Raw genomic sequence first — 115343 nt, forward strand, 5'->3', positions numbered from 1 at the left:
TACGCCGCCCCCGACCCGGGCGGCCCGGGCGTCGGCGCCCCGGTCACCGTCCCCGGTACCGACCCGCTGGCCGACGCCAAGGCCACCCTCGGCCCGCTGCTCGACCAGCTGCACGAGCTGTACAAGGGCGCCGAGGCGGCCACCGAGCAGTACAACGCCTCCGTCGCCAGGGTCGCCGAGCAGCAGGCCGCGCTCGCCGACCTCCAGGGCCGGCTGGAGCGCCAGCAGAAGCAGGTGGACGCCGGCACCGACGTGGCCGCCCAGCTCGCCGCCGCCCAGTACCGCAACGGCGCCGCCTCCGCCTACGCCGAACTGCTGCTCTCCAAGGACCCGTACGAGGCGGTCACCATCGCCGAGCTGCTCGCCACCGCCAGCCGCTCGCAGTCCGACTTCCTGGACCGGCTCAAGTCCGACCGCGACGCGCTCACCGGGCTGCGGAAGCAGAACGAGGACGCGCTCAAGGACTCCCAGGCGCTGGCCGCCCAGCAGGACGCCGCCAAGGCCAAGGTCGCCACCGACCTGACCGCCGTCGAGCAACTGGTCTCCTCGCTGACCGGCGCCCAGCGCGCCGAGCTGGAGAAGCTGGAGAAGGCCAAGGCCGACGAGGCCCAGCTGGCCTTCCTCGCCTCCGGCGTGCTCGGCAAGGGCGAGCGCACCCCCTCGCTGGCCGGCCGAGCCGCCATCACGTACGCGCTGGCGCAGCTCAACAAGCCGTACGTGTGGGGCGGCGCCGGGCCGGACGTCTTCGACTGCTCGGGCCTCACCTCGCAGGCCTGGCTGCACGCCGGGCGGCCGATCCCGCGCACCAGCCAGGAGCAGTGGGCCCAGCTCCAGCACATCCCGCTGAACCAGATGCGCCCCGGCGACCTGGTCATCTACTTCGAGGGCGCCACCCACGTCGCGATGTACATCGGCGGCGGGCTGGTCGTCCAGGCGCCCCGGCCCGGCGCCGTCATCAAGGTGTCGCCGATCGGCTCGATGCCGATCCTCGGTGCCGTCCGACCGGACCCGGAGACCGCCTCGGACGAGCAGGGCGGCGCCTGGAAGGTGCCGGACCTCCCGGCCGGCTGGGACTCGGTGACCCCGATCGCCCCGAGCCCGGCCAACCAGGTCCCGGCCACGCCCGGCACCCCGGCGCCGGGCACGCCCGCTCCGGGGACGCCGGCCCCCGGCACTCCGGCGCCCGGCACGACGCCGACCGACCCGGCGACGCCGGGCCAGCCGTCCACGCCCACCGGCACCCCGACCGGGACGCCCACCACGACGCCGACCGGCACCCCGACGGGTACGCCCACCGGCACCCCGAGCACCGGCACCCCGACCGGGACGCCCACCGATTCGCCGACCGACACTCCCACCGGCACCCCGACGGGGACGACGCCGTCCGGCACGGGGACCCAGGCGCCCACGGGCACCGGCTCGCCGTCCGGCAAGGGGTCGTCGGCCGCGTCCGCCACGGCCGGCGCCACCGGCACCCTGCCGGCCAACCAGAACTGACCGGCCCGCCCGTGGCCCGGGGCTCAGGCCCCGGGCCCGGCGGGCTCAGCGGGCGCCGCTGTCCGGCTCGAAGCGGATCACCACGGCCTTCGAGGTCGGGGTGTTGCTGATGTCGGCGGTGGAGTCCAGCGGCACCAGCACATTGGTCTCCGGGTAGTACGCGGCCGCGCCGCCCCGGGCCACCGGGTAGTGGACCACCTTGAAGTGCGGGGCGCGGCGCTCCACGCCGTCCTTCCACTCGCCGACCAGGTCGACGTACCCGCCCTCGGGCAGGCCGAGTTCGGCGGCGTCGGCGGGGTTCACCAGGACCACCCGGCGGCCGCCGGTGATGCCGCGGTAGCGGTCGTCCAGACCGTAGATCGTGGTGTTGTACTGGTCGTGCGAGCGCAGTGTCTGGAGCAGCAGCCGGCCGGCCGGCACCTCGGGCGCGGTGAGCGGGTTGACGCTGAAGTTGGCCCGGCCGGTCGCGGTCGGGAAGGTCCGGGAGTCGCGTGGGCCGTGCGGCAGGGTGAAGCCGCCGGGCCGGCGGACCAGGTCGTTGAAGTTCTCGAAGCCCGGCACCACCCGGGCGATCCGGTCCCGCAGGGTGTCGTAGTCGGCGGCGAAGTCCTCCCACGGCACGCTGTCCTGCGGCCCGAGCACGACGCGGGCCAGCCGGCAGACGATCGCCACCTCGGAGAGCAGGCCCGGCGCGGGCGGGCGCAGGCCGCCGCGCGAGGAGTGCACCTGGCCCATCGAGTCCTCGACGCTGACGAACTGGGCGCCCCTGGCCGTGATGTCCCGGTCGGTGCGGCCGAGGGTGGGCAGGATCAGCGCCCTGGCGCCGGTCACCACGTGCGAGCGGTTGAGCTTGGTGGAGACGTGCACGGTCAGCCGACAGCGGCGCATCGCCGCCTCGGTGACCTCGGTGTCCGGGGTGGCCGCGACGAAGTTGCCGCCCATCGCGAAGAACACCTTCACCCGGCCGTCGCGCATCGCGCGGATGGTGTCCACCGAGTCGTGGCCGTGCGCGCGCGGCGGCTCGAAGCCGAACTCCTTGCCGAGCGCGTCCAGGAAGGCGGCGGACGGCCGCTCGAAGATGCCCATCGTCCGGTCGCCCTGAACATTGCTGTGCCCGCGGACCGGGCAGACCCCGGCGCCGGGCCGGCCGACGTTGCCGCGCAGCAGCAGGAAGTTGACCACCTCGCGGATGGTCGGCACGGCGTGCTTGTGCTGGGTGAGGCCCATCGCCCAGCAGACGATGACCTTCCGGGAGGCCAGCACCAGCCGGCCCAGCTCCTCGATCTGCTCCCAGGGCAGGCCGGTGGCGGCCAGCACCTCGGCGCGGTCGGTGGTCCGGGCCTCGGCGGCGAACTCCTCGAAGCCGTGGCAGTGCTCCTCGACGAACGCCCGGTCGACGCCGCCGTCCGCCTCCAGGATCAGCTGGTTGAGGGCGCGGAACAGGGCGAGGTCGCCGCCGAGCCGGATCTGCAGGAAGAGGTCGGTCAGCTTGGTGCCGTGGCCGACCAGGCCGCGGGCGTGCTGCGGGTTCTTGAACCGTTCGAGGCCGGCCTCGGGCAGCGGGTTGACGCTGACGACGGTCGCGCCGGCGCGCTTGGCCCGCTCCAGGGCGGAGAGCATCCGGGGGTGGTTGGTGCCCGGGTTCTGGCCGGCCACGATGATCAGGTCGGCCTGGTAGAGGTCCTTCAGACTGACGCTGCCCTTGCCGATGCCGAGCGTCTCGGTGAGCGCCGAACCGGACGACTCGTGGCACATGTTGGAGCAGTCCGGCAGGTTGTTGGTGCCGAGGCGGCGGGCGAGCAGCTGGTAGGCGAAGGCGGCCTCGTTGCTGGTCCGGCCGGAGGTGTAGAAGGCGGCGCCGTTCGGGGTGTCCAGGGCGCGCAGCTCCTCGGCGACGATCCCGATGGCGTCGTCCCAGGAGACCGGGACGTAGTGGGTGGCGCCCTCGTCGAGCAGCATCGGCCGGGTGAGCCGGCCCTGCTGGCCGAGCCAGTAGCCGGAGCGCCCGGCGAGTTCGGCCACCGGGTGGGCGGCGAAGAACTCGGCGGTTATCCGCCGCTCGGTGGCCTCCTCGGCGACGGCCTTGGCGCCGTTCTCGCAGAACTCGGCGGTGTGCGTCCTGCCGGGCTCCGGCCAGGCGCAGCCGGGGCAGTCGAAGCCGTCCGGCTGGTTGACCTTGCGCAGGGTGGCGAGGGTTCGGCGGGTGCCCATCTGCTCGGCGGCCATCCGCAGACTGTGGCCGACCGCGGGTAGCCCGGCCGCCGCGTGGTGGGGCGCCGACACCTGGGGGGCGTCCTGCGCGGGATCGCTCTGCGGGGCCTGCTTGGCCATGACCGCTCTCCTCCGGCTCGTCCGGGCCGCGCGCCGGTGCGGGCCCGCGCCCCATCCTTCCACCCGGCGGGTGGCCGGGGGCAGGGCCGGGCGCGGGCCCGGTACGGGCTTCGGCGGCGGCGCCGCTCCCCGGCGGCCCGGCTCCCCGGCGGCTCAGGCGGCCAGGGCGGCTGCCTGGGTCCCGGCGAGGGCGCGGAGCAGGGTGCGGGCGGCGGCGTCGTTCTGGCGGAAGCCGGGGGAGTCGGTGCGCGGGCGGGCGAAGGCGGCGGCCGCGCGGAGGCTGGTGTGCGGACCGAGGGCGGTGCGGCGCGGGTGCGGGGCGCCGTCCAGGGCCGGGTCCAGGACGCGGCTGTCACCGGGGGCGATGGTGAGCAGCCCGGAGCGGTGGGTGTACTCCTCGTCCGCGACCACCTCCTCGACGATCCGCCCGGCATGGTGCAGCCCGGCCAGCAGCGGGTCGCGGGTACGGGCCAGGGCGTGCCTGGGCAGGTACGCCTCGACCAGGGCGGTGGCGGTGACGGTGTGGCCGGGCACGGTGGCGCCGGAGGCCCGCCAGGTGCCGGTGGTCTCGTCCCGCTCCACCCGGACGCCCGCGCCGAGGAAGCGGACCACGCCCGCCTCGGAGAGCGCGAGCAACTGGCGCAGCCGGAAGCCGGGCGGGCCGGAGACGAGGTAGCTGAAGTAGCCGAAGAACCACTCGTCCACCTCCTCGCCGACCGAGCGGGCGGTGAGCCGGCCGGAGGCGAGGATGCGGGGCACCTGCCCGAAGAGCGAGAGCAGGGCGAGGAAGGCGCCGAGGTCGGTGCTGTGGGCGGGGTCGGCGCGGCGGTCGGCGTCGGCGGTGATGTAGTCGCGCAGGTGCCGCTGGAGCTCCTCGGCCGAGCCGAGTTCGAGGCCGGCCAGCGGGAAGTCCAGCCGTTCGAAGTCCAGCCGGTCGGCCGGGTCGGGGACGGCCGCGGCGACCAGCTCGCCGAGCTCGGGGGAGTACCAGTCGTGCCGGTCGTACCCGGCCAGGAACTCCGGCCAGGGCAGCGCGGTGCGTTCGGGGTGGGCGTGGAACAGCTCGTGGTAGTGGCCGAAGCCGATGTCCTTGGCCATCAACGGCCAGAAGTCGCGCCGTAGTTCGAGCGGGCCGGGGCGGGCGAGGACGGTGTCCACGGCGGTGGCGTCGAAGTAGCGGGGGAGCGGGGCGGGCGGGCCCTGGAGGCGGTAGCCGGTCTTGGAGTGGTACGGCACGCCGCGCCGGGAGCCGACGTGGATCACCGGCTCGCGGCCGGAGGGGCGGTAGGCCAGGCCGTCGGCGGTCTCCTCGAAACGGCCGCCGCGGCCCTCGGTGAGCAGGGCGACGAGGTCGACGAAGGCCAGGCCGAAACCGCGCAGGACGAGCCGTTCGCCGGGTGCGATGCCGGAGAGGTCGGCGTCGGCGGAGAAGGCGGGCGGGAGGTGGAAGCGGCCGTGCCGGGCGGCGAAGTCGGCGTCGGCGGCGTACCGGGGGTGTGGCGCGGAGTCGAGGTGGCCGAGGGTGAGCACGACCTGGTCGGCGGTGAGCACCCGGTCGCCGAGGTGGACCAGTTGCGGCCCGTCGCCGGGGCCCTCGATCCGGCGGACGGTGTCCCGGTGCACGGTGACGGTGACCTGCGGCGGCAGGTCGGCCACGGCGCGCCGGAACACCCAGTCCAGATAGGCGCTCTGGGCCCGGCGGGTGGGGAAGTCGGTGGGCGCGAGGGTGCGCAGCTCGGCCCGGACGCCGGGGTCGGGTATCTCCTGGTAGGGCGCGAACTCCTCGCTGCGGGCGGCCCATTCGGCGAGCGAGGGGCCGGGGCGGACCGGCCCCTCGATGGTGGACTTCTCGTCGGTGAACATCGTGACGTCCTCGGCCATCGAGTTCATCCGCAGCAGCGGGGACTGGTCGTAGCGCCAGATCCGGCCGCCGCCGGGCGGGTGGGGGTCGACCAGGTGGATGTGCAACGGCCGCCGGGCGGGCAGCAGTTCGGCCGCGTTGGCGGCGATCCGCTCCAGCAGCCCGGTGCCCCGTGGCCCGGCGCCGACGATCACCAGGGTGTTCACCGGGCCTCCCCGGCGGCCCGGCCGGCGACGGCAGCGGCGTCGGTGGCATCGGCATCGGCATCGGCGTCGGCGGCGGTGCGCAGCCGGCGGTAGGCGGCGCGGGCCCGCTGCAGCGGGGTGGGCGGCAGGCCCTCGCGGGTGGCGCCCTTGGCGTAGTGGCGCTCGACGTAGTACTGGCCGATGGAGAGAACGGTGGTGATCACGATGTACCAGATGGTGGCGACCAGCAGCATCGGGATGACCTGGTAGCTCTGCAGATAGACCAGCTGCACCGAGTACAGCAGGTCGGAGACGGCCAGCACGCTGATGATGCTGGTGCCCTTGAGCGCGCCGATCAGCATGTTGCCCGCGGTCGGCACGATCGAGCGCATCGCCTGGGGGACGACGATCCGGCGCAGCACCCGCCAACGGCTCAGCCCGAGCGCGGAGGCGGCCTCCAGCTGGCCGCGGTCGACCGAGAGGATGCCGCCGCGCACCACCTCGGCGCCGTACGCGGCCTCCAGCAGGGTGAGGCCGATCACGGCGGTGAGGGTGGGGCCGATCAGGTTGACGGTCTTGACGGTGACGAACTCCGGGCCGAACGGGATGCCGAGGCCGAGGGTCGGGTAGAGCGCGCCGATGTTGAAGAAGAGGAGCAGCTGCACCAGGGGCGGGGTGGAGCGGAAGATCCAGATGTAGACCCAGCTGAGTGTGCGCAGCACCGGGTTGGTGGAGAGGCGCATGGTGGCGAGCAGGGTGCCGAGGACGAAGCCGAGGGTGAGGGTGACGGCGGTCAGCCAGAGGGTGAGGGTGAGGCCGTTCAGGACGGAGGTGGCGGTGAACCAGTCGGCCACCACGTCCCACTGGAAGGCGTCGTTGCGGATCGCCGAGCTGACGGCCATCGCGAACAGCAGCAGGGCGACGGCGGCGGAGACCCACTGCCCGGGGCGGCGGCGGGCGACGATCCGGGCCTCGGCGGGGCCGGTGGCGGGACCGGTGGCGGGGTCGGCGGCGGGGTCGGCGGTGGGTCCGGTGCTCTTGCGGAGGGCGGGTGCGGGGAGGACGTCCTGCGGGGTGGCCATGAGGAGGACTCCAGGCTGGAGGTGCGGGCAGGCGGGGAGGTACGGGTGTGGTCACGTACTGCCGTCGCACCGGCCCGCGTCCCTCAACGCGGCCGGCACTGCACTGCACTCCGCTGTGATCGTACGCATGCTCGATCGGCGCGTGTCAAGGGCGGGATGACAGGGTCGCGGGGCGACAGGAGATCGCAACAGAGCGGTAATGGAGGGTGGTTGACGTACCGCATCGGCGGCTGTTCAACTTGGGGCCATGTACGCCGAGCAGCCCCTGGTCACCCGCGACCACATCGACTTCGGTCGGGTGTGGTCCGCGGCGTGTCGCGGCTGACCCGGCAGCGGGCCGCCCAGCCGGCCCTGCTCTCCTCTCGGAGACCCCTCCCTCGGTGCCCCGACGCGGGCCGGGAAGCCGTCCACCGCTGACGGCTGATCAGGCGCACGCTGCCGCCTTCCGCTTCGCCCTCCTCCCCACTGCGCTCCGGCAGTTCCCCGGTCACCGATTCCGCCACCGTCGCCTGCACCTTCACCCCTTCACCGTCGCCGCCGCGCAGCCGTGTTCCGCGCCTCGCGTGCCGCGTCCGGCTCCGCCATGGCCTGCTCCGGCCCCGGCCCACCCGCGGTCCACCGGATGTCCGCACAACCCGAAAGGTCAGTCACCATGCCCGACAAGCTCCAGATCCCGCTGGTCCACCGGCCGAACGCGTCCTGCGCCGCGAAGGCGGCCCGGGCCGAGCGCGACCGCCACCAGCTGATCGCGGTGCAGGCGTGAGCCGTACCGGCCTGGCCGTCGAGGTCCGCCGGGTCACCATCGACGACCCGCTGGTCGAGCCGCTGCTGCGCGAACTCACCCACGAGTACGTCAGCCGGTACGGAGCGGACGCCCACCAGGAGATGACCCGCTACCCGAAGGACGCCTTCGCGGAGCCGGCCGGCGTCCTGCTGCTCCTGCTGGAGGACGGCGAGCCGGTGGCGGGGGGCGCGTACAAGCGGTACGACCAGCGGACCGCCGAGCTGAAGCGGATGTGGACGCACTCCGCACACCGCCGCCGGGGCCTGGCGCGCAGGGTCCTGACGGAGCTGGAACGGGCCGCCGAGGCGGCCGGCTACACCCGTATTTACCTCACCACCGGGCCACGCCAGCCGGAGGCCAAGGGCCTCTACCTGGCGACCGGCTACACCCCGCTCTTCGACGTCACGGCCGACCCGCTGACCATCGGCCCGCTGCCGTTCGAGAAGCACCTGCCCGGCCGCACCGTCCGAACCCCCGAAAGGCACCGACTCCCGTGAGAACCACCATCGTCCGCCGCCTGTACGCGGCCACCGCCCTGCTGCCGGTCCTGGCGCTGGCCGCGTGCGGCTCGGACCCGAAGATCGCCGCCCGGCCGGGTGGCGGCGGCGAGGCGCTCGCCGCCGCCACGCAGGACATCGTCTCCGGGATCGCCAGGTCGGACGCCGCCGCCGCACTGCTGCCGGAGGACGTCCGCACCTCCGGCACGGTGAAGTTCGGGTCCTCGTTCGGCACCCCGCCCGGCGCGTTCTACGCCGACCAGGCCACCAAGAAGGCGGCCGGGATCGACATCGACTTCACCGACGCGGTGGCCAGGGTGCTCGGCCTGACCGTGCAGCGCGAGGAGGCCGCGTTCGAGACCATCCTGCCCGCCCTCGGCAGCGGCAAGTTCGACGTCGGCACCGGCAACTTCGGCGTCACCACGGCCCGGCTGAAGACCATCGACTTCGTCACCTACATCGACGACGGCCAGGGCTTCGCGGTCAAGAAGGACAACACCACCATTCAGCCGGTCACCGACCTGCTCCAGCTCTGCGGCCTGACCATCGGCACCGGTGCCGGCACCACCTTCGAGACCACGCTCAACAGCAGGAAGAACGTCTGCACCGACGCGGGCAGGAAGCCGTACGAGGTGAAGGCGTTCAGTGACACCGGCGCCGCGCTGACCAGCCTCCAGCAGGGCCGGGTGGACATCTCGATGTCCACCATCAACGGCCTGCGCTACCAGGCCGCGCAGGAGGCGTCCGGGACGAGGTTCCTCGGTGAGTTCCACCGTCTGGACGTCGGCTTCGCCTTCAAGAAGGGCTCCACGCTCACCCCCGCGTTCCAGGCGGCCGTCAACCAGCTGATCAAGGACGGGACGTACGAGCGGATCCTCGCGAAGTGGGGAGTCGCCGACTCGGCCATCAAGGAGTCCCTGATCAGCCCGCCCGAGCACGCGTGATCCCCTGTCCGGGCTTCGGGCCCCCCTGCGTCAGGTCTCCTGGAGGAATCCCACCATGACCGTCACCACCGCGACCGGCCCCCTGGTCAAACCGGCGGCCAGACCGGCCGCCGCCCTCGACCTGGGTGAGCTGGCCGGGCTCCGGACCGTCCCCGCCTGGCACCCCTGGCGCTGGGCGGCCGGCCTCGCCGCGCTCGTCGTCCTGGCCCAGTTCGCCCACGGGCTGGCCACCAACCCGGGCTGGGACTGGGCCACCTTCCGGCTCTTCTTCTCCGCCGACACCATCCTGCGGGCCGTCGGCCGCACCCTCGAACTCACCTTCTACGGCACCGTGCTGGGCTTTCTGCTGGGCGCCGTGGTGGCCGCGATGCGGCTGTCCCGCAGCGCGGTCCTGCAGTCCATCGCCTGGGCCTACGTCTGGGCGTTCCGGTCCATCCCGCTCATCGTCCAGCTGGTCTTCTGGTTCAACCTGTCCTATCTCTACAAGCGGTTCGGCGTCGGCATCCCGTTCGGCCCGACCTTCGCGGACTTCGAGACGGTCGGCGTGCTCGGCGCGATCGGCGCCGCCGTGCTCGGCCTCGGCCTGCACCAGGCCGCGTTCGCCGCCGAGATCATCCGCGGCGGCATCATCTCCGTCGACGCCGGCCAGCGCGAGGCCGCCGCCGCGCTCGGCGTCCCGCGCTGGCGCCAGGCCTGGCGGATCGTGCTCCCCCAGGCGATGCGCGGCATCCTGCCGGCCGCCGCCAACGAGGTGATCTCGCTCTTCAAGGGCACCTCGGTGGTCTATGTGATGGCCATCGGCGAGCTCTTCTACCAGGTGCAGGTCGTCTACGGCCGCACCGGCCGGGTGGTGCCGCTGCTGATGGTCGCCACCGTCTGGTACGTGCTGCTGACCACCGTGCTGTCGATCGGCCAGTACTACGTCGAGCGCTACTTCGCCCGGGGCGCCGAGCGCACCCCGCCGCCCACCCCGCTGCGGCGGGCCCTGGCCTTCGTCCGGGGCCTCCGGACCGGCCGCGGTCCCGCTGGTGCCGCTGCCCGTGCCCCCGCTCGTGCCACCGCCGACAAGGCCCCCGGAGGACGCTCATGACCACGCTCGCCGCCGAACCCATGGTGCAGGTCAGGGGCCTGCACAAGAGCTTCGGGCAGCTCGCCGTGCTGCGCGGCGTCGACCTCGACGTCCCGGCCGGCTCGGTGACGGTGGTGCTCGGTCCGTCCGGCTCCGGCAAGTCCACCCTGCTGCGCGCGATCAACCACCTGGAGAAGCTGGACCGGGGCTTCGTCGCCATCGACGGCGAGCTGATCGGCTACCGCCGGTCCGGCGACCGGCTGCACGAGCTCAAGGAGCGCGAGGTGCTGCGCCAGCGCACCAACATCGGCTTCGTCTTCCAGAACTTCAACCTGTTCCCGCACCTCACCGTGGTGGAGAACATCATCGAGGCGCCGGTCAGCGCGCTGCGCCGACGGAAGGCCGAGGCCCGGGCGGCCGCGCTGGACCTGCTCGGCCGGGTCGGCCTCGCGGACAAGGCGGACGCCTACCCCCGGCAGCTCTCCGGCGGGCAGCAGCAGCGGGTGGCGATCGCCCGCGCGCTGGCCCTGGAACCCAAGGTGCTGCTCTTCGACGAGCCCACCTCGGCGCTCGACCCGGAGCTGGTCGGTGAGGTGCTGGACGTCATCAAGGGCCTGGCCGGGAGCGGCACCACGATGATCGTGGTCACCCATGAGATCGGCTTCGCCCGCGAGGTCGCCGACACCGTCGTCTTCATGGACGGCGGCGTGGTGGTCGAGCAGGGCCCGCCGGGTGCCGTCCTGGACGACCCGCAGCACGAGCGCACCCGCGCCTTCCTCGCCAAGGTCCTCTGACCCCGGCTCGCGCCGTCCCCGAAACCCCTTCACCCGTCAAGGAGTTCCGCCATGTCCCTGCCCCGCCGTGCCCTCGTGACCGCCGTCGCGGCCGCCGCCGCCCTCACCCTGGCCGCCTGCGGCGGCTCCTCGGACGCCACGGCGGAACTCGCGCCCGCCAAGGGCAGCACCGCGCCCAACGGCATCACGGTCAATCTGACGCCCAATCAGAACCGCGTCACCACACCGAAGGTCGACGCCATCGCGGCACTGGTCCCGGAGGAGATCAGAAAGAGAGGGACGCTGACGGTCGTCGACTCGCTCGGCACCACACCGCCGCTGGACTTCTACGCCAACGACGACAGGACCATCATCGGCGTCGAGCCGGACATCGCCTCCCTGATCGCCAACGTCCTGGGCCTGAAGGCGGAGTTCAACCCGGTCTCCTGGGAGAACATCTTCGTCGGCCTGGACAGCGGCAAGTACGACGTCGGCTTCTCCAACATCACCGTCACCGAGGCCCGCAAGGAGAAGTACGACTTCGCCACCTACCGGCTGGACATCCTCGGCTTCGAGGCCAGGAAGGGCAGCGGCTGGAAGATCACCGGGCCCAAGGACATCGCCGGCCGGACCATCGCCGTCTCCTCCGGCACCAACCAGGAGAAGCTGCTGGTCTCCTGGAACGAGGAGAACGTGAAGAACGGCCTCAAGCCGGCCGACATCAAGTACTACCAGAACTCCTCCGACTACTACCTCGCGCTCTCCTCCGGCCGGATCGACATCTACGTCGGCCCCAACCCCAGCGCCTCGTTCCACGCCGTCCAGACCGGCGAGACCGAGATCATCGGCACCTACTCGGGCGGCGGCGCCAATGTGGTCGGCAAGATCGCGGCGACCACCAGGAAGGACAACGGGCTGGTCAAGGCGGTCAACGAGGCGCTGAACGAGGTCATCGGGAACGGCAGCTACGGCCAGGTGCTCAAGCGCTGGGGCCTGGACAACGAGGCCGTCCCGACCTCCGAACTGAACCCGGAGGGCCTGCCCAAGCCGAAGCCGTGAGCCGTTCACCCCGATGTCTTCCCCCACCGCTATGGTGGCCCCGGTCGCGGTGAACACCGTTCGGATCCATCGGACTTGGCGGACTGGGGGAAGGCATGAGGGCGGGGGAGGTGCTGGACGGCCGCTACCGGCTGGACCGGGAGCTCGGCCGGGGCGGATTCGGCGTGGTCTGGGCGGCCCACGACACCAGACTCGGCCGTCCGGTCGCGGTCAAGGTCCTCTCCGAGGAGAACGCGAGCGACCAGGAGGCGGTCGACCGCTTCATCCTGGAGGCCAGGACCGTCGGCAGCCTTTCCAACCCGCACATCGTCACCCTGCACGACTACGGCCGGGTGCAGGACGGCGCCTGGTCCACCCACTACCTGGTGATGGAGCTGGTCCGCGGCCGGCCGCTGTCCGCCGTGCTCAAGGAGGGCATCCCCGACCCGGCGCTCTCGCTGCGCTGGATCCGCCAGGTCTGCAAGGCCCTGGACGCCGCGCACCGCTCGGGCGTGGTGCACCGGGACATCAAGCCCGAGAACATCATGATCTCCGAGGCCGGCGAGGCCAAGGTGCTGGACTTCGGCATCGCCCGGCTGCTCAGCCAGTCCGTCGGCCTCACCTCCACCGGCAACGTCATCGGCACCGTGCCCTACCTGGCGCCCGAGTGCTGGGCCGGCGCCCCGCTCGACGGCCGGGCCGACCTCTACGCGCTCGGCATCGTGCTCTTCCAGCTCTGCACCGGCCGGCGCCCGTTCAACGCCGGGACGGCCGCCGCGATGATGTACCAGCACCTGAACGACGTCCCGCCGCCGGTCCGCACCACCGACCCGGCGCTGGCCGCCCTGGTGCGCCAGTTGCTCGCCAAGGACCCGGCCGACCGGCCCGCCGACGCCGCCGAGGTCCGGCGCCGGCTGCGGGACGTCCGGCCCGGCCTGCTCGGACCGGACGACCCCAGCCCCGAACAGCTGCGCCGCCGGGCCGACCAGGCCTGGCAGCGCGGCGCGGACGGCGCCCCGGAGGAGGCCGTCCGGATGCTGGAGGCGCTGATCCCCGACCTCGCCCGGATCTGCGGCCCCACCGACCTGCGCACCCTGCGGACCTGCCACGACCTGGCCCTCTGGCAGGCCCGCGGCGGCAGTCCCGGCGCCGCCGTCGCCCTGCTGCGCGAACTGGTCCCGGCGCTGGCCGGCGAGCCGGACGCCCGCGCCGACGCCCTGCGCGACCTGGACCACTGGCAGCGCGAACGGGACCGTGTCGGCCGGGGGGAGGCGCGCCCGGGGGAGACGCGGCCGGGGGAGGCGCGGCCGCTACCGCTCCAGCGGCTGCTCGGCGGCGGCCCGCAGGGCGGCTGACGCACCGGCCGTGATCGGGTCGCCGTGCCCGAACACCGCCGTCTCCACCGGCAGCGCCGCCAGGCGGCGGAGGGAGCCGGCGGCCCGCGCCGGATCGGTGTTGAACACCCCGCACATGGTCCGGCCCCCGGGTCGAGGTCCACCTCGCCCGCACCCCCCACCACATCGGGGTGATCCTCGACGGCCGCCGCGGACCCGGCGATACCGGTGTCGACCAGGGTCAGCCCGTCCTCGTCCCGCCAGAGGCAGGCCGTCCCGAACTCCAGGGTGATCATGGACAACTCGGGTCGTACGCGGGTGATCTCCATGTCCCGATCCTGCGCGCCGGACTCCCCGCCCACAACGGCTGTCCGCCCTGGGCGTGCGGCGAGGAAGCCGGAAACGGGGGCGGCCCGTCTCCCCGCCGGGCAGGTGGGGAGACGGGCCGCCCGCGCGGCGGGCCCGGTCAGCCGGTGCCGGCCGCCGCGAGCACTCGCGCGTAGGCGCCGGTCGAGTTCCAGCCGCTCCAGCGGCCGACGTTGTAGTCGCCGGCCGCGTCATGGACGATGCCGCCGCTCAGCCCGTACAGCCGCAGGGTGTTGCCGGTCGATGCCGCGGCCAGCTGCTGGATCGAACCGCCCAGGCCGATCACGGACGAGACGTTGGCCCACGCGCTCCAGCGCCCGACCGCGTAGTCGGCGGTGATCTGATGCACGCTGCCGCCGCTCAGCGCGAGGACGTGGAACCGGGAACCCGTGGTGGCGGCCGCGAGCTGGGTCACCGTCCCGGGTGCGCCGAAGAGCCGGGTGATGTCGTCGGCCCACCAGGTGCCCCGGTCGTAGTTGCCGTCGGCCGCGTAGATGTGTCCGTCGGTGCCGAGCGCCGCGAGGTGCAGGGCGTTGCCGAGCGTGGACGCGGCCACCTGCTTGATCCCGGTGCCCAGCCCGAGGGCGCCGGTGATGTCGCCCCACCGGCTCCAGCGGCCCTTGTCGAAGTCCGCGACGGCCTCGTAGAGCCGGCCGTCGGCCACGGCGACCACGTGAAGCTGGTTGCCGATCGCGGTGGCGGCCACATCGGTGACCGTGCCGAGCGGGCCGGCCGCGCCGGCTGCCTCGATGTCGTACCAGTAGACCCAGTTGGACTCGACCAGACGGCGGTCGGCGATGTAGATCCGGCCGCCCTCCACCTTGAGGGCGTGGACCTGGTCGTTGGCGGTGTACGCGGTGGCGACCGGTGGGAGGCTCCCGTAGCGGCTGGGAAGGGTCTCACTGATCTGGTCCCAGACCTTCTGGGTGTAGTTGACACCCGGGGTCATGAGGAAGTCGACGCCGTTGCCGTACACGAGCTGTACCCGTTCACCGGACATCCGGAGCTTGACGTCCGGGGTGTAGTCCACGTCGAGCGTCCGTGCGGCGCTCGACGTGCGCCCGCCCACGTCGGTGGCGGTCATGGTGACGGTGTACCGGCCCGGGCGGCGGTAGCTGTGCCGCGTTTCGCTGTCGAGGGTGCCGTCGCCCCAGTCGACGCGCCGGTCCACGATCCGCCACGGGCTGGTCAGCTGCTGGTCGAAGGTGTATGTGAGGATGCCGCCGAGCGGCCTCAGCGTGAAGTCGACGGTGAGCGGGCCGGCCGGTCGTACGGAGAGGGGGTTCTGGCGCGGGGGGCTGGGCCGCGCCGCGCCCACCTCGTCGATCGCGGTGACGACGGGCAGGAATTCGCCGGCCCGCTCGTAGACGTGGGTGGCGGTCGGCTCGGTGGTCACCACCGGCGGGGTGCCGTCGCCGAAGTCGAACGAGTAACTGAGCTTGGTCGGCCACTGGTTCGTCACCGTCGCGACGGCCTTGACGCTGAAGGGCGTCGGCCCCTGCATGACCGGGTAGGCCGTCCCGATGACGTCCAGGGTCACCTTCCGCAGGCCGGTCCGCTCATAGGCGCCCCGGTCGCGGAAGGTGCCGCGCGGCCCGCCGTTCGGGACGTTGGGGTTGTCCACGGCGGCCTGGCCGAGCAGGTCGGTGGGCAGGAGGCCGGGCGCGTCCGGGTCCGCGTTGTCGAACGCCGCGGTGTTCGCCTCGGTCAGCTCGTAGTCCTCGGTGCGGAGGTAGACGGGTAGCAGATCGAGGTCCTGGGCGCCCTGCCGGGTGGCCGCGGTGAAGGCGGCGGGGGACGGGTACTCGGTGCCGGCCCAGCTGTAGGCGGCGCCGCCCGGCGACGGGTGGACGGTGTTGTAGTCCGCGACGGTGCCCGGTGCGGACTCGGCCGCGACGGAGAGCTGTACGCCGCCGCGGGCCGGGGCGCCTTCGGCGCAGCCGCCCGATCCGGCGTCCGCGCTGTCGACGGCGGCCAGGATGTTGTTCCGGACCGAGACACCGGTGGACGCGCCCGCCACGGCGACGCCCGGGCCGCAGGGCGCCACGACGGTGTTGCTGGTCACGGCCAGGCCGGCCGCGCCGGTCGCCGAGACCGCGCCGCGCGTCGAACGATGGAAGGCGTTCGTGGAAACGACGGTGTCCCGCGCGCCGGGAGCGACCACGACCCCGCTGCTCCCCTGGAAGCGGTTGCGTCCCACGGTCACCTGCCGGCTGTCACCGGAGATCTGGACACTGGCGGTGCTGTCGCCGAGCCCCCTGAAGTCATTGCGCTCGACGACGATATTGCTGGAGTTCGTGACCGCGACGGCGCGATCGTAGTCGTAGAAGGAGAAGTTCCTGATCACCACGTCGTGCACGCCGGTCAGGGTGAACACGTCGGAGGAGTTGGCGCCCGGGACGATCGAGGTCCGGTCGCTGTCCATCCACCGCAGCGTGGGGTCGTCCCCCTCGATGACGATCGGCTTGTCCGGCGTGCCGGACCGCGTGACGCGCACACTCTCGGTGTTTCTGACGAAGCGGTCCACGTGGATGGTCTGCCCGGGTTCCACGATCTTCGCGGCGGCGGAGATGCTGCAGAACGGCCGGTCGGGGGTGCCGGGGCCGGTCTCGGAGCACTGGGACCGACTGGCCATGACGTACAGCGTGGTGGGGGCCTCGGCCGCGATGGCGGGTGCGGGGAGGCCCAGGACGGCGACGGCGGCGGCGGCCGTCAGACCGAGGGTACGGCGTAGTGGCAAGGTTCGGCTCTCTCGGGACTGGTCGGTGTGAAGGGGCGAAAGGAGCCCGGGGCCGCCGTTCGGCGGCGGGCCCCGGGCTCCGTCAAGGGGTGACCGGTCAGCCGGTGCCGGCCGCGGCCAGTACGAAGACCGGGGCCTGCGGGCCGGCGGCGCCGGGGGCGGTGATGTCCGCCCAGCGGGACCAGGCGCCCTTGTCGTAGTCGCCGGCGGCGTCGTAGACGTGTCCGCCGCTGATCGCGTACAGGCGCAGCGAGTTGCCGGTGGAGGTGGCGGCGAGCCGGCTGACGCCGCCGGCGAGGCCGGTGACGGCCGAGACGTTGCCCCAGCCGTTCCAGCTGCCGGTCGTGTAGTTGGCGGCGGCCTGGTAGACGTTGCCGCCGGCCACGGTGAGGACGTGGAACGCGTCGCCGACCATGGTGGCGGCGAGCTGGTTGGCTCCGGCCGGACCGCCGAGGTAGGAGTTCAGGTCACCGGACCACCAGGTGCCCTTGTTGTAGTCGCCGTCGGCGATCCGGACCCGGCCGTCGGCGCCGAGCGCGGCGACGTGCAGGACGTTGCCCGCGAACCCGGCGCCGATCTGGGTGATCTGGCCGGGGAGTCCGGCGGCCGCGGTGACATCGCCCCAGGAGCTCCACCGGCCCGCCGGGTAGTCGGCGACGGCCTGGTACACCCGGCCGTTGGCGGTGAGGACGAGGACGTGGATCCGGTCGCCCGCCTTCGCGGTGGCGACCTGGACGATGTGCTGCTGGCCGACTCCGGCGAGGCTGACCGGCTGCCACTCGCTCCACAGCCGGTCGTAGGCGGACCAGTCGGCGGTCTCCAGGAGGCCGTTGTAGATCTTGAAGGCGTGCAGGCTGCCGTTGGTGGTGTAGGCCTCGGCGAGAGCGGTGGCCGGCCGGTCGGGCTCGGGCCACCGGAGGCGGGAGAAGCCGCTCCACCGGCCCGTGCCGTAGTTGGCGTTGGCGTTGAGCGTCTCGCCGGCGGTCTGGGCGAGGATCCGGATCCGCTGGCCCTGGGTCTCGTCCCACCAGGTGTTGACGGTGGCGTCCAGCACCTCGCTGGTGCCGGCGGTCCGCCCGCCCTCGTCGGTGACGGTCAGGGTCACGGTGTAGCGGCCGGCCCGCGCGTAGGTGTGTTCGACGGAGTAGGGGGAGGCCGGGCTGACCGTGCCGTCGCCGAAGTCGACGGTGAAGCTCTTGACCCGGTACGGCGTGGTGCTGCCCGTGCCGTCGAAGCGGTAGGACAGGTTGCTGCCGATGATGGAGAGCCCGGGCACCAGCGGTCCCGGCGCGTTGACGGTCGCCCCGGTGCCCGAGCGACCGGTGACCTTGCCGCCGAGTCCGTCGGTCACCGTGACGACCGGGCGGTAGGTGCCGACCGCCGTGTAGGTGTGGGTGGCCGAGGGCACGGAGGTCACCACCGGGGCGGTGCCGTCGAGGAAGTCGAACGAGTAGGTCAGCCCGGTGGGCCAGGTGTTCTCGGCCGAGGCCGTCGCCTTGACGGTGAGTGGCGCGGGGCCCTGGGGGCTCGGGAACGCGGAGCCGTTCACGGCCAGGGACACCTGCTTCAGGCCCTGGAGTTCGCGCGCGCCGCGGTCGCGGCCGTTGCTGCCGGGGGCGTTGGGCACGAGCGGGCTGTCGATCGAGGGCCGGCCGGTCAGGTCGGTGGGGAGGATGCCCGGTGCGTCGGGGTCGGCCGAGTCGATGGCGGCCGTGTCGGCGTCGGTCAGTTCGAGCCGGTTGGGCAGGCCGGCGAAGGCGACGTCCTGGTCGACGTCGTGCCCGGCCTGCCCGGTCGCGGCGGCGAAGGCCCCGGGGGACTGGTGACGGGTGTCCCCCCAGCTGTACGCGGCGCCGCCCACCGGGTGGACGAGGTTGTAGTCGATCTTCGTACCGGCGGTCGATCCGGCCCCGACCGCGATCTCGACGTCTCCGGTGCCGCCGGGAACGGTGCCGCACGAGGGCTCCACCTGGCCGCCGGGGCCGGTGTAGCCGATGGCGCCCGTGGCGATGTTGTTCTCGATCACCGCGTTCGGGGACGCGCCGTTGAGCGCGATGCTCGGGCCGCAGACCGCCGCGAGGGTGTTGCTGGTGACGATCAGTCCGGGGGCGTCGGTGGCGGACACCCCGCCGTAGGCGCCGAGGAACTCGTTGGTGGTGACCACGACGTCGTGCGAGCCGGGGTCGACGCCCACCCCGCCCGCGGTCCGGATCCCGTTGCGGCTGACCGTGATGTGGTCGCTCCCGCGGGTCACCCGGACGCTGAGGAACCCGGCCGGGCTCTTGTAGAAGTAGTTCTGGTCGAGGGTCACCTGGTGCGAGTTGGTGACCACCGCCGCGTCCGAGCCGCGGGAGGTGACGTAGAAGCCGCGGACCACCACATCGTGCGCGCCGGAGACGGTGATCGCGGTGGCGTCGCCGTCGATCCGCGGGAGGTGCCAGGGCAGGTCGCCCCAGCGGGTACCGACGAAGGTGATCGGCTTGTCCGGGGTGCCGGACCTGGTCAGCACGACATGCTCGCCGTAGTTCTGGCCGCCCACCTCCACGGTCTGGCCGGGTTCGACGACCTGGGCGGCCTGGAAGATGGTGCAGTACGGCTGGGCCTGGGTGCCGGGACCCTTGTCGGAGCAGTTGGCGCGGGTGTTGTCCACGTAGAGCGTGGTGGGGGGCCCGGCCGCGATGGCGGGTGCGGGGAGGCCCAGGACGGCGACGGCGGTGGCGGCCGTCAGGCCGAGGGCACGGCGTAGTGGCAAGGTTCGGCTCTCTCGGGAATTGCGGGTGTGTAAGGGGGAAAGGAGCCCGGGGCCGCCGTTCGGCGGCGGGCCCCGGGCTCCGTCGAGGGGGGACCGGTCAGCCGGCGCCGGCCACGGTCAGGTTGGCGACGGGCCGCAGCGGACCGGCGGCGCCGGGCGCGGTGACGTCGGCCCACGGGTACCAGACGCCCTTGGTGTAGTCACCGGTGGCGTTGTAGACGTGTCCGCCGCTGATCGCGTACAGGCGCAGCGAGTTGCCGGTGGAGGCGGCGGCGAGGGTGCTGACGCCGCCGGCGAGGCCGGTGACGGCGGAGACGTTGCCCCAGCCGTTCCAGCCGCCGGCCGCGTAGTCGGCGGTGGCCTGGTAGACGCTGCCGCCGGCCAGGGCCAGGATGTGGAACTTGCTGCCGACGGTGGCGGCGGAGAGCTGGGTGATGCCTCCCGGCCGGCCGAGCTGGGCCGGGAGGTCGCCGGACCACCAGGTGCCCTTGTCGTAGTTGCCGTCGGCGACGAGGACGCGGCCCTGGAAGTCGGTCATCGCGATGTGCAGGACGTTGCCGGTGGCGCCGGCCGCGATCTGGGTGATCTGGGTGTTCACGCCCGCCGCGGCGCTGACGTCGGCCCAGCCGCCCCAGCGGCCGGTGTCGTAGTCGGCGGTGTTCTGGTAGACCCGGCCGCTGACGAGGGTGAGCACGTGCAGCTTGTTGCCGATGGCGGCGACCGAGACCTGGCTGACCGGACCGGAGTTGATCGGGTTGCGCTCGGGGACGAGCCAGCCGGTCCACTGGAAGTCGCGGCGGTGCCAGTCCGCGACGGTCAGGCCGCCCCAGAAGACGCGGGCGGTGTGCAGGTCGCCGTTGGCGGTGAAGGCGGAGGCCAGCGAGGCGTTGTTGGAGGCGTTCTGGTCCTCGGTGGAGGGGATGCGGGCCCACGGGTGCCAGACGCCCCTGGTGTGGTTGGCCGAGGCCTCGTTGAGCGGGAGGATGTCCGGGCGGGCGTCCGCGAGGACGCGGACCCGCTCGCCCGAGATCAGGTCCTTCATGTCGTCGGTGTAGTCGACGGTGATCGTCCTGGTGAGGCCGGCGCTGCGGCCGCTTTCGTCGGTCGCCGTCAGCGTGACGTTGTAGCTGCCCGGCCGGGCGTAGGTGTGGCTCCACCCGTAGGGGACGCTGCCGGTGCCGTCGCCCGGGTCGATCGCGTAGCCGTTGACGATCCAGGGGCTGGTGGCACCTCCCGTGAACCTGTACTCCAGGGGCCTGGCCGTCTGCTCGGCGCCGAGGGAGAGAGCCAGCGGCGCGGGCTCCTTGACCGTCGCCATACCGCCCAGGTAGTCGTTGCCGGCGATTTTGGAGCCGGCGCTGTCCTGGACCGTCACCTGGGGGCGGTAGGTGCCGACCGCGGTGTAGGTGTGCTCGACCGTGGGGTCGGTGGTGGTCACCGGCGGGGTGCCGTCGCGGAAGTCGAACACGTAGGTCAGCGTGGTCGGCCAGTTGTTCTGCACCGAGGCGGTCGCCTTGACCACCAGCGGGGCGGCGCCCTGCGGGGTGGGGAAGTTCGCGCCGCGGACGGAGACGGATGCCTGCTGCAGGCCCTGGAGTTCGCGCGCGCCCCGGTCCCGGCCGTTGCCGCCGGGCGTGTTGGGCACCAGCGGGCTGTCGATCGCAGGCCGGCCGGTCAGGTCGGTGGGGAGGATGCCCGGCGCGGCGGGGTCGGCGGAGTCGATCGCCGCGGTGGCGTCGTCGGTCAGCTCCAGCACGGTGGGGAGCCCGGCGGGGGAGAAGGCGATGGACTGGTCGGCGTCGTGCTTCGCCTGCCCGGTCGCGGTGGAGAAGGCCTCCGGGGTCAGGTGGCGGGCGCCGGCCCAGGTGTACCCGACGCTGCTGGGCCTCGGGTGGACGATGTTGTAGTCGACCGTGGTACCCGTGGCCGAGCCGGCGGACACCGCGATCTCGGTGTCCCCCTGACCGCCGGGCACCGAGTCGCAGTTCGGGGTCGAGCCGGCGCCGAGCTGGTGGCCGTAGCCGATGAGGATGTTGTTCTCGACCGAGGCTCCGGCCGAGGTGCCGTTCAGTGCGACGCCCGGACCGCAGGCGGACACGATCGTGTTGTTGGTGACGGCCGACCCGGGGGAGTCGGTGGCCGAGACACCGCTGTAGGGGCCGATGAACTCGTTGGTCGAGACGGTGATGTCATGGGTCCCGGGGTCGGCGCTCACCCCGCCCACGAGCCGGAACTCGTTGCGGCTGACCGTGACATGGTCGCTCTGCCCGGTCACCCGGACGCTCGGCCGGGCGCTGTGGGTGAGGGAGAAGTAGTTCTGGTCGAGGGTGACGTGGTGGGAGCCGGTCACCACCACGGCGTCGGGGGTGCCCAGGTAGAACCCGCGGACCACGACATCGTGGGCGCCCGTGACGGTGAGCGCCGTGTCGCGGGGTGAGAGCTGGGGGAGGTCCCAGGGAGCCGTGCCGTACGGGAGCCCGATGAAGGTGATCGGCTTGTCCGGGGTGCCGGACCTGGTCAGCTTGACGTCCCCGGAGTAGAACCGGCCGCGCACCTCCACGGTCTGCCCCGGTTCGACGACCTGGGCGGCCCTGGTGATGGTGCAGTACGGCTGGGCCTGGGTGCCGGCGCCCGTGTCGGAGCAGGCGGTGGCCGAGGTGTTGTCCACGTAGAGGGTGGTGGCCGGCGCCGCGAGGGCCGGCAGTGGGACGCCCAGGACGACGGTGGCCGCGGCGGCGGTCAGTCCCAGGATGCGTGGTATGCGCACGGTGACTTCTTCTCCGGTGGGCAGGCAGCTCCCCCGCCCCCCCTTGGGGCGCATGGCTGCGGGCCGGGTGTGCACGGACCGGCCAAGTCTGGCAGCGGGTCCGACCGGTCGTCGAGGCAATTGTGAAGATCGTTATGGGGCCCTGATCGAGATGCCCGGGTTGGCCCGGAATGGCTCCGGAGCCGGGTTGTCAGCCGTGCGGGCGGCTCGTTCGCCGCCCCTTCGGCTCGGCGGAAGCGGGAGGAATTCGCCGGGCGGAGCCGTCGGCCACTCCGGCGGGCGCTCAGGTGAAGCTTCTCGGTGTCGGACCGCGGGGCGCCGAGCGCCCGGTCGTGCTCGGCAGAGCCTGAGCACCCCGCCCGGTACCCGGCCCCGGGGGTCGGGGCTACCGAGTGAGAACGGTCCGGAGCCGACCGGTCCGCGGCTCGGCCGGGTCCTCCAGCGCCAGCACGCCGGCCAGCACCTCCGCCGACTGCGGATCGCGCAGCGCCGTCGCCGCGGCCATCGCCACGAACTGGTCCACCAGCCAGTCCCGCAGCTCGGCCACCGGCAGCGTGCGGCCCTCGTCCAGCCAGCTCAGCGACGCGCCCTCGACCACCGAGATCCACGAGCGCACCAGCAGCGTCAGCCGGGGCCCGGCCTCCCGCACCCCGAGGTGGCGCAGCGTCCGCCGGAGCGCCGCCCGCCGCACGTCGTCGACGATCGCCGAGGTCCGCGCCGTCTCCACCACCGAACCGCCGCGCAGCAGCGCCGAGTACCCGGCGTCGTGCTCGGCCACGAAGGTGAAGTAGCTGTCCAGCACGGCCGACAGCTGCTCGGTCGGCGTCCCGGCCGGCGGCACGGTGAACCGGCTGGTCAGCTCCTCCGCCGCGCTGCGCAGCGCGGCCTCGTACAACTGCTGCTTGCCGCCCGCGAAGTAGCGGTACACCAGCGGCCGCGACGCCCCCGCCGCCTCCGCGACATCGTCCAGGCTGACCTCCTCCGGCGGTCGCGAGGCGAACAGCTCCAGGGCCACCGAGATCAGCTGCTCCCGCCGCTGCTGCACCGGCAGCCTCCGGTACCCGCTACGACGCGGGCGGCCGTCGGAAACGGGCGGCGAGGGCGCTGGGCTGGCTTCCATGGCGGCCAGCGTAATGGGCCCCGCTCCGATCCGTTCCCGGCCTGCACCCCACTTCCGGAACGAACACCGCCGCCACCCTCGCCTGCCCCGTACAGGAAGTCGGCCCCACCGACTTCCTGTGCGGGGCTGTCCCTTCGTCAGCAGACGGCTTCGCCGGACGTGCCCTTGCCCGCGACCTCGTTCAGGAAGGTGACATCGAACGACGCGAGGTGCTGGGCCCGTTCCTCCAGGAACCGGCGGACGTGAGGCTGCCGTTCGTGCTGCTCGAACGCCTCGCGATCCGCGTACAGCTCGTAGAAGACCCGGACGTTCGGCTCGTCCGGCACGGTGTGGCAGGCGTAGACGAGAGTGCCGGGCTCCAGCGCGCGGATCGCCTCCAGGGTCTCCGCGGTCAGCTCGTCGAAGGCGCGAGCCGCTGCCGCGTCACGAGCGGTGAAACGCACGACAAGACCAAACCTCATGGCCACAGCTCCTTCATCGGACCTGCCTCAGTGTCGCCTGGCCTTGGCCCGTCAGCCTTTCCGGGCTGCTCCTTCAGGCCACACGATCTCGACGGGCAGTCCGGCGGCGCGGGCTGCGGCGACGGTGTCCGCAGTACCGCCACGGGCGGCGCTGGGTCGGCCGTCCCAGACGGCTACCAGCAGGTCTGCGCGGCGAAGGAGTTCGTGGTTGGCGGCCTCGTAAGCGGCGCGGTTGGCTTCGGGGAAGGGCATCACAGTGACTTCGGTGGCCGCGTGGCGGAGTTGGTCGAACTGCTCGGCGAACTCGGGTTTCACCTTGGCGGTGCGGTAGTCGGCGGAGGGGATGACGGCCACGAGCCGTCCTCGGCGGGCGAGGACGGCTTCGGCGAACAGGGAGTCGGCGCCCTTGGCGAGGCAGGAAACGCCGGTGAGCTGACCATCGGTGTGTCGGCCGAGCAGTTCCAGAAGCGCGTCGCGGACCAGCTGGGTGCTCTCCTCGGTCAGGTCCATGTGCCCAGTCACTGAGATGACGGTCATGCCGTTCCCCTTCGGTCAGTTCGCCAGCAGCTCGCGGATGCTATCGCGAGCGTCTCGGACAGCAGCGTTGTTCGAGCGCCCCACGGTGTACTGATAGAGGGCACCCAGCCGCGTCCGGACACGGGTGGACTGCGTTCGTGAGGCTGCCCTGACCGCCAATTCTGTTTCTTCAACGGCGTTGGTGAGGTCACCTGCCAGGAATCGTGTTTCGGCGAGCCCAATCCGGTCGAGTGCATGTGAGCGGCCGGCCTCGGCCCCGCGTTCTGTTAGCGCGGTCCGGATGTAGTCGGCTGCCGGGTCGGCATGGGTGTGCGGGTTGAGCCGTGCGAGATCCAGCAGCCGCCCCCCGATCACCCCGTAAATCTCAGCACGGTCGAAGTGGGCGATCCAGTGTGCTTCCTCGCTGGCCAGCCCGGCAGCGTCGAGCTCTTCCTGTGCTTGGTCAGTTGCTCGCCAGAAAGCGGGGACTCGGCCCATTGCTGCATACGCCCATGCTTCGCGTGTGCGCAGCATCGCGCGAACACGTGGCCCGTTGGTGCTCCGGCTCCCTTCCTGGGCGAGCCGGACAAGTTCGAGCGCGTCGTTCGGGCGGTCGCCGTAGAGCATTTGCCGGGCCATTCCAGCGAGTACGTTTGCCCCGAACGGCCAATCCCCGCCTGCGTGGGCCGCACGAAGAGCTAGACCGTAGTAGTCCTGCGCCCGCCGTTGCTGGCCAGAGTCCCATGCCATGGTCGCGGCAGTACCAGCGAGCTGCGCCATGATGCAGTAGAGCCGTTTTTCAATCTCCGGTGTTTGACGGTCTTCGAGGGCCGATGCCGTCTCGTTCAGTTGTCCCATCACGGCTTTGCAGCGCAGACCACCGCCGAACTGGTGGTCCCATTGCCGGAAAGCGATGGCTGCGTGTTCGAGTTGGGTGACCTCGTGCTTACCAAGTTTCCCTGGCCGGCGGTGGTTCTCCACTCGGGCTGGTTGAGCGAGCCAACCTTCCAAGGGGTCCAAGAGTGTCGTGCCGGTAACGGCGGCGGCAGCGATGACCTTGGCTGCGGTGCGTCTGTCCATAGCGAGATCGGTTCTGGTGAGATGGGTCGCGAGATCGGCAGTTACTGTCGGCTGCCACGGGAAGTCGCAGGAAGTTTGTGCGGTGGGCGGAGTCTCCGGGGCTGCGGTGAAAGATTCCTCCCAGGGGCGTGCGGCCAATCCCAGTAGATGGCCGGGAATGGCCAGGCCGTCGGAAATTCGCACAATTACTTCATATGAAGTGACCTTCTGGTTGCCAGACATGATCAAGGGGATCTTGCCTGGGGTGAGCTGACAGGCGGCGCCGATCCTGTTTTGGGAGAGGCCGCCGTACTTCTTGATCAGTGTGAAGGCGCTGGCGAAGTCGTGTTCTGCGAGTGCCAGGCGGAGGTCTTCGCGCGCAAGGATCTCAACAGAAATCAAAGGCTGAGGTGTGGAGTGGGGGCCTGTCATCGTGGCGCAGCCTCCAGTGGGGAGCATAGCCGGTGCTGGATCAGCATATCTACGTTGAGGTCGGCGTATTACCGCCTCGGTAACACTCGGCGGCCTTATCGCCGATCGGGCCGTACGAGAATCTGGATTCCTCTCGGGGAGGCCCGGGAGATCCGATCAGAGGCGAGGGCGATTTATGGTGATCAGTCCGCTCAACACTGCGAGATTCCCGGTGCCGCGTGAGTGGGGGGTCGAGCCGTGTGTCGATGCGGTGCCGGGGGCTCGGCGGCTGGTGGTGGAGATCGCGCGGGCCTGGCAGGTGCCGTTCTCGGACGGGGCGTTGCGGGACGTGGAGTTGTGCGCCGGGGAAGTGATCGCCAACGCCGTGGAGCACACGGGGGTCCGGTGCCGGGTGCTGGTCCGGTGGACCGGGGAGCGGTTGCGGGTGGAGGTGGCCGATGTGAGTCGGCTGCCACCGGACCCGTCGGGGACGCACGATCCGATCACGGGCGGCCGGGGGCTGCTGCTGGTCGAGGCGCTGGCGCAGGCCTGGGGGTGGCTCCCGACCGCGCGCGGCAAGCTCGTGTGGTTCGAGTGCGCGGCGGACAGGCCGGCCGGGGAGGCGGTCTGATGGAATCGCGACTTGACCGCGCCACGGCCGACCGCCGACGCGAGGCCGCTGACGCGCTCGACGACCTCCTCGCCGTCCTCACCCTCGCCGATACACGGCTGCCCACCGTTGAAGTCGACTGGCGCCACGGCAGGTTGACCGGCACCTACCTCATTCGCATGGGCTCCGCCTCGCCCGATGTGATCAACCGGGTCGTCGAACTCCTGCGGAAGGGGCTGCGTCATGAGCGGGAAGCCGAAGCCCGGCAGGGCTGAACCGATGACGACCATGCTTGTCGTCGCGTTCGCCGCCGCGGCATGAGTCCGGCTCAGGCCGCTCGTGTCCGCTGTGCCCTGGCGGACGCGGGCCGGGGGCTGGCGCTGCTCGTGCACGGGCAACACGCGAGCCGAGGGTGCCGGGCGGTGGTGGGGGAGGCGCCCACTATGGGGGAAATGCCCGAACCGTCGACGAGGAAGCCCGGCCGGATGCCAGAGACGCCCACGCGTGCGAGCCTCGTCCGCCGGGTGCCGCGGGCGGTCGGGGGGTGGATCGGATCGGCGCCGGGGACGTACCTCTGGCTGCTGGTGCTGGCGGCCACCAGCTTCGTCGTGGCGCGGATGAACCCGGCCAGGCTGCACTGGTTCCTGGCGGCCCGGTCCACCAATCTGGACCAGTTGCGCTCGCACCCGGTGCACGCGCTGATCGCCAGCGCGATCTGGACGGAGCAGGCGAGCTTCCTCTCCTACTTCGTCCTCTTCAGCCTCTTCCACGCCAACGCCGAACGCTGGCTGGGCACCTGGCGCTGGTTCACGGTCGCCGCGACCGCGCACGTCGGGGCCACCTTCGTCAGCGAGGGGATAGTCGCCTGGGGCATCACCAGCGGCCGGCTGCACGACAGTCTCGCCCGCACCGTGGACGTCGGCGTCTCGTACGCGCTGGCCGGGGTGGCCGCGGTGCTCACCTACCGGTTCGCCGGCCGCCTGCGGTGGCTGTACGGGGGCGGGGTGGTGGTCTTCTACCTGGTGCCGCTGATCACGTCGCACACCTTCACGGATCTCGGACACTTCTGCGCGGTGCTGATCGGCCTCTGTTTCCGGCCCTTCGCGCGCGGACGGCCCACCTGGGATCCGGGCCTGCTCCGGCAGTGGTGGCGGGCCCGGCGGTCCGGAGCCTGAACCGGGCCGGTCGAGGCGGCGCGTAAGGGACTTGCAATCGGCCCGGGCCGCGAAATGATGTCCGAATGGTTGAAGAACTGATCAGCTCCGACGGCACCACCCCACGCCGTATCGCCGATGCCTACGTCCAGGCCCTTGCCGTGCTCGACCCGCTGACGGCGGTGTACCTGGGCCTCCACCCCGATGACGACCGGCTGCCCGACCTCTCCCCGGCCGGTGACGAGGCGGTCGCCGAACTGGGCCGCCACACCCTTGCCCGGCTCGCCGAGGCCGAGCAGGCCGGCGCCGCCGAGGACGAGGCCGAGCGCCGCTGCGCCCGGCTGCTGCGCGAGCGGCTCACCGCCGAACTGGCCGTCCACGACGCGGGCGAGAACTTCCGTGCGGTCCGCAACATGGGCTCGCCGGTGCACAACGTGCGCGAGGTCTTCACCCTGATGGCCACCGACACGGAGCAGCAGTGGGAGGTGCTCGGCCGCCGGCTGGCCCGGGTGCCCGTCGCGCTGGCGCAGTACCGCGAGACCCTGACCGAGGGCATCGAGCGCGGCCTGCTCTCCGGCCCCCGCCAGGTCACCACCGTGGTGGGGCAGATCGGCGAGTGGCTGGAGGGGGAGCAGCCCGGCGGCTGGTTCGGCGAGCTCGTCCAGGACGCCCCGGAGGGCCTGCGCGCGGGCCTGTCCGAGCACGCGGTGGCCGCGGCCGGGGCGCTGGCCGAACTGCGCGACTGGCTGCGCGACGTCTACGGCCCGGCCGCCGCCGACGCCCCCGACACCACCGGCCGTGAGCGCTACGGCCGCTTCGTCCGCTACTGGACCGGCGCCGACCTGGACCTGGACGAGGCGTACGGCTGGGCCTGGCAGGAGTTCCACGACCTGCTGGCGCAGATGCGGGTGGAGGCCGAGAAGGTGCGGCCCGGCGCCACCCCGATGGAGGCGATGAAGTGGCTGGAGAGCGACGGCCCGGCCATCCAGGGCGCCGAGCCCGCCCGTGAGTACCTCCAGGGCCTGATGGACCAGGCGATCGCCGACCTCCAGGGCACCCACTTCGACCTGGCCGAGCCGATCACCCGGGTCGAGTCGATGATCGCCCCGTCCGGCAGCGCCGCCGCGCCGTACTACACCGCGCCCTCGCTGGACTTCACCCGCCCCGGGCGGACCTGGCTGCCGACCATCGGCCGGGAGGCGTTCCCGGTCTGGGACCTGGTCTCGACCTGGTACCACGAGGGCGTTCCCGGCCACCACCTCCAGCTGGCGCAGTGGAACTACGTCGCGGACCGGCTCTCCACCTACCAGGTCAGCATCGGCGGGGTGAGCGCCAACCTGGAGGGCTGGGCGCTCTACGCCGAGCGCCTGATGGACGAGCTGGGCTACCTCACCGACCCCGGCCACCGGCTCGGCTACCTCAACGCCCAGATGATGCGGGCGCTGCGGGTGATCGTGGACATCGGCATGCACGTCGGCCTGGACTTCCCCGCGGACTCCCCGTACCGGCCGGGCGAGCCCGTCCTGCCGGACGCCGCCCGGGAGTTCTTCGGCCTGTACTGCGGGCTGTCCACGGACTTCCTGGACAGTGAGCTGGTCCGCTACCTGGGCATGCCGGGCCAGGCGATCGGCTACAAGCTGGGCGAGCGCGCCTGGCTGCGCGGCCGGGCGGCGGCGCAGGCGGCGCACGAGGCGCGGGGCGAGGTGTTCGACCTCAAGGCCTGGCACATGGCCGCGCTGTCGCAGGGCTCGCTGGGCCTGGACGACCTGGTCGCGGAGCTGACCGCGCTGTAGGCACCGGTTCCGGCCGGAGGCGCCCGGGCCCCGGCGGTCACACCTGATGACCGCGGGGCCCGTGGGCCGGAGGGCGGCCTCGTCCTCCGGCCCGGGGCTCTGGTCCCTCCGACCCCGGTGACCTGGTTCTTTTGTCCCATTCCTATGGATTTGGCGGGATTTTTCCTTGCCATTCCCTGCCATGGGCGTTTGGCTGGAAGACGACTGCGCGACCTCTCCGTACCCGTCCGGAAGGCTCTCCAGTGTCTTCGCACCCTGCCACCGGTCGTGAGGCGGCGGACAGCCGCCGATGGTGGGCCCTGACGGTCATCGCCATCGCCCAGCTCATGATCGTCCTCGACGCCACCATCGTGAACATCGCTCTGCCGTCGGCCCAGCGGGACCTCGGCATCTCCGATGCCAACCGGCAGTGGGTGATCACCGCCTACACGCTCGCCTTCGGGGGCCTGCTGCTCCTCGGCGGCCGGCTCGGCGACCTCTTCGGCCGCAGACGCGTCTTCACCGTCGGCCTGATCGGCTTCGCCCTCGCCTCCGCGTTCGGCGGCTCGGCGTCCGGACCGGCGATGCTGTTCGGGGCCCGCGCCCTGCAGGGCGCCTTCGGCGCGCTGCTGGCCCCGTCGGCACTGGGACTGCTCTCCACCACCTTCACCGATCCCAGGGAACGCGGTACGGCCTTCGGCGTCTTCGGCGCGATCGCCGGCGGCGGCGCCGCGATCGGCCTGATCCTGGGCGGCCTGCTGACCGAGTACCTGGACTGGCGCTGGTGCCTGTTCGTCAACACCCCGATCGCCGCCGCCGCGGCCTTCGCCGCCTCCTACGTCCTCACCGCCGACCACATCGGCAAGGGGCACCGGGTCAGACTGGACCTGCCCGGCGCGGTGCTGGGCTGCGGCGGCCTGCTGGCCGTCGTCTTCGGCATGTCCGAGGCCGTGACCAGGGGCTGGGGCAACGGGCTGGTGCTGAGCGCGCTGGCGCTGGGCGTCGTCCTGCTGGTGGTCTTCGTCCTGGTCGAGAGGCGCACCAGACACGCGCTGCTCCCGCTGCACATCATCGCCGACCGCAACCGCGGCGGCGCCGCCCTCTCGATCGGCCTGACCATGATCGGGATGTACGGGCTGTTCCTCTTCCTCACCTACTACCTGCAGGTGATCAAGCACTTCTCGCCGGTGCTGTCGGGCCTCTCCTTCCTGCCGATGACGGTCTCCATCGTCGCCACTTCGACCGGCTTCTCGGCCCGGATGACGACCAGGGTGCCCACCAGGAACCTGGTCGCCTCGGGCCTGGTGATCGCGGCGGGCGGGATGGCCTGGCTGACCCGGATGACGGTGGACAGCCCGTGGGCCGGCACGGTGCTGCCCGCCGAACTGCTGCTCGGCCTCGGTATGGGCATGGTGTTCATGCCGTCGACGAGCCTGGCCACCCTCGGCGTCGCCCGGAACGAGGCCGGCGCGGCGTCGGCCACCATCAACTCGGCCCAGCAGGTGGGAGGCTCCTTCGGTACGGCGCTGCTGAACACCGTCGCGGCCAGTGCCACCGCGAGCTACCTCGCCACCCGGATCGCCGCCGACCCGCGGGTCCGGGCGCAGGGCGCGGTGCACGGCTATGTGACCGCCACCTGGGTGGCGACGGGCGTCCTGCTGCTCGCGGCGCTGGCCGCGTTCCTGCTGATCAACCACCGCCCGGCGCCCGGCGAGGCCACGAGGGCGGTCGGTGTCGGTGCGGTCGGTGCCGGTGCCGGTGCCGGTGCCAGCGCCAGCGCCGCGACGCGTGCCGAGGCGGGCGCGCGGGCGCGGGTCACGGCGCGGGAGACGGACGCGAGCGCCAAGGCGGGGGCGGTGACGCCCACCGGGAGACAGCGGGCCTCCTGAAAGTTGCCGCAAGGTCTTGCAGTCGGCCTCCGGGGCCTGCTTGACTCCTGGGCACCGTCTCAGGACCCTCCTGGGCACCGTCCAGGACCAAGGAGGCGCCGCCGTGCCGGACCCCGAGCCGTTCGAGTTCGACCTGCTCGTCGTCGGCGGCGCCGGCGTCGACACCATCGTCCGGGTCGACCGGCTCGAAGTCCCGCCCGGCGAATCGCAGCAGGTCGGGCCCGTCCGCGACTACGTCGCCCACACCGGCAACGGCGTCGCCCTCGGCGCCCACCACCTCGGCCTGCGCACCGCCTTCATCGACTACCTGGGCGACGACCCGCAGGGCCGGCTGGTGCTCGCCGAGTACGCCCGCCAGGGCCTGACCTTCGCCCACCTCGTCTCGCCGCACGGCACCCCCCGCGCGGTCAACCTGGTGGACGCCGCCGGCCGGCGCTTCTCCTTCTTCGACGCCCGCCACCCCGCCGACCTGCGGCTGCCGCGCTCGTTCTACCTGCCGTACGTCGAGCGCAGCCGGCATGTGCACCTCTCCATCACCGGCACCAACCGCGCCATGTACGGGGATCTCCACCGGCTCGGCCGCACCACCTCCACCGACCTGCACGACTGGGACGGCCGCGAGCCGCACCACCGGGACTACGCGGTCAACTCCGACCTGGTCTTCCTCTCCGTGGCCGGCTGCCGGGGCCGGCACGAGGAGGTGATGCGCGGAATCCTCGCCGAGGGCCGGGCCACCGCCGTGATCGCCACCGCCGGTGCCGAGGGCTGCCACCTGCTCACCCGCGACGCCCCGCCGCGCCACCTCCCGGCCGTCGACCCGGGCCGCCCGGTGGTCGACACCAACGGTGCGGGCGACGCCTTCGTCACCGGGTTCCTGCACGCCTGGTTCCAGGGCCGCCCGCCGCTGGACTGCGCCCGGGCGGGCTCGGTGGCCGGGGCCTTCGCCTGCACCACCGCCGGGACGCACACCGCGTTCATCACCCCCGCCGAACTGGCCGCGGCGCCGGCCGGTCCGGTGGGCCAGGGCGGCGGTGCCGGGGGCGCCGGCGGCGCCGGACGTCCGGCGGAGTGACCTATTTCTCATCCGGCTCCCAGCCGCGCATAACACCCTTCCCAGCTCCACCCGCCATAGTCGGACCGTACTCGCGCCGACCCCCGAGGCAGGAGCAGAGCAGGTATGGGCCAGCACCGCCGCCGTAACCCCCGCCGACGCCTTCTGGCCCCCGTCCTGTTCACCGCTCTCGCCGCCCTCACCGCGGCGACGGTGGTGGCGGGCACCCACGGTGTGACCTCCGAGGCGACGGCCGTCGGCAGCCCGCCCCCGGCGGTCACGGCCCCGGCCGTCCCGCCGCCCGCCGCCCCGTCGACCGCCGGGGACCCGCCGTCCCCCACGACGGAGCCCACCCCCACGGCGGAGCCCACCCCCTCGGACGAGGCCTCGGCCGAGGACCCGTCGCTCCTCGCCCGCGCGTCCGCGCCGACCGCCGCGCCGACCACGGTCAGGGCCGGCACCACCGCCGAGGCCCAGGCCACCCCCGAAGCGGCCACCGTGGGCGCCCTGTTCAGCGGCGGGGTCGGGCCCGGCAACCACTTCTGCACCGCCAGCGTGCTGCACAGCCCGACCGGCAACCTGCTGCTCACCGCCGCCCACTGCCTCGGCGGTGCCGACGGCGTCACCTTCGCCCCGGGCTACCACAACGGCACCGCCCCGTACGGCACCTGGCGGGTCACCGCCGTCCACACCGCCGCCGGCTGGTCCCAGAACGGCGACCAGGACGAGGACTTCGCGATCCTGGAGACCGCCCCCAGCAACGGCCGGCGGATCGAGGACGTGGTCGGCGCCAACCAGCTCGGCACCGACGAGCCCTTCGGCTCCGCCGTCCGCCTCTACGGCTACCCCGCCGACTCCGAGGCCCCGATCCTCTGCGCCAACACCACCGGCCGCGAGTCCGCCTACCAGCGCGTCGTCGACTGCCCCGACTACCCGGGCGGCACCAGTGGCGGCCCCTGGATCAGCACCGCCACCGGCCACGTCATCGGCACCATCGGCGGCTACCAGCAGGGCGGGGACACCTCCGACACCTCCTACAGCGCCTACTTCGACCACACCATCGCCGACCTCTACACCGAGGCCGAGGCGGCGGCCTCCTGAGCCGGCCGCCCGGCCCGCCGTCACAGCCCGCCATCCCCGGCGGCCGGCCCGGCGGGCGGGGCACGGGGCCGGTACGGCCCGGAACATGACGAAGGCCCAGATCCGTGGATGAACTCCACTGACCTGGGCCTCTGTTGCACTTCTCGCGAAGTGCCCCCGGCAGGATTCGAACCTGCGCACCCGCCTCCGGAGGGCGGTGCTCTATCCCCTGAGCTACGGGGGCCTGCTTGGTGTCTTCGCGTTCGCTCCGACGTGGAGAACATTACCAGGCCCGGGGCGTGCTCCGTGCACGGGTTTCGCCGACGGGTGATCGGCCGGTCGATCGGGCGGCGGGGAGCGGAAGCGGAAGTGGCGAAAGGCCGGACGGGGCGCGGGGCGCGCCGATACCCTCGGTGAGGTGTCTGGAGAGTCCGGGCGGGTCCTCGTGGTGGACGACAGCGAGGCGATCCGCCAGCTGATCAGGGTCAATCTTGAACTCGAGGGCTTCGAGGTGGTGACCGCCGCCGACGGGGCCGAGTGCCTGGAGGTGGTCCGCCGGGTGAAGCCGGACGTCGTGACGCTCGACGTGGTGATGCCACGGCTGGACGGTCTGCGCACGGCGGCCCGGCTGCGGGCGGCGCCGGGGACGCGCCGGCTGCCCATCGCGATCGTCAGCGCCTGCACGCCGGCCGATCTCGATCTGGGGGAGTCGGTCGGGGTGGACGGCTATCTGGGCAAGCCCTTCGACCCGGCCGATCTGGTGGCGCTGGTGCGGCGGTTGATGGTGCTGGGCGGGACACCGGGCGGATTTCGCCCTGAGCGAACAGATCGGACGGATCGTGGCTGACACCCCCGCCGCCACGGCGGCCGGGTGTCTCAACCGGTAAACCGGGTGGCGGGCGGGCACCCCGTCTCGCCTACGCTTGGCGTCGTGACCCCCGCAGAACTTTCCCAGGCAGTCCAGGCCGCAGTGAGCGCCGCCGTCGAGGCGGGCGAGCTGGCCGTCGCCGTGCCCGAGCACGTGACGGTCGAGCGACCCAAGAACAGGGACCACGGCGACTACGCGACGAACGTGGCCCTCCAGCTCGCGAAGCCGGCCGGCAAGCCGCCGCGAGCCGTGGCCGAGCTGGTCGCCGCCCGTCTGCGAGAGCTGCCCGGGGTCGCCGGGGTCGACATCGCCGGGCCGGGCTTCCTGAACATCACCTTCGACGCCGCCACCCAGGGCGAGCTGGCCCGCACCATCGTCGAGGCGGGCGCGGAGTACGGCCGCAACGAGGCGCTCAAGGGTCTGCGGATCAACCTGGAGTTCGTCTCCGCCAACCCGACCGGCCCGATCCACATCGGCGGCGTCCGCTGGGCCGCCGTCGGCGATTCGCTGGCCCGCGTGCTGAAGGCCTCCGGCGCCGACGTCACCACCGAGTACTACCTCAACGACGCCGGTGTGCAGATCTCCAAGTTCGCCGCCTCGCTCCAGGCCGCCGCCAACGGGCGCGAGGTGCCCGCGGACGGCTACGTCGGCGAGTACATCGGCGACATCGCCAAGGCGATCACCGACGGCGTCCCGGGCGTGCTCGACCTGCCCGGGGACGAGCAGCTCCAGGTCTTCCGCACCGAGGGCCTCAAGCTCATGGTGGCCGAGATCCAGCGCTCGATGGACGAGTTCGGCACCCACTTCGACACCTGGTTCTCGGAGAAGTCGCTGCACGACTCCGGCGCCATCGAGCAGGCCATCGAGCGGCTGCGCGAGCAGGGCCACGTCTTCGAGCGGGACGGCGCGATCTGGCTGCGCACCACCGACTTCGGTGACGACAAGGACCGCGTCCTGATCAAGGCCGACGGCGAGACCACCTACTTCGCCGCCGACGCCGCGTACTACCTCTCCAAGCGGGACCGCGGCTCCGAGGTCTCGGTGTACATGCTGGGCGCGGACCACCACGGCTACGTCAACCGGCTCAAGGCCATCTCGGCCTGCGCGGGCGACGACATGGACCGCAACATCGAGGTCAGGATCGGCCAGTTCGTGAAGATGCTTCGCGACGGCGAAGAGGTCCGCATGTCCAAGCGGGCCGGCAACATCATCACCATCGACGACGTCGTCGACTGGATCGGCGTGGACGCGGCCCGTTACACCCTGGCGCGCTCGTCCACCGACTCCACCATCACGCTCGACATCAACGTGCTGACCAGCCAGACCAACGAGAACCCGGTCTACTACGTCCAGTACGCGCACACCCGGATGTGCGGAGTGGCGCGCAAGGCCGCTCAGCTCGGCGTGGACAAGGGCGCGGCGGAGGACTTCAAACCCGAGCTGCTCTCCACCTCGTGGGAGAACGACATCCTCGGCGCCCTCGGCGAGTTCCCGCGCGTCCTGGCCACGGCCGGCGAGCTGCGCGAGCCGCACCGGGTCGCGCGGTTCCTGGAGGACCTCGCGGGCAAGTACCACCGCCTGTACGAGAACTGCATGTTCCTGCCGAAGGGCGACGAGGAGCTCACGGACACGCACCGGGCCCGCCTCTGGCTGGTCGAGGCCACGCGAACGGTCACGGCCAACGGCCTCACGCTCCTGGGCGTTTCGGCGCCCGAGCGGATGTAGCACCACCCCCAAGCGCGCAGCGGGGGCGGCGGACGGTCGACGGAGACCGTCGCCGCCCCTCGCCATAGGTCAAGGACGAGAAGACAGATGAGCCGCTCCGCACACCCCGCAGGTCCCCGCCACGGCGACGTGCTGCCCGAGGGCCACTACCAGGCGCCGCCGAGCGACCTGAACGCGCTCGACCCGAAGGTCTGGTCGAGGACCGTCACCCGGGACACCGAGGGCGTGGCCACCGTCGGCGGCATCGACGTCAAGCGGCTGGCCGCCGAGTTCGGCACCCCGGCGTACGTGCTGGACGAGGAGGACTTCCGGGCCCGGGCGCGCGCCTGGCGGGAGGCCTTCGGCACCGAGGCGGACGTGTACTACGCCGGCAAGGCGTTCCTCTCCAAGGCCGTCGTGCGCTGGCTGCACGAGGAGGGCCTGAACCTGGACGTCTGCAGCCCGGGCGAGCTGGCGGTGGCGCTGGCCGCCGGGATGCCGGCGGAGCGGATCGCGCTGCACGGCAACAACAAGTCGGTGGCCGAGCTCGAACACGCGGTGAAGACCGGTGTCGGCCACATCGTGGTGGACTCCTACGAGGAGATCGAGCGGCTGGCGGCGATCGCGGCCCGGCACGGCGTCCGGCAGCAGGTGCTGATCCGGATCACGGTCGGTGTCGAGGCGCACACCCACGAGTTCATCGCCACCGCGCACGAGGACCAGAAGTTCGGGCTCTCGCTGACGGGGGGCGCCGCGGCCGAGGCGGTCCGCCGGGTCCTGGCCCACCGGAGCCTCGAACTGCGCGGCATCCACTCGCACATCGGTTCGCAGATCTTCGACACGGCCGGCTTCGAGGTCGCCGCCCGCCGGGTGGTCGGCCTGCTCGCCGAGATCCGCGACGAGCACGGCGTCGAGCTGCCCGAGATCGACCTCGGCGGCGGCCTCGGCATCGCGTACACCAGCGAGGACGACCCGCGCGAACCGGCCGAGATCGCGGCCGCGCTGGCCGAGATCGTCCGCCGCGAGTGCGCCGCCGCCCGGCTGAGCGCCCCCCGGCTGAGCGTGGAGCCGGGCCGGGCGATCGTCGGCCCGACGGCGTTCACGCTGTACGAGGTCGGCACCGTCAAGGCGCTGGAGGGCCTGCGCACCTACGTCAGCGTGGACGGCGGCATGTCCGACAACATCCGTACCGCGCTCTACGACGCCGAGTACTCGGTCGCCCTGGTGTCGCGTTCCAGCGACGCCGAGCCGATGCTGGTCCGCGTGGTGGGCAAGCACTGCGAGTCCGGCGACATCGTCGTCCGGGACGCCTTCCTGCCGGCCGACCTGACCGCGGGCGACCTGATCGCGGTGCCCGCCACCGGCGCGTACTGCCGCTCGATGGCGAGCAACTACAACCACGCCCTGAAGCCTCCCGTGGTGGCCGTCAAGGACGGTTCGGCCCGGGTGATCGTCCGGCGCGAGACGGAGGAGGATCTCCTGCGTCTCGATATCGGATGACGAAATCCTTGTCTCAGATCATGGAACGACCGTAGATCCGTGCGGAAAGTCCCGGAGACTGGAACAGACCGAAGGTCCGGCGGACCCCCGAAACCCCGTCGGAACTACCGAAGCACGATGAATGCAGAGCGGAGTCGGATGATGCGTACGCGGCCGCTGAAGGTGGCGTTGCTGGGCTGTGGTGTGGTGGGCTCCGAGGTGGCGCGCATCATGACGACGGACGCCGCCGACCTCGCCGCGCGCATCGGCGCGCCGGTCGAGCTCGTCGGCATCGCGGTCCGCCGGGCGGGCCGGGCCCGCCCGGGCGTGCCCGAGGACCTGATCACCACCGATGCCGAGGCCCTGGTCAACCGGGGCGACATCGATGTGGTGATCGAGGTGGTGGGCGGTATCGAGCCGTCCAAACACCTCATCCTGTCGGCGTTCGAGCAGGGCGCCTCGGTGGTCAGCGCGAACAAGGCGCTGCTCGCCAAGGACGGCACCGAACTGCACGCCGCGGCCGCCGAGGCCGGGGTGGACCTGTACTACGAGGCCGCGGTGGCCGGCGCGATCCCGCTGCTGCGCCCGCTGCGCGAGTCGCTCGCGGGCGACCGGGTCAACCGGGTACTCGGGATCGTCAACGGCACCACCAACTTCATCCTCGACAAGATGGACAGCACCGGCGCCGGCTACTCGGAGGCGCTGGAGGAGGCCACCGCGCTCGGCTACGCCGAGGCGGACCCGACGGCCGACGTCGAGGGCTTCGACGCCGCCGCCAAGGCCGCGATCCTGGCCGGCATCGCCTTCCACACCAAGGTCACCGCGGCGGACGTCTACCGCGAGGGCCTGACCGAGGTGACCGCCGCCGACATCGCCTCCGCCAAGCGGATGGGCTGCGTGGTCAAGCTGCTGGCGATCTGCGAGCGGGCGGCGGACGGCGAGTCGGTCACCGCCCGGGTCCACCCGGCGATGATCCCGCTCTCGCACCCGCTCGCCTCCGTCCGCGAGGCGTACAACGCGGTGTTCGTCGAGGCCGAGGCGGCCGGCCGGCTGATGTTCTACGGCCCGGGCGCGGGCGGCGCGCCGACCGCCTCCGCGGTCCTCGGCGACCTGGTCGCGGTCTGCCGCAACAAGCTCGCCGGCGCCACCGGCCCGGGCGACTCGGTGTACACCCGGCTGCCGGCCAAGCCGATGGACGAGGTGGTCACCCGGTACCACGTCAGCCTGGACGTGGACGACCGCGCGGGCGTGCTCGCCCAGGTGGCGTCCACCTTCGCCGAGCACGGCGTCTCCATCGACACCGTGCGCCAGCAGGGCCGCGACGGCGACGCCTCGCTCGTCGTGGTCACCCACCGTGCCACCGACGCCGCGCTGTCGGCGACGGTCGACAAGCTCCGCGCGCTGGACAGCGTGCGGGACGTGGCCAGCATCATGCGGGTTGAAGGGGAGTAGGAAGCACCATGAACGCAGCGATCGCCCGAGGCGCGCACACCCACCAGTGGCGCGGCCTGATCGAGGAGTACCGCGACCGTCTGCCGGTCAGCGCCACGACTCCCGTGGTCACCCTGCTGGAGGGCGGCACGCCGCTGGTCCCCGCCCAGGTGCTCTCCGAGCGCACCGGCTGCGACGTCTACCTCAAGGTGGAGGGCGCCAACCCGACCGGCTCCTTCAAGGACCGGGGCATGACGATGGCCATCTCCAAGGCCAAGGAGGACGGCGCCCAGGCGGTCATCTGCGCCTCCACCGGCAACACCTCGGCCTCCGCCGCCGCCTACGCGGTGCGCGCCGGGATGGTGTCGGCGGTGCTGGTGCCGCAGGGCAAGATCGCGCTCGGCAAGATGGGCCAGGCGCTGGTGCACGGCGCCAGGATCCTTCAGGTGGACGGCAACTTCGACGACTGCCTCACCCTTGCGCGTGAACTGTCCGAGAAGTACCCGGTGGCGCTGGTCAACTCGGTGAACCCGGTCCGGATCGAGGGCCAGAAGACGGCCGCGTTCGAGATCGTCGACATGCTCGGCGACGCGCCCGACATCCACGTCCTCCCGGTCGGCAACGCGGGCAACATCACCGCCTACTGGAAGGGCTACCGCGAGTACGCCGCGGACGGCCTGAGCACCCGCAAGCCGCGGATGTGGGGCTTCCAGGCGTCCGGCTCGGCCCCGATCGTGGACGGCGCCCCGGTGCTCAAGCCGCAGACCATCGCCACCGCGATCCGGATCGGCAACCCCGCCTCCTGGGACTTCGCCCTCGCCGCGCGCGACGAGTCGGGCGGCCTCATCGACAAGGTGACCGACCGTCAGATCCTCTCAGCCTACCGGCTGTTGGCCTCTCAGGAGGGCGTTTTCGTGGAGCCCGCCTCGGCCGCCTCGGTGGCCGGCCTGCTGGCCAAGGCGGAGGCCGGCCTGGTCGACCCGGGCCAGCGGATCGTCTGCACGGTGACCGGCAACGGCCTCAAGGACCCGGACTGGGCGGTGGCCGGCGCGCCGCAGCCGCAGATCGTCCCGGTCGACCCGGAGGCGGCCGCCCAGCGGCTCGGCCTGCTGGACTGACCGGCGGACCCACGGGCGCACGGTGGGCCGACCCTTTCGGGGGTCGGCCCACCGCCGTTCCCGGCTGACACTTTTGTGTCAATTTCATGGCGCTTTCCGACGCCATCGCCGCATGTATTCCGGCCAGAAGCGGCAACACACCAGATCGAAGGCCTACGGGGTGTACCACTGTGGAACCTGTCTTCGATACTCTGGGTCCGGCCGTGTGGCACATGCCCCGGGTCCGGCCCCTGTGCGGGCCGCACCAACGACTGTGACCGCCCGCCCCGGCCGGGGCCCGCGGCCCCTCCCCACCCTCGCACCGACGCGCTTCGCGCCGCCCGATTTCCCCAGGAGAGTCCACCGCATGGCCGGTCCTGCGTTCCGTGCCGCCGCCGTCCGGGTCCGGGTCCCCGCGACCAGCGCCAATCTCGGCCCCGGTTTCGACGCCTTCGGACTCGCGCTGGGTCTGTACGACGACGTGGTCGTCCGGGTCTCCGACTCCGGGCTCTCCGTCGACATCGCCGGCGAGGGCGCCGACACCCTGGCCCGCGACGAGCGCCACCTGGTGGTCCGCTCGATGCGGGCCGCCTTCGACCGGCTCGGCGGCCAGCCGCGCGGCCTCGAGGTGGTCTGCGCCAACCGGATACCGCACGGCCGCGGCCTGGGCTCGTCCTCCGCCGCGATCTGCGCCGGCATCGTGGCCGCCCGCGCCGTCACCATCGGCGGCCCGTCCGCCCTGGACGACGACGCGCTGCTGGTCCTCGCCTCCGAACTGGAGGGCCACCCGGACAACGTCGCGGCTTGCCTGCGTGGCAACTTCACGGTGGCCTGGACGGACGAGGAGTCGGCCAGGGCCGTCACCCTGGAGCCGTCCGACCGGGTCGTCCCGGTGGTGTTCGTCCCGGCCACCGAGGTGCTCACCGAGACCGCCCGCGGCCTGCTGCCCAAGACCGTTCCGCTGGCCGACGCCGCCGTCAACGCGGGCCGCGCCGCGCTGCTGGTGGAGGCCCTGACCCGGCGGCCCGAGCTGCTGCTCGCCGCCACCGAGGACCGGCTGCACCAGGACTACCGGGCCTCCGCGATGCCGGACAGCGCCGCCCTGGTGGGCGCGCTGCGCGCGGAGGGGATCCCCGCGGTGATCTCCGGCGCGGGGCCGACCGTCCTCGCGCTCACCGACGAGGCGGGCGCCGACAAGGTGCTGGCGTTCGCCGGTGACCACGGCCACGGTGGCGGCCCGGCGTTCGCCGCCCACCGGCTGGAACTCGACCGGGCCGGGGCCTCGGTGCTCCCGCTCGACGTCTGAGCACGTCGTCCGCTGGGCCCGGTCCGGCACGGCCGGAGCCGGGTCCTCCGGACACGATTGGTAAGCGCAAGGCTGGGGAATGTCTGAGGGGGTCGGTAGTGTTAACCTCATTGCTGCACCAGGTGCCCTCCGGGGCTCGGTGCGCCGCGTCCCGATCCCAGCACTCCGCTCACGCGGAGTCCCGGCGATATCCGGGGCGACGATTCTCCGGGAGCCCACCGCAGCGCGTACGCAGCCTGCCTGCGCACATGCGGCCGCATCCCGAAGCCGTGATGGCACCTGACTCCCACCCGCGGCCTCCCACCTAGAGGCGAGGACGGGCGGAGCACGGGCCGCTGTCACGCGACGGGGGCCCGGGATTCGCAGGCAACAGCGCAGGTCGGCACTCGACCGCGCCACTCAGCACCACCGTGCTTCACGCACCGCACCTCGCAGCTCTCCCCCGACGGGCCAACCGCCATTCGGGGGATCACCGCCTCGGACCGACGCAGTCGAGCGTTGGTCAGGACAGCACAACCGGTCGCCGAGCCAGACAGGCCGACGTCCGCTCCAGGGAAGGACCCTTAGTGAGCGACACCACCGATCTGATGGGCGCGCGCCCGGACGCCGAGGCGCCGGACGCAGCCGCCGCCCCCGCGGCCCCGGCCCGGCGCCGTCGCACCGCCGCCGCGGGCCTGGACGGCCTCGTCCTGGCCGAGCTGCAGAAGCTCGCCTCGACGCTCGGAATCAGCGGCACGGGACGCCTGCGCAAGAGCCAGCTGATCGAGGCCATCAAGGAGAAGAGCGGCGGGGACCCGCTGCTCGCGGCCGGCGGCAGCACCGCCGCCCCGGCCGCCAAGCGCGCCGCCAAGGCCGCTCCGGCCGAGGCCGCCGCGCAGGCCGAGCCGGCCGAGAAGCCCGCCCGTCGCAGCCGCGCCGCGCAGGCCGAGGCCCCGGCCGCCGAGGCGCAGGCCGCCCAGATCGAGATCCCGGTCCAGGCCGCCGCCGAGACCGCCGCGCCGGCCCGTGCCGAGCGCACCCGCCGCCGGGCCACCTCGGCCGCCGGCGCGCCGGTCGCCGAGACCGCCGAGGCGCCCGCCGCAGTCGCCACCGAGGCCAAGCAGGCCGAGGCCCGCCCGGACGCCACCCGCACCTTCGAGGGCCGCGAGGAGGGTCGTACCGAGACCCGCCGCGACCGCCGGGACCGCCGCGACCGCCGCGAGGGCGGCGAGCGCGACGGCCGTCAGGAGGGCGGCGAGGCCCAGGCCGGCCAGGACGCCGACTCGCGTGAGTCGCGTCGGGACCGCCGCAACCGCCGGGACCGCACCGACCGCCAGCCCGCGCAGCAGGGCCAGCAGCAGAGCGCCCAGAGCGACGGCCAGCAGAGCCGTCAGGGCGGCCAGCAGGTCCAGCCGCAGGTGCAGCAGGGCGGTTACGACGACGACGAGTTCGGCGACGGTCGCCGGGGCCGTCGTGGCCGCTACCGTGACCGCCGGGGCCGCGGCACCCGCCGCGAGGGCTTCGAGGCCGGCGTGGTCGAGCCGCAGGTCGGCGAGGACGACGTGCTGATCCCGGTCGCGGGCATCCTCGACATCCTCGACAACTACGCGTTCGTGCGCACCTCCGGCTACCTGCCGGGCCAGAACGACGTCTACGTGTCGCTCGCCCAGGTCCGCAAGAACGGCTTGCGCAAGGGTGACGCCATCACCGGTGCGGTGCGCCAGCCGCGTGACGGCGAGCGCCGCGAGAAGTTCAACGCCATGGTGCGGCTGGACTCCGTCAACGGCATGGACCCGGAGAGCGGTCGCGGCCGCCCCGAGTTCAACAAGCTGACCCCGCTGTACCCGCAGGACCGGCTGCGCCTGGAGACCGACCCGGGCGTGCTGACCACCCGGATCATCGACCTGGTGTCGCCGATCGGCAAGGGCCAGCGCGGTCTGATCGTCGCGCCGCCGAAGACCGGTAAGACGATGGTGCTGCAGGCGGTCGCCAACGCGATCACCCACAACAACCCCGAGTGCCACCTGATGGTCGTCCTGGTCGACGAGCGTCCGGAAGAGGTCACCGACATGCAGCGGTCGGTGAAGGGCGAGGTCATCTCCTCGACCTTCGACCGCCCGGCGGAGGACCACACCACCGTCGCCGAGCTGGCCATCGAGCGCGCCAAGCGCCTGGTGGAGCTGGGCCACGACGTGGTGATCCTGCTGGACTCCATCACCCGCCTCGGCCGTGCCTACAACCTGGCGGCGCCGGCCTCCGGCCGCATCCTGTCCGGTGGTGTCGACTCGACCGCGCTCTACCCGCCGAAGAAGTTCTTCGGCGCCGCGCGCAACATCGAGAACGGCGGCTCGCTGACCATCCTGGCCACCGCGCTGGTCGAGACCGGCTCGCGCATGGACGAGGTGATCTTCGAGGAGTTCAAGGGCACCGGCAACATGGAGCTCAAGCTCGACCGGAAGCTCTCGGACAAGCGCATCTTCCCGGCCGTCGACGTCGACGCCTCCAGCACCCGCAAGGAGGAGATCCTGCTGGGCAGCGAGGAGTTGGCCATCGTCTGGAAGCTCCGCCGGGTGCTGCACGCGCTGGACTCGCAGCAGGCGATCGAGCTGCTGCTGGACAAGATGAAGCAGACCAAGAGCAACGCCGAGTTCCTGATGCAGATCGCCAAGACGACCCCCGGGTCCGGCGACTGACCGCACTCGGGTCACTCGTGGACACGGAACCCCGGACCGCGCGAGCGGTCCGGGGTTCCGTGTTTGTTCCAGGGTTGGGACACATTGAGCCTTTTGGATCATGTTGTCCGATTTACTCTGGACCGTATGGCCGAGCACAAGAGGGTTCCGAGTCGCCGCCGCAAAGTCCTGCGGTCGGTCGCGTGTGCGTTCGCCGCGCTCGTCGTGCTCGGCGTCGGGGCCGCCGGCTACGCCTACGTGAAGTTCAACGGCAACCTCAAGAGCGTCGACATCGACGCCCGGCTGGGCACCGCACGACCCCCGGCCGCGACCGACGGCTCGTTCAACCTCCTGGTACTGGGCTCGGATTCACGGGCCGGCGCGAACGGCGGCCTGGCCGGCGGGGACACCGGCGACACGGCCCGCTCGGACACCGCGATGGTGGTCCACATCAGCCAGGACCACTCGCGCGCCGAGGTCGTCTCGATACCGCGTGACACCCTGGTCACCCGCCCCGACTGCACCGACTCCACCGGCAGGCCCGCCCCGGGCGCCAAGCGCGCGATGTTCAACAGCGCGTACGAGACCGGCGGGGCCGCCTGCGCGGTCAGGACCACCGAACAGCTCACCGGGCTGCGGATGGACCACTACGTCGAGGTCGACTTCGTCGGCTTCGCCCACGTCGTGGACGCGATAGGCGGGGCCACCGTGACGACCACGGTGGCCATCCACGACAAGGACAGCGGGTTGGACCTCCCGGCGGGGGAGCACCACCTCAACGGCGAGCAGGCGCTGGCCTTCGTCCGTACCCGGCACGGCGTCGGTGACGGCAGCGACCTCGGCCGGATCGAACTCCAGAAGCAGATGGTGCGCTCGCTGCTCCAGCAGGCCGGCGGGATCGGGCTGTTCGGCAACCCGGTCAAGCTCTGGTCGGTCGGCGACACCCTCACCCGCAGCATCACCACCGACTCGGCACTGGCCTCGGTGAACTCCCTGGTGGGGCTGGCCCAGGAACTCAAGGGCATCGGCCCCGACCAGCTCAGCATGGTCACCCTGCCGGTGGTGACCGCCCCCGGCGACCTCAACCGGGTGGTCGAGCAGCAGCCCCAGGCCGATCAGCTCTGGGCCGCCCTGAAGGCCGACCAGCCGCTCCCGCAGGCCATCGTGGCGGACCAGCCGCAGAACCCGGCCCAGGCCGCCCCCACGGCCCCCGCGAAGGCCCCCACGGCCCCTGCGAAGGCTCCGAAGGCCCCGGCGGGCGGCGGAGCGGGCGCCACCGCGAGCCGCTAGGACGCGCCCGGAATATCCCCGGACCGGACCCGGTTTGGGAAGAAGCGGCCGGTCCTGGCAGACTGGTCCGTCGGTCCCGGTTCACGTGCGGCATTCAAGTCGCCGACCCGGTGCCCTCCCGAACACTAGGAGAACCCCTTGAAGCCCAACGTTCACCCCGAGTACGTGGTCACCCGTGTGACCTGCACCTGCGGCAACGAGTTCACCACTCGCTCGACCGAGGCCAGTGGCGAGATCCGCGCCGAGGTCTGCTCGCAGTGCCACCCGTTCTACACCGGCAAGCAGAAGATCCTCGACACCGGTGGCCGCGTGGCCCGCTTCGAGGCCCGCTTCGGCAAGCAGCACAGCGCGAAGGCCTAGCGCTCCCTCGGCGCCGGTCCCCGACGCCCCCGTACTCGTTCCGGGGGCGTCGGGGGCCGGCGCCGTTCGCGTCCCACGGTGCTCGCGCGCCCCCACACCACCGGATCTCACGGGAAGAAGGCCACTCCATGTTCGAGGCAGTCGAAGAGCTCCTCGCCGAGCACGCCGACCTCGAAACGAGGCTGGCCGACCCCTCGGTCCACGCCGACCAGGCGAACGCCCGCAAGCTGGCCAAGCGGTACGCCGAGCTGACCCCGATCACCCGCGTCTACCGCGCCTGGAAGCAGGCCGGTGAGGACATCGAGGCCGCTCGCGAACTCGCCGCCGAGGAGCCGGAGTTCCTCGCCGAGGTGAAGGAATCCGAGGCCCGCCGCGAGGAGCTGACCGAGGAGCTGCGGCTGCTCCTCGTGCCGCGCGACCCGAACGACGACAAGGACGTCATCCTGGAGGTCAAGGCGGGTGAGGGCGGCGAGGAGTCCGCGCTGTTCGCCGGCGACCTGCTCCGGATGTACCTGCGCTTCGCCGAGCGGGTCGGCTGGAAGACCGAGATCATCGACTCCAACGAGTCCGACCTCGGCGGCTACAAGGACGTCTCGGTGGCCGTGAAGACCAAGGGCAGCACCGAGCCCGGCCACGGCGTCTGGGCCCGGCTGAAGTACGAGGGCGGTGTGCACCGCGTGCAGCGCGTCCCCGCCACCGAGTCCCAGGGCCGGATCCACACCTCCGCGGCGGGCGTGCTGGTCACCCCCGAGGCCGAGGAGGTCGAGGTCGAGATCGTCGCCAACGACCTGCGGATCGACGTCTACCGCTCGTCGGGCCCCGGCGGCCAGTCGGTCAACACCACCGACTCCGCCGTCCGGATCACCCACCTCCCGACCGGTATCGTGGCCTCCTGCCAGAACGAGAAGAGCCAGCTGCAGAACAAGGAGCAGGCCATGCGTATCCTGCGTTCGCGGCTGCTGGCCGCCGCGCAGGAGGAGGCCGAGCGCGAGGCCTCGGACGCGCGCCGCAGCCAGGTCCGCACGGTGGACCGCTCCGAGCGGATCCGGACGTACAACTACCCCGAGAACCGCATCTCGGACCACCGCACGGGCTTCAAGTCGTACAACCTGGACCAGGTCCTGGACGGCGACCTGAACGCGGTGATCCAGTCCTGCGTCGACGCGGACGCGGCGGCCAAGCTCGCCACGGCCCAACAGAACTGAGACCGGCAGCCAGGCCGGAGCGCAGAAACAAGAGGTCGTACGGATGAACCTGCTGCTCGCCGAGGTGGCCCAGGCCACCCAGCGGTTGGCCGCGGCCGGCGTACCGTCGCCGCGCTTCGACGCGGAGGAACTCGCCGCACACGTCCACAACGTGAAGCGCAGCCAGCTGCACACGGTCAAGGACGCCGACTTCGACGCCCGCTACTGGGAGGCCGTCTCCCGCCGGGAGGCGCGCGAGCCGCTGCAGCACATCACCGGCCGGGCGTTCTTCCGCTATCTGGAGCTGGAGGTCGGCCCCGGGGTCTTCGTGCCCCGCCCGGAGACCGAGTCGGTCGTCGAGTGGGCCATAGACGCCGTCCGGGACATGGACGTCGCCGAGCCGCTGGTGGTCGACCTCTGCTCCGGCTCCGGCGCCATCGCCCTCGCCCTCGCCCAGGAGCTGCCGCGCTCCACCGTGCACGCCTTCGAACTGGACGAGGGCGCGCTGCGGTACACCCGGCGCAACATCGAGGCCAGCTCCGACCGGGCCCGCGTCACCCTGCACGCCGGTGACGCCACCCGGGCCTTCGAGGACGACCGCTCCTGGGACGGCCGCTTCGACCTGGTGATCTCCAACCCGCCGTACATCCCCCTCACCGAGTGGGAGTACGTCGCGCCGGAGGCCCGCGACCACGACCCGCAGATGTCGCTGTTCTCCGGCGAGGACGGGCTGGACACCATCCGCGGCATCGAGCGGGTCGCCGCCCGGCTGCTGCGCCCGGGTGGGGCCGTGGTGATCGAGCACGCCGACACCCAGGGCGGCCAGGTGCCGTGGATCTTCAACGAGGAGGGCGGCTGGACGGACGCAGCCGACCACCGCGACCTCAACAACCGCCCGCGCTTCACCACGGCGCGCAAGGCATCGCTGTAATGAGCAATCTCGGAAGGGGACCGCACCGATGAGCCGCCGCTACGACTGTGCCGACACCGGGGACCGCGCCACCGGCCTGCGCGAGGCCGCCTCGGCCATCCGCCGCGGCGAACTCGTCGTGCTGCCCACCGACACCCTCTACGGGGTCGGCGCCGACGCCTTCTCGCCGGAGGCCGTCGCCGCCCTGCTGGCCGCCAAGGGCCGGGGCCGCAACATGCCCTCGCCCGTGCTGGTCGGCTCGCCGACCACCCTGCACGGCCTGGTCACCGATTTCTCCGAACAGGCCTGGGAGCTGGTCGACGCCTTCTGGCCGGGCGGGCTCACCCTGGTCGCCCGGCACCAGCCCTCGCTGCGCTGGGACCTCGGCGAGACCCGGGGCACCGTCGCCGTCCGGATGCCGCTGCACCCGGTCGCGATCGAGCTGCTGAACACCACCGGCCCGCTCGCCGTCTCCAGCGCCAACAGGACCGGCGGACCGTCCCCGAGCACCTGCGACGAGGCCCAGCAGCAGCTCGGCGACGCCATCTCCGTCTACCTGGACGGCGGCCGGGCCGACCACGCCACCGCCTCCTCGATCGTCGACGTCACGGGCAAGGTCCCGGTCCTGCTGCGGGCCGGCGCGATCAGCGCCGAGCAGCTGAGGGAGGTCGTCCCCGACCTGGAGGCCGGCAGTTGACGGCCGCCTCCCTCCATGCCGGGCCCGGCATATCGCCGTACCTGAGCGTGGGCCCGCGGCCGCTGGACCACTTCCGGATCCTGTTCGTCTGTACCGGCAACATCTGCCGCTCGCCGATCGCCGAGCGGCTCACCCGGCGTGAGCTGGACACCCGGCTCAGCCCCCGGGTGGCCGGGCGCATCCTGGTGGAGAGCGCCGGCACCTGGGGCCACGAGGGCGCGCCGATGGAGGAGCACGCCGCCACGGTGCTGGACGAGTACGGCGCCGACAGCGGCGGCTTCGCCGGCCGTGAGCTGCTGGACGAGCACGTGGTCGAGGCCGACCTGGTGCTCACCGCGACCCTCGACCACCGCGCCCAGGTGATCTCGATGGGCCACGAGGCGGGCCTGCGCACCTTCACCCTGAAGGAGTTCACCCGCCTGGTGCGGACGATCGACCCGGGCACCCTGCCCGACCCGCGTCGCGGCGCCGACGTCACCGAGCGTGCCCGCGCGCTGGTCCGGGCCGCCGCCGCGCTGCGCGGCTGGCTGCTCGCCGCCAGCCCGGAGTCGGACGAGGTGCACGACCCGTACGGCGCGCCGATCGGGATGTTCCGCAACTGCGGCGAGGAGATATTCCACGCGGTGGACCCGGTGGTCACCGCGCTCACCGGAGTGCCCGCGCGGGTGTGAAACAGGGGCCGGGGCTGTAACTCCGTGCCTCACCGGTGCTCTGGCCCCGGCGCCCCTCCCGGCGTCCGGCCGGGTGCACCGGCCTCGCGTCGGCAGGACGGCCGGGAGGCCCGGTCATACGCTGGAGAGACCCCCTGCCTCCGGTCGGGAGGCACGCCACGGACCCTGCCCGGGAGCCCCGCCATGACCGTCACCGATGCCGCGACCGGCTCCACCGAGACGACGGGGCGCCGTTGGGCGTCCGAGGCGCTGCACCGGGCCGATCCGCAGCTGGCCGACCTGCTCGCCGCCGAGGCCGAGCGGCGGGCCGAGACGATCCAGCTGCTGGCGGGGGAGAACCTCACCAGCGCGGCGGTACTGGCGGCGCTCTCCGGCCCGCTGATCGACAAGTACGCCGAGGGCTACCCGGGCCGGCGCCACCACACCGGCTGCGCGCTCGCGGACGCCGCCGAGCTGCTGGCGATCGACCGGGCCCGCGAGCTGTTCTCCGCCCCGCACGCCAATGTCCAGCCCCGCTCGGTCACTTCGGCGATGCTGGCGGCCTACGCGGCGCTGCTGCGGCCGGGCGACGTGGTGCTGGCGATGTCGCTGGAGCACGGCGGTCACCTCAGCTGCGGATCGCGGGCCAACTTCTCCGGCCGCTGGTTCGAGTTCATCGGTTACGGGGTCCGCCGGGACGACGGCCTGATCGACCTCGACCAGGTCCGCGAACTCGCCCGGCTCCACCGCCCCAAGGCGATCGTGGCCGGATCCATCTCCTACCCCCGGCACCCCGACTGGGCCGCCTTCCGGGAGATCGCCGACGAGGTCGACGCCTATCTGATCGCCTCCGTCGCACAGACCACCGGCCTGGTCGCGGCCGGTGCGGCGCCCTCCCCGGTGCCGTACGTGGACGTCACCGTCGCCGCCACCCACAAGCTCCTCCGCGGTCCGCGCGGCGGCCTGCTGCTCTGTATCGCCGAGCTGGCCGAGCGGATCGACCGGGCGGTGTTCCCGTTCAGCCAGGGCGGCGCCGCGATGAACGAGGTGGCCGGCAAGGCCGTCGCCCTGGCCGAGGCGGGCACCCCCGGCTACCGCGCGTACGCCCTGCGCACGGTGGCCGGCGCCCGGGTGCTGGCGGACGGGCTCGCGGCGGCCGGTGCGCGCCCGCTGACCGGCGGCACCGACACCCATCTGGTCACCGCCGACGTCGGCCCGCTGGGCGTCAGCGGAGCCGAGGCCGAGCGCCGCTGCGCCGCGGCCGGACTGATGCTCGGCAAGAGCGCACTGCCGTACGACCCGGCGCCACCCGCCGAGGCGTCCGGGATCAGGCTCGGCACCGGCACCGTGACCTCGCAGGGCATGGGCGAGACCGAGCTCGCGGAGATCGCCGGACTGATCGGCCGTCTGCTCACGGAGGGCGCGGACGCCCGGACCGGCGCCCGGGTCCGGGAGCTCGCGCAGGCCTTCGCCGACCGCCGGTGAGAGCGACCGGAGCACAGACATCCGACTTACCTACCCGCCAGGGCGAACCGCGATGCACACCCCACGCGTCCGACTCAATAAGGTGTGTGCCGTGGCGACCCACCTCGAACCCCGGACAGGCACGGGGGTACTTTCGGTACCCACCCGTTGGACAGTGACGCAGGAGGCCAGTGGTGCGTGAGTATCTGCTGGTGCTGTTCTGCACCGCGGCCGTCACCTACCTGCTGACCGGCCCGGTACGGAAGTTCGCGATCGCGGCCGGCGCGATGCCGCCGGTCCGCGCCCGTGACGTGCACCGCGAGCCCACGCCGCGACTCGGCGGCATCGCCATGTTCGGCGGCCTCTGCGCGGGCATCCTGGTGGCCTCCCAGCTGGACAACCTGAGCAAGATCTTCTCCGAGGGCACCGACATCCGGGCGCTGCTCTCCGGCGCCGGGATCATGTGGCTGCTCGGCGTGCTCGACGACAAATGGGGCGTGGACGCGCTGGTGAAGCTCGGCGGCCAGATGATCGCCGCCGGTGTGATGGTCTGGCAGGGCGTCACCGTGATCACGATCCCGGTGCCCGGCTTCGGCGCGGTCGCGGTCAGTCCCACCCAGGGCATGGTCATCTCGGTCACCATGGTCGTCGTCATGGTCAACGCGGTGAACTTCATCGACGGTCTGGACGGCCTGGCCGGCGGCATGGTCTGCATCGCCGCGATGGCCTTCTTCCTCTACTCGTACCGGCTCTGGTACGGCTACTCGATCAACGACGCGGCCCCCGCCGTGCTGTTCAGCGTGCTGCTGATCGGCATGTGCCTCGGTTTCCTGGCGCACAACCTGCACCCGGCCCGGATCTTCATGGGCGACTCCGGCTCGATGATGCTGGGCCTGATGCTCGCCGTCGCCGCGATCTCCATCACCGGCCGGGTCGACCCCGACCTGATCACCAGCGAGACCGGATCGCTGACCGCCACCGTGCACGCCCTGGTGCCGATCTACATCCCGCTGCTGCTGCCGCTGACGGTCATCGCGCTGCCGCTGGCCGACCTGCTGCTCGCCGTGGTCCGCCGCACCTGGGCCGGCCAGTCGCCGTTCGCCGCCGACAAGCGGCACCTGCACCACCGGTTGCTCCAGGTCGGCCACTCGCACAGCCGGGCCGTGCTGATCATGTACTTCTGGGCGGCGCTGATCGCCTTCGGCACCGTCGCCTTCTCGGTCACCAACACCGGCCGCACGGTGGTGCTGACCCTGGCCGGGCTCTGCCTGGTCGGCCTGGTGGTGCTGCTGACCCCGCAGTTCCGCCCGCGCGCCCCGCGGGCCGTGCAGGCCTTCGTCCCGCCGCGCTACCGCCGCCGCAAGCCGGCCCGGGCCGTCGCGGACACCGCCCCGGCCGCCGGGACCGCCGCCGGGGCCACCGCCACGGGCAGCGGCGCCACAGGCGGCGGCGTCACGGAGAGTGGCGGTACGGAGAGCGCTGCCACCGGCGGCAGCGGCGAGGGCCCGACCCCGCCGACCTCCGCGCCGATGGCCGAGCTGTCCGCGAAGGACAAGGAACTGCTCGGCGGTCTGGACGGCGGCTCGTCCGCGGTCGGCGGTCGCGGACGCGGTACCGGCCGTGGCTAGCGGGCGAGTTGACGAGACGTCACGCCGCTTCACCCGGATGGCTGCATCGTTGGGCCATCAGTGTGACAGGTGCCACATATTCATGGTAAAGCTCTCATCAAATAGTTTGTGATACCGTTCACGAGTACCGAGAACACGCCGAAAGACCTGACAGGTGGAGGACTTCCGTCCCTGGTCGGTCTCCCTCGACGGGCTCGCCGCCAAGCGGCCGGCCTGCGGCGGCCTTTCGGTCCGGTGTCACCCACCACGTTCTGTGCCCGTCCCCCCGCCACCCGACATGCCGCCGGAGTTGCCGACATGCCGTCCAACGACGCCCGGATCCTCCGAGGCGCCGCGATCCCCACTGCGGTCGCCGGAATCATCGCGATGGTGATCTCCTTTGCCGTCGCGGGTAGCAAGGGGCTGCTCGGCGCTCTCTTCGGAACGCTGCTGGTGATGGCCTTCTTCAGCTTCGGCCAGGTCGCACTCGACCGGCTGACCAGGTCGAACCCGCAGATCATGATGGCCGCGGCGCTCCTGGTCTACACCACTCAGATCCTGCTGGTCGGTATCGTCCTCGCGGTCTTCAAGGACACCGAACTCTTCAACCGGCAGGCCTTCGCCTTCACGCTGCTGGGCTGCGCCCTGATCTGGACGGGCTTCCAGGTGCGCGGCGCACTCAAGGCCAAGACCTTCTACGTCGACCCCGACGCCTCCGAAAACAAGGGCGACAAGCCTTCCGACTCGGGGCGTCAACAGTGACGAGGCCAGACTGTCCCCCCAACGAGGGGGGCGGTGTTTATGCCGTCCTGACGGGCTGCTATCGTCCGTCGCAGCAACGGAGTACGGGAAGAGGCCTGGTCTGTCCGCCTGACGGACGGATCGCCCCCCGGATCCGCGCCGTCTTCGATGATCCCGCTGTGGTGCAGCGCACTGCCGCGCGGGGTCTGCGAGAAACCCATCAAGTTCCAGTGCCGCTACGTGGTCGCAGGCCACGCCGACACACCGAGGTTGCCGTAACCATGCGTCACGACGAAGGAGTCCGTGGTGAGTGCTGAACTCACGTCCCTCGCCTCAGGCAGTTGCCACTTCGGGGACGCTGGCTGTGGCTTCCCGGCCCCGGGTCTGAACGAGTTCCAGTTCCAGCCGATCTTCTCGATCGGCAGCGTCGAGTTCAACAAGCCGATGCTGCTCTCGATCGTCGTCGCGCTGCTGGTGGTCGTCTTCTTCTGGGCCGCCTTCGCCAAGCCGCGGCTGGTCCCCGGGAAGCTGCAGCTGGTCGGTGAGATCGGCTACGACTTCGTCAAGCGCTCCATCGTGCTGGAGACGATCGGCAAAAAGGGCGAGAAGTACGTCCCGATGCTGGTCTCGATGTTCTTCTTCATCTGGTTGATGAACATCATGTCGATCATCCCGTTCGCCCAGTTCCCGGTGACGGCGGCGATCGCGTTCCCGGCCGGCCTCGCGGCCGTCGTGTGGATCACCTACATGACGCTGACCTTCAAGAAGCACGGCTTCGTCGGCGGTCTGAAGAACCTCTGCTGGCCCTCGGGCATCCCCGGCTGGGTCATGTTCATCCTGGTGCCGATCGAGTTCTTCTCGAACATCTTCGTGCGGCCCTTCACGCTCGCGGTCCGAGCCTTCGCGAACATGTTCGCCGGCCACCTGCTGATCGTGATGTTCTCCATCGCCTCCTGGTACCTGCTCAGCCCGACCCTGGGCGCGCTGTACGGCTCGGCCTCGTTCATCGTCGCCGTCGGCCTCACCGCCTTCGAGCTGCTGGTCCAGTTCCTGCAGGCCTACATCTTCGTGATGCTGGCCAGCAGCTACATCGCCGGTGCCCTCGAAGAGGCGCACTGAGCCAGGGGGCCACGGCCCCTCCCCGAACCAAACCTCCCGGACCGCCCGGTGGCCAATCACCACCGGTTCACCACCCTGCAAAGGACAACTGCAATGAGCTTCCTCGCTGAGGGCACTGTCTACGGTTCCGTCGCCTCCCTGGGCTACGGCCTCGCCGCCATCGGCCCCGGCATCGGCGTCGGTCTCATCTTCGGTAACGGTGTCCAGGCCATGGCCCGTCAGCCCGAGGCCGCGGGTCTGATCCGCTCCAACATGTTCATCGGCTTCGCGCTGACCGAGGCGCTCGCCCTCATCGGCATCGTCATGCCGTTCGTCTTCGGCAACAAGTAATCCCGCCGTAGACCCATTCGAGGAAGGTCCAGATATGAGCGTCGTGGCCCAGCTTGCGGCCGAGGAGAAGATGAATCCTCTCCTCCCCGCGTGGCCCGAGATCATCATCGGCCTGCTCTGCTTCTTCATCGTCTTCGGTCTGCTCGGCAAGAAGCTCCTCCCCAGCATCGAGAAGGTGCTGTCGGAGCGCCGGGACGCCATCGAGGGCGGCATGGAGCGAGCCGAGGCCGCTCAGGCCGAGGCTCAGGCCCTGCTTGAGCAGTACCGCGCCGAGCTCGCCGAGGCGCGTCACGAGGCTGCTCGCATCGTCGAGCAGGCTCGCGAGCAGGGCGCCGCCCAGCTCGTCGAGATGCGCGAGGAGGGCCAGCGCCAGCGCGAGGCCATCGTCGCGGCCGGCCACGCCCAGATCGAGGCCGACAAGAAGCAGGCGACTGCCGCCCTGCGCCAGGACGTGGGTTCGCTGGCCTCCCAGCTGGCCTCCCGCATCGTGGGTGAGTCCCTTGAGGACCACGCCCGGCAGAGCGGCGTGATCGACCGCTTCCTGGACGAGCTGGAGGCCAAGGCCGCCGTTGCTCAGGGTGCGGCCAAGTGATCGGCGCAAGCCGCGAGGCCCTCGCCGCCGGGCGGCAGAACCTCGAAGGCCTGACCGACTCCACCTCGGTGGACGCGGTCAAGCTGGCCGAGGAGCTCACCGCCGTCACGGTCCTCCTGGACCGTGAGGTGTCGCTCCGCCGCGTGCTGACGGACCCCTCCCGGTCCGGCCAGGACAAGGCCCAGCTGCTCTCCTCGCTGCTGTCCGGGCAGGTCTCCGGTGAGACCGTCGACCTGGTCTCCGGCCTGGTTCGCAGCCGCTGGTCCGGCTCGCGCGACCTGGTCGACGCCACCGAGCAGCTGGCCGCGTACGCCGAGGTCATCGCCGCCGAGAAGGCCGGTGTCCTGGACGACGTCGAGGACGAGCTGTTCCGGTTCGGCCGGGTGGCGACGGGCACGCACGAGCTGCGTTCCGCGCTGACCGAGCCCAAGGCCGGCACCGTCGCCAAGGCGGCCCTGGTCAAGAAGCTGCTCGGCGGCCGCGCCAACGCGGGCACCGTCCGGCTGGTCACGGCCCTGGTCACCAACCCGCGTGGCCGTAGCCTGGAGCAGGGCCTGGAGTCCTACTCGAAGCTCGCCGCCTCGCGGCGCGGGCGCGTGGTGGCCCTGGTCACCACCGCGGTGCCGCTGTCGGACGGCCAGAAGGAGCGCCTCACCGGTGCTCTGGGCCGGCTGTACGGCCGCCAGGTCCACCTGAACATCGATGTCGACCCCGAGGTCGTCGGCGGTGTCCGGGTGCAGATCGGCGACGAGATCATCGACGGCACCGTGTCGAGCCGCCTCGAAGGCGCTCGCCAGTCGCTCGAAGGCTGAGCACCGAAGCACATCCGACCCTCGGTCGGGAACCGGCTCCCCCCGGAGCCGGCAAATCGTACGGCCGGTTCGAGAGACCCGGCCGAGAGTCGAATACTTGCGGCCCTCAATGGCGGGCCGAGGATCGCAAACTAGGAGAGCAGGGAAGCCTGATGGCGGAGCTTACGATCCGTCCGGAGGAGATCCGGGACGCGCTGGCCGACTTTGTCCAGTCGTACCAGCCGGACGCCGCCTCGCGTGAAGAGGTCGGCACGGTCACTGACGCGGCGGACGGTATCGCGCATGTCGAGGGTCTGCCCTCGGTCATGGCGAACGAGCTGCTGAAGTTCGAGGACGGCACGCTCGGCCTCGCGCTGAACCTCGACACCCGCGAGATCGGTGTCGTCATCCTCGGTGAGTTCGGCGGCATCGAAGAGGGCCAGACGGTGCGCCGCACCGGCGAGGTCCTCTCCGTGCCGGTCGGCGAGGGCTACCTCGGCCGCGTCGTGGACCCGCTGGGCAACCCGATCGACGGCCTGGGCGACATCGCGTCCAGCGGCCGCCGCGCCCTGGAGCTGCAGGCTCCGGGCGTCATGGCCCGCAAGTCGGTCAAGGAGCCGCTGCAGACCGGCATCAAGGCCATCGACGCGATGACCCCGATCGGCCGCGGCCAGCGCCAGCTGATCATCGGTGACCGCCAGACCGGCAAGACCGCGGTGGCCGTCGACACGATCATCAACCAGCGTGACAACTGGCGCTCGGGCGACCCGAAGAAGCAGGTCCGCTGCATCTACGTCGCCGTGGGCCAGAAGGGCTCCACCATCGCGTCCGTCCGCGGCGCCCTGGAGGAGGCCGGCGCGCTGGAGTACACCACCATCGTGGCCGCTCCCGCCTCCGACCCGGCCGGCTTCAAGTACCTCGCTCCGTACACCGGCTCCGCCATCGGCCAGGAGTGGATGTACGACGGCAAGCACGTCCTGATCATCTTCGACGACCTGTCGAAGCAGGCCGAGGCCTACCGCTCCGTCTCCCTGCTGCTGCGCCGCCCGCCGGGCCGCGAGGCCTACCCGGGTGACGTCTTCTACCTGCACTCCCGTCTGCTGGAGCGCTGCGCCAAGCTGAACGACGCGCTCGGCGGCGGCTCGATGACCGGTCTGCCGATCATCGAGACCAAGGCCAACGACGTCTCGGCGTACATCCCGACCAACGTCATCTCCATCACCGACGGCCAGTGCTTCCTGGAGTCCGACCTGTTCAACGCCGGCATCCGCCCGGCCGTGAACGTCGGTATCTCGGTCTCCCGCGTCGGTGGCTCCGCCCAGATCAAGGCCATGCGTTCGGTCGCCGGCCGTCTGCGTCTGGACCTCGCCCAGTACCGTGAGCTGGAGGCGTTCGCCGCCTTCGGTTCCGACCTGGACGCGGCCTCCAAGGCCCAGCTGGAGCGCGGTGCGCGCATGGTCGAGCTGCTGAAGCAGGGCCAGTACCAGCCGTTCCCGGTCGAGGAGCAGGTCGCCTCCATCTGGGCCGGCACCACCGGCAAGCTGGACGACGTCCCGGTCGCGGACATCCGCCGCTTCGAGCGCGAGTTCCTGGACCACCTGCGTCTGCAGCACAAGGACCTGCTGGCCGGCATCGTCGAGACCGGTCTGCTGGCCGACGGCACCGTCGACGCGCTGACCGAGGCGATCGCCGCCTTCAAGCAGGGCTTCACCACCGCCGACGGCAAGCTGCTCGGCGAGCAGGCCTGAGTCCGGTAGCGAGGGAAAGGACGTAACGACCCATGGGAGCACAGCTTCGGGTCTACAAGCGCCGGATCCGCTCTGTCACCGCGACGAAGAAGATCACCAAGGCGATGGAGATGATCTCCGCGTCGCGCATCGTCAAGGCGCAGCGCGCGGTGGCCGCCTCCACTCCGTACGCCGATGAGCTCACCAGGGCGGTGACGGCGGTGGCCACCCGGTCCAACGCCAAGCACCCGCTCACCACCGAGAACCCGAACGCCTCGCGCGCCGCCGTCCTGCTGATCACGGCGGACCGCGGCCTGGCGGGCGGTTACTCGACCAACGCCATCAAGCAGGCCATCGCGCTCAGCGCGAAGCTTCGCGCCGAGGGCAAGGACGTGGTGACGTACATCGTCGGCCGCAAGGGCGTCTCGTACTACAACTTCCGCGATCTTGCGATCGCGGGCTCGTGGACGGGATTCTCCGACAAGCCGACCTACGGTGACGCGAAGGCCGTGGCGGTCGACCTGATCGAGGCCTTCACGGCCGAGACGGGCGGCGTCGACGAGCTCCACCTGGTCTCCACCAAGTTCGAGTCGATGCTGACCCAGACCGCGGTGGACGCCCGGCTGCTGCCGCTGAAGCTGGACGAGGTCCAGCTCAGCGACGACAAGCCGGCCAAGGCGGAGATCTTCCCGCTGTACGACTTCGAGCCGTCGGCGGAGGGCGTCCTCGACGCGCTGCTGCCGCGGTACGTCGAGAGCCGGATCTACAACGCGCTGCTGCAGTCGGCCGCCTCGGAGCACGCCGCTCGCCGGCGCGCGATGAAGAGCGCGACCGACAATGCCGGCGAGCTCATCAAGTCGCTCACGCGGCTTGCCAACTCGGCCCGTCAGGCCGAGATCACCCAGGAAATCAGCGAGATCGTCGGCGGTGCCAACGCCCTCGCCGACGCTAGCCGCGGGAGCGAATGAGAATGACCACCACTGTTGAGCCGACCACGGCGACGGGCCGCGTCGCGCGGGTCATCGGCCCGGTCGTCGACGTGGAGTTCCCCGTCGACGCGATTCCGGACATGTTCAACGCCCTGCACGTCGAGGTGGACAACCCCGACGGCACGGGCAAGAAGACCCTGACCCTCGAGGTCGCCCAGCACCTCGGCGACGGCGTGGTCCGCGGCATCTCGATGCAGCCGACCGACGGTCTCGTCCGTGGCGCGCAGGTCTCCGACACCGGTTCGGCGATCTCCGTCCCGGTCGGCCAGATCACCAAGGGTAAGGTCTTCAACGCCCTCGGTGAGGTGCTGAACGTCGACAAGGCCGAGTTCGAGTCGCAGGTGGAGGTCCGCTGGCCGATCCACCGCAAGGCCCCGGACTTCAAGGACCTCGAGTCCAAGACCGAGATGTTCGAGACCGGCATCAAGGTCATCGACCTGCTCACCCCGTACGTGACCGGTGGCAAGATCGGTCTGTTCGGTGGTGCCGGTGTCGGTAAGACCGTTCTGATCCAGGAGATGATCTACCGCGTCGCCGAGAACTTCGGTGGTGTGTCGGTCTTCGCCGGTGTCGGTGAGCGTACCCGTGAGGGCAACGACCTGATCGACGAGATGGTCGACTCGGGCGTTCTGGACAAGACCGCGCTGGTCTTCGGCCAGATGGACGAGCCGCCGGGCACCCGTCTGCGCGTCGCGCTCTCCGCGCTGACCATGGCGGAGTACTTCCGTGACGTGGAGCAGCAGGACGTTCTGCTCTTCATCGACAACATCTTCCGGTTCACCCAGGCCGGTTCCGAGGTGTCGACCCTGCTCGGCCGTATGCCCTCCGCGGTGGGTTACCAGCCGAACCTGGCCGACGAGATGGGCCTCCTGCAGGAGCGCATCACCTCGACCCGCGGTCACTCGATCACCTCGATGCAGGCGATCTACGTTCCCGCGGACGACCTGACCGACCCGGCGCCGGCCACCACCTTCGCCCACCTCGACGCGACGACGGTTCTCTCCCGTCCGATCTCCGAGAAGGGCATCTACCCGGCCGTCGACCCGCTGGACTCCACGTCCCGCATCCTGGACCCGCGCTACATCGCGCAGACCCACTACGACACGGCCATCCGCGTCAAGGGGATCCTGCAGAAGTACAAGGACCTCCAGGACATCATCGCGATCCTCGGCATCGACGAGCTGAGCGAGGACGACAAGGTCATCGTCCACCGTGCCCGTCGCATCGAGCGCTTCCTCTCGCAGAACACCTACGTGGCGAAGCAGTTCACCGGCGTCGACGGCTCGACCGTGCCGCTGTCGGAGACCATCGAGGCCTTCAACGCGATCGCGGACGGCAAGTACGACTCGATCCCCGAGCAGGCCTTCTTCATGTGCGGTGGCATCGAGGACCTCGAGAAGAACGCCGCCGAGCTCGCGAAGAAGTAGTCGCGGCCGGTAGCAGCTGAGTGACCGTGAGGGGTGGGCCCCAGCCCTGGGACCCACCCCTCACGTCGCATCGGCTGTGATTCCGGTCAAATCCGGGCCGCCGGTTTCATGCCGGAGGCGCGGGCCCGTTATTCTTACCGAAACTCCCGAGTAATCGGGCGTTGCATGAGCCTAGGAGCCCACGTTGGCTGAGCTGCACGTCGAGCTGGTCGCAGCCGACCGCAAGGTGTGGTCCGGTGCGGCCACCATCGTTGTCGCCCGTACGGCCTCCGGTGACACCGGCATCATGCCGGGTCACACCCCGGTGCTGAGCGTGCTGGAGACCGGCCCGGTCACCATCCGCACGGTGGACGGCGGCACCGTGATCGCCGCGGTGCACGGAGGGTTCATCTCCTTCGCCGACAACAAGCTGTCTCTGCTCGCGGAGATCGCCGAGCTGGCGGACGAGATCGATGTCGCGCGGGCCGAGCGCGCGCTGGAGCAGGCACAGTCCTCCCTGGACGAGCACGCCGAGCGGCGCGCGGAGGTCCGCCTGTTCGCGGCGCGCGGCCTCAAGGCCCACGCCTGAGTCGCACCAGACCCCTCGGTTGAGGGGTCGACCGACGGTCCCGGGGACGCGCGAGCGTGACCCCGGGACTGTCGTCTCAGTTGGTAGGTCAACGCGGTCGCTTGATAGGACCGACATACGGGGAACGCGGGTAGCGAGGAGGTAGGTGAGCATGGTCCTCGCCCTTGTGGTGTGTGCGGCGGTCGTGGCCCTGGGTGTGATCGGCCTCGTGGCATTCGCGGTACGACGCCGGGTGATCCAGCGGGTCGGCGGCACGTTCGACTGCAGTTACCGGCTCAAAATGCCCGCCGACGCCTCGACGCAGCCCGACCTCGACGAGAACGGCAAACCCACCTCGGCCCCGGTCCCACAGACCGATGGCAAGGGGTGGGTTTTTGGTATCGGCCGGTACAGCGGTGACTCGATCGAGTGGTTCCGGGTCTTCTCGTACGCCCCGCGCCCGCGCCGGGTACTGCCCCGCCGGGAGATCGAGGTGCTCGGCCGGCGCTACCCCGAGGGGCAGGAGGAGCTGGCCCTGCTCTCCGGCTCGGTCGTGCTCCGCTGCCTGCACAACGGCGCCCCGCTGGAGCTGGCGATGAGCGACGACGCCCTGACCGGCTTCCTGGCCTGGCTCGAGGCGGCCCCGCCCGGGCAGAGAGTCAACGTCGCGTAGCGACGAGACTCCCCGAGGGAAGGGTTAACGCCGCCTAACCTCGCGGCTAGGCTGGGCCGCATGGTCAATCTGACGCGTATCTACACCCGTACCGGCGACGACGGCACCACCGCGCTGGGTGACATGAGCCGGACCACCAAGACCGATCCGCGCCTGGTCGCGTACGCCGACGCCAACGAGGCGAACGCGGCGATCGGGGTGGCGGTGGCCGCCGGCGCGCTGCCCGAGGACGTGGTGGCGGTGCTCGTCCGGGTGCAGAACGACCTGTTCGACGTGGGGGCGGACCTCTCCACCCCGGTCGTCGAGGACCCGAAGTACCCGCCGCTGCGGGTCCTGCAGTCGTACATCGACCGGCTGGAGACCGACTGCGACCACTATCTGGAGTCGCTGGAGAAGCTGCGCAGCTTCATCCTGCCCGGGGGCACCGCCGGAGCGGCCTATCTGCACCTGGCCTGCACGGTGGTGCGGCGGGCCGAGCGGTCCACCTGGGCGGCGATCGAGGCACACGGCGACACCGTCAACCCGCTGACCGCCAAGTACCTCAACCGGCTCTCCGACCTGCTGTTCATCCTCGCCCGCTCGGCGAACAAGGAGCGCGGCGACGTGCTCTGGGTGCCCGGCGAGAACCGCTGAGCCGGGCCCGGGCCCGCGTGGGCTACTGCTGCTGCGGGACCTTCCAGCCGACCACCAGGCCGTCCTCGACGATGGCGCCGGCCGGTGCCTCCTTGGGCCAGAGCGAGTAGCAGGCGGCCACGATCACGTTGACCACGGCCACGATGCTCAGCCGCAGGTACCAGCCGGTGAAGGTGTCGAACCGGGCGGAGCCGTCGGAGAGCGGGACCAGTGCGGTGATCAGGGCGAGGGTGATGGCGGCGGAGACCACGGTCCGGCCGCAGATCTGCCACTCGTAGCGGGTCCGCTCGGGGCCGTACTTGGGGGAGCGCCGCGGCTTGGGGCCGCCCGCGAAGCGGTACAGGAAGTGCCGGTCGGCCCAGCGGACCAGGGACGGCCCGTAGCCGATCGAGAAACCGGCGTAGCTCGCCGCGAGCGCGTGCGTCCAGCTCGCGGTGGCGCCGCCGCGCAGGTCGAGCACCGTGAGGACGAACAGGGTCAGGTCCACCACGGGCAGGCCGACCAGCAGTACGGTGCTCAGCCGCTGGCGGCGCAGCAGGTAGCGGGTGGCGAGGCCGAGGGCGAGCACGGCCCAGAAGGCCACCTCGGCCGCGACGATGAGGGTGACGATCACGGTGTTCTCCCGGGCTCTCGGCGGTGCCTCCAGCCTTCCGTGCGCGGCCCGGCCCGTCATCGTCGCGGAAGGCGAGCCCGGGCTGCATCCTTCGATGTACGGCGGCTCCTCCCCGCACCGGAGCCGGGCACCCCGCCGGGGGTGATCTGATGGGGCCGTGCGCAGACCCGTCCTCACCCCGCAGCAGGAAGACCGCGCGATCGCCCTCCTCGGGCTGCTCGGCGGCCTGGTGCTGATCGCGTTCCGGGTGTACGAGGAGCCCGCGACCGTCCCCCGCTGGGCGGTGCTGCCGCCGCTGCTGGTGACGGCGGCCCTGGAGCCGTTCCGGCGCCGCCGGCCGGTCCTGACCGTGACGGTCGGCGGGCTGGCCTTCGCCGTGAGCGTCTTCTACGGCGCGCTGCTGGCGACCACCATCATGTACACCGACCTGCTCTACGCGGCGGTGATCTACGGCAGCCGCCGGATGTCGCGCGTCCTGCACCTGAGCGGTGGCGTCTCGGTGCTGGTGCTCAGCACCCTGACGCTGGTCTACACCGACGCCCCGAAGGCGATCGCGGTGATGGTGGTCACCGCGTTGATCTTCCTGGGGCCGGTGTGGACCGGTGACGTCGTGCGCAAGCACCGTCAGGAGGCGGAGAACGAGCGGCTGCGGGCCGAGCAGACCGCGCTGCTCTCCGAGATGGACCGGCGGGAGGCAGTGGGTGCCGAACGGGCCAGAATGGCAAGGGAGTTGCACGACGTGGTGGCCAACCACCTGTCCGCCATCGCGATCCATGCCACCGGCGCGCAGTCGCTGGCCCGCCGTCAGCGGCGGCCCGAGGACGATCCGCTGGTGGCGGCGCTGGCGGTGATCCGGGAGAACAGCGTCCAGGGTTTGGCCGAAATGCGCCGGATGATCGGCCTGTTGCGGGACAGCGGCGGGGGAGCGGTCGACGAGTCCTACACCGCACCCGACCTGGCCGCGGTGGACAGTCTGCTGGCCAAGGCCGGGGCGGCCGGGCAGGACGTCGGGCTGGCCTTCGAGCTGACCGAGCGGGGCGAGCGCGGCGAACTGCCGGCGCCGGTCGGGCTGGCGGCGTACCGGATCGTCCAGGAGTCGCTGACCAACGCGCTCAAGCACGCCGGGCCGGGGACGGTCCGGCTGCTCCTGGAGTTCGGGGCGGACGAGCTGCGGATCGCCGTCGACAGCCCGTACAGCGGTGGCGAGGACCGGCGGCTGCCGGGTGCGCGGGCCGGTCTGGTGGGCATGGCGGAACGGGCCGGGCTGCTCGGCGGCAGCTTCGAGGCGGGCCCGGGCGGAGGGCTCTGGAGCGTGCGCGCGGTGCTGCCGCGCGCACTGGTGACGGAGAAGGGCGAGGGACGGGCATGACGATCCGGGTGCTGGTGGCGGAGGACCAGGCGGCCGTCCGGGCGGCGCTGGTGATGATCCTGCGGGCCGAGCCGGACATCGAGGTGGCCGGGCAGGCCGCCGACGGCGAGGAGGCGGTACGGCTGGCGCTGGAGCTGCGTCCGGACGTCGTCCTGATGGACGTCCAGATGCCCCGGCTGGACGGCGTCTCGGCGACCCGGGAGGTGGTGGCCGCCGGGGCGGCCCAGGTGCTGGTGCTGACCACCTTCGACCTGGACGAGTACGTCTACGGCGCGCTGCGGGCCGGCGCAGCCGGGTTCCTGCTGAAGGACCTGGAGGCGGACACCCTGGTCGAGGGCATCCGCACGGTGGCGCGGGGGGACGGCATGCTGGCGCCCTCGGTGACCCGGCGGCTGATCGGCACCTTCACCCGCCCGGAGCGGACGGTGGGGCCCGACGTACGGGCGCTGGTGGCCGGGCTGACGCCGCGCGAGCGCGAGGTGCTGGCCTGTGTCGGCGCGGGGCTGTCCAACGGCGAGATCGCGGGCCGGCTGGAGATGGCGGAGGCGACCACCAAGACGCATGTCAGCCGGATCCTGGCCAAGCTGCGGCTGCGCAGCCGGGTGCAGGCGGCGATCCTGGCGCAGGACCTCGGGCTGACCGTCTGAGCATCGGACGGTCCTGCCGTCCGACCTTTCGGTGACGGACCGGGTCGGGCACAGATCACACTCTCGATTGGCACCACGGGGCCGTCGCGGGCATTAGAGTCCGCGCATGAGCGACGCGGCTCCAGGTGGGTGATCCCTGCCCTGAGCCGCCTTCAGGGCCCGCCCGCAGGGCGGCGACGGCATCCGGGAGACCAGCCATGAGCAACGCGTCCAGCCAGCAGATCGCCGTGATCGGGGCCGGCCTGATGGGGGCCGGCATCGCCCAGGTCTCCGCGCAGGCCGGGCACCCGGTCGTGCTGCGGGACGTCACCGAGGAGGCGCTGCAGCGCGGTCTCGCGGGCATCCGCGCCTCGTACGACAAGTTCGTCGCCAAGGGGAGGCTCAGCGCCGAGGACGCCGAGGCGGCGCTCGGCCGGATCACCACCACCACCGACCTGGGCGCCGTCGCCGAGGCCGACATCGTGGTCGAGGCGGTCTTCGAGCAGCTGGACGTCAAGGAGGGCGTCTTCAGGGAGCTCGACAAGCTCGCCAAGGACGGCGCGGTGCTGGCCTCCAACACCTCCGCCATCCCGATCACCCGGATCGCCGCCGCCACCCGGCGCCCCGAGTCGGTCGTCGGCGTGCACTTCTTCTCGCCGGTGCCGCTGATGAAGCTGGTCGAGCTGGTGCGCGGCTACAAGACCAGCGACGAGACGCTGGCCGCCGCCCGGGCCTTCGCCGAGGGCGTCGGCAAGGACGTCGTCGTCGTCAACCGCGACGTGGCCGGCTTCGTCACCACCCGTCTGATCACCGCGCTGGTCGTCGAGGCCGCCAAGCTGTACGAGTCGGGCGTCGCCACCGCCGAGGACATCGACACCGCCTGCCGGCTCGGTTTCGGCCACCCGATGGGCCCGCTGGAGACCGCGGACCTCACCGGCGTCGACATCCTGCTGCACGCCGCCCGCAACATCTACGCCGAGACCCAGGACGAGAAGTTCGCCCCGCCGGAGATCATGGCCCGCATGGTCACCGCCGGTGACCTGGGCCGCAAGAGCGGCCGGGGCTTCTACCCGCACCCGGGCGCGTGAGCTCCGCAGACGAATGGCCGGGGCGGCCGCGCGGTCGTGGCACCGCGTGGCAGGCCCGGCCGGAGCCGGGTGAGTTTCCTCACGCCGGTGCCGCAGACGGGTGATTTGGGCGGGAATCGAGCGTAGGTATGGAGACTTACTGCGTATATTCCCTCGGACGAGTGAAGTTGACTCAGATCTGGCCTGAACCAGCAACCTGTGGTGCTGGTTCGCCGTCAGATCAGGGGGAACCCGGCATTCCGGCCGGGCCCGGGCGCGGGGCTACAGGCCCGCCCGGATGGACACCCCGCCTCCAGGCCCGGCGCGGCCGGGGCGGAACGACCCGGTACCAGGATTGCCAGGCCGAGGAGGAGAGCATGCGCATCACCGGCGACCAGACGGCGCTGGCCATCGAAGGCCGCCTCGACGTGCGCACCGCCGCCGACGCGCGGGCCCGGCTGCACCAGGCCGTCGACGGCGGCCGGGGCGACCTCGTGCTCGACCTCGCCCGGCTGGAGTTCTGGGACGCGACCGGTCTCGGCGTGATCATGGGCACCCACCGGCGGGCCGGCCGGATCGGCCGCCGGCTCGTCCTGCGCTCCGTCCCGGCCCAGCTCCAGCGGCTGCTGGTGGCCACCCGGCTGCACCGCATCCTCGCCGTGGACGGTGTCGTCGCCGAGCCGCTCGGTGCCACCCTGCCCGCGCTGGGGCCGGTGCTGTAGGGCCCGTCCGGGAGGTCCCGCCGGGCGTGCGCGGCGCATCGCCGGACCGGCCCTCCGCCCGCTCCGCCCGCCTCGCCGGGACGGCCCGGTGCCCGGGGCGGGACCGCCCTGCACCAGCGGGCGCGGATGTGCAAGAGTCTGCCCTCAGGAAGACGGCCGCCGGGGCCAGGTCCGGCTCCCCAGCCTTCGGCCGGGAGCCGCCCCGACCCGTACGCGGCCGTACGCAGTCGTCGGCCGGTCGGCGTGGGGCGCCGGACGGCCGGGCATGGGGCGGGGAGCAGAACGTGGGACAGCCATCCGGTGAGTTCCGGCAGGAGGCCGTGCGCATCCGGGGCGGTGAGCTGGTCTCCGGCGGCCTGCTGGTGAGCGTCGGCACCCCGGACGGCTCCGAGGCACGGCCCTGCCCCGAGGAGTGGCGGCCCCGCCCCCGCCGGATCGGGCGTACCGAGCCCGCCCGCGGCCCGGTCGGCGGCCCGGGCCGCGCGGTCGGACCGCTCGCCCTCGGCGCCGGGCCCGCCGACCTGCCGCTGCTCGACCGCGAGGCCGACACGGCCCGGCTGCTCGCCCTGCTCGCCGAGGGCCGCTCGATACGCCTGGTCGGCCAGGCCGGCTCGGGCCGCAGCGCCCTGCTGTCCGCCGTGGCCGAGGCGGCCGGCGACCTCGCCCCCGGCGGCGTCGTCCAGCTCTGCGGCCACCGCCGCACCGCCGCCGATCTGCTCCAGGACCTCTTCGCGGCCACCCACCACGCCCCCGGCTACCGGCCGGATCCGGGCACGCTCGCCGAGCACCTCGCCCAGGTCGGCGCGGTGGTGGTGATCGACGAGGTCGAACCGGCTGGGCCCGAGCTGGAGCGGCTGCTCGCCGCCGCCCCCGACTGCGCCTTCCTGATCTCCGTCGCCCCCGACGGCCCGGTCCTGCCGCCCGGCTCCCGGCTCCAGGACCACCTCGTCGCCGGGCTCTCCCGGTCCGCCTGTCTCGGGCTCGCCGCCCGGCTGGCCGGCCGGCCGCTGGACGAGACCGAGAAGGCCTGGGCGGTCGACCTCTGGTTCGAGTCCGAGGGCCTGCCGCTGCGCTTCGTCCAGGCCGCCGCGCTGCTGCGCCAGCGGGACGTCGCGGTGGACGCGCTGGTCGCGGCCGAGGAGGACCGGCTGGACGTCTTCGGCGCGGTCCGGGAGCCCGTCCACGACCCCGACCCCGCGGTCCGCGAAGGCGCGCTGCGCCGGACCGTCCCGCTGCCGTCCGTCGCCGAGAGCGCCTCACCCGCCGTCCGGCTCGCCGAGGGGCTGAGCGAGCCCGCACAGGCCGTGCTGCGCCTCGCCGTCGCGCTCGGCGGCGAGTGCCCGACCGCGCCGCACCTGCCCGCGCTGATCGACGTCGGCCAGGGCGAGAACGCGCTGCACGAACTCGCCGACGCCGGGCTCGCGGTGTCCATCGGCGGCCACCACCGGCTGACCGCGGGCGCGCTCGAACTCCTCGCCCCGCACTGGCCGGCCCGCGACAGCGTGGACGGCGCCGCCCAGCACTTCGCCTGGTGGGTCGGGCACAGCTCGGTCTCCACCGAACAGATCGCCGCCGAGGCGGAGGTGGTGATCGGCGCGCTGCTGGCCGACCGGGCCGCCGGCCGGACGGCCTCGGTGCTGCGGCTGGCCCGGGCCGCCGCCCCCGCGCTGGCGCTGGCGCTGCGCTGGGGGGCCTGGGAGCGTGCGCTCGAGCTGGGCCTGGAGGCCGCCCGCCGGGCCGGCTCACAGGCCGACGAGGCCTGGTTCCACCACGAGTTGGGCGTGTACGCGATCTGTGCCCGGGAGCCTGCCAGGGCGGTGGCCGAGCTGGAGGCCGCGCTCGCCCTGCGGGCCGCTCTCGGTGAGCAGCGCGGGGTCGTCGCCGCCGGCCGGATGCTCGACCTGCTGCGCGCCGACGGCCGCCGGCTGCCGGCCGCCGAGCCGTCCGGCCCGGCGCCCGTGCGGCGCCCCGGCATCAGGTCGATAGCCCAGGTGCCCTGGCGGTTCAAGACCACCCCCGGCACGGCCGGCCACAAGCGGCGCACCGTGGTCGCCGCCTCGGCGGCCGTGCTCGCGCTCGGGGTGCTCGGCACGGCGGTCGCGCTGAGCGTCGCCGGCCCGGAGGAGCACAAGGGCACCGATCCGCACAGCAGCACCGACGACGGTTCCGGCCTGCCCGGCACCCCGGTCCTGCCGCGCTCCGGCACCAGCCCCCGTCCGACCGCCTCCGGCGGCACCGACGTACCGGGCGACCCGGGCGAATCGGGGGAGCCGGCGACGGCGGACCGGACGAGCCCCACGCCGTCGGCGACCACCACTACGCCGTCGCACTCGCCGTCCACGACGAAGAAGCCCACCAGGTCGCCGAGCGCGACGGAGGAGAGCCCGCAGCCGCCGGCCTCCGGAGCGCCGCCGCAGCCGCCGGTGGTTCCGCCGGCGCAGCCACCGAGCCAGCCATCGGGCCGGCCGACCGTGCCGGCGAGTACCCCTCCGTCGGACCCGCCGACGAGCGCGGTACCCACGACGCCGTCCGGGTCGGCCTCACCGCCGACCGGAACCCCCTCGCCGCCCGGGACGCCCCGGTAGGGACCGGTGGGGTGGGGAACAGCCGGTCAGAACAGCTTCAGCTTGTCGTCGTCGATGCCGCGCAGCCCGTCGTAGTCCAGCACCACGCAGCCGATGCCCCGGTCGGTGGCCAGCACCCGGGCCTGGGGCTTGATCTCCTGCGCGGCGAAGACGCCCTTCACCGGGGCGAGCAGCGGATCCCGGTTGAGCAGCTCCAGGTAGCGGGTGAGCTGCTCGACGCCGTCGATCTCGCCGCGCCGCTTGATCTCGACGGCGACGGTCGCCCCGTCCGCGTCGCGGCAGAGGATGTCGACCGGGCCGATGGCGGTCGGGTACTCGCGGCGGATCAGTGACCAGCCGGTGCCGAGCACCTCCATCCGGTCCGCCAGCAGCTCCTGGAGATGCGCTTCGACACCGTCCTTGATCAGACCCGGGTCGACCCCGAGTTCGTGGGACGAGTCGTGCAGCACCTCCTCCAGCGTGATGATGAGCTTCTCACCGGCCTTGTTCACCACCGTCCAGATCCCGTCGGCCTCCTTGAGAGCGCACGGCGGGGACATCCAGTTGAGCGGCTTGTAGGCGCGGTCGTCGGCGTGGATGCTGACGCTGCCGTCGGCCTTGACCAGGATGAGCCTGGTGGCGGAGGGCAGATGGGCGGAGAGCCGACCGGCATAGTCGACTGAGCAGCGGGCAATTACGAGACGCACGGTCGACCACGCTAGCCCACCGGGGCCAGTTGATGCGATTCCGCGACGCCCGGGTGAAGAAAGCACGAACCCCGCGAACATGGAGGCCCGGCGGTCCGAGGACTGCCCGCCGCGCTCTGGCGCTCACACCCATGGGCCGCTACCGTGTGTGACGGCATGCTTGCGGGAGCGCTGTCAACGGGGACGGAGACTTCAGATGAACGATCCGACGGGATCTGGCCAATCTGGTGCACCGAGGCGTATTTCCGGAGGAATCCGCAGGAATAACCGGCTGGGCCCACCGTTGGCTGCCACGCTGTTCTGAGCGGTCGGCGCCCTCGACACGTCCTGCGGCGCCGCCGCCCTCGCACGGTGCCGGAAACAGCCGTTCGACGGTGTTCCGGACATCACGCGCGATTCGCCCACCCTCACCCTCAGCTTGGACTACGCATCACCACCCGGGCGCCGCGCGGGTGGACCGCGAGAGGAGAATCCATGTCGCTCGACGTCTCACCGGCCCTGCTGGAGAAGGCCGAGCGGGGCGAGGTCGACGAGCGGGAATTCGTCGACTGCGTCCGCGTCTCCCTGCCGTACGCCTGGGAGTTGATCAGCTCGCTGGTCGCCCAGGCGAAGGTCGACGGCACCGACTTCGCCGACAACCAGGTACCGCCGCCCGGCGAGCAGGCCCGCGGCCAGCTCCTCCGGGCCCTCGCCAGTGATGCCATCCGGGGTGCCCTGCAGCGGCACTTCGGCGTCCGGCTGGCCTTTCAGAACTGTCACCGGGTGGCGGTGTTCCTGCCCTCGGACGCCAACGAGGCGCGGTTCGACCGTTTCACCTCCGTCCGGGAACAGCTGCTCAACCAGTCCGAGGAACTCCGGGACTGCTGACCGGCCGCCGGGCCGTGTCGGAACGCCACCGGGCCGCTCCGCCTCCTGACCGGAGGAGGGGCGGCCCGGGCCGTTCGACGGCCTCCCCACCGGCCCCCGCCGGCCCCCGTGTCCGCACCGCCCGTCGGGCACCGGTCAGCCGAGCTGCGGCAGCACTTCGGAGCCGAGCCGGGCGATGTTGTGCAGCGTCGCGTCGCGGTCGCCGCTGCCCTCGGCCAGCAGCGCGAAGCGGCGGATGCCCGTCCGCTCGGCGGTGGCCAGCAGCCGGTCGGCGCACTGCTTCGGCGTACCCACCGCGTGCAGGTCGCAGAGCAGCTCGGTGTACTCGCGCGGGTCGCGCATCTTGCGTTCCCGTCCGTCGACCGTCCGGTGTGCCCCGAGCCCGTACTCGAACCAGCCGGGCATCGCGCGCAGCAGGGTGGCCCGGGCGGCCGAGGTGCGGTCCTCGACCTGGGCCACGCCGGCCGCGACATGCTGGCGGCCGACCCGGCGCAGCTGCTCCTCGCCGCGCCCGGCGGCCAGCCAGGCGGTCCGGTACAGCTCCAGCATGCGCAGCTTGTCCTCGTCGCCGGAGTGCATGCCCAGCAGCATCGGCAGGCCGCGTTCGGCGGCGAGCCTGACCCCGCCGGGTGAGGTGCAGGCGACCACCACCGGCGGGCCGGCCACCGGCCGCCCGCTGCTGCCGAGCTCCCCGTCGGGGCCGTCGGCGTCCTTGCGCTGGCGCGGGAACCGCAGCAGCCCGGCCTGATCGCCGAGGCCCAGCCAGGATCCGAGGCCGGGGCGGCGGGGCGGCTCGGCGGCCCGGGGCACCACGGCCACCTCGGGGAAGCTGAACTGCGGGCCGTCCGCGCCCACCCGGGAGCCGCGCAGCCACCGCAGCAGCAGGTCGAGCCGCTCCGGGAAGCCCTGCTCGAAGGCGTCGACGCCGCCGCCGAAGACGTCCAGGTCGATCCAGGGCCCGCCGCGGCCCACCCCGAGCGTGAACCGCCCCTCCGAGGTGAGGTGCAGCAGCGCGGCCTGCTCGCCGAGCGTCACCGGGTGGGCGGTGGAGAGCACACTGACCGCCGTGCCGATGCCGATCCGGCGGGTGCGGCCGAGCAGCAGCGCGGCGAGCGTGGCGGCGTTCGGGCAGACCCCGTACGGGACGAAGTGGTGCTCGGCGAGCCAGACGCTGTCCAGGCCCGCGCGCTCGGCCTCGACGGCGGCCCGGACGGTGCGGTCCAGCGCCTCGCCGTGGGTCTGCCCGGGGAACTGCGCCGAGAGCAGGAACGCGCCGACCCGTACCGGCGCGGTGTCCGCGGGAAGTACGGCGGCCCGCTGGGGGGTGGGCAGCGGGGTGTCGGACACGGCCGTCACCCCGGCGGCGGACGTCAGCGCGGGGCCGGGGGCGGGCGGCCGGACCCCGACGGGCCGACGGGTCGTGGCTCGGGGGCTGGTCTTGGTCATCGGTGGGCCTCCTCGGGTGCGCGCAGGGTCTGCGGGCCCCGCCTGTCCCCTCGTGAGTAGCCCATGTCATGTGCCAATGGCACGCTGAACCCTGAATTTCTCTGGAGAACGGGTGGATATCACCGGAAACACCGAAGTGCCGGACGATGCCGTGATAGGGGCCCGGGGGAGGAGTTCCCGGCCGTAGGCTGGAACGGTTTCGAACCCCCGCAGAGAGGTAGCCAGACGTGTCGCCCCGCCGCAACCGGATCAAGAGCGCAGCCGACCGCGAGGCCTCGGAGCCGGCCGCCCCGCTCGGCGGCTCGCTGCGCCGCACGGAGACCTACCAGGGCGACGAGTGGGTGGTGCAGACGGTGGCCGGGACGGCCGGCCGCTACTACCGCTGCCCTGGCTGCGACCAGGAGATCCCGCCGGGCGTCGGCCACGTGGTGGCCTGGCCGGCGCACGGTGCCGGGGTGGACGACCGCCGGCACTGGCACCGGGCCTGCTGGGGCGCCCGCGACCGCCGGGCCTCCAACGTCCAGCGAGGCCGCGGCGCCCCGCGGTACTGAGACCGGCGGGGCGCCGCGTCGGGGCCCGGGAGACCGGGGGGCTCAGGCGTCGCGGTTCTTCAGCACCAGCGCCCCGCCGACCAGCGCGGCCAGCGTCCAGGCCAGGCAGATCAGGAAGCCGGCCCAGGGACCGTACGGCTGGCCGTGCTGCTCGTAGACCAGCATCATCCGCGAACCCGAGTAGTCGGGGAAGTAGTGGGCGAGCGTGCTGACCTTCGGCACCGCCGAGAGGATCGGCGAGAGCAGGAAGAAGAACGGCACCAGCACGCCCAGGGCCAGCGTCTGGTTGTGCAGCATCGCGGTGACGCCGGCCGAGAAGAGACAGAGCATCGTCAGATAGAGCGCCGCGCCGAACACCGCGCGCAGCACGTGCGGTTCGCCGAGGCCGGTGGAGTGGTCGCCGAGCAGCGCCTGGCCGGCGAAGAACGTGAGGAACGCGGTGACCAGCGAGACCGCCAGGGCCAGCGTGCCGAGGACCACCGCCTTGCCGGTGAGCAGGGTGCCGCGCTGGGGGACGGCGGCCAGGGTGACCCTGATCATCCCGCTGCTGTACTCGTTGCCGACCGCCAGCACCCCGAAGACGATGATGGCGAGCTCGCCGAGGATGATGCCGGAGAAGGCGGTACCGGTCGCGTCGAACGGGGTCTGCTCGTTGCGGTGGAACTCGGTGAAGTTGTTGTTGGTCAGCAGGGACAGCAGCGCGCCGAGGCCGAGGGTGACCACGAAGGTCAGCGCGAGCGTCCAGACCGTGGAGCGGACGCTGCGGATCTTCGTCCACTCGGAGCGCAGGACCGCCGGGAAGGACGCCATCTCAGTTCTCCTCCTGCCGGGCCGGCACGGTCTTCCGCGCCGCGCCGTCGTCGTGCCACCGGGCGCCCCAGGCGCCGGGCGCGCCGGCCGCGTCGAAGCCCTCGCCGGCCCCGGCGTGGTACTCCACGGAGTCGGCCGTCATCTGCATGAACGCGTCCTCCAGTGAGGCCTGCTGGGGGCTGAGCTCGTGCAGCACCACGCCGTGGACGGCGGCCAGTTCACCGAGCGCCGCGAGGTTGCCGTCGACCACCTCGTACGAGCCGTCGGGGCCGGGTTCGCCGCGCAGCCCGGCGCCGGCCAGCGCGTCCAGCAGGAGCTCCGGCTGCGGGGTGCGCAGCCGGACGGCGGACCGGGAGTTGCGCCGGATGAACTCGGGCATCGGCAGGTCGGCGAGGAGCCGGCCCCGGCCGATGACGACCAGGTGGTCGGCGGTGACGGCCATCTCGCTCATCAGGTGGGAGGAGACGAAGACGGTCCGGCCCTCGGCGGCGAGGCGCTTCATCAGGTTGCGGATCCAGAGGATGCCCTCCGGGTCGAGCCCGTTGACCGGTTCGTCGAACATCACGATCTCCGGGTCGCCGAGGAGCGCCGAGGCGATGCCCAGGCGCTGGCCCATGCCGAGGGAGAAGCCGCGGGCGCGTTTGCGGGCGACGGAGGTGAGACCGACCAGGCTGAGCACCTCGTCCACCCGGCCGGTCGGGATGCGGTTGCTCTGGGCGAGCCAGAGCAGGTGGTCGCGGGCGGTGCGGCCGGGGTGGACGGCCTTGGCCTCCAGCAGCGCGCCGATGTACTTGAGCGGCTCGCTGAGCTGTCCGTACCGCTTGCCGTCGATGGTGACGCGGCCGGAGGTGGGTCGGTCGAGGTCGAGGATCATGCGCATCGTGGTGGACTTGCCCGCGCCGTTGGGGCCGAGGAAGCCGGTGACCACGCCCTGCGGGACCTGGAAGCTCAGCCGGTCGACGGCGAGGGTCGTGCCGTAACGTTTTGTCAGGTCGTGCAACTCGATCATTCGCGCTCCCTTACTCTCCGTCAGGATATGACAAAGCGGACATGGCGGCCCGCTGAGTGGGCCCGCCGGGTACGCCGAACTACGGTGGGCCCATGACCCAGCTCCCCTCCGCATTGTCGGTCCGCGAGAGCGGTACCGGAACACCTCTCGTGCTGCTGCACGCCTTTCCGCACAACGCCTCGATGTGGTCCGCGCAACTGGACGCCCTGCCCGGACTGACCGGCGACGAGGCCCGCGTCCTCGCCCCCGACCAGCGCGGCTTCGGCGGCACCGGGCTGGGCACCGACGAGCCCTCGCTGGACGCCGTCGCCGACGATGTCGCGCTGCTGCTGGACGCGGCCGGCATCGAACGGGCGGTGGTCGGCGGGCTCTCGATGGGCGGGTACGTGGCGCTGGCCTTCGCCCGCCGCCACCCGCGGCGGCTGGCCGGCCTGCTGCTGGCCAACACCAGGGCCACCGCCGACACCGAGGCGGCCCGGGCCAACCGCGAGCGGATCGCCGCCGCCGTCCTGGCCCGGGACAGCGTCCGGCTGCTGCTCGACGAGCGGACGGCGGCCGGGCAGCTCGGGCCGGACTCCGGGCACCTGGTGGAGCGGGTGGAGGGGATGATCGCGGAGGCGTCACCGGCGGCCGTCGCCTGGGCGCAGCGGGCGATGGCGGCCCGGCCGGACGCCCTGGACGTGCTGGCCGGGGTACGGGTGCCGACCGCCGTGGTGGCGGGGGAGAAGGACGGCCTGACGCCGCTGTCCGAGGCCGAGCTGATGGTCCGGGCCAGGCCGGACGCCGAGCTGACCGTCGTCCCGGGCGTGGGGCACCTGAGCGCGCTGGAGGCGCCGGAGGCGTTCGACGCGGCGGTGCGCAGACTGCTGGCGCGGGTCGCCGGATGAGTGGCGACGCGGCGGGCTGGGACTTCTCGGCGCTGGAGGTGACCGGCCGGATGCCCGTCACCAACCGCGGCGAGGCGCTGGTCGAGCTGACCCTGGAGCCGCTCGGCGAGGACTACTGGATGCGGCCCGGGGAGACGTTCATCGTCACCTCGTACGGGGACTACGGCCCCGGGCACCCCTTCGAGGTGCAGTACTGGCCGGACTCGGTGACGGTCTGGTGCACCTCGTGGTTCGGCACCGTGTCGGACGACGAGGGCAACCAGCTGAGCAGCGGGTACCAGCGGCCGGACGGCGCGTACCCGCGCTGAGCGCGGTGGCTGTGATGGCCGCGGTGGGCGGGGTGGGCGGGGTGGGCGGGGTGGGCGGGGTGCCGGACGGGCCGGTGCCCCGCCCACCGTGATCCGGCGCGATCCGGCGGACCGGCCGGGGCCGGGCGGGCGGCGGGACTGGCGGGGAACCAGAACAGGCCCCCACCCGGGCGGGTGAGGGCCTGTCGGTGATGCGTCAGCGCGACTGCTGGGCGGGCACGCCCATGCTGTCGTCGTTCGGCAGCGAGGCGGCGGCCACGGCCGCGCCGGTCAGCGTCGCCAGCATCTCGCGGACGTTGGTCAGCTGGGCGTTGATGCTGTCGCGGCGGTTGGTGAGCGCCGCCAGCTCGCGCTCGGATTCGCTGCGGATCCGGTCGGCCTTGGCGTTGGCGTCGGCCACGATGTCCTCGGACTGGCGCTGGGCCGTCTCGACGGTCTGGCGGGCGCGGCGCTCGGCGTCGGTGCGCAGCTTCTCGGCCTCCAGGCGCAGCTGCTCGGCCCGGTGCTCGATCTCGGCGAGGCGCTTCTCGGCCTTGGCCTGACGGGCGGCCAGGTCGCGCTCGGACTGCTCGCGGCGCTTGGCCAGGTTGGTCTCGAACTCCAGCGCGGCCTGGGCGGCCTTGGTGCGGGTCTCCTCGAAGAGGGCGTCCGCCTCCTCGCGCTTGTTCTGGGCGTCCTTGTTGGCCTCGGCGCGCAGCTGGGCGCTGTCGCTCTTGGCCTTGTCGACGATCCGCAGACCCTCGTCCTCCGCCTTGGCCTTGCGGTCCTTGGCGTAGTTCTCGGCCTCGCTGCGCACCTGCTGGGAGGCCGCCTCGGCCAGCTCGCGGTGCTGCTCGGCGGCGCGGTGCGCCTCCTCGCGCAGGTCCTTGGCCTCCTCCTCGGCGAGCCGCAGGATCTTCTCGACCCGGGCGCCGAGACCGGCGTAGGAGGGCTCCGTCTCCGTGACCGCCGCCTGGGCGGTCTGGGTCTCGAGGTGGAGCTCCTCGATGCGCTTCTCCAGCGCACTGATCCGGGTCAAGGCACTGTCACGGTCGGCCACCAGCTTGGTGATCCGCTCGTCGACCTGGGCGCGCTCGTACCCACGGCGCACCAGGTCGAAGCCGTGAGGGGAGTGACTGTCGCTCATGGGGTTCTGGGCTTCCTGTCGTCAAACCGCTGAGGTGGTTGAGGGAATCCTGACACGTTACCGGAGTGTCGTCGGCGAAATGCCGTTGCATCGCGGAGAATGTCCGCTCAATCGGGTGGTGCGCCACCGGAGCGATTGCCACCCGACCGGGGGGCGCCCACTCCGGCACCGGCCTTGGCACCCCCGTCCTTCTTGTTGCTGCTTCCCCCGTTGGTCTGTGCGACCGGTGACGGCGCCTCGAACGCCTCCAGCGCGGACAGCACGTCCTGCACCCTGGAGATCTCGGTGTTGATGTCCTTGCGGCGCCGCACCAGTTCGTCCAGCTCGCGCCGGCCCTCGCCGGTGACCCGCTTCGCCTCGGCCCGGGCCTCGGTGAGGAGCCGCTCGGCCTCCGCCTTCGCCAGCTCGATCTGCTCGTCCGCGGTCTCGTCGGCGGCCCGCAGCCGCTTCTCCGCCTCGGTCGAGGCGGCTTCGACCCGCTCCTCCGCGTCGTCCTGGGCGGACTTCAGCTTGGCCTCGGCCTTGACGATCAGGGCCTCGGCGCGGCTGGTGGAGTCGGCGAGCTTGGTCTCGGCCTCCTTCAGCAGGCCCTCCGCCTTGCGGACGGCCGAGATCCGGACCTTGCTGGCCTCGGCGGACGCCTGCGAGGTCAGCTCGTTGGCGCGCTCCTCGGCGGCCGCGACCAGCGCCGCCGCCCGGTCCTCGGCCTCGGCGACGGTGGCCACCGCCTGCTCCTCGGCCTCGGTCAGCTGCTCCTGAGCGGCCGTCACCAGGGCGTCCACCCGCTCGCCGGCCGACTTCATCGCCTGCGCGTTCTCCTTGCGGGCGCGCTCGTGCAGCGCCTCGACCTCGGCGTCGGTGCGCTCGCGCAGCTCCTCGGCGCGCTCGCGGATCGCGGTGGCGTCCCGGCGGGCCTCGGAGAGCAGCGCGTCGGCGTCCGCCCGGCCCTTCTCGACCTCGTTCTGGCCGGCCGCCTCGCCGGCGGCGACCAGCCGGTCGGCCTCCTTGCGAGCGGCAGCGACCATCGCGTCCGCCTGCTCCTCGGCGGCGGCGGTGGTGGCCAGTGCGGTGGTCTGGGCGTCCTCGCCGAGTGCCTCGGCGTCCGCGAAGGCCTTCTCCAGAACGGAGTTGGCCTGGTCCCGGGTGGCCCGGTCGAACTGCTCGGCGGCCTCGCGGGTGTCGGCGTCGTAGGCGTCGGCCCGGGCGTGGGTGGCGGTGTCGTAGTCGTCCGCGAGGGTCCGGGTGGCCAGCGCGTACTCCTCGGCCTCCGCCCGTAGCGAGGCGGCGAACTCCTCCGCCTCGGCGATCGTGGCGGCGGCCCGCTCCTCGGCGGCGGCCACCGTCCGGGCGGCCAGCGCCTCGGACTCGGCGCGCTGCTGGTCGGCGGCCTCCTGGGCGGCGCGCAACTCGGCCTCGGCGTCGGCGCGCAGCTGTTCGTCGTAGGCCTGGGCCTCGACGCGCTGGTGGGCCAGTTCGGACTCGACCGCCTCGCGTTCGGCGGCCAGCTCCAGCGCGGTCTGCTCGCGCAGCGCGGCCACCTCGGCGGCGGTCCTGGCCCGCAGATCGGTGGTCTCCCGCTCGGCGAGGGCGCGCTGCTCGGCGGTCTCGCGGTCGGCCAGGGCCCGCTGCTCGGCGGTCTCCTGGTCGGCGGCCTCGTGCAGCTCGGCGACGGCGCGGTCGGTCCGCTCGCGGAGTTCGGTGGTCTCCCGCTCCGCCAGTGCCCGCAGTTCGGTGGTCTCGCGGTCGGCGGTGTCGCGCAGCTCGGCGGCGTCCTGCTCGGCCCGGTCGCGGACCTCGGTGGCCTCCCGCTCGGCGGTGGCCCGCTGCTCGGCGATCTGCTGCGAGGCGGCCTCGTACATACCGGCCACCGACTGGCGGACCTCGGCGGCCTCGTCCTCGGCGACGGCGACCAGCTCGGCGCCCTCGGCCTTGGCGGCGGCGACGAGCTCCTCGCCGTCGACGCGGGCCTGCTCCAGCACCCCCGCCGCCTCGGTGCGGATGTTCTGGGCGGTGGCGCGGGCCTCGGACAGCTCCCGCCCGGCCTCGGCGCGGACGGTCGAGGCCTGCTCGGCGGCCAGGGCCAGCTCGGCCTCGGCCTTCTCGCGCACCGCCTTCGCCGCGGCCGCGGCCTCGGTCCGCCGCCGCTCGGCGGCGGCCTTGGCGGCCTCCAGGGCCTGTTCGGCCTCGGCCCGGAGGCGGGTGGTCTCCGCGGCGGTCTGCTCGGTGAGTTCGGTGGCGGCCTGTTCGGCTTCGGTGCGGACGCGGGTGGCGTGGGTTTCGGCGGCCTCGCGCTGCGCGGCGGTTTCCGCGGCGGTGCGCTCGGTGAGTTCGGCTGCGGCCTGCTCGGCCTCGGCCCGGAGGCGGGTGGTCTCTGCGGCGGTGTGCTCGGTGAGTTCGGTGGCGGCCTGTTCGGCTTCGGTGCGGACGCGGGTGGCGTGGGTTTCGGCGGCCTCGCGCTGCGCGGCGGTCTCCGCGGCCGTCCGTTCGGTGAGCTCGGCGGCGGCCTGCTCGGCCTGCTCGCGTGCGGCCTTGGCGGCGGCCAGGTGCTCGGCGGTCTCCTCGCGCTCGCGGAGCAGCCCGCCGGAGGCCTCCTCGCGCTCGCGCCGGCTCTCCTCGCGCAGCGCGTCGGCGGCCGCCTCGGCCTCGCCACGGGAGCGGGCCAGCTCGGCGTCGGTCTCGGTGCGCAGCCGCTCGGAGTCGGCCACCGCGGCGTCCAGGACGGCTGCGGCCTCGGCCTGCGCGTCGGCCCGGACGGCCTCGGCCGAGGCGTTCGCCTCGGCGCGCACCCGATGGTCGAACTCGGTTGCCTCGCGGCGCAGTTCGGCGGTCTCGCGCTCGGCGGCGGTCCGGTTCTCGGCGGCCGCTGCCTTGGCGGCGGCCAGCGCGTCCTGGCCCTGCTGCTCGGCGGTGGCGGTGATCTTCTCGGCCTCGGCCCGGGCCCGGGTGAGGGTCTGCTCGGCGCGGCTCTGGGTCTCGGCGGCCTGCTCCTTGGCCTGGGCGCGCAGCCGCTCGATCTCACCGGCCGCACCGGCCCGCAGCTCGTCCGCGTCGGCCTTGGCCCTGGTGAGCAGCTCCTCGGCGCTCTTCGCCGACTCCTCGATCTGCACGACGGCCTGGCGGCGGGCCTCGCCGCGCACCCGGTCGGCCTCGGCGGCCGCCTGGGAGCGCAGCTCCTCGGCCTCGGCGCGCAGCCGGGCGGCCTCGTCCTGCATCTGCTGCACCCGCTCGCGGATGCCGGCGGCGTCGTCCAGCGCGGCGTTCTGGGCCTGCTCGACGGCGGCCTGCGCCTGCTCGCGCAGCCGCTCGGCCTCGGCGGCGGCCTCGGTCCGGATCCGCTCGGCCTCGGTGGCCGCCTCGCTCCGGGCGGTGCCGGCGTCCTGGTCGGCCCGGGCGAGCACCTCCTCGGCCGTCTTGGCGGCCTTGGCGAGGTGGACGGTGGCGTCCTTGGCGCCGGCCGCCCGGCCCTCCTCCTCGGCCTCGGCGCGCAGCTGTGCGGCGGCGGCCTCGGCCTGGGCCCGCAGCTCCGCGACATCGCGCTCGGCGGTGGCGCGCAGCTCGGCGATGGCGGCCTCGGCCTCGGCCCGCAGCTGGCCGGCCACCGACTCGGCGGTGGCGCGCAGCCGCTCGCTCTCCTCGGCGGCGGCGGCCTTGGCGGCCTCCGCCTCGGCCTTCTTGGTGGCGGCCTCGGCCTTGATGGCCTCGGCTTCCTTGGTGGCGACGGCGACCATCCGGGCGACCTCGGCCCGGGCGGTCTGCGAGCGCTGCTCGTTGGCGGCCTCGCCGTCGGCGACCTTGCGCTCGGCGGCGGCCTCGGCGTCGGCCTGGAGCTGTTCGGCGGCGACCTCGGCCTGGGCCCGCAGTTCGGCGGCCTCCCGGCGGGTGCGTTCGGCCTCGGCGATCGCTTCGGCGCGCAGCCGTTCTATCTCGGCCTGGGCGTGGGCGAGCTCCTGCTCGGCGCGGGCCTGCTCGGCGGCGGCCTGCTCCTTGAGCCGGCCGATCTCGGCCTGGGCGGAGGCGAGCTGCTGTCCGGCGGCGGCGTGGGCGCCGGCCAGCTGCTGCTGGGCCTCGCCGCGCGCGGCGTTGACGTCCGCGGCGGCCTGGGCGCTGGCCTGCTGGGCCTGCTCGGAGGCGGCGCGCAGCAGTCGCTGGGCGTCGCTCTGGGCCCGCTGGAGGGCGGCCTCGGCGGCGGCCTGGGCCTCGCCGCGGGCGGCGTCCACGTCGGCGGCGGTCTGGGCGCGGGCCTGGTCGGCGAGGGCGGTGGCCTCGGCCCGGGCGGCGGCCATCATCCGCTCGGACTCGGCGCGGGCCTCCTGGAGCAGGCGCTGGGCCTCCTGCTCGGTGCCGGCCCGGGTCTGCTCGGCCCAGTTGACGTTCTCGTTGACGTGCTGCTCGGCGCTGCGGCGCAGCTCGGCGAGCTCCTCCTCGAGCTGGCGGCGGCGGGCGGTGAGCTCGGCCTCCAGCCGGGCGGTGCGCTCGGCGGCCTCGGCCATCAGCCGCTGGGTGGCCGCCTGGGAGTCGCGCAGCTGCCGTTCGGCGTCGGCGCGCAGCTGCTGGGCCTGCATCTCGGCGGTGCGGAGCATCTGCTCGGCCTGGCCGGAAACGGCGTCGAAGGCGCGCGGCTGGGCGAGCATGCGACGGGACTCGTGCAGCTTGGCCCGGAGCACCTCCACCTGGTAGGCGAGGTCCTCGGCATGCTCGACTGACTTGTCCCGCTCCTTGCGAGTCCGATCCATCTCGGCCTCGAACTGGGAGAGGTGATCGTCAACCTCGTAGCGGTCGTAGCCCCGCACTCCGCGGTCCCATCCATCTCCTGGTCGCGTCCTCGACCCGGCCGGTTCGGGTTCCCGCTTGTCCGGGGCCCGGTCCGACTGGTCCTTGCATCCGCAGCCGGTGGACGGCCCCCTCTGGTCGGGGGCGTCCGCCACGGTCGTCGGAGCCCTGGCCGTGGAAGCGCGGTGGTTCCGCGTTCCCCCGTCCGAGTGGACTCCTGGGCGAACTCTTGCCTTGTGGAGAATATGGTGACAGATCCGAACTGAGACTGTTCAGCCGTGCCCGCGTAATGGACTCCCCTGCGACGGGCCGGCCACCCCGGGGGCGGACGGCCTGTCATCGGCCGTGCTCGTCGTCCCCGTCCCCCGGAGTCTTCGCGCACTCGGGCATTGTAGTGGGAGCGCCCAGTGGGGGAATGGGCGCGTGGGGGTTTTCCGGGTGCGGGGTGAGATTACTGACGGGTTTTGAGCGAACGGGCGGCGGGAAGCGGGTGCCGTCGCCGGACGGCACCCGCCGGACGCTCAGTGCGCCTGCTGCCCGTCGCCCCCGGCGGAGGTGACCAGTTCGGTCAGGACGCCGCCGCAGTCCTTGGGGTGCAGGAAGGTGATCCGGGACCCCATCGAGCCGGTTCGGGGCTGCTCGTAGAGGACCCGGACGCCCTTGGCGCGGATCGCCTCGGAGTCCCCGTCGACGTCGGCGGTGCCGAAGGCGATGTGGTGGACGCCCTCGCCGTTCTTCTCCAGCCACTTGGCGACGGTGGAGTCGGGCCGGGTGGGCTCCAGCAGCTGGAGGTAGGAGGCGCCGCCGTCGCCGGTGTCGTTGATCTTGAGCATGGCCTCGCGGACCCCCTGCTCCTCGTTGACCTCGCTGTGGAACACCTCGAAGCCGTAGGTGGTGCGGTAGAACTCGACCGTCCGGTCGAGGTCGAAGCAGGCGATGCCGATGTGGTCGATACGGGTCAGCACGGCGACCTCCGGGTCTGGGCCGGCCGTCCGAGCGGGCGATCCGAGCGGGCGGCGGGGCGGGCGGCGGGACGGCAACAGTGCAGCGCATGCCGCTGGAACGCGCCAGTGCTCGGCGTGCGAGTCTGCTCACACGCCCGTGGTTCACCCGAACCGCGTTGACACGGTGTTGACTGGACAGTGCCAGTGCGCTCGATCACACCGTCGTTCCGGTGACGGGCGGGTAACAGGTCAGTACATTGAGCGGCATCCTCACCTGGCCACGACGTGCGAAGGGGCCCTTCCCATGACCAACACCACCTCTGTGATCGTTGCCGGTGCGCGGACCCCGATGGGTCGCCTGCTCGGTTCGCTCAAGGGCTTCTCCGGCGCCGACCTCGGCGGCTTCGCGATCAAGGCGGCCCTGGAGCGGGCCGGCATCACGGGTGAGCAGGTCCAGTACGTGATCATGGGCCAGGTGCTGCAGGCCGGCGCCGGCCAGATCCCGGCCCGTCAGGCCGCCGTCAAGGCGGGCATCCCGATGAACGTCCCGGCGCTCACCGTCAACAAGGTCTGCCTCTCCGGCCTGGACGCCATCGCGCTGGCCGACCAGCTGATCCGGGCCGGCGAGTTCGACATCGTGGTGGCCGGCGGCCAGGAGTCGATGACCAACGCCCCGCACCTGCTGCCGAAGTCCCGCGAGGGCTACAAGTACGGCGCGATCGAGCTGCTGGACGCGATGGCGTACGACGGGCTCACCGACGCCTACGAGAACATCCCGATGGGCGAGTCCACCGAGAAGCACAACACCCGCCTGGGCATCCCGCGCGAGGTCCAGGACGAGATCGCCGCCGCCTCGCACCAGCGGGCCGCCAAGGCGCAGCAGAACGGCGTCTTCGAGGCCGAGATCGTCCCGGTCGCCATCCCGCAGCGCAAGGGCGAGCCGGTCGTCTTCAGCCAGGACGAGGGCATCCGCGCCGACACCACGGTCGAGGGCCTGGCCCGGCTGCGCCCGGCCTTCGCCAAGGACGGCACGATCACCGCCGGCACCTCCTCGCAGATCTCGGACGGGGCCGCCGCCGTGGTCGTGATGAGCCGGGCCAAGGCCGAGGAGCTGGGCCTGAGCTGGATCGCCGAGATCGGCGCGCACGGCAATGTCGCGGGCCCGGACAACTCGCTGCAGTCGCAGCCGTCCAACGCGATCCGGCACGCGCTGGCCAAGGAGGGCCTGGAGGTCGCCGACCTCGACCTGATCGAGATCAACGAGGCCTTCGCCGCGGTCGCCCACCAGTCCATGAAGGACCTGGGCGTCTCCTCGGACGTCGTCAACGTCAACGGCGGCGCGATCGCGCTCGGCCACCCGATCGGGATGTCCGGCGCCCGTGTGGTGCTGCACCTGGCGCTGGAGCTCCAGCGGCGCGGCGGCGGTGTCGGCGCGGCCGCGCTGTGCGGCGGTGGCGGCCAGGGCGACGCGCTGATCGTCAGGGTTCCGAAGGCCTGATCGTCCGACCTGCCTTCGGGGCCGCGGACCGCCAGGGGGGGTCCGCGGCCCCGATCCCGTGAGGAGCTGCCCGATGATCGATGTCGCGACGCTGGTCGAGCAGGCCCGGGAGGGCCGTCCGCGTGCGGTCGCCCGGCTGATCTCGCTGGTCGAGAACGGCGCGCCCCAGCTGCGCGAGGCGATGGCGGCGCTCGCCCCCTACACCGGGCAGGCGTACACGGTGGGGCTGACCGGCTCGCCCGGCGTGGGCAAGTCGACCTCGACCTCCGCCCTGGTCTCCGCCTACCGCCGGCTCGGCAAGCGGGTCGGGGTGCTGGCCGTGGACCCGTCCTCGCCGTTCTCCGGCGGCGCGCTGCTCGGCGACCGGGTCCGGATGCAGGAGCACGCCACCGACCCGGAGGTGTTCATCCGTTCGATGGCCACCCGCGGCCACCTCGGCGGGCTCTCCTGGACGGCCCCGCAGGCGCTGCGCGTGCTGGACGGGGCCGGCTGCGAGGTGATCCTGGTCGAGACCGTCGGCGTGGGCCAGTCCGAGGTGGAGATCGCCGCCCAGGCGGACACCACCGTGGTGCTGCTCGCCCCCGGCATGGGCGACGGCATCCAGGCCGCCAAGGCCGGGATCCTGGAGATCGGCGACGTCTTCGTGGTCAACAAGGCCGACCGGGACGGCGCCGACGCGACCGCCCGGGAGCTGAACCACATGCTCGGCCTCGGCGAGGCCCGGGAGGCGGGGGACTGGCGGCCGCCGATCGTGAAGACCGTCGCGGCCCGCGGCGAGGGTGTGGACGAGGTGGTCGAGGCGCTGGAGAAGCACCGGGCCTGGCTGGAGGAGCACGGCGAGCTGGCCGTGCGCCGTCGCCGCCGGGCGGCCGACGAGATCGAGGCGATCGCGCTGGCCGCGCTGCGGGCCCGGATCGGCGACCTGCGCGGCGACCGTCACCTGACCGCCCTGGCCGAGCGGGTGGTGGCCGGCGGGCTGGACCCGTACGGCGCCGCCGACGAACTGGTCGCCGGGCTGACCCAGAGCTGAGCCGGGGCCGGTTTCCGGGCCGGGACGCCGAAGGGCCCGGCCTCCCCGACGGGGGGAGGCCGGGCCCTCACCGATGGTCAGGCCCGTCCGCGCAGCCCGCGCAGGTGCTCGGCGACGGGTGCCAGCGCCTCGTACATCGCGTCCAGCTGCTCCGGGGTGAAGCGGTCGATGAAGTGCGCCCGGACGCTGCGCACGTGGTCCGGGGCGACCTTCTGCATGGTCTCCCAGCCCTGCTCGGTGAGGTGGGCGTAGAGGCCGCGGCGGTCGCCCGGGCACTCCTGGCGGAGTACCAGGCCGGCCGTCTCCATCCGGGTGATCTGGTGCGAGAGCCGGCTCTTGGACTGGAGGGTCGCGGTCGCCAGGTCGGTCATCCGCATCCGGCGCTCCGGTGCCTCGGAGAGCACGACCAGGATCTCGTAGTCGTTGATCGCCAGGTTGTGCGGCTGGAGTTCACGGCCGAGCTGGTAGTCCAGCAGTCTGGAGACCTCCAGATGCGCGCGCCAGAGTTGCTGCTCCCGGGCCGTCAGCCAGGGCGTCTCCTCCCCGGGTGGCGAGGGGGAGACGTCCGCGGCGTCGATCGTGTGCGCATCCATGGGGACAGCATACCCCATTTAGTTAAATCTTGTACAAATTTACAGGCCGAAACGTCGCCCGAGATCGCCCAGGTTACCGAGGCCGGGTACGCCCCCGCCGTGGCCCTGTCCGGGCTGGGACGGGACCCCGCCCATCGGCACGCCCGCCTCGACGTGCACGTCCCCCACCGCGCGCTCGGCCAGCAGGATCTCGGTGGACTGCAGCAGCACCTGGCCGGCGCCGATGAACTCGAACTGGTGCTCCTCGCCGGACGCTCCGCCCAGCCCGGTGAGGCGGCGGAGCCCGCCGATCACCCCGTGCATGTAGTCGTGGTCGTAGTGGTGGCACGGCGCCGGGCAGTCCGCCCAGCCGACCAGCGCCTGCGGGTCCACCCGGATCGGCGGTTCGACGAAGTGCACCGGGCCGTTGGAGGCCGCGACGAACTTGCCGGTGCCGATCAGGGTCAGAAAGCCCGGGATGATCGACTGCTTGAGCCGCAGCGTGGGCTCGTAGGCCAGCAGGTTCCCCGAGCGGACGGTCAGGTTGCCGTCCTCCAGGTCGTAGGAGTTGAGGTCGAAGGCGCGGTCGGCCAGCAGCAGCCTGCCGCGGCCCTCGGCGACCACCCAGTCCGCCGCGTGCATCGGCGAGTTGAAGTGCTGGCCGATCATCCGGTCGAGCACGCCGGAGCCGACGCCCTTGAAGGAGATGTCGCCGTAGTAGGCGATCATCTTGCCCTTCTGGAGGAAGTACGCCCCGTTCAGGTCCACCGAGAAGGCGTACGGGTTGACGTTGTCGTTGACCGGCAGGCTGTGCGCGTCGTACACCACCGGGCCGGAGCCGCTCTGCGCCGTCGGCAGCGGGGCCTGGGCGCCGCCGAACTGCTCCTGGGCGTACTGCTGCTGCGGCTGGGCGGGGTAGCCCTGCGGCGGGGGCGGCGGGTAGCCGCCCTGCTGCGGGTGGCCCTGCGGCGGCGGGGGCGGGTACCCGGGCCCCGGCGGCGGGCCGTAGCCGGGCGGCGGGGGCGCCGGATAGCCGGGCTGGGTGGGCTGGTTGTACGGCGGCTGCTGGCCGTACGGGCTGTTCGGCTGGCCGTACGGGGGCGGCGGCGGGTAGGACATCAGAGCTTCTCCTCGCTCGCCTGCACGAACACCGTGCCGTTCCCGGACAGCTCCAGCTGGAACGCCTCGCCGGAGCCGCGCCCGATCATGTCGCGCCAACCCAGCGCGGTGGACAGCTTGTTCTGGACCTGGCCGCGGTGCGCGACATAGGCCTGGGGGTCGACGTGCACCGGCTGGTTCGGGGTGATCGGCAGCTCGAACACACCGCCGTGGGCCATCACCGCCACCGAGCCGTGGCCGTCCAGCTTGGTGGTGAACAGGCCCTGGCCGGTGACCTGGCCGCGGACCATCCCCATCACGCCGCCCTGCGAGCCCATGAACATGGTGGACTGCTGCAGCGAGCCGTCGAAGGCCAGCAGCCGGTCCGCCTCCACGAAGAGGGTGTCGCCGGCCAGCTCGATCACGTGCACATGGTGGCCGCCGTGGCCGAACATCACGGTGCCCTGGCCCTCGACCGTCATCAACGGGGTGTCCTCGTTGGCCACCCGGCGGCCGATCATCGACATCACCCCGCCCTGCCCGCCGGTGATGTTCGGGGTGAAGCGGACCTCGCCGGTGTACGCGAGCATCGCGCCGCGCTGGCTGAACAGCCGCTGCCCGGGGACGACCCGGGCCTCGACCATCTTGTTGTTGACCTTCGTGAACGGCATCAGACGTCACCCCCGATGGTGGCCTTCTCCGACGGCTGCACGTACACCAGGCCCTCGCCGGTGAACTCCACCTGGACGGCCTCGCCACCGCCCTCGCCGATGAAGGTGCTCCAGCCGGCGCCCGACTTCAGGCTCCGGTGCAGGCTGCCGGTGTGCGCCACGTACGCCCCCGGGTCCACCCGCAGCGGCATGCCCTGGGAGACCCGCAGGATGACCGCCGGCCCCTTGGAGGTGACGGCGGCCCAGCCGTGGCCCTCGACCTTGGTGGTGAACAGGCCGTTGCCCGAGGACATGCCGTTGAGACCGGTGAAGCTGGTGCCGGTCTTCAGCGTGGCCTCGGTGCAGAGCAGGTTGTCCGACTCGACGTAGAGCGTCTCGCCGTTCAGCCGGACCAGGTTGATCTCGGTGGCCTTGTCGGCGAAGTAGCAGGTGCCCTTCCCCTTCACCTCCATGACCGTCATCTGCTCGCCGGTCAGCCGTCGGGTCACCATGCCGCGCAGGCCGTCGCCGCCGCCGGTGAGCTTTTTGAAGTTCATCTGGCCGCTGTACGCGACCATCGAGCCATTTCTGGCTTTCACGGCGTCGCCCGTCATGTCGACGGCGAGCACCTTGGACCCCTGGAGTCGAAACTGTGCCACGGCCGCAATCTAGCGGGACCGGGCGCCCTCGGGGGAGGGGCGGGGAGGTTCTGGTACGGGTCTGGGACAAATTCGCAGCTCAGGCCGGGGCGGGCGGCGGACGCGCGCGCGGTCCCGGCCGGCGGCGATCCGGACGGTCCTGTGACATCGGGCACGTGTCCGGCCCCCGGGGTCGTCCAGGCGGGTGGGTCGGTGATAATGGGTGACGGCTTGTGAGCCCGTTCACAAGCACTGTGCGCATGCCCGGCTCCCGAACCGCGCACTCCGCCGCCCCCGCCCCGGTGAGGAACCGAACGTGAAGAGCAACGCCGCCGTCCACCGACTGCGCCTGGTCTCCGGCCCCGAAGGGGTCTCCTTCATCCTGCTGCTGGTCTGCTCGGTGCTCAAGCGCACCACCAGCTTCGACGGTGTCCCGGTGATGGGCATGATCCACGGGATCCTGTTCATCCTGTACGCGGTCTTCTGGATCATGGCCTGGCAGGCGCAGAAGTGGGACCTCAAGCGCGGTGTCCTGCTCTTCGTCCTCTCGGTGCTGCCCACCGGCGGCTTCTTCGCCGAGCGGATGCTCGCCAAGGAGGAGCGCGGCGAGCACCCGGCCGCCGCCGAGCGCGAGCCCGCCGCCGCGTGACCCGCTGACCGCCCGCCGCCCGCCGCCCGCCGCCCGCCGCGCGCGGACCGGTAACGGCCGACAGGCTGCCGAGGCCCCCTCTCCCAGTGGGCCGCGGCAGCCTGTCGCCGTTTCCGGAGGTGGCTGGTGAGGTGCTAGTTGACGTTCACCGCGCTCCAGGCCGCGGCCACCGCGTTGTACTGGGGGCTGCCGAGGCCGTAGAGGTCCGCCGCCGCGCTCAGGGTGCCGGTGCGGGCGGCCTTGTAGTTGGTGGTGGAGGTGAAGTAGACGGTCAGCGCGCGGTACCAGACCGCGGCGGCCTTGTCCCGGCCGATGCCGGTGACGGTCGAGCCGTTGGAGGTCGGGCTGTTGTAGCTGACGCCGTTGATGGTCTTGGCGCCGCTGCCCTCGGCCAGCAGGTAGAAGAAGTGGTTGGCCACGCCCGAGGAGTAGTGGACGTCCACGTTGCCGACCCCGGAGTACCAGGAGTCCTTGGACGCGCCGTCCTTGGAGGGCTTGTCCATGTAGCGCAGCGGGGTGCCGTTGCCGTTGATGTTGAGCTTCTCGCCGATCAGGTAGTCCGGCACGTCCACCGGCAGGTTGGCGTACCACTCGACCATGGTGCCGAGGATGTCCGAGGTGGCCTCGTTGAGGCCGCCGGACTCGCCGGAGTAGATCAGCCCGGCGGTGGCCGAGGTGACGCCGTGGGTCATCTCGTGGCCGGACACGTCGATCGCGGTCAGCGGGTGGGTGTTGCCGGAGCCGTCCCCGTACGTCATGCAGAAGCAGGAGTCGTCCCAGAAGGCGTTGACGTAGTTGCTGCCGTAGTGCACCCGGCTGCTCGCGCCGACGCCGTTGTTCTTGATGCCGTTGCGGCCGAAGGTGTTCTTGTAGTAGTCCCAGGTGGCACCCGCGCCGAACTGGGCGTCCACCGCGGCGGACTGCGTGTTGGAGGGCAGGCCGGTGCCCCAGGCGTTGGTGGTGCTGGTGTAGAGCGCGTTCCCGTTGGCGGCGTTGCCGGTCCACTGGTTGCCGCGGGAGGCGTCCTTCAGCTGGTACGTCGAGCCGCTCTGGGTGGTGGTCAGCGTGACGGAGCCGACGTTGACGCCCTTGCCGGTCCCGGTCGCGGTCTGGATCTCCTCGTGCGCGGCGAGCACCGCGCCGGTGGCCGCGTCGGTGATCAGCCGCTGGCGGCTCGGCGTGCCGTCGGCCCGCCGGCCCTCGACCACGGTCTGGTAGGCGAGCCGCGGGCTGCCGTCGGCGGCCCAGACCACCAGGGTGGCCGCGCCGGCGCCGTCGACCCGGCTGATCGCCGCGTCCTCCTTGTCGGCCGCGATGCCGACGGTGGCCCGCACCGCGCCGGTCGCCTGGGTGGCGGCCGTGGCGGCGGAGAGCTTCGGGGTCAGGCTCGGCAGCGACAGCTGCCCGTCGAACGCCCGGTCCACCGAGGCTATCGAGCCGTTGGCCTGCTGGTGCACCACCAGGTCGCCGCCGATCACCTGGAGGCCGCCCAGGGTCCGCTCGTAGCGCAGGTGGCGGGTGCCGTTGGCGTCCACCACGGCGTCCTTGACGACCAGTTGCTCCTGGCCGCCGAGCGCGAGCGCCTTGGCCACCGGGCCGGTCTGCCCGCCCGCCAGGGCGATCAGCGCGTCGCGCTGCTGCGCCACCGAGGGGGTGGCGGCCTGGGCGGGAGCGGCGGCGACCTGGATGGCGCCGGCCAGCAGGGCGGTGGCGGAGAGTACGGCTCCGGCTGTCAGCTTTCGCTTCACGTACGGGGTCCCTTCCACGAAACCGCGTGTGCGCGGTCACGCCGCATACCGGGGCGCCGGGGTTGGCGCCGTGGGGCGGTAGGGCGCTGACGTGCTGCTCCCGTGCGGTTCTTGACGGCCGGTCGATGGGATGGGTGGGGGCGACGGCCGCCCAACGGGGCTTGGGCAGAAGCATGACAATGCAGGGGGTGAAAGGACAGGGCGCCTCCGGCGATTGGCCAGGTCTCGCCAGCGGGCGGTGCGGATGGTTCGTCAGGGGTGAATGCCCCGTTATCAGGCGTTTCGTCGGGCTGGCGGGATCCCGCCAGCGGCCACCCTTGCCGGTCCGGGCACCCGCTGCTACCGCGCCCGTTCCCCTCGGGGGCCGCCGCCACCGCGCCGGCGCCGAGACGCCCGGGGCCTCGTGGGCCCCGGGCGCCGTTCGCCCGGGCGTCAGTTGACGTTGACGCCGCTCCACGCGGCCGCCACCGCGTTGTACTCGGCGCTGCCCGCGCCGTAGAGGTCCGCCGCCGCGCTCAGGGTGCCGGTGCGGGCGGCCTTGTAGTTGGTGGTGGAGGTGAAGTAGACGGTCAGCGCGCGGTACCAGACCGCGGCCGCCTTGTCCCGGCCGATGCCGGTGACCGTGGAGCCGTTGGAGGTCGGGCTGTTGTAGCTGACGCCGTTGATGGTCTTGGCGCCGCTGCCCTCGGCCAGCAGGTAGAAGAAGTGGTTGGCCACGCCCGAGGAGTAGTGGACGTCCAGGCTGCCCACGCCGGAGGACCAGGAGTCGGCCGAGCCGCCGTCCTTGGAGGGCTTGTCCATGTAGCGCAGCGGGGTGCCGTTGCCGTTGAGGTCGATCTTCTCGCCGATCAGGTAGTCCGGCTTGTCGGAGGGCAGGTCGGCGTACCACTCGACCATGGTGCCGAAGATGTCCGAGGTGGCCTCGTTGAGGCCGCCGGACTCGCCCGAGTAGTTGAGGCCCGCGGTGGCCGAGGTGACGCCGTGGGTCATCTCGTGGCCGGCCACGTCCAGCGCGGTCAGCGGGTGGGTGTTGCCCGCGCCGTCCCCGTACGTCATGCAGAAGCAGCTGTCGCTCCAGAACGCGTTGACGTAGTTCTTGCCGTAGTGGACCCGGCTGGTGGCGCCGACGCCGTTGTTCTTGATGCCGTTGCGGCCGAAGGTGTTCTTGTAGTAATCCCAGGTGGCCGCCGCGCCGAACTGGGCGTCCACCGCGGCCGACTGGCCGTTGGCGACGGTGCCGTCGCCCCAGACGTTGTCGGCGTCGGTGTACAGGGTGCCGGAGCCGGAGGTGCGGCCCTTGAGGTCGCTGGTGGACTGGCCGCCGCGGGAGGCGTCCTTCAGCTGGTACGCCGAGCCGCTCTGGGTGGTGGTCAGCGGGACGTTGCCGACGAAGACGCCGGTGCCGGTGCCGCCGGCGGTCTGCACCTGCTCGTGGGTGGAGAGCACCTCGCCGGTGGCGGCGTCGGTGACCAGTTGCCGGCTGCTCGGGGTGCCGTCGGCGTGCAGGCCCTCGACCACGGTCTGGTAGGCCAGTCGCGGGTTGCCGTCGGCGGCCCAGACGACCAGCCTGGCGGCGCCGGTCCGGTGCACCTCCGTGAGCGGCGAGTCGTCCTTGTCGGCGGCGATGCCGACGGTGGCCTGCACCGCGCCGGCGGCCTGGGCGGCGGCCTTGTCGGCGGAGAGCTTCGGGGTGAGGCTGGGCACGCTGATCCGCGCGGTGACGGCCTTGTCCACCGACTTCAGCGCGCCGTCGGTGCCCTGGTGCACCACCAGGTCGCCGCCGAGGACGGGCAGGCCGGCGAAGGTGCGCTCGAAGCGGAGGTGCCGGGTGCCGTCCGGGTCCACCACCGCGTCCTTGGCGACCAGTTGCTCCTGGCCGCCCAGGGCGAGCGCCTTCGCCAGCGGTCCGGCCTGGCCGCCGGCCAGCGCGATCGCGGCGGCGTGCTGCTGCGCGGCCCGGGCCTGCGCGGTGGGCGTCGGACTGGCCTGGGCGATGCCGGTGCCGACCTGGATGACACCGGTGAGGAGGGCGGCGGCGGAGAGTACGGCGCCGACTGCGAGCTTTCGCTTCACGTACAGGTCCTTCCGGAGATACCGCGGGTGCGGGCGCGCCTCGTCCCGGGGTGCCGGGGTTGGCACCTGAGGGGCGGAACGGGCGCTGACGTGCTGCTCCGTGCGGTCGAGCGGCGGGCACCGGTGAGTGGGGCGGTGCCCGCCGGACGGGGCTGGGCGAAAGCATGACAATCCAACAAGTGAAATGACAGGTCTCGATCATCGATTGGCCAGGTCCCGCCAGTCCGGCGGATCGCCAACAGCGGGGCGAAACGGTCAAAACACCCGGCCGTTCGGTGGGTTACCGCCCGAACCGAGGCCTGATACCGGGCCGCGCGCCCGATCGGCGGCCGGCCGGCGGCCGGTGCGGGCGGATTGGCGGGGGTTCACGCTCCCGCAATGTCCTGGTATGTACCTGTGGCCCCGGCTGGCGTGATCCCGCCACGCGTCACACTTGTCCACCATCAGGACGCCTGGTACCACCCGTCCCGCCCGCCGGTACGGTAAGGACGTGGCCAAGCCCCTCGCACTCGACTTCGACCCGATCGCCCGCGCCGACGAGCTGTGGACCCGCCGCTGGGGCGGAGTCCCCTCGATGGCGGCGATCACCTCGATCATGCGGGCGCACCAGATCCTGCTCTCCCGGGTGGACGCGGTGCTCAAGCCGTACGGGCTGACCTTCGCCCGCTACGAGGCGCTGGTGCTGCTCACCTTCAGCCGGACCGGCGAGCTCTCGCTCTCCAAGATCGGCGAGCGGCTGATGGTCCACCCGACCAGCGTCACCAACACCGTCGACCGGCTGGAGCGGGCCGGCCTGGTCGCCCGCCGGCCCAACCCGCTGGACGGTCGCGGCGTGCTCGCCGCCATCACCGACCGCGGCCGTGAGGTGGTCGAGGAGGCCACCCGGGAGCTGATGGCGATGGAGTTCGGCCTGGAGGAGTACGGCGCCGACCAGTGCCGCCAGGTGTTCGAACTGCTCCGCCCGCTGCGGGTGGCCGCGGGCGACTTCACCGGGCCGGACGCGGAGGCGGCGCGGTAGGAGCGGTGGAAGGCGCCCGGGGGCTGCGCGGCGGTACCCGTGAGGGCGGCTACCCTCGTTGGAGCGGTGCGCGGATCGGGGCGTACCGGCCGATCCTGCCGAGTGAGGCGATGAGAAGTATGAAGGCGACCCCCCTGCTGGGCTGGTACCGGGCCCTGGCCATTGCGACCGGTGTTGCGCTGCTGGTGTTCTGCGGCTTCATGGTCGCGAAGTACGGCTTCGACACGGCCGAGTCCGTCACCACCTATGTGGCGATGCTGCACGGCTACCTCTACATCGGGTACTTCGTGGTCACCTTCCTGCTCGGCCAGAAGCTCAAGTGGCCGCTGGGTCGGATGATCTTCACCCTGGCGGCCGGCTGCATTCCGTTCGCCTCCTTCGTCGCCGAGCGCCGCGTGGTGCGCGACGCCGTCGAGCGGCTGCCCGCCGGTGAGGCCCGCCAGCCGGCCGGCGTCTGACCGTACGCGTTCCCGAGGGCGCCTCTCCCGATCATGGGGAGGCGCCCTCGCGCATGTCCGGGGCGTGGCGTGGGCATCCTCCGACCCGTCGCCATCGACAAGTACTAGGACGTCCGAGTAAATTGGTAGGACGTCCTCATAGTTGTGCCGCCCCGGTACCGTGGCGGCCGTACGGAGCGGAGTTCGGGTCCATGGACGCCGAGGAGATCGAGCGCGGCCGGCAGCGCTGGCAGCAGCGGTACGACAGTGCCCGCAAGCGGGACGCGGACTTCACCACCCTCTCCGGTGACGAGGTCGAGCCGGTCTACGGCCCGCCCGCCGGGCAGGCCTACGAGGGCTTCGAGCGGATCGGCTGGCCGGGTGAGTACCCGTACACCCGGGGCCTGCACCCCACCGGCTACCGCGGGCGGACGTGGACCATCCGCCAGTTCGCCGGCTTCGGCAACGCCCGGCAGACCAACGAGCGCTACCGGATGATCCTGGAGGCGGGCGGCGGTGGCCTCTCGGTCGCCTTCGACATGCCCACCCTGATGGGCTACGACTCGGACGACGCCAAGTCGCTCGGCGAGGTCGGCCACTGCGGCGTGGCCATCGACTCGGCCGCCGACATGGAGATGCTGTTCCAGGGCATCCCGCTGGGCGAGGTCACCACCTCGATGACGATCAGCGGCCCGGCCGTGCCGATCTTCTGCATGTACCTGGTCGCCGCCGAGCGCCAGGGGGTCGACCCGGCGGTGCTCAACGGCACCCTGCAGACCGACATCTTCAAGGAGTACATCGCCCAGAAGGAGTGGCTCTTCGCCCCCGAGCCGCACCTGCGCCTGATCGGCGACCTGATGGCGTACTGCGCCCGGGGCATCCCGGCGTACAAGCCGCTCTCCGTCTCCGGCTACCACATCCGCGAGGCCGGGGCCACGGCCGCGCAGGAGCTGGCGTACACCCTGGCGGACGGCTTCGCCTACGTCGAGCTGGGCCTCTCCCGCGGCCTGGACGTCGACGTCTTCGCCCCCGGCCTCTCCTTCTTCTTCGACGCGCACCTGGACTTCTTCGAGGAGATCGCCAAGTTCCGCGCGGCCCGCCGGATCTGGGCCCGCTGGATGCGCGACCGCTTCGGCGCGAAGACGGACAAGGCGCAGTGGCTGCGCTTCCACACCCAGACCGCCGGTGTCTCGCTCACCGCGCAGCAGCCGTACAACAACGTGGTCCGCACCGCCGTGGAGGCGCTGTCGGCCGTGCTCGGCGGCACCAACTCGCTGCACACCAACGCCCTGGACGAGACCCTGGCGCTGCCCTCCGAGCAGGCCGCCGAGATCGCCCTGCGCACCCAGCAGGTGCTGATGGAGGAGACCGGCGTCGCCAACGTGGCCGACCCGCTGGGCGGTTCCTGGTACGTCGAGGCGCTCACCGACCGGATCGAGGAGCAGGCCGAGGCGATCTTCCAGCGGATCCTCGACAAGGGCCGCGAGGACCACGGGATCGGGCCGATCACCTCCGGCATCCTGCGCGGGATCGAGGAGGGCTGGTTCACCGGGGAGATCGCCGAGGCGGCCTTCCAGTACCAGCAGGGGGTGGAGAAGGGCGAGAAGCGGGTGGTCGGCGTCAACTGCCATCCGCGCAGCGTCACCCCCGAGCTGGAGATCCTGCGGGTCAGCCACGAGGTGGAGCGCGAGCAGGTGCGGGTGCTGGCCGAGCGCAAGGCGGGCCGGGACGACGCGGCGGTACGGGCCGGGCTGGACGCGATGCTGGCGGCGGCGCGCTCGGGCGCGTCGATGATCCCGCCGATGCTGGACGCGGTGCGGGCCGAGGCCACCCTGGGCGAGATCTGCAACGCGCTGCGCGAGGAGTGGGGCACCTACCGGGAGTCCGCCTCCTTCTGACCCCGTCGGCGTCCGGAGCCGCCCCGCACGGGCGTGCGGGGCGGCTCCGCGCGTTCACGCGGCCGGCGGGCTGGGGAAGGGGCCGAGCAGCAGGCTGGTGAAGCGGCGGGTCCAGTCGGCGGTGATCGGCTCGCCGCTGACCAGGACGCGGTGCTCGACCGTCCCCGCGATGGTGTCGAAGATGATGTCGATCTCCTCGCAGGCCGCCGTCGGATCGCCGTCCGGGGCGAGTTCGCCGCGCGCCTGGGCGGCCGCCCGGCCCTGCCGGACCAGGTGCTTCTGCGGGTCGACGATCGCCTCCCGGATCCGCCGGCGCAGCTGCGGGTCGCGGGTGCCCTCGGCGAACAGCGCGAGCAGCGCCGCCTGGGTCTCGGGGCGGGCCAGCAGGTCCGCGAACTGGACCACCACGGCCTCGATGTCGGCCCGCAGGCTGCCCAGGTCGGGCATGACCAGCTCGTCGAAGAGGCTGGCCACGGCGTCCACCACCAGCTCGTTCTTGGACGGCCAGCGCCGGTACAGGGTGGTCTTGGCGACCTTGGCGCGGGTGGCGACGTGGCCCATGGTCAGTCCGCCCCAGCCGAGTTCGGCCAGGGTCTCGCGGGTGGCGTCCAGGATCGCCAGATCGGCGGCGGCGCTGCGCGGGCGCCCCTTGGCTCTGGTCGCGGCGCCGTCGGGGCTCCCCGGGGCCTCCCGGGCCGCCGCGGCTGCTGGGGGGTGCTCCCGGACTGCCGGGTGCTCCGGGGTCAAGGGGGGCTGGGCGGCCGACACCGGGCCTCCTTGCGATCTACTGGTAAGTAACTTGGGTGGGGCTGGTAACGGTAGCGACTGTTCGCCGTCCGGGGCAGCCGGGGTGCCGGGGAAAGTGGGGCAGCTCACGTCCCGGGATGGCCGACGGGGCTTGCGGCGGGGGCCCTTGATCCAGTTACGCTACGGCTCGTAGCGAAAGCAGTGACAACCAGGCGCCGCGACCCGTGGGACGGGAGCGGCGCGGGTGCGGGTGGGGATCCGCGCCGAACGGTTCAGGCTACCTGGTACGGGGCCGCCCGTCAGGGAACGGAAGCCGCGCAGCCCGCGCGGAGGGATTTCCCGGCGGTTGGTGCCCGTCGGCGGTGCGGACGGGGGAGGATGGTGCCATGCAGCCACGGAATTCGCGTCCCAACAGCTCCGCCCTGCGCGGTGCGGTCGACCTCGCCGCAGTGAAGGCAGCCGGCGAGGCTGCCCAGAAGGCCGAGCAGGCCAGGGCCGAGCGGGCCCGTCAGGCGGCCGCCGCCGAAGCGGCCGGAGTCGCCCCGGCCCCGCTCGCGTACGAGCTCGTCATCGATGTCACCGAGGACACCTTCGAGGCCGAGGTCGTCCAGCGCTCCACCGAGGTTCCGGTCGTCATCGACTTCTGGGCCGAGTGGTGCGGGCCCTGCAAGCAGCTCAGCCCGATCCTGGAGCGCCTGGCCGAGGAGTACGCCGGCCGGATCGTGCTCGCCAAGATCGACGTGGAGGCCAGCCCGCAGCTCTCCCAGCAGTTCGGCATCCAGGGCATTCCGGCCGTGATGGCCGTCGTGGCCGGGCAGTTGGTGCCGCTGTTCCAGGGGGCCGAGAGCGAGGCCAACGTCCGCAAGGTGCTGGACCAGCTGATCCTGGTCGCCGAGCAGCGCTTCGGCGTGGCCGGCGGCGCGGCGGTGCCCGGCGCGGTCCCCGGCGAGGCCGCCGCCCCGTACCTGCCGGAGGACCCGGCGCTGGCCGCCGCCCACGAGGCGCTGGACCGGGGTGACCTCGGCGGTGCCGTCCAGGCCTACCGGAACGTCCTGGTCGACCAGCCGGGCAACACCGAGGCCAAGCTCGGGCTGGCCCAGGCGGAACTGCTGCGCCGGGTGGAGCGGCTCAACCCGCAGGACGTCCGCGCGGCGGCCGCGGCCGACCCGAAGAACGTCGCGGCGCAGCTGGACGCGGCCGACCTGGACCTGGTGGGCGGACACGTCGAGGACGCCTTCGGGCGCCTGGTGGACACCGTCGGCCGGACCTTCGGCGACGACCGGGACACCGCCCGGGTGCGGCTGCTGGAGCTGTTCGAGGTGATCGGCACGACGGACCCACGGGTGACGGCGGCGCGTACCGCGCTGGCCCGCGTCCTGTTCTGACGGCCCTTCCGACCCCGCTCTGACGCGCCCTCGCCGGCACGCCGAATGACCTGCGGTGTCGCTGGCGATTTGGCGACAATCCGGTCATCGCGTCAGAGGTTTACCAAATCTTGACAACACCCGTGGACGGTCACTTCAGGTGACCGTCCACGGGTGTTTCGCTGGCTTTTCCGGGGGATTTGGCCGTTACGAATTCTTCAAGAGGTCACGCAGAGTGTTCGGGTGGCTAATGTCATGATCATTACCGCCCGATGTTGGATTACCCGTCAGTAATGAACCCCTTGTGCTTCGCCCGGGATTCCAGCACGATCGGCGACGCCCGGTCCCAGACTCCACCCCCTCCGACAGCCGGTCGGCGGGCGGAGCGCGGGATCCCCACCGGGTGGGCCGTCGGCCATGGCCGACGGCAGGGAGGGCAGGGGGGTATCCGCGGTCCCACGGCGGTTCCTGTCCTTCGTCCGGCCGCGCGGCCCGCGCGGTCGCTGGTTGTCGCTCGGGGGTGATCGCCGATGTCGTCGGCCCTGCCCGCCGCCTCGCAAGGGCGGCCGGCGAAGGGACGGGAGTGCCGCCGTGTGCCGGCCGCTCCCGGGTCCGACGACGCCTGCGGCGCTCTTCGCTACCGAGGACGTAGCTCTCTCCCATCCCAGGCCCCCCGCGGTGCGGGACGCACCGCCGGGGAGCCGGAGATGTACGTCCTAGAAGGAGGACTCGCATGTCCCAGACCTACGGCAAGACCCGTTGGAAGCGCTTCGCCCTGGTGATGGTGCCCAGTCTCGCGGCCACCGCCGCGGTCGGCGTCAGCCTGGCGAACAACGCGCTCGCCGCTTCGTTCAGCGTCTCCGGCCAGCAGTTCAAGGTCACCGCGGAGGAGCTGCACGGCCAGAACTTCGCGCAGTTCGGTTCGATCGACGCCGAGGTCAACGGCACCCCGCACCCGATCGCGGTGTCGGCCTTCGACTCGGCCACGATCAAGGGCCTCTGCCAGTCGGTGGTGACCGACCCGAACATCATCCCGGGCCTGCCGTGGAAGCTGCCGAAGATCACCTTGCGTCTTGAGGCCGGCCAGAGCGACGACCCGGCGCGGCAGGTTTCCGCGAAGAACCTGCTGATCGACCTGGACTCACTCAACGCCGACGCCGAGTTCACCAACATCAACATCGGTCAGGACGCCTCCACCCTGAAGGGCCAGGCGACCGCGGGCTGGAAGTCGGCGCTCGGCACCGGCAAGCCCTCCGGCGGGGTCGGCTTCGCCCAGGCCGCCGAGAAGGCCGACCTGACCAACGTGCAGCAGACCGCCTGGGCCACCTCGGCCGGCACCTTCAAGCTCCAGGGCCTGAAGCTCGCGCTGCACACCGACGGCGGGCACGAGTGCTACTGAGGCGTGTCTGACACGCCCTGGCCGCCGACCGGTGGCGGGCGCTGTGCCCGGCGCCGGTCGGCGGCATCGGGGGACCGGGGATGGTGCGCGCGCCGCCCCCGGTCCTCCCCGTCCCGTTCCCTCCCTCGTTCACACCATCGAGGAGCTGCACCGTGTCCAGCGCCCTTGCCGAGCTGCGGCCCGCCGAGCACGAGCACCCCGCCCAGTGGCTGCGCCGGGTGTTCCGCAACTTCCGCCGGTCCCGCCCGTTCTACGGCGGTCTGCTGGCCATGATCGCCGGCGTGCCGATCATGTACTTCCCGTACGCCAAGCTGTCGTTGAGCGGGATGACGATGACCATGGCGACCACGGCGGGAGCCGGGTCCCTGATCATCGGGGTCCTGCTGATCGTGCTCGGGCTGACCGCCTGGTTCCAGCCGGCCATCCGGGTCTTCGCGGGGGTCGCCACCACCCTGCTCGTGCTGGTCTCGATCCCGGTCTCCAACCTGTCCGGCTTCGGTACGGCGCTGCTTCCGGGCCTGATCGGCGGCGGGCTGATGCTGGCCTGGGCGCCGCTGCCGGAGCCGGAGGCCGAGGCGGCCGTCGCCGAGACCGCCATGGCGCAGAGCACCGCCGCCGAGAGTGCCACCGCGCCGCTCCCGGCCGTCCCCGCGCAGGCCGCGCCGCCGGCCCCGGACGCGGCCCCGGCCCAGTCCGTCGAGGGCACCGTCCCGTCGCGGACCGGTGACGCCGAGGAGGGGCGGTGACCGAGCCGCAGGAGCAGCCGGAACAGCGCTCGGCACGGCACGCGGCGCCCCGGACGCCCGCCCGGGTCCGGCTGAGAGGCCGTGCGCTGGCGATGGCCGCAGTGCCGACCGCGTTGCTGATGGCCGCCGCCTACACGCCGAGCCCGGCCGTCGCCGAGCCCTCGGGCGGCAGGCCGTGCGCCACCGCGCCGGAGAGCGTCCCGGACGTCGCGCCGGTGGAGGAGACGCCCGTCCCCAAGAGCGAGCTGCCCGAGCCGCCGCCGGGCCCGTCCGCGACGCCCACCGGAGCGCCGACGACGGCTCCGACGACCGTGCCGACGCAGGTGCCGACGGCCGCTCCCTCGACCGCTCCCACGGCGCCGGCCCCGACCGACACCCCGACCGACACCCCGACCGCCGCCGGCGGCGCCGGTACCGCCGCCCCGGCCGGGCTCGTCGACGACCTCCTCGGCGGAGTCACCCACCTGGCCGACCCGGGCGGTTCGCCCGGTCCGACGGCGGGTGCCACCGCCACGCCACCGGCCTCCGGCCCGAGCGCCACGACCGCCCCGACCGCCCCGACCGCCGCCGCCCGCGCGGCGGACCCGGTCCAGCCCGCGCCGCCGGCCTCGTCCACGCCCACCGCCGACGGCGGCCCGACCGCCGCGCCGTCGTCCACGCCGTCGTCCACGCCGTCGTCCACGACCTCGCCGCAGGCCTCGTCCGGCCCGAAGGCGCCCGGCGGCGGCAAGGCGAGCCCCAGGACGACGCCGTCCGCCGCCCCGTCCGCCGCCTCCGGCTCGCCGAGCGCCAACCCCAACTGCGCGGTGGACGCCCGCGGTCTGACGGCCGGCGCGGCCGCGCCCGGGCACGTCGTCCCGGAGCAGAACTGGACCCTGCGGTCCAGCCGGCTGGGCCTGCACGGCGCGGTCTTCCACGGCGTCTACGACGTGAAGACGCCCACCGGCACCAAGCGGGTGCTGAAGTTCGTGGTCGACACCGTGGACATCGAGAACCTCGACATGTCGACGCTGGAGGGCAACGGCAAGACCTTCCACGTCAAGAGCGCCGACGGTTCGACCTCGACCATGCGCAAGGGCGCGGTCACCATGTACGTGGAGCGGCTCTCCGGCCACCTCTCGAAGGTGCTCGGCCTCCCGCTGCCGATCGACCTGGGCGAGCTCACCCTCACCCCGGACACCCTGCCGCGCTGGCTCTACGACCTGATCGGATCCGTCCCGGTCCCGCTGGACCTGGAGCTGACCGGCGTCACCGCCAAGCAGGCCGGCCAGTTCGGCGGCACGCTCCGGATCCCGGGCATGCGGCTGTACAACGACGACGAGCCCTACAGCAATACCTGACAACGCCCGTGGGGCGGCCCCTCCACAGTGGAGGAGCCGCCCCACGGGGCGTTCTGCGGACCGGGTGTCACTCGCTCCGGGTGCCCAGGTGGTGCACCTGGACCATGTTGGTGTTGCCGGGGATGCCGGGCGGCGAGCCGGCGGTGACGATGACGGTGTCGCCCTCGCCCAGCTGGCCCATGCTCAGCAGCTCGCGGTCGACCTGCGCGACCATCTCGTCGGTGGTCTCGACCTGCTCGGTGACGTGCGCCTCGACGCCCCAGCTCAGCGAGAGCTGGTTGCGGGTGGCGTTGTCCGGGGTGAACGCGATCACCGGGATCGGCGAGCGGTACCGGGAGAGCCGGCGCGCGGTGTCACCGGACTTGGTGAACGCGATCAGCGCCTTGCCGTTGAGGAAGTCGCCCAGCTCGCACGCGGCGCGGGCGATCGAGCCGCCCTGGGTGCGCGGCTTGCGGCCCGGGTTCAGCGGCTGGAGGCCGTGCGAGAGCAGCTCCTCCTCGGCCTTCTCGGCGATCCGGCTCATGGTGCGGACGGTCTCGACCGGGTACTTGCCGACGCTCGACTCGGCGGACAGCATGACCGCGTCGGTGCCGTCCAGGATGGCGTTGGCGACGTCGGAGACCTCGGCGCGGGTCGGGCGCGAGGCGTGGATCATCGACTCCATCATCTGGGTGGCGACGATGACCGGCTTGGCGTTCCGGCGGGCCAGGGTGATCAGCTGCTTCTGGACCAGCGGCACCCGCTCCAGCGGGTACTCGACGGCCAGGTCGCCACGGGCCACCATGATGGCGTCGAAGGCGAGGACGATCTCCTCCATGGCCTCGACGGCCTGCGGCTTCTCGATCTTGGCGATGACCGGCACGCGGATGCCGACCTCGTCCATGACCTCGTGGACGTCCTTGATGTCGTCCGCGTTGCGGACGAAGGAGAGCGCGACCATGTCGACGCCCAGCCGCAGCGCGAAGCGCAGGTCGTCCTTGTCCTTCTCGGACAGGGCCGGCACGTTCACGGCCGCGCCGGGGAGGTTGATGCCCTTGTTGTTCGAGAGCACGCCGCCCTCGACGACCACGGTCTTCACCCGCGGGCCGTCGACGCTGACGACCTCCAGGGCGATGACGCCGTCGTTGATCAGGATCGGGTCGCCGGCCTTGACGTCGCCCGGCAGGCCCTTGTAGGTGGTACCGCAGATGTGCTGGTCACCGGGGACGTCCTCGGTGGTGATGGTGAACTCGTCGCCGTTGTCGACGGTCACCGGACCGTTGGCGAAGGTCGCCAGACGGATCTTGGGACCCTGGAGGTCGGCAAGGACGCCGATGGCCTTGCCGGTGTCCTCCGAGACCTGGCGGACCTTGTGGTACCGCTCCTCGTGGTCCGCGTGGGTGCCGTGGCTCATGTTCAGTCGGGCGACGTTCATGCCCGCCTCGACGATGGCCTTCAGCTGTTCGTAGGAGTCCGTCGCCGGACCCAGGGTGCAGACAATTTTCGCTCGGCGCATATGGATCAGTCTATCCGTTCGTGTTATAGGTGCATTCGGCACGAATCGTGAGGAATCGCCGACGAAGGATTCCGGGAGCCGAGACGACGGCGTGTCATTCCCCGGACTGCCGGTGTACCAGGGCGAACGCCTGTCGGGCGATCTCCAGCTCCTCGTCGGTGGGCACCACCGCGACCGCCACCCGCGCGTACGGGGGCGAGATGATCCGGGCCTCACCGGAGCGCACCGAGTTGAGCTCGGGGTCCACCGCGATGCCCAGTTCGTCCAGTCCGGCCGTGGCCGCCGCGCGCACCGGCGCCGCGTTCTCGCCGACGCCCGCCGTGAAGGCGATCGCGTCCACCCGGCCGAGCACCGCGTAGTAGCCGCCGATGTACTTGCGCAGCCGGTGGATGTAGGCGTCGAAGGCGAGCCCGGCGTCCGCGTCGCCCTCCTCCGCCCGGCGCATGATCTCGCGCATGTCGTTGTCGCCGCACAGGCCGAGCAGGCCGCTGCGGCGGTTGAGCAGGTCGTCGATCTCGTCGATGGAGAGCCCGCCGACCCGGTGCAGGTGGAACACCACGCCCGCGTCGATGTCGCCCGAGCGGGTGCCCATCACCAGGCCCTCCAGCGGGGTCAGGCCCATCGAGGTGTCCAGGCAGCGCCCGCCGCCGACCGCCGAGGCGGAGGCGCCGTTGCCCAGGTGCAGCACGATCACGTTCACCTCGGCCGGGTCCTTGCCGAGCAGCCGGGCGGTGGCCCGCGAGACGTACTGGTGGGAGGTGCCGTGGAAGCCGTAGCGGCGCACCCGGTGCTCGTCCGCGACCGCCTTGTCCACCGCGTACCGGGCCGCGTACTCCGGCATCGAGGCGTGGAAGGCGGTGTCGAAGACGGCGACCTGGGGCAGGTCCGGGCGCAGGGCGCGGGCCACCTCGATGCCGGTGATGTTCGCCGGGTTGTGCAGCGGCGCCACCGGGATCAGCCGGCGGATCTCCTTGAGCACGTCGTCGGTGATCACCGTCGGCTCGGTGAACCGCAGTCCGCCGTGCACCACCCGGTGGCCGATCGCGGCCAGCTGGGGGGAGTCCAGTCCGAGGCCGTCGGCGGCGAGCTCCTCGGCGACGGCCTTCAGCCCGGCGTCGTGGTCGGGGAAGACCTGGAGGGTCTCCCGCCGCTGGCCGGAGCGCGGGGTGTGCACCAGCCGGCCGTTCGCCTCGCCGATCCGCTCGACCAGTCCGGAGGCCAGCCGGGCGCCGTCGAGCATGTCGATCAGCTGGTACTTCACCGACGAGGAGCCGGCGTTCAGGACGAGGACACGGGTGCCGCCACTCATGCCTGGGCTCCTTCGGTGCGGCCCTGTGCCTGGATCGCGGTGATCGCGACCGTATTGACGATGTCCTGGATCAGGGCGCCGCGCGAGAGGTCGTTGACGGGCTTGCGCAGCCCCTGGAGGACGGGGCCGACCGCCACCGCGCCGGCCGAGCGCTGGACCGCCTTGTAGGTGTTGTTGCCGGTGTTGAGGTCCGGGAAGATCAGCACGGTGGCCCGGCCGGCCACCGAGGAGCCCGGCAGCTTGGTGGCCGCGACATGGGCGTCCACCGCCGCGTCGTACTGGATCGGGCCCTCGACCAGGATGTCCGGGCGCAGCTCGCGGACCAGTTCGGTGGCCTTGCGGACCTTGTCCACGTCGGCGCCCGAGCCGGAGGTGCCGGTGGAGTAGGAGAGCATCGCGACCCGCGGCTCGACGCCGAACTGGGCGGCGGTGGCGGCGGACTGGATGGCGATGTCGGCCAGCTGCTGGGCGTCCGGGTCGGGGTTGACCGCGCAGTCGCCGTAGACCAGCACCTTGTCGGCCAGGCACATGAAGAAGACCGAGGAGACGATCGCGGCGCCCGGCGAGGTCTTGATCACCTCGAAGGCGGGCCGGATGGTGGCGGCGGTGGAGTGCACCGCGCCGGAGACCATGCCGTCGGCGATGCCCTCCTGGACCATCAGGGTGCCGAAGTAGCTCACGTCCGTGACGACGTCCAGCGCCAGCTCGACGGTCATCCCCTTGTGGGCGCGCAGCCTGGCGTACAGCTCGGCGAACTGCCGGCGCAGCGGGCTGGTGGCAGGGTCGACGATCCGCACCTGGACGCGGTCGGCGGCCGGGTCTCCCCCCGGCTGCGGGAGGGTGATGCCGAGGCTCGCGGCCTTGCGGCGGACGGCGTCGGTCTCGCCGAGCAGGGTGAGGTCGCAGATGTTGCGGCGGAGCAGGATCTCGGCCGCGCGCAGCACCCGCTCCTCGGTGCCCTCGGGCAGCACCACGTGCCGGCGGGCGGACCGGGCGCGCTCCAGCAGCTCGTGCTCGAACATCATCGGGGTGACCCGCTCGGACCGGCCGACCTCGATCCGGTTGGTCAACTCGGCGGTGTCCACGTGCAGTTCGAAGAGGCCGAGGGCGATCTCGGCCTTTCGCGGGCTGGCCGCGGAGAGCTTGCCCTCCAGGTGGGTGAGGGCGGCGGCGGTGATCCAGCTGCCCTCGGGGACGACCGCGACCGGGGTGCCGGGGGCGAGCCGGGCGGCCAGTGCCATGACGTTCGGGCCGGGGTGCTGGCCGAGCGTCAGCATGACGCCGGCGATCGGCGGGGCACCGGCGGCGTGTGCGGCCAGCGAGCCGATCAGCAGGTCGGCGCGGTCCCCGGGGGTGACCACCAGGGCGCCCTCGGTCAGTGCGTCCAGGAAGGTCGGCAGCATGGCGCCGCCGAAGACGAAGCCGCGGACGTCCCGGGCCAGGCCGGCCGCGTCGCCGGTCAGGACGTCGGCGCCGGTGGCCTCGACCAGCTGGGCGACGGTCGGCGCGGCCAGCGCCGGCTCCTCAGGGATGACGTAGGCGGGGATCGGCAGCTTCTCGGTGAGCGTGCGCTGGATCCGCTGCTTGGCGCCGGGGGCGACCCGGTTGGCGATCATCGCCAGGGTCGCGCAGCCGAGGTCGGTGTACGCGCGGTGGGCGTTGCGGACCTCGGCGATCACGGCCTCGGCGTCCTCGGCGTGGCCGCCGACCACCGGGAGGACGGCGGCGCCGAACTCGTTGGCGAGCCGGGCGTTGAAGGCCAGCTCGTCCGGGATGTTGGTGTCGGCGAAGTCGGTGCCGAGCACCAGCACCGCCTGGCAGTGCCGTTCCAGCGCCCGGAACCGGTCGACCAGGGTGGAGACCAGCTCGTCCTGGCCGTGGGCGGCCTGGAACGCGGCGGCCTCCTCGTAGGTGAGGCCGTACAGCTCGGCGGAGGGCAGGTCGAGCCGGTAGCGGGTGCGCAGCAGCTCCACGACGTGGTCGGAGCCGGATTCGCCGGGGGCGGGCGCGTGGACGAGCGGCCGGAACACCCCGACCCGGTCCACCTGGCGGGTGAGCAGTTCCATGACCCCGAGTTCGACCGCCTGGCGGCCGTCCCCCCGGTCGATACCGGTCACGTACACGCTGCGCGCCACGTGGGTGTCTCCGTCCCGTCGTCCCATGCCGTCGTCACCAGTGACCATACCTTCGCATTTAGGACAGGTGTACGCATGCGCGTGAAGCCGAAGGAGGCAAGGGACGGAGGTCCCTTCCGGGGCTGTCGTGTGGTCCCGCGCCACGTCGCCGGCACCGTCCACCGGGAGGAGCTCGCCGAGTTCATCGCCTGTGACCAGGAGCCGGCCAGGGCCGCGGCCGATCTCGGCTTCCCGGTGGCGGCTCCGGTGTGACGGAACGCCCCGCCCGGGGCGGGCCCGGGCCGGCCGGTACGGGACGCAACGGTCCGGCACCGGCCGGCGGGCCGGGTCAGACCGGGCGGAGCCAGAGGGTGGCGAGGGGCGGGAGGACGAGTTCGGCGCTGCGGGGCTGGCCGTTCCAGGGGGTGGGTTCGGCCTTCACCGGGCGGGAGTTGCCGAGGCCGCTGCCGCCGTAGGTCTCGGCGTCGGTGTTCAGCACCTCCTCCCAGAGCTGGTCGCGGCCGGTCAGGGCGGGCAGACCGACCCGGTGGCCGTGCCGGACGACCGGGGAGAAGTTGCAGACGGCGACCAGCGGGGTGCCGTCGGCGGCGTAGCGGACGAAGGAGAGCAGGTTGTCCTCGGCGGCGCCGCCGTCGAGCCAGCGGAAGCCGTCCGGGGTGGTGTCCTGCTCCCAGAGCGCGGGGCTGGCGCGGTAGGTGCGGTTGAGGTCGCGGACGAGGTCCCGGACGCCGCGGTGGTCACCGGCCGCCGGCCACTGCTCGTCGAGCACCCACCACTGCGGGCCCTGCTCGTGGTCCCACTCCGCGCCCTGGGCGAACTCCTGCCCCATGAAGAGGAGTTGCTTGCCCGGGTGGGCCCACATGAAGCCCAGGTAGGCGCGGTGGTTGGCGCGCTGCTGCCACCAGTCGCCGGGCATCTTGGAGATCAGCGCCTGCTTGCCGTGCACCACCTCGTCGTGCGAGATCGGCAGGATGTAGTTCTCCGAGTAGGCGTACACCATCGAGAAGGTGATCTCGTTGTGGTGGTACTTGCGGTGCACCGGCTCCTTGGACATGTAGACCAGCGAGTCGTGCATCCAGCCCATGTTCCACTTCAGCCCGAAGCCGAGGCCGCCGTTGTCGGTGGGCCGGGTGACGCCGTCCCAGGCGGTCGACTCCTCGGCGATGGTGACCACGCCGGGGCAGCGTCGGTAGACGGTGGCGTTCATCTCCTGGAGGAACGCGGCCGCGTCCAGGTTCTCCCGGCCGCCGAACCGGTTGGGGGTCCAGCCGCCGTCCTCGCGGGAGTAGTCGAGGTAGAGCATCGAGGCGACGGCGTCCACCCGCAGGCCGTCGATGTGGAACTCCTCGCACCAGTACACCGCGTTGGCGACCAGGAAGTTGCGGACCTCGGTGCGGCCGTAGTCGAACTCCAGCGTCCCCCAGTCGGGGTGCTCGGCGCGCTGCGGGTCGGCCGGCTCGTACAGCGGCTCGCCGTCGAAGCGGGCGAGCGCGAAGTCGTCCTTGGGGAAGTGCGCCGGCACCCAGTCGACGATCACCCCGATGCCGTGCCGGTGCAGGGTGTCGACCAGGTACCGGAAGTCGTCCGGGCCGCCCAGCCGCGCGGTGGGGGCGTAGTAGCCGGAGACCTGGTAGCCCCAGGAGCCGCCGAAGGGGTGCTCCATCACCGGCATCAGCTCCACATGGGTGAAGCCCAGGTCCTTGAGGTAGCCCGGGAGCTCCTCGGCGATCTCCCGGTAGCCGGTGAGGTCGGGCCGCCAGGACGGCAGGTGCAGCTCGTACACGGACATCGGGGCCCGGTGGTGGGCGGTGCGGGCCCGGTGGGCCATCCAGTCGCCGTCCTGCCAGCGGTACGCGGAGGAGGTGACGACGGAGGCGGTGCCGGGCGGGCACTGGGCGGCGCGGGCCAGCGGGTCGGCCTTGTCGAGCACCCAGCCCTGCCGGGTGTGGATCTCGTACTTGTACTGGGTGCCCTCGGCGAGGCCGGGCACGAACAGCTCCCAGATGCCGGACGAGCCGAGCGAGCGCATCGGGTGCCCGGTGCCGTCCCAGTGGTTGAAGTCGCCGATCAGCCGGACGCCGACGGCGTTCGGCGCCCAGACCGCGAACGCGGTGCCGTCCACCCCGTCGACGGTGCGCACATGCGAGCCGAGGGCCTGCCAGAGCTGCTCGTGCCGGCCCTCGGAGATGAGGTGGAGGTCCAGCTCGCCGAGGGTGGGCGGGGTGCGGTAGCCGTCGGGCTGGACCAGCGGCTCACCGCCGGGGTAGGTCACCAGCAGCCGGTAGTCGGGCAGTTCGGTGCCGGCCAGCAGGCCGGTGAAGAGCCCGTTCTGCTGGTGGGTGAGCTCGGCGGGGCCGTGGGCGGTCTCCACCACCACGCGCTCGGCGAACGGGCGCAGGACCCGGATGGCGGTGCCGCCGTGCACCGGGTGGGCGCCGAGCAGCGCGTGTGGGTCGTGGTGCTCGCCGCGGAGCAGCCGGTCCACCTCGGCCGGCGGCAGCGGCGCCTCGGGCAGCCGCAGGGTGCCGGTGGGCACGGCGGCGGTCGCGGTGGCCGGGGCGACGGGAGCGGCACCGGAGGGCGTGGCGCCGGTGGGTACGGCGTTGGAGCGCACGGCACAGGAGGGCGCAGCGTTGGTGGGCACGGCGTCGGCAGCCGGCGTGCGGGCGGCCGCCGACGGCCGCGGTTCGGCCGACCGGGCCGTCACGGGTTCGCGCTGGGGGGAGTCCGCGTCCGCCAGGAAGGTGGCTGGCACGGGGCGGGTGGTGCGGCCGGGCGGGTCGAGCGGCGTCACGGCGGGGTCCTCCTGCGGAATCGGATGGCCGCGGGATCGTCGGCGGCGGGGTGGGCTTTCTCCGGGGCGGGCGGGCAGGCGTGGGTACGGAAGGCGCGGAAGCGGGGGGTGCTCAGACGGTCAGCGCGAGGCGGTTGATCGCGGCCAGCGGGATCGGCAGCCAGCCGGGCCGGTGCCGGGCCTCGTAGACCACCTCGTACACCGCCTTGTCGATCTCCAGGGCGCGCATCAGCTCCGGCGAGGCGGCCGGGTCGGTGCCGCCGCCGGCGGTGTAGCCGGCGCAGAAGGCGGTGCGGTTGCGCTGGGCCCAGGCGGCGGCGAGGTGGGCCAGCTCCGGGTCGGCCGGCCCGCCGGCCAGCAGGTGGGCGGCGGCGTAGTCGAAGGAGCGCAGCATCGCGGCGACGTCGCGCAGCGCCGTCTGCGGCTCGCGGCGCTCGGCGACGGACTTGGCCGGCTCGCCCTCGAAGTCCAGCAGCACCCAGCCGTGCGGGGTGCGCATGGCCTGGCCGAGGTGCAGGTCGCCGTGGATGCGCTGGACCGGCAGGCCGTCCGGGTGGGCGTCGGCGAGCTGCTGGAAGGCGGTGCGCAATGCGGCCCGGTAGCGCAGCAGGCCGGGGACGGCGGCGACCGCGCTGTCCAGCCGGTCGGCCATCGCGGTGGCCAGCTGCCGGGTCTGGGCGCGGTCCAGCCGGGCGACCGGCATCGAGCGGGCCAGCACCCGGTGCACCTCGGCGGTGGCCCGGCCGAGCCGGTGCGCCTCGATCGCGAAGTTGCCGGGGGAGCGGTCGCCCTTGAGCCGGCCGACCTGGTCCAGCGCCAGCTCCCAGCCGTCCTCGGCCTCCGGCAGATAGCGCTGGAGCAGTCCGAGGGTGGCGGGTTCGGCGCGTTCCAGCCGGCTCTCGAACCAGGCGGCGACCCGGGGGATGCGGGTGGAGCCGGCCCGGGAGAGCGCGAGCGAGAGCTCCAGGTCGGGGTTGGTGCCGGGGTGGATCCGGCGGAACAGCTTGAGGATGTAGGAGGTGCCGTAGATGACCGAGCTGTTGGACTGCTCGGCGGTGGAGGCGCGGCCGGGGAGGTTGGCGGGCAGTCCGGAGCCCGGGGTGCGGCGGAAGGAGAGGGAGCCGAACCGGTCGCCGGTGGCGAGATGCTCCAGCAGCCGCCCGGTCAGCTCGGGGTCGTGCACGGCGTCGTAGAGCGTCGCGCCGTCGTACGGGCCCTGGCTGAGGCGGCCGAGTACGGCGGTCGGTTCGATGTCCGAGGGGCCTTCCGAGCGGATGCCGAGCAGCAGTTGGTAGATGTCCCCGTGGGGCGCGCCGGCGGTGGTGGCGTGCTCGACCCGCAGCAGCAGGTGCAGCAGGGCGGGGTCGCCGACCTGGAGCGGGGTGCCGACCGCCGGGGTGAGGCCGGTGATGGGCCGGCCCTTGCCGGCGTACCAGCGCTGGGTCGGGAGCCATTCGGCGATCAGCGGCAGGGCTGCCTGGACGAGTTCGCTGACCCCCAGGGCGGTTCTCCGGGCCCCGGTGCCGCGCGCGCCCACCGGCGCGGCGGAACCGGCGGGGGTGTCGCGGTGAACGTGGGCTTGAGAACGGGAGGTTTCGGACATGACTCCCTTTCCCCGGAAGCGGGCGGACTGCCCGACGGGTCTGGCCGGGTCCGTCAGTCTTCCGGAATTCGGCGGCGCGGCGGCGACGGCACGCGAGCGGGGCTCAGGTGTCACGCCTTCGTGTGGGTGGCCGTTGGGCTGTTCTCCGTACGCGGTGGTCCGAAGACCTCCGGGGGCGCGGGGTCAAACTCCCGCGCCCCCGGGAGGTTTGGTGCGGTCGGTGGTGCGGAATGTGCTGAGGGGGTGCAGCGGAGGTGCCGGGGCGGCTCTGGCGGATCGTTACTTCGACCGCCTGGTCCCGCTCAGGCGCGGGGGCTGCCGGAGCTGGAACCAGTAGAAGCCGTGCCCGGCGAGGGTCAGCAGGTACGGCCACTCGCCGATCGAGGGGAAGCGCACCCCGCCGATCAGCTCGACCGGGTACCGTCCTCCGTACTGCCGCAGGTCCAGTTCGGTCGGTTGCGCGAACCGGGAGAAGTTGTTCACGCACATGACCAGGTCGCCCTCGTGCTCGCGCACGAAGGCCAGCACGGCGGGGTTGCTGGAGGGCAGTTCGGTGTACGTGCCGAGGCCGAACGCCGGGTTGAGCTTGCGGATCTCGATCATGCGACGCGTCCAGTGCAGCAGCGAACTCGAACTGCTCTGCTGCGCTTCGACGTTGGTCACCTGGTAGCCGTACACCGGGTCCATGATGGGCGGCAGACTGAGCCTGCCCGGGTCGGCGGAGGAGAAACCCGCGTTGCGGTCCGGCGTCCACTGCATCGGCGTGCGGACGCCGTCCCGGTCGCCCAGCCAGATGTTGTCGCCCATGCCGATCTCGTCGCCGTAGTAGAGCACCGGCGAGCCCGGCAGGGAGAGCAGCAGGGCGGTGAACAGCTCGATCTGGTTGCGGTCGTTCTCCAGCAGCGGGGCGAGCCTGCGGCGGATGCCCACGTTGGCCCGCATCCGGGGGTCCTTGGCGTACTCCGCGTACATGTAGTCGCGCTCCTCGTCGGTGACCATCTCCAGGGTCAGCTCGTCGTGGTTGCGCAGGAAGATGCCCCACTGGCAGCCGTGCGGGATGCGCGGGGTCTTGGCGAGGATCTCCGAGACCGGGTAGCGCGACTCCCGGCGGACCGCCATGAAGATCCGCGGCATGACGGGGAAGTGGAAGGCCATGTGGCACTCGTCGCCGCCGGAGCCGAAGTCGCCGAAGTAGTCGACGACGTCCTCCGGCCACTGGTTGGCCTCGGCGAGGAGCACGGTGTCGGGGTAGTTGGCGTCGATCTCCTTGCGGACCCGCTGGAGGAACTCGTGCGTCTCCGGCAGGTTCTCGCAGTTGGTGCCCTCGCGGGCGAACAGGTACGGCACCGCGTCCAGCCGGAAGCCGTCGATGCCGAGGTCGAGCCAGAACCGCAGCCCGGCGATCATCTCGTCCTGGACCCGCGGGTTGTCGTAGTTGAGGTCCGGCTGGTGGGAGAAGAACCGGTGCCAGAAGTACTGCTTGCGCACCGGGTCGTAGGTCCAGTTGGAGCTCTCGGTGTCGACGAAGATGATCCGGGCGTCCGGGTACTGCTTGTCGTCGTCGGCCCACATGTAGAAGTCGCCGTACGGGCCGTCCGGGTCCTCCCGGGAGGCCTGGAACCACGGGTGCTGGTCGCTGGTGTGGTTCATGACGAAGTCGATGACCACGCGCATGCCGCGGGCGTGCGCGGCGTCGACGAACTCCATGAAGTCGGCGAGGTCGCCGAACTCCGGCAGGACCGACTTGTAGTCGGCCACGTCGTACCCGCCGTCGCGCAGTGGCGAGGCGAAGAACGGGGGCAGCCAGAGGCAGTCGACCCCGAGCCACTGCAGGTAGTCGAGCTTGGACGTGAGCCCCTTGAGGTCCCCGATCCCGTCGCCGTTGCTGTCCTGGAAGGACCGCACCAGCACCTCGTAGAAGACCGCCCGCTTGAACCACTCCGGGTCCAGGTTCTTCTTCGAGGTCTCGGGGAAGGTGTCGGGGACGGGCTCGTTCACTGTCACGCTGGGTTCCTCCGAACCGTGAGGAGGTGAGCCGGCTCGGCAGAGGGATCGAGCCGGACGTAGTTGTGCCGGCCCCAGGTGTAGGCGGCGCCGGTGAGCTCGTCGTGCACCGTGAACGGCACGTCCGCCTCACGGCCCGGGAGGGCGATCGTGACGGTGGCCTCCTGGGCGTGGTGCGGGTCCAGGTTGACCACGGTGATGACGTGGTCGGTGAGGCCCTCGGGCGTGGTCGCGGTCTTGGAGAAGGCGAGCACCTGGTCGTTGTCGGTGGGGTGGAAGTGCAGGCCGCGCAGCTGCTGGAGGGCGGGGTGCCGGCGGCGCAGCCGGTTCAGCACGGTGAGCAGCGGGGCGAGGGTGTCCGTCCGGGTCCAGTCGCGCGGGCGCAGCTCGTACTTCTCCGAGTGCAGGTACTCCTCGGAGCCGGGGTGGGCCGGCTCGTTCTCGTACAGCTCGTAGCCGGCGTAGACGCCGTAGCTGGGGGAGAGGGTGGCGGCCAGGACGGCGCGGATCGCGAACGCCGCCCGGCCACCGGTCCGGAGGTACTCGTGCAGGATGTCCGGGGTGTTGGGGAAGAAGTTGGGCCGCATGTAGGCGGCGGCGTCACCGGAGAGTTCGGTGAGGTACTCGGTGAGTTCCTGTTTGGTGTTGCGCCAGGTGAAGTACGTGTACGACTGGTGGAAGCCGATCTTCCCCAGGGTGTGCATCATGGCGGGCCGGGTGAACGCCTCCGCCAGGAACAGCACATCGGGGTCGGTGCGGGCGATGTCGCCGAGCACCCTCTCCCAGAACACCACCGGTTTGGTGTGCGGGTTGTCGACCCGGAAGATCCGTACCCCGTGGGCCATCCAGAAGTGGAGGATGCGGATGGTTTCCTTGACGATTCCATCCATGTCCTGATCGAAGTTGACCGGGAAGATGTCCTGGTACTTCTTCGGCGGGTTCTCGGCGTAGGCGATGGTGCCGTCGGCCCGGTGGCTGAACCATTCCGGGTGCTTGTTCACCCACGGGTGGTCGGGGGAGCACTGGAGCGCGAAGTCCAGCGCGACCTCCAGGTGCAGCGCCTCGGCCTCGGCGACGAAGTGGTCGAAGTCCTCGATGGTCCCGAGGTCCGGGTGGACGGCGTCGTGGCCGCCCTCCGGCGAGCCGATCGCCCAGGGTGAGCCGACGTCGTGCGGACCGGCCGTCAGGGTGTTGTCCGGGCCCTTGCGGAAGGCTCGGCCGATCGGGTGGACGGGCGGCAGGTAGACCACGTCGAAGCCCATCGCGGCGACGGCCGGCAGCCGTTCGGCGGCGGTCCGCAGGGTGCCGGAGACCGGCGGCTCGACGCCGTTCGGGTCCACCACCGCGCCCTCCGAACGGGGGAAGAACTCGTACCAGGAGCCGTAGAGCGCGCGCCCCCGGTCCACCTGGAGCGGCAGCGGGCGGGAGGCGCTCACCAGTTCGCGCAGCGGGTACCGGGCCAGCAGGTCCAGCACGTCCGGGGCGAGCGCGGCGGCCAGCCGGGAGAGCGGCGGCAGACCGGTGTCGCGCAGCGCGTCGGCGGCGGACAGCACGTGTGCCCGGCCCTCCTTCTTCGGCACGTTGGCGGCGGCCCGCTCCAGCAGCCGGGCGCCGTCCTCCAGGACCAGCGCGGTGTCGATCCCGGCGGGCAGCTTGACGGCGGCGGTCCGGCGCCAGGTGGCGATCGGGTCGCTCCACGCCTCCACCAGGTAGGACCAGCGGCCGGGTGCGGTCGGGGTGACGTACGCGCCCCAGCGGTCGCTGCCCTCGGCGAGCTCGCGCATCGGCGTCCAGGGGCCGCTGCGGCCGCGCGGGTCGCGCAGGACCACATTGGCGTTCACCGCGTCATGGCCCTCGCGGAAGACGGTGGCGCTGACGAGGAAGGACTCGCCGGTGACGGCCTTGGCCGGGCGGCGGCCGGCGTCGACGAGGGGGCTGACGTCCAGGACGGGGATGCGGCCGATCACGGTGTCGCTCTCTGTCGTCTTGCGGGCGGAGGGCTTGCGGACGGGGGCATTGCGGGGGGCGGCCTTCGCGGGCGTACCGGCCCGCGCGGTGGCGGACCCGGCCGCGGGTGTGCCGGTGGGTGCGCCGGTCGGCCCGGCGGGTGCGCCGGTCGGCCCGGCGGGTGTGCCGGTGGCGGCGGCGGTGCGGCGCTTCGTGGTGGTGCGCCTGCGCGGTGCCGCGGCCCGGTGCTCCTCGGCCCCCGGGTGCCGGGCCGGTTCGGCCCGTTCCGGAGGGACGGCCCCGGCCCCTCGGGGCCCCGGCATCGCCGTGTCTGCCCGACTGTCAGAATCCATCCGTCCGGCGGATTCCGCGACCGCTGCGTCGAGTGTGTCGGCCACCGGTGTGGACTGGTCCCGCGTGTCGCCGTGCATGCCAAACTCCTGCCCGAGATCGGCGGCAGCTCCCGCGGGCCGCGCGGGCCAGGGGAGTACCGGGAGGACTGCTGGGTGGGGAGGACGTGCGACCGGAAGCCTGCCCGCGCCGTCGTCCCCGGCAACCTGCCCGTCTCCCGCCGAGGCTGTGGCGGGAGGTCCCGGAACCCGTGTGCGTCCCGGCGCACGCCTCTGCGGGGACACCCCGGGGGGTTCCCGACCCACCCGTGAACGAGCAGGCCGAGTCGGAGGACACGCGTCGGTGCGCGGCGAGCGCCGAATGGGCTAAGGAGGATGAGGATCGATCAACGCGAAAAGGATTCGGACGTGCTGCTTCGAGAAGGGCGCCACCCTTCGCCGTACTCCCCGCAGCATCAACGACCTTCGTTCATCGTCGCACCGGGGGCAGGGTTTTCGCAGCGGTACGACAGTAGTTTCGGGCGTCGTCCGGGGCGGATCCTCCGGTGGAAATGGATCTGTTCCGCAGCGTTCACGCATTGGTAGCGCGTTCCCTCGGAAAGTGCGCCTCGCGCGCCCCCTGTGCAGTCCAATGCGCCGAATGCGATCTCATCAATAGGCCGAACGGAGTCCCAATAGCCCACTTGACGCACCCTCATGACGATTGCCGGGGCTACGCTTCACGCCGTGAAGGCAATCCGCAGATTCACCGTCCGCACCGTCCTGCCCGAACAACTCCAGCCGTTGCACGAGCTGGCCCTCAACCTGCGCTGGTCCTGGCACCCCGAGACCAGGGACCTCTTCCGGTCCGTGGACCCGGAGGTCTGGGCCGCGTCCGGTGAGGACCCGGTGCGCCTGCTCGGGGAGGTCCCGGCCGCCCGGCTCGCCGCACTCGCCACCGACCGGCGCTTCCTGCGCAGGCTCGGCGACCTCACCGAGGACCTGCGCGACTACCTGACCGGCCCG

Annotated in this window: 94 protein-coding genes and 1 tRNA gene (2 of these 95 only partly in view); 61 read left to right on the top strand and 34 right to left on the bottom strand. The window is 72.3% G+C overall.

Annotated elements, in window-relative coordinates; translation table 11 throughout:
- Positions 1-1497 carry the 3' portion of an NlpC/P60 family protein gene (locus tag AB0P06_RS03470; RefSeq protein WP_363604743.1) on the top strand. It extends 123 nt beyond the left edge of the window, so 1497 of the gene's 1620 nt are visible here — the last part of the coding sequence; the start codon falls outside the window, past its left edge; it ends in the stop codon at positions 1495-1497.
- Between the two features lie 45 nt (positions 1498-1542).
- Here AB0P06_RS03470 and AB0P06_RS03475 read toward each other — a convergent pair whose 3' ends face one another.
- From AB0P06_RS03475 to AB0P06_RS03485, 3 genes are all read right to left on the bottom strand, one after another.
- Positions 1543-3828, bottom strand: a complete 2286-nt coding sequence (locus AB0P06_RS03475; RefSeq protein WP_363604745.1) for an FdhF/YdeP family oxidoreductase — start codon at positions 3826-3828, stop codon at positions 1543-1545.
- Positions 3829-3981: 153 nt separating this feature from the next.
- A complete protein-coding gene (locus tag AB0P06_RS03480; RefSeq protein ID WP_363604747.1) occupies positions 3982-5895 on the bottom strand; it encodes an FAD/NAD(P)-binding protein in 1914 nt (637 codons plus the stop codon).
- Positions 5892-6956 (bottom strand): amino acid ABC transporter permease, encoded by a 1065-nt coding sequence (locus AB0P06_RS03485; RefSeq protein WP_363604748.1) that lies wholly within the window; start codon positions 6954-6956, stop codon positions 5892-5894. Before AB0P06_RS03485 ends, AB0P06_RS03480 begins: the two co-directional genes overlap by 4 nt.
- Positions 6957-7715: 759 nt before the next feature.
- Between AB0P06_RS03485 and AB0P06_RS03490 the strand changes: the two genes are divergently transcribed.
- The 6 genes from AB0P06_RS03490 (at position 7716) to AB0P06_RS03515 (ending at position 13416) form a co-directional block, all read left to right on the top strand.
- On the top strand, positions 7716-8237 hold the full coding sequence (locus AB0P06_RS03490; RefSeq protein ID WP_363604749.1) for a GNAT family N-acetyltransferase: 522 nt from the start codon (positions 7716-7718) through the stop codon (positions 8235-8237).
- Positions 8234-9181: an ABC transporter substrate-binding protein gene (locus tag AB0P06_RS03495; RefSeq protein ID WP_363604750.1), complete on the top strand. Its 948-nt coding sequence runs from the start codon at positions 8234-8236 to the stop codon at positions 9179-9181. The genes AB0P06_RS03490 and AB0P06_RS03495 overlap by 4 nt, the downstream gene beginning before the upstream one ends.
- Positions 9182-9236: 55 nt before the next feature.
- Positions 9237-10271 carry an amino acid ABC transporter permease gene (locus tag AB0P06_RS03500; RefSeq protein WP_363604752.1) on the top strand — a complete coding sequence of 345 codons (1035 nt, stop codon included), beginning with the start codon at positions 9237-9239 and terminating at the stop codon, positions 10269-10271.
- Positions 10268-11044 carry an amino acid ABC transporter ATP-binding protein gene (locus AB0P06_RS03505; RefSeq protein ID WP_363604753.1) on the top strand — a complete coding sequence of 259 codons (777 nt, stop codon included), beginning with the start codon at positions 10268-10270 and terminating at the stop codon, positions 11042-11044. Before AB0P06_RS03500 ends, AB0P06_RS03505 begins: the two co-directional genes overlap by 4 nt.
- 51 nt (positions 11045-11095) lie before the next feature.
- Positions 11096-12082 carry an ABC transporter substrate-binding protein gene (locus tag AB0P06_RS03510; RefSeq protein WP_363604755.1) on the top strand — a complete coding sequence of 329 codons (987 nt, stop codon included), beginning with the start codon at positions 11096-11098 and terminating at the stop codon, positions 12080-12082.
- 95 nt (positions 12083-12177) lie between these two features.
- Complete coding sequence (locus AB0P06_RS03515; protein ID WP_363604756.1) at positions 12178-13416, top strand: serine/threonine-protein kinase; 1239 nt, start codon at positions 12178-12180, stop codon at positions 13414-13416.
- On the opposite strand, the gene AB0P06_RS03520 is transcribed toward AB0P06_RS03515, so the two are convergent.
- From AB0P06_RS03520 to AB0P06_RS03555, 8 genes are all read right to left on the bottom strand, one after another.
- Positions 13372-13524 carry a hypothetical protein gene (locus tag AB0P06_RS03520; protein WP_363604757.1) on the bottom strand — a complete coding sequence of 51 codons (153 nt, stop codon included), beginning with the start codon at positions 13522-13524 and terminating at the stop codon, positions 13372-13374. The genes AB0P06_RS03515 and AB0P06_RS03520 overlap by 45 nt on opposite strands.
- Positions 13525-13861: 337 nt before the next feature.
- Positions 13862-16501 (bottom strand): PKD domain-containing protein, encoded by a 2640-nt coding sequence (locus AB0P06_RS03525; RefSeq protein WP_363604759.1) that lies wholly within the window; start codon positions 16499-16501, stop codon positions 13862-13864.
- Positions 16502-16598: 97 nt separating this feature from the next.
- Positions 16599-19253 (bottom strand): PKD domain-containing protein, encoded by a 2655-nt coding sequence (locus AB0P06_RS03530; protein ID WP_363604761.1) that lies wholly within the window; start codon positions 19251-19253, stop codon positions 16599-16601.
- A gap of 97 nt (positions 19254-19350) precedes the next feature.
- Positions 19351-22020 (bottom strand): PKD domain-containing protein, encoded by a 2670-nt coding sequence (locus AB0P06_RS03535; RefSeq protein WP_363604763.1) that lies wholly within the window; start codon positions 22018-22020, stop codon positions 19351-19353.
- A 385-nt stretch (positions 22021-22405) separates the two neighbouring features.
- Positions 22406-23140 (bottom strand): TetR/AcrR family transcriptional regulator, encoded by a 735-nt coding sequence (locus AB0P06_RS03540; RefSeq protein ID WP_363604764.1) that lies wholly within the window; start codon positions 23138-23140, stop codon positions 22406-22408.
- Positions 23141-23277: 137 nt separating this feature from the next.
- Complete coding sequence (locus AB0P06_RS03545) at positions 23278-23601, bottom strand: antibiotic biosynthesis monooxygenase (protein WP_363604765.1); 324 nt, start codon at positions 23599-23601, stop codon at positions 23278-23280.
- A gap of 51 nt (positions 23602-23652) precedes the next feature.
- Entirely contained in the window at positions 23653-24138 is a 486-nt protein-coding gene (locus AB0P06_RS03550; protein WP_363604767.1) for a hypothetical protein, read from the bottom strand.
- Positions 24139-24153: 15 nt separating this feature from the next.
- Positions 24154-25578: a hypothetical protein gene (locus tag AB0P06_RS03555; protein ID WP_363604769.1), complete on the bottom strand. Its 1425-nt coding sequence runs from the start codon at positions 25576-25578 to the stop codon at positions 24154-24156.
- A gap of 205 nt (positions 25579-25783) precedes the next feature.
- On the opposite strand from AB0P06_RS03555, the gene AB0P06_RS03560 reads away from it, so the two are divergent.
- The 7 genes from AB0P06_RS03560 (at position 25784) to AB0P06_RS03590 (ending at position 33164) form a co-directional block, all read left to right on the top strand.
- Positions 25784-26218 (top strand): ATP-binding protein, encoded by a 435-nt coding sequence (locus AB0P06_RS03560; RefSeq protein ID WP_363604771.1) that lies wholly within the window; start codon positions 25784-25786, stop codon positions 26216-26218.
- The gene (locus tag AB0P06_RS03565) at positions 26218-26472 is read left to right on the top strand and encodes a hypothetical protein (protein WP_363604772.1); all 255 of its coding nucleotides are present in this window, start codon (positions 26218-26220) and stop codon (positions 26470-26472) included. Before AB0P06_RS03560 ends, AB0P06_RS03565 begins: the two co-directional genes overlap by 1 nt.
- A 210-nt stretch (positions 26473-26682) precedes the next feature.
- Positions 26683-27372, top strand: a complete 690-nt coding sequence (locus AB0P06_RS03570; RefSeq protein ID WP_363604774.1) for a rhomboid-like protein — start codon at positions 26683-26685, stop codon at positions 27370-27372.
- A 65-nt stretch (positions 27373-27437) separates the two neighbouring features.
- Positions 27438-29144 carry a DUF885 domain-containing protein gene (locus tag AB0P06_RS03575; RefSeq protein ID WP_363604775.1) on the top strand — a complete coding sequence of 569 codons (1707 nt, stop codon included), beginning with the start codon at positions 27438-27440 and terminating at the stop codon, positions 29142-29144.
- A 242-nt stretch (positions 29145-29386) separates the two neighbouring features.
- Positions 29387-31012 (top strand): MFS transporter, encoded by a 1626-nt coding sequence (locus tag AB0P06_RS03580; RefSeq protein ID WP_363604776.1) that lies wholly within the window; start codon positions 29387-29389, stop codon positions 31010-31012.
- Positions 31013-31115: 103 nt separating this feature from the next.
- Entirely contained in the window at positions 31116-32084 is a 969-nt protein-coding gene (locus tag AB0P06_RS03585; RefSeq protein WP_363604777.1) for a carbohydrate kinase family protein, read from the top strand.
- Between the two features lie 105 nt (positions 32085-32189).
- Positions 32190-33164, top strand: coding sequence for a serine protease (locus tag AB0P06_RS03590; RefSeq protein WP_363604779.1), 975 nt, complete (start codon positions 32190-32192; stop codon positions 33162-33164).
- Between the two features lie 151 nt (positions 33165-33315).
- Here the strand turns inward: AB0P06_RS03590 and AB0P06_RS03595 are convergent.
- A tRNA-Arg gene (locus tag AB0P06_RS03595) sits at positions 33316-33387 on the bottom strand.
- A 174-nt stretch (positions 33388-33561) separates the two neighbouring features.
- Between AB0P06_RS03595 and AB0P06_RS03600 the strand changes: the two genes are divergently transcribed.
- The 26 genes from AB0P06_RS03600 (at position 33562) to AB0P06_RS03725 (ending at position 61410) form a co-directional block, all read left to right on the top strand.
- Positions 33562-33990, top strand: a complete 429-nt coding sequence (locus AB0P06_RS03600) for a response regulator (RefSeq protein ID WP_363604780.1) — start codon at positions 33562-33564, stop codon at positions 33988-33990.
- A gap of 84 nt (positions 33991-34074) precedes the next feature.
- Positions 34075-35736 (top strand): arginine--tRNA ligase, encoded by a 1662-nt coding sequence (argS, locus tag AB0P06_RS03605; protein ID WP_363604781.1) that lies wholly within the window; start codon positions 34075-34077, stop codon positions 35734-35736.
- Positions 35737-35823: 87 nt separating this feature from the next.
- Positions 35824-37215, top strand: coding sequence for a diaminopimelate decarboxylase (gene lysA, locus AB0P06_RS03610; protein ID WP_363604782.1), 1392 nt, complete (start codon positions 35824-35826; stop codon positions 37213-37215).
- A 138-nt stretch (positions 37216-37353) separates the two neighbouring features.
- Positions 37354-38646, top strand: a complete 1293-nt coding sequence (locus tag AB0P06_RS03615; protein ID WP_363604783.1) for a homoserine dehydrogenase — start codon at positions 37354-37356, stop codon at positions 38644-38646.
- 8 nt (positions 38647-38654) lie between these two features.
- On the top strand, positions 38655-39743 hold the full coding sequence (thrC, locus tag AB0P06_RS03620; RefSeq protein ID WP_363604784.1) for a threonine synthase: 1089 nt from the start codon (positions 38655-38657) through the stop codon (positions 39741-39743).
- Between the two features lie 346 nt (positions 39744-40089).
- The gene (gene thrB / locus AB0P06_RS03625; RefSeq protein WP_363604785.1) at positions 40090-41028 is read left to right on the top strand and encodes a homoserine kinase; all 939 of its coding nucleotides are present in this window, start codon (positions 40090-40092) and stop codon (positions 41026-41028) included.
- 566 nt (positions 41029-41594) lie between these two features.
- Positions 41595-43700, top strand: coding sequence for a transcription termination factor Rho (gene rho, locus AB0P06_RS03630; protein WP_363604787.1), 2106 nt, complete (start codon positions 41595-41597; stop codon positions 43698-43700).
- A 126-nt stretch (positions 43701-43826) separates the two neighbouring features.
- Entirely contained in the window at positions 43827-44969 is a 1143-nt protein-coding gene (locus AB0P06_RS03635; RefSeq protein ID WP_363604788.1) for an LCP family protein, read from the top strand.
- 138 nt (positions 44970-45107) lie between these two features.
- On the top strand, positions 45108-45329 hold the full coding sequence (rpmE, locus tag AB0P06_RS03640) for a 50S ribosomal protein L31 (protein WP_363604790.1): 222 nt from the start codon (positions 45108-45110) through the stop codon (positions 45327-45329).
- A 128-nt stretch (positions 45330-45457) separates the two neighbouring features.
- Positions 45458-46534 carry a peptide chain release factor 1 gene (prfA, locus tag AB0P06_RS03645; RefSeq protein ID WP_363604792.1) on the top strand — a complete coding sequence of 359 codons (1077 nt, stop codon included), beginning with the start codon at positions 45458-45460 and terminating at the stop codon, positions 46532-46534.
- 43 nt (positions 46535-46577) lie between these two features.
- Complete coding sequence (gene prmC / locus AB0P06_RS03650) at positions 46578-47444, top strand: peptide chain release factor N(5)-glutamine methyltransferase (protein WP_363604793.1); 867 nt, start codon at positions 46578-46580, stop codon at positions 47442-47444.
- Between the two features lie 28 nt (positions 47445-47472).
- Positions 47473-48120: an L-threonylcarbamoyladenylate synthase gene (locus AB0P06_RS03655; RefSeq protein ID WP_363604794.1), complete on the top strand. Its 648-nt coding sequence runs from the start codon at positions 47473-47475 to the stop codon at positions 48118-48120.
- 29 nt (positions 48121-48149) lie between these two features.
- Positions 48150-48791 (top strand): protein-tyrosine-phosphatase, encoded by a 642-nt coding sequence (locus AB0P06_RS03660; protein ID WP_363604907.1) that lies wholly within the window; start codon positions 48150-48152, stop codon positions 48789-48791.
- A gap of 183 nt (positions 48792-48974) precedes the next feature.
- Positions 48975-50255, top strand: a complete 1281-nt coding sequence (locus AB0P06_RS03665) for a serine hydroxymethyltransferase (RefSeq protein WP_363604796.1) — start codon at positions 48975-48977, stop codon at positions 50253-50255.
- A gap of 173 nt (positions 50256-50428) precedes the next feature.
- Positions 50429-51862, top strand: coding sequence for an MraY family glycosyltransferase (locus AB0P06_RS03670; RefSeq protein ID WP_363604798.1), 1434 nt, complete (start codon positions 50429-50431; stop codon positions 51860-51862).
- A gap of 297 nt (positions 51863-52159) precedes the next feature.
- On the top strand, positions 52160-52603 hold the full coding sequence (locus AB0P06_RS03675) for a hypothetical protein (protein WP_363604799.1): 444 nt from the start codon (positions 52160-52162) through the stop codon (positions 52601-52603).
- A gap of 285 nt (positions 52604-52888) precedes the next feature.
- A complete protein-coding gene (atpB, locus tag AB0P06_RS03680) occupies positions 52889-53701 on the top strand; it encodes a F0F1 ATP synthase subunit A (protein WP_363604801.1) in 813 nt (270 codons plus the stop codon).
- A 93-nt stretch (positions 53702-53794) separates the two neighbouring features.
- On the top strand, positions 53795-54031 hold the full coding sequence (atpE, locus tag AB0P06_RS03685) for an ATP synthase F0 subunit C (RefSeq protein WP_363604803.1): 237 nt from the start codon (positions 53795-53797) through the stop codon (positions 54029-54031).
- A gap of 34 nt (positions 54032-54065) precedes the next feature.
- On the top strand, positions 54066-54623 hold the full coding sequence (locus AB0P06_RS03690; RefSeq protein WP_363604805.1) for a F0F1 ATP synthase subunit B: 558 nt from the start codon (positions 54066-54068) through the stop codon (positions 54621-54623).
- The gene (locus AB0P06_RS03695) at positions 54620-55435 is read left to right on the top strand and encodes a F0F1 ATP synthase subunit delta (RefSeq protein ID WP_363604807.1); all 816 of its coding nucleotides are present in this window, start codon (positions 54620-54622) and stop codon (positions 55433-55435) included. The genes AB0P06_RS03690 and AB0P06_RS03695 overlap by 4 nt, the downstream gene beginning before the upstream one ends.
- A 152-nt stretch (positions 55436-55587) precedes the next feature.
- Positions 55588-57162, top strand: coding sequence for a F0F1 ATP synthase subunit alpha (atpA, locus tag AB0P06_RS03700; RefSeq protein WP_363604809.1), 1575 nt, complete (start codon positions 55588-55590; stop codon positions 57160-57162).
- A 32-nt stretch (positions 57163-57194) separates the two neighbouring features.
- On the top strand, positions 57195-58109 hold the full coding sequence (locus AB0P06_RS03705) for a F0F1 ATP synthase subunit gamma (RefSeq protein ID WP_363604811.1): 915 nt from the start codon (positions 57195-57197) through the stop codon (positions 58107-58109).
- A 2-nt stretch (positions 58110-58111) separates the two neighbouring features.
- Complete coding sequence (atpD, locus tag AB0P06_RS03710) at positions 58112-59557, top strand: F0F1 ATP synthase subunit beta (protein WP_363604812.1); 1446 nt, start codon at positions 58112-58114, stop codon at positions 59555-59557.
- A 184-nt stretch (positions 59558-59741) separates the two neighbouring features.
- Positions 59742-60125 (top strand): F0F1 ATP synthase subunit epsilon, encoded by a 384-nt coding sequence (locus AB0P06_RS03715; protein ID WP_363604814.1) that lies wholly within the window; start codon positions 59742-59744, stop codon positions 60123-60125.
- A 151-nt stretch (positions 60126-60276) separates the two neighbouring features.
- The gene (locus AB0P06_RS03720; protein ID WP_329489620.1) at positions 60277-60777 is read left to right on the top strand and encodes a DUF2550 domain-containing protein; all 501 of its coding nucleotides are present in this window, start codon (positions 60277-60279) and stop codon (positions 60775-60777) included.
- A gap of 60 nt (positions 60778-60837) precedes the next feature.
- Positions 60838-61410, top strand: coding sequence for a cob(I)yrinic acid a,c-diamide adenosyltransferase (locus AB0P06_RS03725; RefSeq protein ID WP_363604815.1), 573 nt, complete (start codon positions 60838-60840; stop codon positions 61408-61410).
- 22 nt (positions 61411-61432) lie between these two features.
- Here AB0P06_RS03725 and AB0P06_RS03730 read toward each other — a convergent pair whose 3' ends face one another.
- Complete coding sequence (locus AB0P06_RS03730; RefSeq protein ID WP_363604817.1) at positions 61433-62023, bottom strand: hypothetical protein; 591 nt, start codon at positions 62021-62023, stop codon at positions 61433-61435.
- Between the two features lie 157 nt (positions 62024-62180).
- Between AB0P06_RS03730 and AB0P06_RS03735 the strand changes: the two genes are divergently transcribed.
- The 5 genes from AB0P06_RS03735 to AB0P06_RS03755 all read left to right on the top strand — a co-directional run bounded on the left by AB0P06_RS03735 (position 62181) and on the right by AB0P06_RS03755 (position 68392).
- A complete protein-coding gene (locus AB0P06_RS03735) occupies positions 62181-63392 on the top strand; it encodes a histidine kinase (RefSeq protein WP_363604819.1) in 1212 nt (403 codons plus the stop codon).
- Positions 63389-64039 (top strand): response regulator transcription factor, encoded by a 651-nt coding sequence (locus AB0P06_RS03740; RefSeq protein WP_363604820.1) that lies wholly within the window; start codon positions 63389-63391, stop codon positions 64037-64039. The genes AB0P06_RS03735 and AB0P06_RS03740 overlap by 4 nt, the downstream gene beginning before the upstream one ends.
- A 197-nt stretch (positions 64040-64236) precedes the next feature.
- Positions 64237-65106 (top strand): 3-hydroxyacyl-CoA dehydrogenase family protein, encoded by an 870-nt coding sequence (locus tag AB0P06_RS03745; RefSeq protein WP_363604822.1) that lies wholly within the window; start codon positions 64237-64239, stop codon positions 65104-65106.
- A gap of 356 nt (positions 65107-65462) precedes the next feature.
- Positions 65463-65807 carry an STAS domain-containing protein gene (locus tag AB0P06_RS03750; protein ID WP_363604824.1) on the top strand — a complete coding sequence of 115 codons (345 nt, stop codon included), beginning with the start codon at positions 65463-65465 and terminating at the stop codon, positions 65805-65807.
- 284 nt (positions 65808-66091) lie between these two features.
- A complete protein-coding gene (locus AB0P06_RS03755; protein WP_363604826.1) occupies positions 66092-68392 on the top strand; it encodes an ATP-binding protein in 2301 nt (766 codons plus the stop codon).
- A gap of 26 nt (positions 68393-68418) precedes the next feature.
- On the opposite strand, the gene nucS is transcribed toward AB0P06_RS03755, so the two are convergent.
- Positions 68419-69078, bottom strand: a complete 660-nt coding sequence (gene nucS / locus AB0P06_RS03760; protein ID WP_363604827.1) for an endonuclease NucS — start codon at positions 69076-69078, stop codon at positions 68419-68421.
- Positions 69079-69552: 474 nt separating this feature from the next.
- Between nucS and AB0P06_RS03765 the strand changes: the two genes are divergently transcribed.
- Positions 69553-69945 carry an SCO5389 family protein gene (locus AB0P06_RS03765; RefSeq protein ID WP_363604828.1) on the top strand — a complete coding sequence of 131 codons (393 nt, stop codon included), beginning with the start codon at positions 69553-69555 and terminating at the stop codon, positions 69943-69945.
- A 135-nt stretch (positions 69946-70080) separates the two neighbouring features.
- On the opposite strand, the gene AB0P06_RS03770 is transcribed toward AB0P06_RS03765, so the two are convergent.
- On the bottom strand, positions 70081-71391 hold the full coding sequence (locus AB0P06_RS03770; RefSeq protein WP_363604829.1) for an LLM class flavin-dependent oxidoreductase: 1311 nt from the start codon (positions 71389-71391) through the stop codon (positions 70081-70083).
- 227 nt (positions 71392-71618) lie between these two features.
- On the opposite strand from AB0P06_RS03770, the gene AB0P06_RS03775 reads away from it, so the two are divergent.
- On the top strand, positions 71619-71942 hold the full coding sequence (locus AB0P06_RS03775) for an ATP/GTP-binding protein (RefSeq protein WP_363604831.1): 324 nt from the start codon (positions 71619-71621) through the stop codon (positions 71940-71942).
- Between the two features lie 42 nt (positions 71943-71984).
- Here AB0P06_RS03775 and AB0P06_RS03780 read toward each other — a convergent pair whose 3' ends face one another.
- Entirely contained in the window at positions 71985-72752 is a 768-nt protein-coding gene (locus AB0P06_RS03780) for an ABC transporter permease subunit (protein WP_363604832.1), read from the bottom strand.
- 1 nt (position 72753) lies between these two features.
- On the bottom strand, positions 72754-73761 hold the full coding sequence (locus AB0P06_RS03785) for an ATP-binding cassette domain-containing protein (protein ID WP_363604834.1): 1008 nt from the start codon (positions 73759-73761) through the stop codon (positions 72754-72756).
- A gap of 92 nt (positions 73762-73853) precedes the next feature.
- Between AB0P06_RS03785 and AB0P06_RS03790 the strand changes: the two genes are divergently transcribed.
- Both AB0P06_RS03790 and AB0P06_RS03795 read left to right on the top strand, forming a co-directional pair.
- Entirely contained in the window at positions 73854-74648 is a 795-nt protein-coding gene (locus tag AB0P06_RS03790; protein ID WP_363604836.1) for an alpha/beta hydrolase, read from the top strand.
- Positions 74645-74956: a hypothetical protein gene (locus tag AB0P06_RS03795; protein WP_363604838.1), complete on the top strand. Its 312-nt coding sequence runs from the start codon at positions 74645-74647 to the stop codon at positions 74954-74956. Before AB0P06_RS03790 ends, AB0P06_RS03795 begins: the two co-directional genes overlap by 4 nt.
- A 196-nt stretch (positions 74957-75152) precedes the next feature.
- Here the strand turns inward: AB0P06_RS03795 and AB0P06_RS03800 are convergent, their stop codons facing one another.
- The 3 genes from AB0P06_RS03800 to mce form a co-directional block, all read right to left on the bottom strand.
- On the bottom strand, positions 75153-76082 hold the full coding sequence (locus AB0P06_RS03800) for a cellulose-binding protein (RefSeq protein WP_363604839.1): 930 nt from the start codon (positions 76080-76082) through the stop codon (positions 75153-75155).
- A gap of 107 nt (positions 76083-76189) precedes the next feature.
- The gene (locus AB0P06_RS03805) at positions 76190-80872 is read right to left on the bottom strand and encodes a hypothetical protein (RefSeq protein ID WP_363604841.1); all 4683 of its coding nucleotides are present in this window, start codon (positions 80870-80872) and stop codon (positions 76190-76192) included.
- 501 nt (positions 80873-81373) lie between these two features.
- On the bottom strand, positions 81374-81817 hold the full coding sequence (gene mce / locus AB0P06_RS03810; RefSeq protein WP_363604842.1) for a methylmalonyl-CoA epimerase: 444 nt from the start codon (positions 81815-81817) through the stop codon (positions 81374-81376).
- A gap of 283 nt (positions 81818-82100) precedes the next feature.
- Between mce and AB0P06_RS03815 the strand changes: the two genes are divergently transcribed.
- Both AB0P06_RS03815 and meaB read left to right on the top strand, forming a co-directional pair.
- On the top strand, positions 82101-83294 hold the full coding sequence (locus AB0P06_RS03815) for an acetyl-CoA C-acetyltransferase (protein ID WP_363604843.1): 1194 nt from the start codon (positions 82101-82103) through the stop codon (positions 83292-83294).
- Between the two features lie 73 nt (positions 83295-83367).
- Positions 83368-84324, top strand: coding sequence for a methylmalonyl Co-A mutase-associated GTPase MeaB (gene meaB, locus AB0P06_RS03820; protein ID WP_363604844.1), 957 nt, complete (start codon positions 83368-83370; stop codon positions 84322-84324).
- A 77-nt stretch (positions 84325-84401) separates the two neighbouring features.
- Here meaB and AB0P06_RS03825 read toward each other — a convergent pair whose 3' ends face one another.
- The 4 genes from AB0P06_RS03825 to AB0P06_RS03840 all read right to left on the bottom strand — a co-directional run bounded on the left by AB0P06_RS03825 (position 84402) and on the right by AB0P06_RS03840 (position 87303).
- The gene (locus AB0P06_RS03825) at positions 84402-84917 is read right to left on the bottom strand and encodes a MarR family transcriptional regulator (RefSeq protein WP_363604845.1); all 516 of its coding nucleotides are present in this window, start codon (positions 84915-84917) and stop codon (positions 84402-84404) included.
- Between the two features lie 39 nt (positions 84918-84956).
- Entirely contained in the window at positions 84957-85754 is a 798-nt protein-coding gene (locus AB0P06_RS03830; protein ID WP_363604908.1) for an AIM24 family protein, read from the bottom strand.
- A gap of 260 nt (positions 85755-86014) precedes the next feature.
- The gene (locus AB0P06_RS03835; RefSeq protein WP_363604847.1) at positions 86015-86665 is read right to left on the bottom strand and encodes an AIM24 family protein; all 651 of its coding nucleotides are present in this window, start codon (positions 86663-86665) and stop codon (positions 86015-86017) included.
- Positions 86665-87303 (bottom strand): AIM24 family protein, encoded by a 639-nt coding sequence (locus AB0P06_RS03840; protein ID WP_363604848.1) that lies wholly within the window; start codon positions 87301-87303, stop codon positions 86665-86667. Before AB0P06_RS03840 ends, AB0P06_RS03835 begins: the two co-directional genes overlap by 1 nt.
- A gap of 295 nt (positions 87304-87598) precedes the next feature.
- Between AB0P06_RS03840 and AB0P06_RS03845 the strand changes: the two genes are divergently transcribed.
- Positions 87599-87931, top strand: coding sequence for a DUF3817 domain-containing protein (locus AB0P06_RS03845; protein ID WP_363604850.1), 333 nt, complete (start codon positions 87599-87601; stop codon positions 87929-87931).
- Between the two features lie 134 nt (positions 87932-88065).
- Here the strand turns inward: AB0P06_RS03845 and AB0P06_RS03850 are convergent, their stop codons facing one another.
- Both AB0P06_RS03850 and AB0P06_RS03855 read right to left on the bottom strand, forming a co-directional pair.
- On the bottom strand, positions 88066-89679 hold the full coding sequence (locus AB0P06_RS03850; RefSeq protein ID WP_363604851.1) for a M4 family metallopeptidase: 1614 nt from the start codon (positions 89677-89679) through the stop codon (positions 88066-88068).
- Between the two features lie 432 nt (positions 89680-90111).
- Positions 90112-91752 carry a M4 family metallopeptidase gene (locus AB0P06_RS03855; RefSeq protein WP_363604853.1) on the bottom strand — a complete coding sequence of 547 codons (1641 nt, stop codon included), beginning with the start codon at positions 91750-91752 and terminating at the stop codon, positions 90112-90114.
- Between the two features lie 490 nt (positions 91753-92242).
- Between AB0P06_RS03855 and AB0P06_RS03860 the strand changes: the two genes are divergently transcribed.
- The 3 genes from AB0P06_RS03860 to AB0P06_RS03870 all read left to right on the top strand — a co-directional run bounded on the left by AB0P06_RS03860 (position 92243) and on the right by AB0P06_RS03870 (position 95105).
- On the top strand, positions 92243-92770 hold the full coding sequence (locus tag AB0P06_RS03860; RefSeq protein WP_363604854.1) for a MarR family transcriptional regulator: 528 nt from the start codon (positions 92243-92245) through the stop codon (positions 92768-92770).
- 119 nt (positions 92771-92889) lie between these two features.
- On the top strand, positions 92890-93228 hold the full coding sequence (locus AB0P06_RS03865; RefSeq protein WP_363604855.1) for a DUF3817 domain-containing protein: 339 nt from the start codon (positions 92890-92892) through the stop codon (positions 93226-93228).
- A 191-nt stretch (positions 93229-93419) separates the two neighbouring features.
- Positions 93420-95105: a methylmalonyl-CoA mutase family protein gene (locus AB0P06_RS03870; protein ID WP_363604856.1), complete on the top strand. Its 1686-nt coding sequence runs from the start codon at positions 93420-93422 to the stop codon at positions 95103-95105.
- 54 nt (positions 95106-95159) lie between these two features.
- On the opposite strand, the gene AB0P06_RS03875 is transcribed toward AB0P06_RS03870, so the two are convergent.
- A complete protein-coding gene (locus tag AB0P06_RS03875) occupies positions 95160-95726 on the bottom strand; it encodes a TetR/AcrR family transcriptional regulator (protein ID WP_363604909.1) in 567 nt (188 codons plus the stop codon).
- 512 nt (positions 95727-96238) lie between these two features.
- On the opposite strand from AB0P06_RS03875, the gene AB0P06_RS03880 reads away from it, so the two are divergent.
- From AB0P06_RS03880 to AB0P06_RS03895, 4 genes are all read left to right on the top strand, one after another.
- Positions 96239-97237: a tetratricopeptide repeat protein gene (locus AB0P06_RS03880; RefSeq protein WP_363604857.1), complete on the top strand. Its 999-nt coding sequence runs from the start codon at positions 96239-96241 to the stop codon at positions 97235-97237.
- Between the two features lie 712 nt (positions 97238-97949).
- Positions 97950-98615, top strand: coding sequence for a DUF6230 family protein (locus AB0P06_RS03885; RefSeq protein WP_363604858.1), 666 nt, complete (start codon positions 97950-97952; stop codon positions 98613-98615).
- 152 nt (positions 98616-98767) lie between these two features.
- Complete coding sequence (locus AB0P06_RS03890; protein ID WP_363604859.1) at positions 98768-99361, top strand: DUF6114 domain-containing protein; 594 nt, start codon at positions 98768-98770, stop codon at positions 99359-99361.
- Positions 99358-100701: a hypothetical protein gene (locus tag AB0P06_RS03895; RefSeq protein ID WP_363604860.1), complete on the top strand. Its 1344-nt coding sequence runs from the start codon at positions 99358-99360 to the stop codon at positions 100699-100701. Before AB0P06_RS03890 ends, AB0P06_RS03895 begins: the two co-directional genes overlap by 4 nt.
- A 67-nt stretch (positions 100702-100768) precedes the next feature.
- Here the strand turns inward: AB0P06_RS03895 and pyk are convergent, their stop codons facing one another.
- The 3 genes from pyk to pta all read right to left on the bottom strand — a co-directional run bounded on the left by pyk (position 100769) and on the right by pta (position 105640).
- A complete protein-coding gene (pyk, locus tag AB0P06_RS03900; RefSeq protein WP_363604861.1) occupies positions 100769-102196 on the bottom strand; it encodes a pyruvate kinase in 1428 nt (475 codons plus the stop codon).
- Positions 102197-102290: 94 nt separating this feature from the next.
- Positions 102291-103505, bottom strand: a complete 1215-nt coding sequence (locus AB0P06_RS03905; RefSeq protein WP_363604862.1) for an acetate kinase — start codon at positions 103503-103505, stop codon at positions 102291-102293.
- Positions 103502-105640, bottom strand: coding sequence for a phosphate acetyltransferase (gene pta / locus AB0P06_RS03910; RefSeq protein ID WP_363604863.1), 2139 nt, complete (start codon positions 105638-105640; stop codon positions 103502-103504). Before pta ends, AB0P06_RS03905 begins: the two co-directional genes overlap by 4 nt.
- 75 nt (positions 105641-105715) lie before the next feature.
- On the opposite strand from pta, the gene AB0P06_RS03915 reads away from it, so the two are divergent.
- Complete coding sequence (locus AB0P06_RS03915; protein WP_363604865.1) at positions 105716-105892, top strand: hypothetical protein; 177 nt, start codon at positions 105716-105718, stop codon at positions 105890-105892.
- Positions 105893-105968: 76 nt separating this feature from the next.
- Here AB0P06_RS03915 and glgB read toward each other — a convergent pair whose 3' ends face one another.
- The 4 genes from glgB to AB0P06_RS03935 form a co-directional block, all read right to left on the bottom strand.
- Complete coding sequence (gene glgB, locus AB0P06_RS03920) at positions 105969-108434, bottom strand: 1,4-alpha-glucan branching enzyme (RefSeq protein ID WP_363604866.1); 2466 nt, start codon at positions 108432-108434, stop codon at positions 105969-105971.
- Between the two features lie 112 nt (positions 108435-108546).
- A complete protein-coding gene (locus AB0P06_RS03925) occupies positions 108547-110037 on the bottom strand; it encodes a phosphotransferase (protein WP_363604868.1) in 1491 nt (496 codons plus the stop codon).
- A gap of 279 nt (positions 110038-110316) precedes the next feature.
- Positions 110317-112041, bottom strand: coding sequence for a maltose alpha-D-glucosyltransferase (gene treS / locus AB0P06_RS03930; RefSeq protein ID WP_363604869.1), 1725 nt, complete (start codon positions 112039-112041; stop codon positions 110317-110319).
- Positions 112038-114008, bottom strand: a complete 1971-nt coding sequence (locus tag AB0P06_RS03935) for an alpha-1,4-glucan--maltose-1-phosphate maltosyltransferase (protein ID WP_363604911.1) — start codon at positions 114006-114008, stop codon at positions 112038-112040. The genes treS and AB0P06_RS03935 overlap by 4 nt, the downstream gene beginning before the upstream one ends.
- 1056 nt (positions 114009-115064) lie before the next feature.
- Here AB0P06_RS03935 and glgP point away from each other — a divergent pair.
- Positions 115065-115343: the start of an alpha-glucan family phosphorylase gene (gene glgP / locus AB0P06_RS03940; RefSeq protein ID WP_363604871.1), read on the top strand. It continues 2424 nt past the right edge of the window; the window shows 279 of its 2703 coding nt (coding positions 1-279); its start codon is at positions 115065-115067; the stop codon falls past the right edge of the window.

Source organism: Kitasatospora sp. NPDC088351 (assembly GCF_040685575.1).
Classification (GTDB): domain Bacteria; phylum Actinomycetota; class Actinomycetes; order Streptomycetales; family Streptomycetaceae; genus Kitasatospora.

Excerpts from the sequence above, each read along its gene's own strand:
- AB0P06_RS03475 (WP_363604745.1), bottom strand. The coding sequence starts at position 3,828 with ATGGCCAAGCAGGCCCCGCAGAGCGATCCCGCGCAGGACGCCCCCCAG.
- AB0P06_RS03485 (WP_363604748.1), bottom strand. The coding sequence starts at position 6,956 with ATGGCCACCCCGCAGGACGTCCTCCCCGCACCCGCCCTCCGCAAGAGC.
- AB0P06_RS03500 (WP_363604752.1), top strand. The coding sequence starts at position 9,237 with ATGACCGTCACCACCGCGACCGGCCCCCTGGTCAAACCGGCGGCCAGA.
- AB0P06_RS03505 (WP_363604753.1), top strand. The coding sequence starts at position 10,268 with ATGACCACGCTCGCCGCCGAACCCATGGTGCAGGTCAGGGGCCTGCAC.
- AB0P06_RS03510 (WP_363604755.1), top strand. The coding sequence starts at position 11,096 with ATGTCCCTGCCCCGCCGTGCCCTCGTGACCGCCGTCGCGGCCGCCGCC.
- AB0P06_RS03515 (WP_363604756.1), top strand. The coding sequence starts at position 12,178 with ATGAGGGCGGGGGAGGTGCTGGACGGCCGCTACCGGCTGGACCGGGAG.
- AB0P06_RS03540 (WP_363604764.1), bottom strand. The coding sequence starts at position 23,140 with ATGGAAGCCAGCCCAGCGCCCTCGCCGCCCGTTTCCGACGGCCGCCCG.
- AB0P06_RS03545 (WP_363604765.1), bottom strand. The coding sequence starts at position 23,601 with ATGAGGTTTGGTCTTGTCGTGCGTTTCACCGCTCGTGACGCGGCAGCG.
- AB0P06_RS03550 (WP_363604767.1), bottom strand. The coding sequence starts at position 24,138 with ATGACCGTCATCTCAGTGACTGGGCACATGGACCTGACCGAGGAGAGC.
- AB0P06_RS03560 (WP_363604771.1), top strand. The coding sequence starts at position 25,784 with ATGGTGATCAGTCCGCTCAACACTGCGAGATTCCCGGTGCCGCGTGAG.
- AB0P06_RS03565 (WP_363604772.1), top strand. The coding sequence starts at position 26,218 with ATGGAATCGCGACTTGACCGCGCCACGGCCGACCGCCGACGCGAGGCC.
- AB0P06_RS03570 (WP_363604774.1), top strand. The coding sequence starts at position 26,683 with ATGCCAGAGACGCCCACGCGTGCGAGCCTCGTCCGCCGGGTGCCGCGG.
- AB0P06_RS03575 (WP_363604775.1), top strand. The coding sequence starts at position 27,438 with ATGGTTGAAGAACTGATCAGCTCCGACGGCACCACCCCACGCCGTATC.
- AB0P06_RS03590 (WP_363604779.1), top strand. The coding sequence starts at position 32,190 with ATGGGCCAGCACCGCCGCCGTAACCCCCGCCGACGCCTTCTGGCCCCC.
- lysA (WP_363604782.1), top strand. The coding sequence starts at position 35,824 with ATGAGCCGCTCCGCACACCCCGCAGGTCCCCGCCACGGCGACGTGCTG.
- AB0P06_RS03615 (WP_363604783.1), top strand. The coding sequence starts at position 37,354 with ATGATGCGTACGCGGCCGCTGAAGGTGGCGTTGCTGGGCTGTGGTGTG.
- thrC (WP_363604784.1), top strand. The coding sequence starts at position 38,655 with ATGAACGCAGCGATCGCCCGAGGCGCGCACACCCACCAGTGGCGCGGC.
- thrB (WP_363604785.1), top strand. The coding sequence starts at position 40,090 with ATGGCCGGTCCTGCGTTCCGTGCCGCCGCCGTCCGGGTCCGGGTCCCC.
- AB0P06_RS03635 (WP_363604788.1), top strand. The coding sequence starts at position 43,827 with ATGGCCGAGCACAAGAGGGTTCCGAGTCGCCGCCGCAAAGTCCTGCGG.
- prfA (WP_363604792.1), top strand. The coding sequence starts at position 45,458 with ATGTTCGAGGCAGTCGAAGAGCTCCTCGCCGAGCACGCCGACCTCGAA.
- prmC (WP_363604793.1), top strand. The coding sequence starts at position 46,578 with ATGAACCTGCTGCTCGCCGAGGTGGCCCAGGCCACCCAGCGGTTGGCC.
- AB0P06_RS03655 (WP_363604794.1), top strand. The coding sequence starts at position 47,473 with ATGAGCCGCCGCTACGACTGTGCCGACACCGGGGACCGCGCCACCGGC.
- AB0P06_RS03665 (WP_363604796.1), top strand. The coding sequence starts at position 48,975 with ATGACCGTCACCGATGCCGCGACCGGCTCCACCGAGACGACGGGGCGC.
- AB0P06_RS03675 (WP_363604799.1), top strand. The coding sequence starts at position 52,160 with ATGCCGTCCAACGACGCCCGGATCCTCCGAGGCGCCGCGATCCCCACT.
- atpE (WP_363604803.1), top strand. The coding sequence starts at position 53,795 with ATGAGCTTCCTCGCTGAGGGCACTGTCTACGGTTCCGTCGCCTCCCTG.
- AB0P06_RS03690 (WP_363604805.1), top strand. The coding sequence starts at position 54,066 with ATGAGCGTCGTGGCCCAGCTTGCGGCCGAGGAGAAGATGAATCCTCTC.
- atpA (WP_363604809.1), top strand. The coding sequence starts at position 55,588 with ATGGCGGAGCTTACGATCCGTCCGGAGGAGATCCGGGACGCGCTGGCC.
- AB0P06_RS03705 (WP_363604811.1), top strand. The coding sequence starts at position 57,195 with ATGGGAGCACAGCTTCGGGTCTACAAGCGCCGGATCCGCTCTGTCACC.
- atpD (WP_363604812.1), top strand. The coding sequence starts at position 58,112 with ATGACCACCACTGTTGAGCCGACCACGGCGACGGGCCGCGTCGCGCGG.
- AB0P06_RS03720 (WP_329489620.1), top strand. The coding sequence starts at position 60,277 with ATGGTCCTCGCCCTTGTGGTGTGTGCGGCGGTCGTGGCCCTGGGTGTG.
- AB0P06_RS03725 (WP_363604815.1), top strand. The coding sequence starts at position 60,838 with ATGGTCAATCTGACGCGTATCTACACCCGTACCGGCGACGACGGCACC.
- AB0P06_RS03740 (WP_363604820.1), top strand. The coding sequence starts at position 63,389 with ATGACGATCCGGGTGCTGGTGGCGGAGGACCAGGCGGCCGTCCGGGCG.
- AB0P06_RS03745 (WP_363604822.1), top strand. The coding sequence starts at position 64,237 with ATGAGCAACGCGTCCAGCCAGCAGATCGCCGTGATCGGGGCCGGCCTG.
- AB0P06_RS03750 (WP_363604824.1), top strand. The coding sequence starts at position 65,463 with ATGCGCATCACCGGCGACCAGACGGCGCTGGCCATCGAAGGCCGCCTC.
- AB0P06_RS03765 (WP_363604828.1), top strand. The coding sequence starts at position 69,553 with ATGTCGCTCGACGTCTCACCGGCCCTGCTGGAGAAGGCCGAGCGGGGC.
- AB0P06_RS03770 (WP_363604829.1), bottom strand. The coding sequence starts at position 71,391 with ATGACCAAGACCAGCCCCCGAGCCACGACCCGTCGGCCCGTCGGGGTC.
- AB0P06_RS03780 (WP_363604832.1), bottom strand. The coding sequence starts at position 72,752 with ATGGCGTCCTTCCCGGCGGTCCTGCGCTCCGAGTGGACGAAGATCCGC.
- AB0P06_RS03785 (WP_363604834.1), bottom strand. The coding sequence starts at position 73,761 with ATGATCGAGTTGCACGACCTGACAAAACGTTACGGCACGACCCTCGCC.
- AB0P06_RS03790 (WP_363604836.1), top strand. The coding sequence starts at position 73,854 with ATGACCCAGCTCCCCTCCGCATTGTCGGTCCGCGAGAGCGGTACCGGA.
- AB0P06_RS03795 (WP_363604838.1), top strand. The coding sequence starts at position 74,645 with ATGAGTGGCGACGCGGCGGGCTGGGACTTCTCGGCGCTGGAGGTGACC.
- AB0P06_RS03800 (WP_363604839.1), bottom strand. The coding sequence starts at position 76,082 with ATGAGCGACAGTCACTCCCCTCACGGCTTCGACCTGGTGCGCCGTGGG.
- AB0P06_RS03815 (WP_363604843.1), top strand. The coding sequence starts at position 82,101 with ATGACCAACACCACCTCTGTGATCGTTGCCGGTGCGCGGACCCCGATG.
- meaB (WP_363604844.1), top strand. The coding sequence starts at position 83,368 with ATGATCGATGTCGCGACGCTGGTCGAGCAGGCCCGGGAGGGCCGTCCG.
- AB0P06_RS03825 (WP_363604845.1), bottom strand. The coding sequence starts at position 84,917 with ATGGATGCGCACACGATCGACGCCGCGGACGTCTCCCCCTCGCCACCC.
- AB0P06_RS03835 (WP_363604847.1), bottom strand. The coding sequence starts at position 86,665 with ATGCCGTTCACGAAGGTCAACAACAAGATGGTCGAGGCCCGGGTCGTC.
- AB0P06_RS03865 (WP_363604855.1), top strand. The coding sequence starts at position 92,890 with ATGAAGGCGACCCCCCTGCTGGGCTGGTACCGGGCCCTGGCCATTGCG.
- AB0P06_RS03870 (WP_363604856.1), top strand. The coding sequence starts at position 93,420 with ATGGACGCCGAGGAGATCGAGCGCGGCCGGCAGCGCTGGCAGCAGCGG.
- AB0P06_RS03880 (WP_363604857.1), top strand. The coding sequence starts at position 96,239 with ATGCAGCCACGGAATTCGCGTCCCAACAGCTCCGCCCTGCGCGGTGCG.
- AB0P06_RS03885 (WP_363604858.1), top strand. The coding sequence starts at position 97,950 with ATGTCCCAGACCTACGGCAAGACCCGTTGGAAGCGCTTCGCCCTGGTG.
- pyk (WP_363604861.1), bottom strand. The coding sequence starts at position 102,196 with ATGCGCCGAGCGAAAATTGTCTGCACCCTGGGTCCGGCGACGGACTCC.
- AB0P06_RS03905 (WP_363604862.1), bottom strand. The coding sequence starts at position 103,505 with ATGAGTGGCGGCACCCGTGTCCTCGTCCTGAACGCCGGCTCCTCGTCG.
- AB0P06_RS03915 (WP_363604865.1), top strand. The coding sequence starts at position 105,716 with ATGCGCGTGAAGCCGAAGGAGGCAAGGGACGGAGGTCCCTTCCGGGGC.
- AB0P06_RS03925 (WP_363604868.1), bottom strand. The coding sequence starts at position 110,037 with ATGTCCGAAACCTCCCGTTCTCAAGCCCACGTTCACCGCGACACCCCC.